At 67.5% G+C, this 113,168-nt stretch carries 111 protein-coding genes and 1 pseudogene (2 of these 112 running past the window's edge); 62 read left to right on the top strand and 50 right to left on the bottom strand.

Features of this window, described 5'->3' with window-relative positions:
• The 4 genes from QQZ11_RS11105 to QQZ11_RS11090 form a co-directional block, all read left to right on the top strand.
• Window positions 1-2,030: the 3' portion of an excinuclease ABC subunit UvrA gene (locus tag QQZ11_RS11105; protein ID WP_284550444.1), read on the top strand. Its footprint begins 328 nt before the window's first position; 2,030 of the gene's 2,358 nt are visible here — the last part of the coding sequence; its start codon lies beyond the left edge, outside the window; the stop codon is at window positions 2,028-2,030.
• A gap of 108 nt (window positions 2,031-2,138) precedes the next feature.
• On the top strand, window positions 2,139-2,789 hold the full coding sequence (locus QQZ11_RS11100) for a TetR/AcrR family transcriptional regulator (protein WP_284550443.1): 651 nt from the start codon (window positions 2,139-2,141) through the stop codon (window positions 2,787-2,789).
• Window positions 2,786-3,418, top strand: coding sequence for an ATP-binding cassette domain-containing protein (locus QQZ11_RS11095; RefSeq protein ID WP_284550442.1), 633 nt, complete (start codon window positions 2,786-2,788; stop codon window positions 3,416-3,418). Before QQZ11_RS11100 ends, QQZ11_RS11095 begins: the two co-directional genes overlap by 4 nt.
• Window positions 3,418-5,601, top strand: coding sequence for a YhgE/Pip family protein (locus tag QQZ11_RS11090; protein ID WP_284550441.1), 2,184 nt, complete (start codon window positions 3,418-3,420; stop codon window positions 5,599-5,601). The genes QQZ11_RS11095 and QQZ11_RS11090 overlap by 1 nt, the downstream gene beginning before the upstream one ends.
• Here QQZ11_RS11090 and QQZ11_RS11085 read toward each other — a convergent pair.
• The 3 genes from QQZ11_RS11085 to QQZ11_RS11075 form a co-directional block, all read right to left on the bottom strand.
• A complete protein-coding gene (locus QQZ11_RS11085) occupies window positions 5,591-7,345 on the bottom strand; it encodes a hypothetical protein (protein ID WP_284550440.1) in 1,755 nt (584 codons plus the stop codon). The genes QQZ11_RS11090 and QQZ11_RS11085 overlap by 11 nt on opposite strands.
• Window positions 7,345-7,656 carry a hypothetical protein gene (locus QQZ11_RS11080; RefSeq protein WP_284550439.1) on the bottom strand — a complete coding sequence of 104 codons (312 nt, stop codon included), beginning with the start codon at window positions 7,654-7,656 and terminating at the stop codon, window positions 7,345-7,347. Before QQZ11_RS11080 ends, QQZ11_RS11085 begins: the two co-directional genes overlap by 1 nt.
• Before the next feature lie 76 nt (window positions 7,657-7,732).
• Window positions 7,733-8,308 (bottom strand): hypothetical protein, encoded by a 576-nt coding sequence (locus QQZ11_RS11075; RefSeq protein ID WP_284550438.1) that lies wholly within the window; start codon window positions 8,306-8,308, stop codon window positions 7,733-7,735.
• A gap of 50 nt (window positions 8,309-8,358) precedes the next feature.
• Between QQZ11_RS11075 and QQZ11_RS11070 the strand changes: the two genes are divergently transcribed.
• Together QQZ11_RS11070 and QQZ11_RS11065 are read left to right on the top strand one after the other, a co-directional pair.
• Window positions 8,359-9,231: an aldo/keto reductase gene (locus tag QQZ11_RS11070; RefSeq protein WP_284550437.1), complete on the top strand. Its 873-nt coding sequence runs from the start codon at window positions 8,359-8,361 to the stop codon at window positions 9,229-9,231.
• A gap of 75 nt (window positions 9,232-9,306) precedes the next feature.
• Complete coding sequence (locus QQZ11_RS11065; RefSeq protein WP_022910173.1) at window positions 9,307-9,957, top strand: SRPBCC domain-containing protein; 651 nt, start codon at window positions 9,307-9,309, stop codon at window positions 9,955-9,957.
• 12 nt (window positions 9,958-9,969) lie between these two features.
• On the opposite strand, the gene QQZ11_RS11060 is transcribed toward QQZ11_RS11065, so the two are convergent.
• The 5 genes from QQZ11_RS11060 to QQZ11_RS11040 all read right to left on the bottom strand — a co-directional run bounded on the left by QQZ11_RS11060 (window position 9,970) and on the right by QQZ11_RS11040 (window position 14,787).
• Window positions 9,970-11,664: a SulP family inorganic anion transporter gene (locus QQZ11_RS11060; protein WP_022910172.1), complete on the bottom strand. Its 1,695-nt coding sequence runs from the start codon at window positions 11,662-11,664 to the stop codon at window positions 9,970-9,972.
• The gene (locus QQZ11_RS11055) at window positions 11,661-12,023 is read right to left on the bottom strand and encodes an ArsR/SmtB family transcription factor (RefSeq protein ID WP_284550436.1); all 363 of its coding nucleotides are present in this window, start codon (window positions 12,021-12,023) and stop codon (window positions 11,661-11,663) included. Before QQZ11_RS11055 ends, QQZ11_RS11060 begins: the two co-directional genes overlap by 4 nt.
• Before the next feature lie 66 nt (window positions 12,024-12,089).
• On the bottom strand, window positions 12,090-12,611 hold the full coding sequence (locus tag QQZ11_RS11050) for a mycothiol transferase (protein WP_284550435.1): 522 nt from the start codon (window positions 12,609-12,611) through the stop codon (window positions 12,090-12,092).
• A gap of 40 nt (window positions 12,612-12,651) precedes the next feature.
• Window positions 12,652-13,896: a glycoside hydrolase family 76 protein gene (locus QQZ11_RS11045; RefSeq protein ID WP_284550434.1), complete on the bottom strand. Its 1,245-nt coding sequence runs from the start codon at window positions 13,894-13,896 to the stop codon at window positions 12,652-12,654.
• A gap of 93 nt (window positions 13,897-13,989) precedes the next feature.
• Window positions 13,990-14,787 carry a hypothetical protein gene (locus QQZ11_RS11040; protein ID WP_022910168.1) on the bottom strand — a complete coding sequence of 266 codons (798 nt, stop codon included), beginning with the start codon at window positions 14,785-14,787 and terminating at the stop codon, window positions 13,990-13,992.
• Between the two features lie 159 nt (window positions 14,788-14,946).
• Here QQZ11_RS11040 and QQZ11_RS11035 point away from each other — a divergent pair, with 159 nt between their 5' ends.
• The 20 genes from QQZ11_RS11035 to QQZ11_RS10950 all read left to right on the top strand — a co-directional run bounded on the left by QQZ11_RS11035 (window position 14,947) and on the right by QQZ11_RS10950 (window position 30,744).
• Window positions 14,947-15,240, top strand: a complete 294-nt coding sequence (locus tag QQZ11_RS11035) for a hypothetical protein (RefSeq protein WP_022910167.1) — start codon at window positions 14,947-14,949, stop codon at window positions 15,238-15,240.
• Between the two features lie 533 nt (window positions 15,241-15,773).
• Window positions 15,774-16,256, top strand: coding sequence for a hypothetical protein (locus tag QQZ11_RS11030; RefSeq protein ID WP_284550433.1), 483 nt, complete (start codon window positions 15,774-15,776; stop codon window positions 16,254-16,256).
• Window positions 16,257-16,451: 195 nt separating this feature from the next.
• Window positions 16,452-16,793 carry a hypothetical protein gene (locus tag QQZ11_RS11025; protein WP_284550432.1) on the top strand — a complete coding sequence of 114 codons (342 nt, stop codon included), beginning with the start codon at window positions 16,452-16,454 and terminating at the stop codon, window positions 16,791-16,793.
• 235 nt (window positions 16,794-17,028) lie between these two features.
• Window positions 17,029-19,233 carry a glycogen debranching protein GlgX gene (gene glgX, locus QQZ11_RS11020; protein WP_284550431.1) on the top strand — a complete coding sequence of 735 codons (2,205 nt, stop codon included), beginning with the start codon at window positions 17,029-17,031 and terminating at the stop codon, window positions 19,231-19,233.
• 745 nt (window positions 19,234-19,978) lie between these two features.
• Entirely contained in the window at window positions 19,979-20,341 is a 363-nt protein-coding gene (locus QQZ11_RS11015; protein ID WP_284550430.1) for a hypothetical protein, read from the top strand.
• A gap of 112 nt (window positions 20,342-20,453) precedes the next feature.
• Window positions 20,454-20,804 carry a hypothetical protein gene (locus QQZ11_RS11010; protein WP_284550429.1) on the top strand — a complete coding sequence of 117 codons (351 nt, stop codon included), beginning with the start codon at window positions 20,454-20,456 and terminating at the stop codon, window positions 20,802-20,804.
• A 159-nt stretch (window positions 20,805-20,963) separates the two neighbouring features.
• Complete coding sequence (locus QQZ11_RS11005) at window positions 20,964-21,557, top strand: hypothetical protein (RefSeq protein WP_284550428.1); 594 nt, start codon at window positions 20,964-20,966, stop codon at window positions 21,555-21,557.
• Between the two features lie 1,281 nt (window positions 21,558-22,838).
• Window positions 22,839-23,030 (top strand): hypothetical protein, encoded by a 192-nt coding sequence (locus tag QQZ11_RS11000; RefSeq protein ID WP_284550427.1) that lies wholly within the window; start codon window positions 22,839-22,841, stop codon window positions 23,028-23,030.
• Window positions 23,027-23,371, top strand: coding sequence for a hypothetical protein (locus QQZ11_RS10995; protein WP_284550426.1), 345 nt, complete (start codon window positions 23,027-23,029; stop codon window positions 23,369-23,371). Before QQZ11_RS11000 ends, QQZ11_RS10995 begins: the two co-directional genes overlap by 4 nt.
• Window positions 23,372-24,305: 934 nt before the next feature.
• Entirely contained in the window at window positions 24,306-24,803 is a 498-nt protein-coding gene (locus tag QQZ11_RS10990; RefSeq protein WP_284550425.1) for a barstar family protein, read from the top strand.
• The gene (locus tag QQZ11_RS10985; protein WP_284550424.1) at window positions 24,803-25,132 is read left to right on the top strand and encodes a hypothetical protein; all 330 of its coding nucleotides are present in this window, start codon (window positions 24,803-24,805) and stop codon (window positions 25,130-25,132) included. The genes QQZ11_RS10990 and QQZ11_RS10985 overlap by 1 nt, the downstream gene beginning before the upstream one ends.
• Before the next feature lie 86 nt (window positions 25,133-25,218).
• Window positions 25,219-25,518, top strand: a complete 300-nt coding sequence (locus QQZ11_RS13680; protein WP_446698848.1) for a DUF6188 family protein — start codon at window positions 25,219-25,221, stop codon at window positions 25,516-25,518.
• Window positions 25,519-25,743: 225 nt separating this feature from the next.
• A complete protein-coding gene (locus tag QQZ11_RS10980) occupies window positions 25,744-26,220 on the top strand; it encodes a hypothetical protein (protein WP_284550423.1) in 477 nt (158 codons plus the stop codon).
• Between the two features lie 398 nt (window positions 26,221-26,618).
• Complete coding sequence (locus QQZ11_RS10975) at window positions 26,619-27,041, top strand: META domain-containing protein (RefSeq protein WP_284550422.1); 423 nt, start codon at window positions 26,619-26,621, stop codon at window positions 27,039-27,041.
• A gap of 209 nt (window positions 27,042-27,250) precedes the next feature.
• A complete protein-coding gene (locus QQZ11_RS10970) occupies window positions 27,251-27,727 on the top strand; it encodes a DUF4265 domain-containing protein (RefSeq protein ID WP_284550421.1) in 477 nt (158 codons plus the stop codon).
• A gap of 137 nt (window positions 27,728-27,864) precedes the next feature.
• Window positions 27,865-28,077 (top strand): recombinase family protein, encoded by a 213-nt coding sequence (locus tag QQZ11_RS13675; protein WP_446698847.1) that lies wholly within the window; start codon window positions 27,865-27,867, stop codon window positions 28,075-28,077.
• Window positions 28,074-28,595, top strand: coding sequence for a barstar family protein (locus QQZ11_RS10965; protein ID WP_284550420.1), 522 nt, complete (start codon window positions 28,074-28,076; stop codon window positions 28,593-28,595). Before QQZ11_RS13675 ends, QQZ11_RS10965 begins: the two co-directional genes overlap by 4 nt.
• A gap of 1,155 nt (window positions 28,596-29,750) precedes the next feature.
• Window positions 29,751-30,059 carry a hypothetical protein gene (locus QQZ11_RS10960; protein WP_284550419.1) on the top strand — a complete coding sequence of 103 codons (309 nt, stop codon included), beginning with the start codon at window positions 29,751-29,753 and terminating at the stop codon, window positions 30,057-30,059.
• Between the two features lie 5 nt (window positions 30,060-30,064).
• Window positions 30,065-30,187 (top strand): hypothetical protein, encoded by a 123-nt coding sequence (locus QQZ11_RS10955; RefSeq protein ID WP_284550418.1) that lies wholly within the window; start codon window positions 30,065-30,067, stop codon window positions 30,185-30,187.
• Between the two features lie 218 nt (window positions 30,188-30,405).
• Window positions 30,406-30,744 carry a hypothetical protein gene (locus QQZ11_RS10950; RefSeq protein ID WP_284550417.1) on the top strand — a complete coding sequence of 113 codons (339 nt, stop codon included), beginning with the start codon at window positions 30,406-30,408 and terminating at the stop codon, window positions 30,742-30,744.
• 289 nt (window positions 30,745-31,033) lie between these two features.
• Here QQZ11_RS10950 and QQZ11_RS10945 read toward each other — a convergent pair.
• Window positions 31,034-32,342 (bottom strand): annotated as a pseudogene (locus tag QQZ11_RS10945) (ISL3 family transposase).
• Window positions 32,343-33,674: 1,332 nt separating this feature from the next.
• On the opposite strand from QQZ11_RS10945, the gene QQZ11_RS10940 reads away from it, so the two are divergent.
• From QQZ11_RS10940 to QQZ11_RS10930, 3 genes are read left to right on the top strand one after another with little or no spacing between them, the layout of a single operon-like run.
• Window positions 33,675-34,628, top strand: coding sequence for an ABC transporter ATP-binding protein (locus QQZ11_RS10940; RefSeq protein ID WP_284550416.1), 954 nt, complete (start codon window positions 33,675-33,677; stop codon window positions 34,626-34,628).
• A complete protein-coding gene (locus QQZ11_RS10935; protein ID WP_284550415.1) occupies window positions 34,625-35,464 on the top strand; it encodes an ABC transporter permease in 840 nt (279 codons plus the stop codon). Before QQZ11_RS10940 ends, QQZ11_RS10935 begins: the two co-directional genes overlap by 4 nt.
• A gap of 3 nt (window positions 35,465-35,467) precedes the next feature.
• Window positions 35,468-36,253 carry an ABC transporter permease gene (locus tag QQZ11_RS10930; RefSeq protein WP_284550414.1) on the top strand — a complete coding sequence of 262 codons (786 nt, stop codon included), beginning with the start codon at window positions 35,468-35,470 and terminating at the stop codon, window positions 36,251-36,253.
• Window positions 36,254-36,970: 717 nt separating this feature from the next.
• On the opposite strand, the gene QQZ11_RS10925 is transcribed toward QQZ11_RS10930, so the two are convergent.
• Entirely contained in the window at window positions 36,971-37,726 is a 756-nt protein-coding gene (locus QQZ11_RS10925) for a TetR/AcrR family transcriptional regulator (RefSeq protein WP_284550413.1), read from the bottom strand.
• A gap of 148 nt (window positions 37,727-37,874) precedes the next feature.
• Here QQZ11_RS10925 and QQZ11_RS10920 point away from each other — a divergent pair, with 148 nt between their 5' ends.
• A complete protein-coding gene (locus tag QQZ11_RS10920; protein ID WP_284550412.1) occupies window positions 37,875-39,269 on the top strand; it encodes an MFS transporter in 1,395 nt (464 codons plus the stop codon).
• A 1,204-nt stretch (window positions 39,270-40,473) separates the two neighbouring features.
• On the opposite strand, the gene QQZ11_RS10915 is transcribed toward QQZ11_RS10920, so the two are convergent.
• Complete coding sequence (locus QQZ11_RS10915) at window positions 40,474-40,743, bottom strand: hypothetical protein (RefSeq protein WP_284550411.1); 270 nt, start codon at window positions 40,741-40,743, stop codon at window positions 40,474-40,476.
• 97 nt (window positions 40,744-40,840) lie between these two features.
• Here QQZ11_RS10915 and QQZ11_RS10910 point away from each other — a divergent pair, with 97 nt between their 5' ends.
• On the top strand, window positions 40,841-41,527 hold the full coding sequence (locus QQZ11_RS10910; RefSeq protein ID WP_284550410.1) for a hypothetical protein: 687 nt from the start codon (window positions 40,841-40,843) through the stop codon (window positions 41,525-41,527).
• A 115-nt stretch (window positions 41,528-41,642) separates the two neighbouring features.
• On the opposite strand, the gene QQZ11_RS10905 is transcribed toward QQZ11_RS10910, so the two are convergent.
• Window positions 41,643-42,209, bottom strand: coding sequence for a hypothetical protein (locus QQZ11_RS10905; RefSeq protein WP_284550409.1), 567 nt, complete (start codon window positions 42,207-42,209; stop codon window positions 41,643-41,645).
• Between the two features lie 323 nt (window positions 42,210-42,532).
• Between QQZ11_RS10905 and QQZ11_RS10900 the strand changes: the two genes are divergently transcribed.
• The 4 genes from QQZ11_RS10900 to QQZ11_RS10885 all read left to right on the top strand — a co-directional run bounded on the left by QQZ11_RS10900 (window position 42,533) and on the right by QQZ11_RS10885 (window position 46,639).
• Window positions 42,533-43,138 carry a hypothetical protein gene (locus QQZ11_RS10900; protein ID WP_284550408.1) on the top strand — a complete coding sequence of 202 codons (606 nt, stop codon included), beginning with the start codon at window positions 42,533-42,535 and terminating at the stop codon, window positions 43,136-43,138.
• 573 nt (window positions 43,139-43,711) lie between these two features.
• Window positions 43,712-44,953: an NAD(P)/FAD-dependent oxidoreductase gene (locus tag QQZ11_RS10895; protein ID WP_284550407.1), complete on the top strand. Its 1,242-nt coding sequence runs from the start codon at window positions 43,712-43,714 to the stop codon at window positions 44,951-44,953.
• 32 nt (window positions 44,954-44,985) lie between these two features.
• Entirely contained in the window at window positions 44,986-45,525 is a 540-nt protein-coding gene (locus tag QQZ11_RS10890) for an MOSC domain-containing protein (protein WP_284550406.1), read from the top strand.
• 10 nt (window positions 45,526-45,535) lie between these two features.
• Entirely contained in the window at window positions 45,536-46,639 is a 1,104-nt protein-coding gene (locus QQZ11_RS10885) for a phosphotransferase (protein WP_284550405.1), read from the top strand.
• Here the strand turns inward: QQZ11_RS10885 and QQZ11_RS10880 are convergent.
• The gene (locus QQZ11_RS10880) at window positions 46,628-46,981 is read right to left on the bottom strand and encodes a hypothetical protein (RefSeq protein WP_284550404.1); all 354 of its coding nucleotides are present in this window, start codon (window positions 46,979-46,981) and stop codon (window positions 46,628-46,630) included. The genes QQZ11_RS10885 and QQZ11_RS10880 overlap by 12 nt on opposite strands.
• A gap of 69 nt (window positions 46,982-47,050) precedes the next feature.
• On the bottom strand, window positions 47,051-47,473 hold the full coding sequence (locus QQZ11_RS10875; RefSeq protein ID WP_284550403.1) for a hypothetical protein: 423 nt from the start codon (window positions 47,471-47,473) through the stop codon (window positions 47,051-47,053).
• Window positions 47,474-47,648: 175 nt separating this feature from the next.
• Between QQZ11_RS10875 and QQZ11_RS10870 the strand changes: the two genes are divergently transcribed.
• From QQZ11_RS10870 to QQZ11_RS10845, 6 genes are all read left to right on the top strand, one after another.
• Window positions 47,649-49,961: a nitric-oxide reductase large subunit gene (locus tag QQZ11_RS10870; protein ID WP_284550402.1), complete on the top strand. Its 2,313-nt coding sequence runs from the start codon at window positions 47,649-47,651 to the stop codon at window positions 49,959-49,961.
• Complete coding sequence (locus QQZ11_RS10865; protein ID WP_284550401.1) at window positions 49,961-50,617, top strand: hypothetical protein; 657 nt, start codon at window positions 49,961-49,963, stop codon at window positions 50,615-50,617. Before QQZ11_RS10870 ends, QQZ11_RS10865 begins: the two co-directional genes overlap by 1 nt.
• Window positions 50,618-50,637: 20 nt before the next feature.
• The gene (locus QQZ11_RS10860; protein ID WP_284550762.1) at window positions 50,638-51,438 is read left to right on the top strand and encodes a slipin family protein; all 801 of its coding nucleotides are present in this window, start codon (window positions 50,638-50,640) and stop codon (window positions 51,436-51,438) included.
• A 33-nt stretch (window positions 51,439-51,471) separates the two neighbouring features.
• On the top strand, window positions 51,472-51,642 hold the full coding sequence (locus tag QQZ11_RS10855) for a hypothetical protein (protein WP_284550400.1): 171 nt from the start codon (window positions 51,472-51,474) through the stop codon (window positions 51,640-51,642).
• 96 nt (window positions 51,643-51,738) lie between these two features.
• Window positions 51,739-52,503 (top strand): NAD-dependent epimerase/dehydratase family protein, encoded by a 765-nt coding sequence (locus QQZ11_RS10850; RefSeq protein ID WP_284550399.1) that lies wholly within the window; start codon window positions 51,739-51,741, stop codon window positions 52,501-52,503.
• Window positions 52,500-53,384 (top strand): aminoglycoside phosphotransferase family protein, encoded by an 885-nt coding sequence (locus QQZ11_RS10845; protein WP_284550398.1) that lies wholly within the window; start codon window positions 52,500-52,502, stop codon window positions 53,382-53,384. Before QQZ11_RS10850 ends, QQZ11_RS10845 begins: the two co-directional genes overlap by 4 nt.
• Here QQZ11_RS10845 and QQZ11_RS10840 read toward each other — a convergent pair.
• Complete coding sequence (locus QQZ11_RS10840; RefSeq protein ID WP_284550397.1) at window positions 53,365-54,579, bottom strand: MFS transporter; 1,215 nt, start codon at window positions 54,577-54,579, stop codon at window positions 53,365-53,367. The genes QQZ11_RS10845 and QQZ11_RS10840 overlap by 20 nt on opposite strands.
• An 83-nt stretch (window positions 54,580-54,662) precedes the next feature.
• A complete protein-coding gene (locus tag QQZ11_RS10835) occupies window positions 54,663-55,100 on the bottom strand; it encodes a MarR family winged helix-turn-helix transcriptional regulator (RefSeq protein WP_022910127.1) in 438 nt (145 codons plus the stop codon).
• A gap of 76 nt (window positions 55,101-55,176) precedes the next feature.
• Between QQZ11_RS10835 and QQZ11_RS10830 the strand changes: the two genes are divergently transcribed.
• The 10 genes from QQZ11_RS10830 to QQZ11_RS10785 all read left to right on the top strand — a co-directional run bounded on the left by QQZ11_RS10830 (window position 55,177) and on the right by QQZ11_RS10785 (window position 69,169).
• A complete protein-coding gene (locus QQZ11_RS10830; RefSeq protein ID WP_284550396.1) occupies window positions 55,177-57,918 on the top strand; it encodes an MGH1-like glycoside hydrolase domain-containing protein in 2,742 nt (913 codons plus the stop codon).
• A 10-nt stretch (window positions 57,919-57,928) separates the two neighbouring features.
• Window positions 57,929-58,726 (top strand): glucose 1-dehydrogenase, encoded by a 798-nt coding sequence (locus QQZ11_RS10825; protein ID WP_284550395.1) that lies wholly within the window; start codon window positions 57,929-57,931, stop codon window positions 58,724-58,726.
• 7 nt (window positions 58,727-58,733) lie between these two features.
• Window positions 58,734-59,747 (top strand): DNA topoisomerase IB, encoded by a 1,014-nt coding sequence (locus QQZ11_RS10820; protein WP_284550394.1) that lies wholly within the window; start codon window positions 58,734-58,736, stop codon window positions 59,745-59,747.
• Between the two features lie 60 nt (window positions 59,748-59,807).
• On the top strand, window positions 59,808-62,243 hold the full coding sequence (locus QQZ11_RS10815; protein WP_284550393.1) for a phosphoketolase family protein: 2,436 nt from the start codon (window positions 59,808-59,810) through the stop codon (window positions 62,241-62,243).
• A 64-nt stretch (window positions 62,244-62,307) separates the two neighbouring features.
• Window positions 62,308-63,624, top strand: coding sequence for an MFS transporter (locus QQZ11_RS10810; RefSeq protein WP_284550392.1), 1,317 nt, complete (start codon window positions 62,308-62,310; stop codon window positions 63,622-63,624).
• 64 nt (window positions 63,625-63,688) lie between these two features.
• A complete protein-coding gene (locus QQZ11_RS10805; RefSeq protein ID WP_284550391.1) occupies window positions 63,689-64,990 on the top strand; it encodes a hypothetical protein in 1,302 nt (433 codons plus the stop codon).
• Between the two features lie 6 nt (window positions 64,991-64,996).
• The gene (locus tag QQZ11_RS10800) at window positions 64,997-65,674 is read left to right on the top strand and encodes a DUF4129 domain-containing protein (RefSeq protein ID WP_284550390.1); all 678 of its coding nucleotides are present in this window, start codon (window positions 64,997-64,999) and stop codon (window positions 65,672-65,674) included.
• Window positions 65,671-66,885: a DUF4350 domain-containing protein gene (locus QQZ11_RS10795; RefSeq protein WP_284550389.1), complete on the top strand. Its 1,215-nt coding sequence runs from the start codon at window positions 65,671-65,673 to the stop codon at window positions 66,883-66,885. The genes QQZ11_RS10800 and QQZ11_RS10795 overlap by 4 nt, the downstream gene beginning before the upstream one ends.
• On the top strand, window positions 66,882-67,874 hold the full coding sequence (locus QQZ11_RS10790) for an AAA family ATPase (RefSeq protein ID WP_284550388.1): 993 nt from the start codon (window positions 66,882-66,884) through the stop codon (window positions 67,872-67,874). Before QQZ11_RS10795 ends, QQZ11_RS10790 begins: the two co-directional genes overlap by 4 nt.
• Window positions 67,875-67,879: 5 nt before the next feature.
• The gene (locus QQZ11_RS10785) at window positions 67,880-69,169 is read left to right on the top strand and encodes a DUF58 domain-containing protein (RefSeq protein ID WP_284550387.1); all 1,290 of its coding nucleotides are present in this window, start codon (window positions 67,880-67,882) and stop codon (window positions 69,167-69,169) included.
• A 12-nt stretch (window positions 69,170-69,181) separates the two neighbouring features.
• Here QQZ11_RS10785 and QQZ11_RS10780 read toward each other — a convergent pair whose 3' ends face one another.
• Window positions 69,182-70,177 (bottom strand): stage II sporulation protein M, encoded by a 996-nt coding sequence (locus tag QQZ11_RS10780; RefSeq protein WP_284550386.1) that lies wholly within the window; start codon window positions 70,175-70,177, stop codon window positions 69,182-69,184.
• Between the two features lie 34 nt (window positions 70,178-70,211).
• Here QQZ11_RS10780 and QQZ11_RS10775 point away from each other — a divergent pair, with 34 nt between their 5' ends.
• Window positions 70,212-71,021, top strand: coding sequence for an RDD family protein (locus tag QQZ11_RS10775; protein WP_284550385.1), 810 nt, complete (start codon window positions 70,212-70,214; stop codon window positions 71,019-71,021).
• On the opposite strand, the gene QQZ11_RS10770 is transcribed toward QQZ11_RS10775, so the two are convergent.
• A complete protein-coding gene (locus tag QQZ11_RS10770) occupies window positions 71,011-71,886 on the bottom strand; it encodes a bifunctional 5,10-methylenetetrahydrofolate dehydrogenase/5,10-methenyltetrahydrofolate cyclohydrolase (RefSeq protein WP_284550384.1) in 876 nt (291 codons plus the stop codon). The genes QQZ11_RS10775 and QQZ11_RS10770 overlap by 11 nt on opposite strands.
• A gap of 200 nt (window positions 71,887-72,086) precedes the next feature.
• Between QQZ11_RS10770 and QQZ11_RS10765 the strand changes: the two genes are divergently transcribed.
• Entirely contained in the window at window positions 72,087-73,049 is a 963-nt protein-coding gene (locus QQZ11_RS10765) for a proteasome assembly chaperone family protein (protein ID WP_284550383.1), read from the top strand.
• A gap of 81 nt (window positions 73,050-73,130) precedes the next feature.
• On the opposite strand, the gene QQZ11_RS10760 is transcribed toward QQZ11_RS10765, so the two are convergent.
• From QQZ11_RS10760 to QQZ11_RS10740, 5 genes are all read right to left on the bottom strand, one after another.
• Window positions 73,131-74,054: a carbohydrate ABC transporter permease gene (locus tag QQZ11_RS10760; protein ID WP_022910112.1), complete on the bottom strand. Its 924-nt coding sequence runs from the start codon at window positions 74,052-74,054 to the stop codon at window positions 73,131-73,133.
• Window positions 74,051-74,962 (bottom strand): carbohydrate ABC transporter permease, encoded by a 912-nt coding sequence (locus QQZ11_RS10755; RefSeq protein WP_022910111.1) that lies wholly within the window; start codon window positions 74,960-74,962, stop codon window positions 74,051-74,053. The genes QQZ11_RS10760 and QQZ11_RS10755 overlap by 4 nt, the downstream gene beginning before the upstream one ends.
• A complete protein-coding gene (locus QQZ11_RS10750; RefSeq protein WP_284550382.1) occupies window positions 74,962-76,317 on the bottom strand; it encodes an ABC transporter substrate-binding protein in 1,356 nt (451 codons plus the stop codon). Before QQZ11_RS10750 ends, QQZ11_RS10755 begins: the two co-directional genes overlap by 1 nt.
• A 27-nt stretch (window positions 76,318-76,344) precedes the next feature.
• Window positions 76,345-77,853 carry an arabinosylfuranosidase ArfA gene (gene arfA / locus QQZ11_RS10745; protein WP_284550381.1) on the bottom strand — a complete coding sequence of 503 codons (1,509 nt, stop codon included), beginning with the start codon at window positions 77,851-77,853 and terminating at the stop codon, window positions 76,345-76,347.
• Window positions 77,854-77,949: 96 nt separating this feature from the next.
• Window positions 77,950-78,333, bottom strand: coding sequence for a VOC family protein (locus tag QQZ11_RS10740; protein WP_284550380.1), 384 nt, complete (start codon window positions 78,331-78,333; stop codon window positions 77,950-77,952).
• A 105-nt stretch (window positions 78,334-78,438) separates the two neighbouring features.
• On the opposite strand from QQZ11_RS10740, the gene QQZ11_RS10735 reads away from it, so the two are divergent.
• The 5 genes from QQZ11_RS10735 (at window position 78,439) to QQZ11_RS10715 (ending at window position 81,359) form a co-directional block, all read left to right on the top strand.
• Window positions 78,439-79,245 (top strand): dioxygenase family protein, encoded by an 807-nt coding sequence (locus tag QQZ11_RS10735; protein WP_284550379.1) that lies wholly within the window; start codon window positions 78,439-78,441, stop codon window positions 79,243-79,245.
• Window positions 79,246-79,292: 47 nt separating this feature from the next.
• Window positions 79,293-79,937, top strand: coding sequence for a LysR family transcriptional regulator (locus QQZ11_RS10730; protein ID WP_284550378.1), 645 nt, complete (start codon window positions 79,293-79,295; stop codon window positions 79,935-79,937).
• The gene (locus tag QQZ11_RS10725; RefSeq protein ID WP_284550377.1) at window positions 79,934-80,383 is read left to right on the top strand and encodes a hypothetical protein; all 450 of its coding nucleotides are present in this window, start codon (window positions 79,934-79,936) and stop codon (window positions 80,381-80,383) included. Before QQZ11_RS10730 ends, QQZ11_RS10725 begins: the two co-directional genes overlap by 4 nt.
• A gap of 175 nt (window positions 80,384-80,558) precedes the next feature.
• Complete coding sequence (locus QQZ11_RS13670) at window positions 80,559-80,675, top strand: YigZ family protein (protein WP_446698864.1); 117 nt, start codon at window positions 80,559-80,561, stop codon at window positions 80,673-80,675.
• 9 nt (window positions 80,676-80,684) lie between these two features.
• A complete protein-coding gene (locus tag QQZ11_RS10715) occupies window positions 80,685-81,359 on the top strand; it encodes a rhomboid family intramembrane serine protease (RefSeq protein WP_284550375.1) in 675 nt (224 codons plus the stop codon).
• On the opposite strand, the gene QQZ11_RS10710 is transcribed toward QQZ11_RS10715, so the two are convergent.
• The 4 genes from QQZ11_RS10710 to QQZ11_RS10695 form a co-directional block, all read right to left on the bottom strand.
• Complete coding sequence (locus tag QQZ11_RS10710; RefSeq protein WP_284550374.1) at window positions 81,341-84,706, bottom strand: phosphodiester glycosidase family protein; 3,366 nt, start codon at window positions 84,704-84,706, stop codon at window positions 81,341-81,343. The genes QQZ11_RS10715 and QQZ11_RS10710 overlap by 19 nt on opposite strands.
• Window positions 84,707-84,855: 149 nt before the next feature.
• Window positions 84,856-86,241, bottom strand: coding sequence for a sulfatase family protein (locus QQZ11_RS10705; protein ID WP_284550373.1), 1,386 nt, complete (start codon window positions 86,239-86,241; stop codon window positions 84,856-84,858).
• A gap of 74 nt (window positions 86,242-86,315) precedes the next feature.
• Window positions 86,316-86,615 carry a DUF2277 domain-containing protein gene (locus tag QQZ11_RS10700; protein ID WP_284550372.1) on the bottom strand — a complete coding sequence of 100 codons (300 nt, stop codon included), beginning with the start codon at window positions 86,613-86,615 and terminating at the stop codon, window positions 86,316-86,318.
• A 64-nt stretch (window positions 86,616-86,679) separates the two neighbouring features.
• The gene (locus tag QQZ11_RS10695) at window positions 86,680-87,174 is read right to left on the bottom strand and encodes a DUF456 domain-containing protein (protein ID WP_284550371.1); all 495 of its coding nucleotides are present in this window, start codon (window positions 87,172-87,174) and stop codon (window positions 86,680-86,682) included.
• Window positions 87,175-87,277: 103 nt separating this feature from the next.
• On the opposite strand from QQZ11_RS10695, the gene QQZ11_RS10690 reads away from it, so the two are divergent.
• A complete protein-coding gene (locus QQZ11_RS10690) occupies window positions 87,278-87,664 on the top strand; it encodes a DUF4870 domain-containing protein (protein WP_284550370.1) in 387 nt (128 codons plus the stop codon).
• Here the strand turns inward: QQZ11_RS10690 and QQZ11_RS10685 are convergent.
• Both QQZ11_RS10685 and QQZ11_RS10680 read right to left on the bottom strand, forming a co-directional pair.
• A complete protein-coding gene (locus QQZ11_RS10685) occupies window positions 87,657-88,283 on the bottom strand; it encodes an L-threonylcarbamoyladenylate synthase (protein ID WP_284550369.1) in 627 nt (208 codons plus the stop codon). The two genes, QQZ11_RS10690 and QQZ11_RS10685, sit on opposite strands and share 8 nt — an antisense overlap.
• A gap of 19 nt (window positions 88,284-88,302) precedes the next feature.
• Complete coding sequence (locus QQZ11_RS10680) at window positions 88,303-88,737, bottom strand: hypothetical protein (protein ID WP_284550368.1); 435 nt, start codon at window positions 88,735-88,737, stop codon at window positions 88,303-88,305.
• A 137-nt stretch (window positions 88,738-88,874) separates the two neighbouring features.
• On the opposite strand from QQZ11_RS10680, the gene QQZ11_RS10675 reads away from it, so the two are divergent.
• From QQZ11_RS10675 to QQZ11_RS10665, 3 genes are all read left to right on the top strand, one after another.
• On the top strand, window positions 88,875-89,501 hold the full coding sequence (locus QQZ11_RS10675) for a TetR/AcrR family transcriptional regulator (protein WP_022910096.1): 627 nt from the start codon (window positions 88,875-88,877) through the stop codon (window positions 89,499-89,501).
• A 78-nt stretch (window positions 89,502-89,579) separates the two neighbouring features.
• A complete protein-coding gene (locus QQZ11_RS10670; protein ID WP_284550367.1) occupies window positions 89,580-90,800 on the top strand; it encodes a pyrophosphate--fructose-6-phosphate 1-phosphotransferase in 1,221 nt (406 codons plus the stop codon).
• 511 nt (window positions 90,801-91,311) lie between these two features.
• Entirely contained in the window at window positions 91,312-94,485 is a 3,174-nt protein-coding gene (locus QQZ11_RS10665; RefSeq protein ID WP_284550366.1) for an efflux RND transporter permease subunit, read from the top strand.
• A gap of 5 nt (window positions 94,486-94,490) precedes the next feature.
• Here the strand turns inward: QQZ11_RS10665 and QQZ11_RS10660 are convergent, their stop codons facing one another.
• From QQZ11_RS10660 to QQZ11_RS10560, 21 genes are all read right to left on the bottom strand, one after another.
• On the bottom strand, window positions 94,491-95,648 hold the full coding sequence (locus QQZ11_RS10660) for a YhjD/YihY/BrkB family envelope integrity protein (protein WP_284550365.1): 1,158 nt from the start codon (window positions 95,646-95,648) through the stop codon (window positions 94,491-94,493).
• 73 nt (window positions 95,649-95,721) lie between these two features.
• Window positions 95,722-98,568, bottom strand: coding sequence for an aminomethyl-transferring glycine dehydrogenase (gene gcvP, locus QQZ11_RS10655; protein WP_284550364.1), 2,847 nt, complete (start codon window positions 98,566-98,568; stop codon window positions 95,722-95,724).
• Window positions 98,569-98,630: 62 nt separating this feature from the next.
• A complete protein-coding gene (locus QQZ11_RS10650) occupies window positions 98,631-99,218 on the bottom strand; it encodes a MerR family transcriptional regulator (RefSeq protein WP_026377927.1) in 588 nt (195 codons plus the stop codon).
• A gap of 238 nt (window positions 99,219-99,456) precedes the next feature.
• Window positions 99,457-99,939, bottom strand: a complete 483-nt coding sequence (locus QQZ11_RS10645; protein ID WP_284550363.1) for a bifunctional nuclease family protein — start codon at window positions 99,937-99,939, stop codon at window positions 99,457-99,459.
• Window positions 99,940-99,990: 51 nt separating this feature from the next.
• On the bottom strand, window positions 99,991-100,701 hold the full coding sequence (gene ftsR, locus QQZ11_RS10640) for a transcriptional regulator FtsR (protein ID WP_284550362.1): 711 nt from the start codon (window positions 100,699-100,701) through the stop codon (window positions 99,991-99,993).
• Window positions 100,701-101,204, bottom strand: a complete 504-nt coding sequence (locus QQZ11_RS10635) for an FHA domain-containing protein (RefSeq protein WP_026377926.1) — start codon at window positions 101,202-101,204, stop codon at window positions 100,701-100,703. Before QQZ11_RS10635 ends, ftsR begins: the two co-directional genes overlap by 1 nt.
• 90 nt (window positions 101,205-101,294) lie before the next feature.
• Window positions 101,295-101,681: a glycine cleavage system protein GcvH gene (gene gcvH, locus QQZ11_RS10630; protein ID WP_284550361.1), complete on the bottom strand. Its 387-nt coding sequence runs from the start codon at window positions 101,679-101,681 to the stop codon at window positions 101,295-101,297.
• Window positions 101,682-101,858: 177 nt separating this feature from the next.
• Window positions 101,859-102,671 (bottom strand): DUF881 domain-containing protein, encoded by an 813-nt coding sequence (locus QQZ11_RS10625; RefSeq protein ID WP_284550360.1) that lies wholly within the window; start codon window positions 102,669-102,671, stop codon window positions 101,859-101,861.
• Window positions 102,664-102,996, bottom strand: a complete 333-nt coding sequence (locus tag QQZ11_RS10620) for a small basic family protein (protein WP_022910086.1) — start codon at window positions 102,994-102,996, stop codon at window positions 102,664-102,666. Before QQZ11_RS10620 ends, QQZ11_RS10625 begins: the two co-directional genes overlap by 8 nt.
• 43 nt (window positions 102,997-103,039) lie before the next feature.
• Window positions 103,040-103,807, bottom strand: a complete 768-nt coding sequence (locus QQZ11_RS10615) for a DUF881 domain-containing protein (RefSeq protein WP_284550359.1) — start codon at window positions 103,805-103,807, stop codon at window positions 103,040-103,042.
• A gap of 29 nt (window positions 103,808-103,836) precedes the next feature.
• Window positions 103,837-104,409, bottom strand: coding sequence for a CDP-alcohol phosphatidyltransferase family protein (locus QQZ11_RS10610; protein WP_022910084.1), 573 nt, complete (start codon window positions 104,407-104,409; stop codon window positions 103,837-103,839).
• Between the two features lie 9 nt (window positions 104,410-104,418).
• Entirely contained in the window at window positions 104,419-105,546 is a 1,128-nt protein-coding gene (locus tag QQZ11_RS10605) for a glycosyltransferase family 4 protein (protein ID WP_284550358.1), read from the bottom strand.
• Window positions 105,546-106,487 carry an LpxL/LpxP family acyltransferase gene (locus tag QQZ11_RS10600; protein WP_284550357.1) on the bottom strand — a complete coding sequence of 314 codons (942 nt, stop codon included), beginning with the start codon at window positions 106,485-106,487 and terminating at the stop codon, window positions 105,546-105,548. The genes QQZ11_RS10605 and QQZ11_RS10600 overlap by 1 nt, the downstream gene beginning before the upstream one ends.
• Window positions 106,484-107,110, bottom strand: coding sequence for a phosphatidylinositol phosphate synthase (gene pgsA, locus QQZ11_RS10595; RefSeq protein ID WP_040438135.1), 627 nt, complete (start codon window positions 107,108-107,110; stop codon window positions 106,484-106,486). Before pgsA ends, QQZ11_RS10600 begins: the two co-directional genes overlap by 4 nt.
• Window positions 107,110-107,679 (bottom strand): HIT family protein, encoded by a 570-nt coding sequence (locus QQZ11_RS10590; protein ID WP_284550356.1) that lies wholly within the window; start codon window positions 107,677-107,679, stop codon window positions 107,110-107,112. Before QQZ11_RS10590 ends, pgsA begins: the two co-directional genes overlap by 1 nt.
• A 9-nt stretch (window positions 107,680-107,688) precedes the next feature.
• The gene (gene thrS, locus QQZ11_RS10585) at window positions 107,689-109,707 is read right to left on the bottom strand and encodes a threonine--tRNA ligase (protein ID WP_284550355.1); all 2,019 of its coding nucleotides are present in this window, start codon (window positions 109,705-109,707) and stop codon (window positions 107,689-107,691) included.
• 105 nt (window positions 109,708-109,812) lie between these two features.
• Window positions 109,813-109,995 (bottom strand): hypothetical protein, encoded by a 183-nt coding sequence (locus tag QQZ11_RS10580; RefSeq protein WP_157438920.1) that lies wholly within the window; start codon window positions 109,993-109,995, stop codon window positions 109,813-109,815.
• A complete protein-coding gene (locus tag QQZ11_RS10575; RefSeq protein WP_284550354.1) occupies window positions 109,934-111,058 on the bottom strand; it encodes an ABC transporter ATP-binding protein in 1,125 nt (374 codons plus the stop codon). The genes QQZ11_RS10580 and QQZ11_RS10575 overlap by 62 nt, the downstream gene beginning before the upstream one ends.
• Window positions 111,055-112,113, bottom strand: a complete 1,059-nt coding sequence (locus QQZ11_RS10570) for an ABC transporter ATP-binding protein (RefSeq protein WP_022910076.1) — start codon at window positions 112,111-112,113, stop codon at window positions 111,055-111,057. Before QQZ11_RS10570 ends, QQZ11_RS10575 begins: the two co-directional genes overlap by 4 nt.
• Window positions 112,110-112,961, bottom strand: coding sequence for an ABC transporter permease (locus QQZ11_RS10565; protein ID WP_022910075.1), 852 nt, complete (start codon window positions 112,959-112,961; stop codon window positions 112,110-112,112). The genes QQZ11_RS10570 and QQZ11_RS10565 overlap by 4 nt, the downstream gene beginning before the upstream one ends.
• A protein-coding gene (locus tag QQZ11_RS10560; RefSeq protein WP_022910074.1) for an ABC transporter permease crosses the window boundary here: on the bottom strand, window positions 112,958-113,168 show its 3' portion. 860 nt of this gene lie beyond the right edge of the window; the window shows 211 of its 1,071 coding nt (coding positions 861-1,071); its start codon lies beyond the right edge, outside the window; the stop codon is at window positions 112,958-112,960. The genes QQZ11_RS10565 and QQZ11_RS10560 overlap by 4 nt, the downstream gene beginning before the upstream one ends.

Below are 113,168 nucleotides of genomic sequence, written 5' to 3'. Positions count from 1 at the left end.
CCGACGCCAACGCACTTCTGCGGCTGCTCTACAGCCGCATCGCGGAGCCCCACCTCGGCTCGACCACCGCGTACTCGTTCAACACCCCCACCGTGACCGCCCAGGGCGGGGTGACAGTCGAACGCGGCAACCGGACGAAGCGCGAGGTTGCGACCTTCCACCAGCTGGGCGGCATGTGCCCGCGCTGTGAAGGCATCGGGAAGGTCTCGGACATCGACCTGGACGAGCTGTACGACTCGTCCAAGTCGCTCAACGAGAACCCCTTCAAGGTGCCCGGCTACTCGATGGAGGGCTGGTACGGGCGCATCTTCAAGGGGTCGGGCTACTTCGATCCCGACAAACCGATCTCCCGCTACACCAAGAAGGAGATGCACGACCTGCTCTACCGCGATGCCACCCGCATCAAGGTCGAGGGCATCAACGTCACCTACGAGGGACTGGTGCCCAAACTGCAGAAGTCGATGCTCTCGAAGGATCCCGAGCAGATGCAGGCGCACGTGCGCGCCTTCGTCGAGCGGGCCGTCACGTTCCAGACCTGCCCCGAGTGCGGCGGTACGCGGTTGGCCGAGCACGCCCGCACCTCACTGATCAAGGGCAAGTCGATCGCCGACCTGTGCGACATGCAGATCACCGACCTGGCTGCCTGGATCGGCACGGTGGACGACCCCTCCGTGGCGCCGTTGGTGAAGGGATTGCGGGCCCACCTCGACGCGTTCGTGCAGATCGGCCTGGGTTACCTCTCGCTCAACCGGCCGTCGAGCACCTTGTCGGGTGGCGAGGCCCAGCGCACCAAGATGATCCGCCACCTCGGATCGTCGTTGACCGACGTCACCTATGTCTTCGACGAGCCCACCATCGGACTGCACCCCCACGACATCGAGCACATGAACCAGTTGCTGCTCGACCTGCGCGACAAGGGCAACACCGTTCTGGTTGTCGAGCACAAGCCCGAGACCATCGCGATCGCCGACCATGTCGTCGACCTGGGGCCGCGTGCCGGCCAGGGTGGGGGAGAGGTCGTCTACGAGGGTGACCTCGACGGGCTGAGATCCGCCGACACCCTGACGGGTCGTCATCTGGCCGACCGGGTCGCGCTCAAGCCCCAGGTGCGTACCCCCAGCGGTCTGATCGAGGTGCGGGGTGCACACGAGAACAACCTGCGCGATGTCGACGTCGACATCCCGACCGGGGTACTCGTGGTCGTCACCGGCGTCGCCGGATCGGGCAAGAGTTCCTTGGTGCACGGGTCGCTGGGCGGTCTGCCGGGGGTGGTCTCGATCGACCAGGGCGCCATCCGCGGCTCCCGGCGTTCGAACCCCGCCACCTACACCGACCTGCTCGACCCCATCCGCAAGACCTTCGCCAAGGTCAACGGCGTCAAGCCCGCCCTGTTCAGCCCGAACTCCGAGGGTGCCTGCCAGGCCTGCAACGGGGTGGGACTGATCTTCACCGAGTTGGGTTTCATGGAGACGGTCTCCACCACCTGCGAGGTGTGTGGCGGCCGGCGCTTCCACGCCGACGTGCTCGAGCACACCGTGGCCGGCAAGAACATCGCCGACGTCTTCGAGATGAGCGTCGACGAGGCAGAGTCGTTCTTCATCCAGGGCGAGGCGAAGACGCCCGCCGCCCACACCATCCTGCTCAGGCTGAAGGACGTCGGGCTGGGGTACCTGACCCTCGGCCAGCCGCTGTCGACCCTGTCGGGAGGCGAACGCCAACGGGTGAAGCTGGCCGTGAACATGGGGTCCGGCGCCGCCACGTACATCCTCGACGAGCCCACCAGCGGATTGCACCTGGCCGACGTCGAGCAATTGCTGACCCTGCTCGACCGGTTGGTCGATGCCGGCCGCACGGTGATCGTCATCGAGCACCACCAGGCCGTGATGGCGCACGCCGACTGGATCATCGACCTGGGGCCCGGGGCGGGCCACGAAGGGGGGCGGGTGGTGTTCGAGGGCACCCCGGCTGACCTGGTCCGCGAGGCGGCCACGCTCACGGGGCGTCACTTGCGCGACTACGTCAGGGACTGACCCAGCGTCGGGCGGCGACCGCCTGTCGGGCGGGCCGGGGACAGCCTTTCGGGTGGTTGACAGCTCGATACCCATGGTATTGAATACCGAGGGTATCGAGGAGCTGAGATGACGACCACCACCACGTCCGCCCATACGTCGACCAGCATGTCACCGCCGGCGTCCACCACCGGGGGAACGACCCGCAGCCGACCTGAACGCGTCCAGGTCCGCGAGGCACTGCTCGACGCGGCGGGCGAGGAGTTCCTCGCCCACGGCTACCAGGGCACCACCGTCACCCGCATCGCCCAGCGTGCCGGCTTCACCAAGGGAGCCGCCTACTCCAACTTCGGCGGCAAGGCCGAATTGCTGGCGGCCGCCTGCCTGCGCCGTTGGTCGGCCACCACCGAAGGGGTCGTGGGAGACGTCGCCATGCTCGGGGACGACCGCAGCCCCGACGCGATCGGCAGGCGGCTGACACGCGCCGTGATCGAGTCGAGCCAATGGAGCCAGACCCTCGCCGAGGTCGCATCGGTGGCCCGGCACGACCCGGAGACCGCCAGTGCCTACCGCCAGATTCGCGAGGCACAGCTGGAGCAGATGGTCGCCGAGATCGGCCGCCTCGACCTCGGCCTCAGCGGCTCGGTCGAGTCGACCGCACGGCTGCTGCAGGCCACCATGTCGCACCTGGGCTTCGAGCGGGCTGTGGTGCCCGACCGCTGGCCTGACTCCGTCATCGCCAGCACCCTGACTGCGTTGATGCGCGGACTGCTGGCGTGAGCCGACAGGAACCCGTGCTGCGTGCCCGCGGGCTTCGCGTCCAGGCTCCCGGAGGCACCGTCGTCCAGCCCACCGACCTCGATGCCGCGTCGGGCGAGGTCACCCTCGTCGTGGCACCCAAGGGCAGCGGACGGACGAGCCTCCTGCTCGCACTGGCGGGTCGCATGTCGGGAACCGAGGGCGACCTACGGATCGGTGACGTCTCACTGACCCACGACCGTCGCCACTACCGCCAGCTCGCCTCGGTGGCCCGAGCCGGTGTCTTCGTCGACCTCGAACCGCAGCTGTTGGTGCGCGAGGCGGTCGTCGAGCGAACCCTGACCGACAACCTCAAGACCGTCGCCGGCGAGTGGCGGTTCGCCCAACTGGCGCTCGAGGTGCGCGACGACCCCCTCATCTCGATGCCTGGCGATGCCCTCGTCGACAGCCTCGACGAGGCCACGACGACCGTTCTCACCGCGATCCTGGCCATGCTGCGCCCCGCCCGGCTCGTCGTCCTCGACGACGTCGACGCCAGGCTCACCGTCGACCAGTGGAGATCGGTGCACGCCGCCCTCACCCGACTCGCCCGGTACGAGAACTGCGCCATCGTGTGCACCTCGTCGACCCCCGCTCCCCAGGAGACCTGATGCCCTTCCCGTTGTCGAGGCTGGCGCGCTTCGAGTTGCGCCGCTTCCGCGGACCGCTGCCCACCATCGCCCTGGTGTTCGTGCTGTGCGTCCCGCTGCTCTACGCCGCCATCTACCTCAGCGCCAACTGGGACCCCTACGGACGCCTCGGCAACCTGCCGGTCGCCGTGGTCAACGAGGACGTACCCACCCAGGTCGAGGTGAAGGCTGCCTCGGGCAGCCACACCACCACCCACACCGAGACCATCCACGCCGGTGCCGACTTCGTGAAGGAGTTGCAGGCCAAGCGCACCTTCCGATTCATCACCACCGACGCCGCCGAGGCAGAGGACGGGCTGCGCGAGGGGCGCTACTACCTGACCATCCAGGTGCCAGCCGACTTCTCCACCAACCTCGTCAGCGGCCAGACCGACAGCCCCGAACGGGCCCACATCACCATGCACCGCAACGACGCCAACGGGTTCGTCATCGGGTCGATCACCGACAAGGCCAAGGACTCCGTGACCGAGGCCGTCAACGCCTCGGCCATCGAGAGCTACTTCCGGGCGGTGTTCACCAACCTGCAGACCCTGCGCAGCGGCATGGTCGAGGCCCACCAGGGGGCCGCCCACCTCGCCAGCGGTCTTGACCAGGCCAGGACCGGATCGTCCGCACTGGCCAGTGGCGCCGCCGACGCCCAGTTGGGGGCAGGGCGACTGGCCAGCGGGGCCGACTCCTTGAGCACCGGGCTCGCGCGGGCCCACCAGGGGTCATCCAGCCTGGTCACCGGGCTCGACCAACTCCAGACCGGCGCCTCCCAGCTCAGCACGGGCGCCGACCAGGTGGCCGCCGGCACCCAGACCCTGCGCGACACGGTGGTGCCGCCCCTGACCACGGTGCGCGACACCTGGCCACAGGTGCAGGGCGATGCGACCACACTGGCCACGGACGCGGCCGCGCTCACCTCCTCGGTCTCCGGCACCACCTCGTCGGTGGCCTCCGACGTCAACCAAGCCGCATCCCTGCTCACCCAGATCGAAGCGGCCAACCCCGATCTCGCCCAGGACCCGCGCTGGCAGCAACTGCGGTCGACGACCTCGAGCGCCCAGACACGCACCGACCAGGCATCCACCCGAGCCGCGCAGATCAATGCCCGGGCCCAGCAGGTGCAGCGGGCGGTCGCCCACTCCGACACCCTGACGACGAAGGTCGACCAGGCCATCGCCGACGTGAACGCGCTCAACGACGGCGCCCATCAGGTCGCCTCCGGGGCCGACCAACTGCAGACGGGGATCGGCCGCGCCGATGCAGGCGCCCGCAGCCTCGACCAGGGGTTGTCGACCGCATCCCGGGGTGCCACGGAGCTCGCCACCGGGGCACACAGCCTCCAGACCGGGCTCGCCCAGCTGTCGACCGGAGCGAGCCAGCTCGACACCGGCATCGGTCAGCTCGCCACCGGCGCCCACCAACTCGCCGCCGGCCTCAAGGCGGGCGTCGACCGCATCCCCGTGCTCACCGCCGACCAGGAGAACAAGGCCGTCCAGGTGCTCTCGGCACCCGCGCAGGTCGACATGACCGTCGAGAACCCGGCCCTCTACTACGGACGAGGCCTGGCACCCATGTTCTTCTCGATCGCCATGTGGGTGTTCGGCATCTCGGTCTTCCTGGTGGTGAGGGCGATCACGGGCCGCGCCCTGGCCGGGCGTGCCTCGTCGCTGCGGGTGGCCCTCACCGCCTGGTTGCCGATCGGGGCCATCGCCGTCGCCGGTTCGCTGCTGATGCTCGGGGTGGTCTGGACGACCCTCGACCTGGCACCCGTGCACCCGGTGCTGACCCTGACGGTCACCGTGCTCGGAGCCCTGGCGTGGTCACTGGTGGCTCACCTGATGCGCACCGCGCTGGGCACGCCGGGGTCGAGCCTGCTGCTGGTGCTGCTGATCCTGCAACTGGTGGGGGCACAGGGCCTCTACCCGTCGCAGATCCTGCCGCCCTTCTTCGCGCACCTGAGCCCATTCCTGCCGATGACCTACCTGATCGACGCGTTCAGGGTGGTGATCTCGGGTGGGCTGATCTCGCACCTCGCGCGAGACCTCGCGATCCTGACGCTGTTCTCGGTGGTCAACCTCGGACTGCTCTGGCTGGTGGTCAGTCGCCGCCGCACCCTGCGCCTGAAAGACCTGCACCCGCCGCTGATCACTCCCTGAGCGATCCGTACCGCTGCTCCCACAGGTCGCCCGCATGGCTGAGGTCGTGTCCGGCGAAGTCGGGGACGCCCTGCCCCGCCGAGGGGTTGTTGCCGGGGGCGTCGCCCAAGGGGTACGGACGACCGATCGCGTCGGGGAGTGCCGCCGCCGCGCTGCCACCGTTGCCTTCCTGGAAGGCGGTCAGCGGGTCGTCGCTGGCGTAGTAGCGGCGGATCTGGTCGTCGTTCGCCCGGCTGATCAGGGCCGCCGGGTCGTCCCCGTTGCGCTCTGCGACGTAGTTGACGGTGGCCTGGCTGACACCGGCCGCGTCGTAGGTGACGGCCGGCTGGCCCGAGTTGATGGCGGCGATGGCGGCCTGCCGCCCACCCAGGGAGTGGCCGGTGTAGACCACCTGGTCGCCCTGACTGCTGCGTTCGATCGCGTCAGAGATGGCGAGCACCTGCTGGGTCTGGGGTGAGACCGTGGCGCCCCCGATCCCGTCCTCGACCGCATCCGGCTGGAACTGCCCACCAGCAGCGCCCGTGCCGGCGAAGGCCACCACGTAGCCGCCCTCCGGTGTCCTGAACACCTCGGCCTGGAAGCCGTTCGGATCGGTCAGTTGAGCGCGGGTCAGACCGAGCGCCGCCAGATCGGCATCCGTGGCGCGGGAGTATCCCGGCGGAAGGGGAGCATCGGGTGAACCCATCGCCTGGTTGAGGGCGATCAGGTCACCGTCCATGGCCTGCGGGTCGGCACCTCGTGCCCGGTCACCGTAGCTGCCGCGGGACGGCCCGTCGGAGGCGCTGCCCGGGTCGCTCTGGCCGCGCAGCAGGGCCGCTGCGCGCTGGGAGCGCATGCCGGTGTCGGCGATCTGGCCCAAGGTGGCGGTCATCACGTCGATGTTCTGGCGGACGAACACGGCGATCCTCTGCAGGGCCTGGCCGACCCTGCCCATGGCCCACTGCACGAACCGGTCGAAGGCCACCTTGAGCACCGCTTCGACGCTCCCCTTCGCACCGCTGACCGCACCGTGGAAACCACCGCTGATCATGCCGCCGAAGCCACCCTTGGTGAAACCGTTCACCGCACCCTTGAAACCACCCGAGATGCCTCCGCCGAGCGCGGCCGCACCAAGCACCCACACCCCGGCGGCCACCACCAGACCCAACGACCGGACGATGGTGAACGCGGTGTTGCACAGTTCCCTGACCAGTTCGGCCGTGAGTTCGATCAGGCCCCGCTTGGCGGAGGCCAACTGCCCGGCCAGCACCAGGTGACGTTCGGCCGCGCTGGTGAGCACGCCCGACACGGCACCGGTGGCTCGTCCGAGGGCGCGGATCCTGGTCGAGAACGAGTCGTAGGCCTGTCCCTGCCAGATCTGGCCGACGGCCGACCCACAGCCACTGGCCTGGGCCTGTTGGGAGGCCACCTGCTGGGAGGCCCTCATCAGGGCACCGACATGGGCCCCGATCTGCGAGGTGTCACCGGTGAGCTGCTCGAAGGTCTCGTGCACCTTGGCCACGGCATCGACGATCCACCCGAAGATGTCGTGGGGCAGTTGGTCGGCGACCCATTGCGCGGTGTCGATCGTCTGGTCGATCACCACGTCGACCACCACGGCCCCGGCACCCTTGAGGTCACCGAAGGGGCTGGCCCCGTGGTTGTCGCCCAGCAACGCGACGGCGGAGTTGAGCTGCGCGGTGGTGGCCCCGGTCCTCATGGCGGCAGTCCTCGACATGGTGGCGGTGGGCGCGGCGACCGACATCAGTTCAGTCCCCGCACGATGGCGTCTGCGATCAGCTCGACGTGGCCGCTCTCGACCTGTTGGTAGCAGCTGCCGGTGGCCGCCAGGCCATCGGACGTGGAACCGAAGACCTCCGAGAGGGCGAGCACCACGTCGTTGTGCTGGTCAGTGGTGCACGGTTCGGTGGTCGCGCCGGCGCTGCCGACCAGTTGGCCGTACATGGCCGGGTCGGGGGCAGGGATGCTCAACCCTGCCAGGACAGACTCGGCGTCCTGCAGGGGAGCGTTGGCGCGCACGACGGCGAAGGCGTCGATGCGGAAGTCGGTCGGCATGCGTGAACTCCTCGATCGGGTCGGGTCAGGCAATGGGTCGGGTCAGGGAAGGGGTCGGGTCAGGGAAGGGGGCGGGTCAGGGGACCGGGGGCGCAAGCCGGGCGCAGGCCTCGGTGTAGGCGGCCATCACGTGCTCACCCAGGTCGGTGAAGCTCTGGTGGTCACGCAGTGCCTCGGTTGAGACGATCGCGTCGATGATCACCTCGACGGCATTCACCGTGAGGGTCACCCCCCGCACGGTGGCCGTCGACGTGACCGGCCCCTCGTCCGGGTCTGCCAGGTGGGAGAGCGCCCGATCCTGGTCGGCTCGGATCTGTGCGGCGACCAGGTCCTGCTCCGGGGCGCGCGGGCCCTCGGGGGCCGGCCCGCCGGGGTTGCCCGGCACCAGGCGCGGGACCTGCACCTCGGGTCGCTCGAACAGGGCCTGGGTGTAGGCCTCACCGAACTGTCGATTCCACCGGTCGGGCGTGGTCGGGGTCGCCGGGAACTCGACAGCCACCAGCTGACCACGCGCGTTCACGGTGACACTGGCACCGTCGTTGGTGATGGTGACGACGGCCGAGGCCGCCTCGTCGAGCCGGGCAGCCTCGTCGAGGAACGCCTGCGCATTCCGCTCGAGCCTGTCGAGCACCTCGTCATCCAGCGGACTCATGGGACGAGCCTAGGTGTGACGTGGTTCACGACCGTGCGAGAGTGGGTCACATGAATGCACCTCAGCGAACCATCGGCCAGTTCCAGGTCTCGGCGATCGGGCTGGGGGCCATGCCCCTGTCGTTCAAGGACCCCCTGCCCAGTGACGAGCAGTCCGACGCCACCGTCCACGCCGCCCTCGATGCCGGCATCACCCTGATCGACACCGCCGACATCTACGCCCCTTCATGGGACACGATGGGCCACAACGAGCAACGGGTCGCCCACGCCCTGAAGTCGTGGTCCGGGGACCGGGACTCGATCGTGGTGGCCACCAAGGGCGGCATCACCAGGAGCCAGGGCAATGTGTGGGGACGCAACGGTTCACCGGAGTACCTGCGCCAGGCCGTCGAGAAGTCCCTGCGGAACCTGCAGGTCGACGTCATCGACCTCTACTACTGGCACCGCCCCGACCGTCACCGCCTCTACGCCGACTGCGTGCAGGTCTTCGCCGACCTCAAGGCCGAGGGGAAGATCAAGGAGATCGGCATCTCGAACGCCAACGTCGAAGAGATCGAGATCGCCCTCGAGGTGCTGGGCGAGGGCGGTCTGGCCGCTGTGCAGAACGAGTTCTCACTGCGCTTCAACCACACCTCCCTGAGCGAGTTGCAGTTCTGTTCCGATCACGACATCGCCTTCCTGCCCTGGTCGCCGTTGGGTGGCTCGGGGGGCGCCAAGGAGGTGGGCGGCAAGTACCCGGCCGTGCAGCGGATCGCGCAGGCTCGCGGTGTCAGCCCCCAGCAGGTCGTGCTCGCGTGGCAGTTGTCGCTGAGCGATCGGGTCATCCCGATCCCCGGCGCCTCTCGTCCCGAGTCGATCCTCGACTCCGCGCAGGCGATGACACTCGAACTGTCGGCCGACGAGATCGAGTCGCTGCACCTCTGACCTCGAACCCGCCCGTCGGACGACGTTCGCGCCGTCCGACGGACCCCACCCCTCACTCACGTCACGGGAGCGACCATGAACGTCACTGGACAACTCGGTGCTGTGACTCGCGGCTGGCGCCGCGAGGAGCGCGACGGTGAACTGGTGCTCGTCCAGACCCTCAGCCAGACCTTCCCCAGCCTTCTGGACGAAGTATGGGACGCCGTCACCTCCCCCGACCGGATCGCACGCTGGTTCATGCCGGTCTCCGGAGAGCTGCGGGTGGGTGGTCGCTACCAGTTCGAGGGCAACGCCGGGGGAGAGGTACTGGAGTGCGAGCCTCCCAGCGAGGGCTCGGCCCGGTACCGGGTCACGTGGGAGATGGGCGGGGTCTCGTGGGTCACGGTGCGCCTCGAGTCCGCGGGGGAACAGACCCGCTTCGACCTGGAGCACGTCGCCCGCGAGGACGACGTGCCCGCCGAGATGGCGGCGACCTTCGGGCCGGGTGCCACCGGTGTCGGATGGGAGGGCGGCCTGCTGGGGCTCGCGCTGCACCTGTCGGGCCGGGGCGGGTCGATGACGCCAGCCGAACTGATGGCGTGGGTCGCCACCGATGAGGGCCGCGCGTTCCACCGCGGCGCGGCCGACGCCTGGGGCCGAGCCGCCGTCGCGGCAGGCACCGAGCCCGACCTCGCCCAGCGACAGGCCGACGCGACGTACGCCTTCTACACCGGCACCGGGGGCTGAGCGCGAGCGGCGTCAGCCGATTCCCACCGCGGACGAGGCCCGGGCCACGTGGCTGCGGGCGTGCGCGACGGCCTCGTCCATCGTCGTGTACAGGTGTTCGTGGTGCCGCAGCGAGGCCAGCACGCCGACGCTCTGGAACAACTGCTCGTGGCCTTCCTGCACCCCCTTGATCAGCACCGTGATGCCCCGGCGCTCCAGGGCGCGCACGATCTCGGTCAGCACGCGGGCACCACTGGCATCGATCAGTTCGAGTTGCGACATCCGCAGGATCACGACGCTGACGTGCTCGATGCTCGTCACCGTCTCGAAGACCCGGTCGGACGAGGCGAAGATGAGTGGGCCGTCCAGGCGCAGGGTCGCGATCCGCTCGTCCCCCGGGCGAGGTTGACCGGGCAGGTCCTCGCGACTCACACCGGTGGCCCGGGCCATGTTCCTGATCGCCACGATGCCGATCACGACCACCCCGACCGCGACCGCCACGATCAGGTCGAACGACACGGTGACCACAGCCGTGACGATGAAGCTGATGGCGTCGCCCCTGGTCGATCCCAGGATGGAGCGCACCGTCGCGGCGTGCACCATGCGCACCGCCGTGACCATCAGGATGCCCCCGAGTGCGGCCAGCGGGATCCGGCCCACAGGACCGGCGGCGACGAGCACGATCAGCAGCAGCACGGAGGCGTGGATGATGGCGGCCAGGCGCGATCGTCCGCCCGACCGGACGTTGACGGCGGTGCGTGCGATGGCGCCCGTCGAGGGCATGCCGCCGAACAGTCCGGCGCCGATGGAGGCCACGCCCTGACCGACCAGTTCGCGGTCCGGGTCGTAGGGACCGGTGTCGTCGAGGGACGCAGCGACCCGCGCCGACAACAACGACTCGATCGCGGCCAGCGCGGCCACGGTGAGCGCCGGCGCGACGAGGTGACCCAGGGTCGACGGGTCGATCGTGGGCAGCCCGGGCACCGGCAGCGAGTGCGGCAGGGTGCCGATCACGGCCAGCGGGTTGGGCACGACGGCGGCCAGCCCCGCGACCACCACGATGCCGACCAACGATCCGGGCACGGCCCGGTAGACCCGCGGTGCCACCAGCATGCAGAGCGCGACCACCGCCGCAGCCCCGGCCGCCCACAGCAGGTACGACCAGTCCGCCTGCGCCAAGGACTGGCCGGCGGCGATCAGGGCATTGGAACTGTGTGCGCCGGCAGCGACCCGATGCCCCGAGGTCAGCAGGGGCACCTGCTGCAGGAAGATGATCAGCGCGATGCCGAGGGTGAAGCCCTCGATGACGGGCCACGGGATGAACGAGACGGCCCGGCCCAGCCGCAGCGCGCCCGCGATCAGGGTGAACAGGCCGGCAATGATGCTGACGGTGGCGACGGTACCGGCGCCGTACTGAGCCACGATCGGCAGCAGCACCACGACCATGGCCCCGGTGGGGCCCGACACCTGCACGTTCGAGCCGCCGAAGACGGCGGCCAGCAGCCCCGCCACGATGGCGGTGACCAGACCAGCCTCGGCGCTGACTCCGGAGCTGACCCCGAACCCCAGCGCCAGCGGCAGCGCGACCACGCCGACGGTGATGCCACCGAGAACGTCCCCCCGCCACGTGGTGCGCAGGTCGCGATAATCCGACACGGCGGGCAGGAGTCCGACCACCTGCCTGGCCCAGGCCAGAGGCGACCCGGGGGACGAGTCCGTCGTCGTCATCGGCTGGGGATCTCGGGCAGCGATGCGACCTCGTCCCACTGCAGGCTGGCATCGGCGGCCAGGTCCTTCAGCAGTCTGCGGGCGACGGTGAGCAGTTCGGCGACGGCGGGGGAGAACTGTCGGTAGAACACGTGGCTGCCACGCCGTTCGGAGACGACGAGGCGGTTCTTGCGCAGCACGGCCAGGTGCTGGCTCAGGTGGGAGGCCTCGAGCTGGGTGTGGAGACCGAGTTCGGAGACGGTGTGTTCCTGGCCGTCGGCGAGGAGTTCGAGGATGAGGATGCGGTACGGGTGGGTGAGGCCTTGGAACAGGCCTGCCTTCACCTCGTACAGGGGTCGGGCGGTCCAGGATTGCGGCATGATGAACTCATCATATCGTCAGATGGCGAGGGGCCAGAATCCGCCGACGGTGCGGACGGCTCGGGGTCAGTAGCCGATGCTCCAGTCGGCCACGATCCCGCGGACGTACTGGGCCTGCGCCACATGGGCCACCGCATCGTCGATCACGCTGACCAGGCGCACCCCTCGGGTGACGGGCGGGTCCCAGCGAGTGTCGACGACGTCGTCCAAGGCGGATTCGTCGATCTCCTCCAGATGGTGCAGCAGACTGTCAACCGCGGCCGACAGGTAGGCGGGCAGCACCGACGGGTCGCTGACCCGCAGCGATTCCACCTCACCGTCGTCGTCACCGAAGCCGGACTCCTGGTCGTCGCGATGGATGCCCGTGCGGCTGGCCCAGTCGCCGGTGTGCCACACCTGGTCGCGTCCGGTCAGCTCAGCCACCTGGGAGTCGAGTTGTCTGCCGGCATGCCAGATCAACCAGGCGATGCTGTTGCCCTTGCCGTCGGGACGGGCGTGCAGCGCGTCCAGGTCGAGCCCGCGCACGAGGGCGTTGGCGGAGTCGACGGGACGATGGGCGGCGTCGGCCAGAACTGCGAAAGCATCCATGCTCGCAGGCTACCGGGCATCTGGCCGACGCCCACCGATCTCAGTAGAGCTTGCCCCAGTCACGCTGCGGCCACGCGAGCACGGCCATGATCTGCACCATGGCGGCGTTCTCGATCAGCTCGGCCCTGGTCGGGTCGTCGTTGGGGAAGTAGAACAGGCCGGTCTCGGGGTCGCGGCGCTGCTGCCACGCCCACGTCGCGTACTCACCCATCCGAACCGCCGCATCGACGCGCCCGGTGACGGAGGCCAGCAGCAGCAGGTTCTTGAAGTAGATGGAGTTGAAGAACGGCGGTTGCTTCTCCAGCGCGCCACCGGCGTAGAAGGCTTCGGCGGCGTCGGCGATCCGCTGGGCCTCGTCCACGTACTTGCGCTCACCGGTGGCCAGGTACAGCAGCGTGTTGACGCCGATCGGGACGCCCTGGTTGTAACTCCAGATGGTGCGGTCGATGTCGCCCGACAGCTTGATGTTGTCGTGGTAGAGGCCGTCGGCACGCTGCAGGGTGGAGTTCGTCCACTCGTACATGCGCAGCGACCAGTCGAGGTACGACTGCTCGCCGGTCAGCAGGTGCAGGCGAAGACCCAGTTCTGCCCCGGGCATGTTCGAGACGGTGTTGCGGTCGGAGCTCCAGTTCGCCTGGGTCCAGAAGACACCTCCGGGGGAGGGGTGGGTCGGGTCGTCGTCCCACCCGCTGACCACCAGGTCGAAGATGGCCTTCGCCTCGTCGAGATCGGACGAGGCCCCACCCTGCATGAGGTGGCGCTGCACGTCGATCAGGCCGACCCATTCGTTGTCGTCGTAGAAGAAGTCACCGCCCCACCCCCACGGTGGCATCGGGTACGAGGCGTGGCCCGGCAGGCCCGTCGATCCGGACTGGCTCCAGTACCGGGACTGACCGGTGCGGCAGTCGGCCAATGCCTGGTCGAACCGGTGACCGGCACCGGTCATGCCGGTGAGGTCGAGGGCGGCCCCGTGCGCCTGCGAGAAGGGCCACTCGTAGGAGTAGGGGTTGTCGTGCGAGCCCTGGAAGGGGAACCGCTCCCGGAAGAGCTGGCTGCCGTCGTGGGTGGCGAAGTACTTCTGGACGAGGTCCCAGGTCTGCGCTGCCCGCAGTCCCCACACGGGGGAGGGGGTGGTGGCTGGAGGGGCGGGCTTGGCGTGGGCGGTCATGGGTGCGGACAGGCCCATCGCTGCGAGACCGGCGATGCCGGCGGCGCGGCCGAGCGTTCGGCGACTGGTGAGCATGGAAGGGCTGGCGGGATTGGAGGGATTGGGGGGCTTCTGCACGTGAATCTCCCTTGATCGTTCGTGACAGTGAGTTAATCCAAAGCTTGGAGTAACGCTCGCGTCAAGCGATTGGGAGGATTTGGTCGGACGAAGTCAGGCCTCGGCGTTGGCGGGGGCGCGAGCCAGGACGATGCAGCCGCCGATGCAGGCGGCAAGCCCAAGCAGCGCCGGGGCCCACCACCCGGCGCGCACCTGGTCGTGCAACCACAGCAACCCCACGGCCGCGGGCACGACGACCTCCGCGACCCACAACACGGCGGTCACGGTGCCCACCGCGCCGCGCTCAAGGGCGCGGGCGTACATCAGCGCCCCCGCGACACCGGCGACCACGACGAGCCAGGTCAGCCCGTGGCGCAGCGCATCGAGCACACCGTGCTCTCCCAGGTGCTCCGCTCGGGCACCCAGTGCCGAGACAGAGAACAGCAGTCCGGCCACCAGCCCCAACAGCGCTGGGTGGCCCCGGCCATAGGAGACCGCTGCAGCGGCCAGGAGCAGCACGGTCGCCCCGAGCAGGGCCCACGTGAACGCTGGGGGAGGGGAGGCGGGCGCCTCGTCACCGGCCGACGCGGACACCACGACCAGGCCCAGGGTGACCACCGCTATGGCGGCGAGCTGGCCCCGGCTCGGCCGGATGCGCAGGACGGGCACGGCGAGCAGCACCGTGACGGCGAGCGAGGCAGCGAGGACGGCCTGGACGACGAAGAGGGGGAGCCAGGCGAGCGCCACCAGTGACGCCAGCCAGGCCAGCCCGTCACAGGCAAGGCCGACGAGGTACAGGGGTTGCGCCATCACGGACGGCCCGGAGGCTCGTCGGGCCCCGGCGGCTTGGAGCACGCTCGCCACGCCGTAGAGAACCATCCCTGCGATCGCCATCAGGTGTCCGAGAGTCATGCACGCATCCTTGCAGCCGACACCAGCGGCAGGCGCACTCGCGCACCGTTGGGGTGATGCACCCCAGCGATGAAAGCATGGGCGTGGCCTCATGACGACGAGCGAAGTGCCCCCGGCCGGAACTGATGGCCAACCGAAGGCGCTTGGAAGGGAATTGACGTGCACCTCGTCGCCCAGTTCGTGCAGATTCTGCTCGAGCTGCCGATGGACGGTCTGCCTGGCCCGAGACCGACCGCACCACCAGGCTCCGACCGGATCGCCGCCGTGCTCGGCTGGTTGATGTGGTCGGTGGGCGCTCTCTGTGTTCTGATGGCTGTCGCCGGGAGCGCCCGGCTGGCCGCCGCCCATCGCCGCGGTGAGCGCGTGGGATACGGCGCCGTAGGGATCCCGATCATCGGCCTGATCCTCGCGACCCTTGCGGCCTGCATCCTCACCCTCTTCCCCGGCGCCTGAGCGGGTCCGGACGGCTGTTCGAGATGAAGGAGCGAGAGGATCATGCGACGAGGAGTGGACGAGAGATGATCACAAGGGCTGGCTTCGTCGCTGGCGCGTGGCGACTCCTGCGGTGGGCTGCAGTGGCGTGCGCCGCGGGCTGGGCCGGGGCCTTCCTCCTCTGGCTGCCTTGGATGCTCACTGACAGCAAAGCGGCTGCAGACATGGTCCAGCCTGTCCGCAACCGCAACCCGAATGAGTCCATGACCCCCATGGAATACTGGGGTTGGATCCGAGGCTTGTACGCACCCAGTGCGACTGCCTTGGCGATCGCGGGCTTCGTGGTCATCGTCATGATTGGTTGGATACTTCCAAGCACGTGGCGAGCTTGGCGCTGGCCGAAGCCACGAGACTAGCCCGCGTGCGCTGCGAGCGATACGGGCATACTCGCTCCGACTCAATTGGGGACTCAGGGCACTGCGGAGGGCGTTGGCGGGTAACGTCAGAGTGAAGAGGAAACTGCGGCTGAGCCCTTGGACGGAAGGAGGTCGAACATGCCACGTCCATCCAAGGTGGCCCACTGGTTTGAACAGGCCTCGCTAGATGCTGTCCATTTGGGAGTGGGGACTGGGCATCTGGATGAGATATTTGGATCCCGATCAGCAGTGCTGAGGTCGCCAGACGCTGCAGTCGCTGGGTTTCTCAGGATCGCTCAACTTGTGGACACCGTCCCGAATCTGCGCTGTTCGATGGCCTTCTCCGAGACATTGTCTGACGAGCTTCAATGCGAACCCACTCCGCTGGACACCCTGCGTGTGTCGGTCGCGGAGGCACCAGTCGTGTACCTCTACCCCGCGTCGTCGTTTGGTGATCATCCCGGCGTGATGGAGGTGTACAGATTCCCATATCAGACACACCCTTGGCCCGGGCGGAACTTGGCTGTGGAGTTTGAGAGCAGCAAGGATCCCGCAACCCCTTGGGAGTACAGGAACGTGGTGAACGTCTACTACACCCACGGTCGCGGCGTCCGCATCTGAACCCGTGCAGCCCTGAAGGAGGACTTCAACGAGATGTTGACGGGACCAGTCAGCCGACGAGCGGCCACCGAGGCAGTCATTGCTCTCGTAATGATCACGGTCCTCGTGGTCGCAGCCAGGCTCGTGATGGAGTGGAGACAGGAGATCCCGAACAGTTTCTACCCGGTGTTCTGCGGCACAGTAGCGTGCAGCACGTTGACGGCTCTGCTGTCACGCCACGCATCCACGTGGAAGCGCCTGACCGCCTCCATCACTGTCGTGGGAGCCTTGGCGGCCCTGCTGATCTACCCGGTTTCTTCCTCCAACTATGGGATCGCCTTCATGGATGATGGTGTCTACGCGCTCGAAGTGAGTGGGTTCATGGACTCCCATCTCGTCCTGGCACAGCGCAACTCCCTCTGGATGTCACCGTGCAGTGAACCAGAGAGTGTGGGTACGAGCATCACCACCATCAGACTGCGTCGGATGGGCGGGTCGGCTTACTCCGTCGACTTGTCAACCCCCTTGGGCCCTCGGCACCTCACCATGCACTGCTGATGCCCGCCGCCCAGACCCGCCCTCAAGGCTCCCGGCGAACAGGACCCTGCGCACAAGCCTCGCCTCGACGCCGCACGGATGGTTCTCGCACGCACTCGGTTGGACGGACCAGCTGTCGGAGCAGGCATCGCGCTTGGTGACGTGCGCTCCCGGGTCCTCGGGCTGGGGTCGGCCGCGCACGACTCCCGGAGGGAGCACGGTCGATAGTCTGGCGTTCCAACAGGAGGAGGACCGGATGCAGATCTGGCCAGGATCGCCCTACCCGCTCGGTGCGACCTACGACGGGCGGGGGACGAACTTCGCCCTGTTCAGTGAGGTCGCCGAACGGGTCGAGTTGTGCCTGTTCGATGCGGATCGCAACGAGACCAGGGTGGAGTTGACCGAGGTCGACGCCTACGTCTGGCACGGTTACCTTCCGCAGGTGGGCCCGGGGCAGAGGTACGGCTATCGGGTGCATGGGCCCTTCAACCCCGCCGCTGGGCTGCGCTGCAACCCGAACAAGCTGCTGCTCGACCCGTACGCGAAGGCCACCGAAGGGCAGATCGCCTGGGACCAGTCCCTGTTCGGCTACACCTTCGGCGACGAGAACTCCCGCAACGACGAGGACTCCGCCGCCCGGATGATGCTGGGCGTGGTGGTGAACCCGTTCTTCGACTGGACCGGTGACCGCGTCCTCAACATTCCCTACAACGAGTCGTTGATCTATGAGGCGCATGTCAAGGGCATCACCTGGCTGCATCCCGAGGTTCCGGAGGAACTGCGCGGCACGTACGCGGGGATCGGGCACCCGGCGGTGGTCAAGCACCTGCAGGACCTCGGGGTGACGGCGATCGAGTTGATGCCGGTTCACCAGTTCGTCCACGACGCGCACCTGGTGGAGCGTGGTCTGAAGAACTACTGGGGCTACAACACCTTGGCCTTCTTCGCCCCCCACGCCGAGTACTCCTCGATCAAGGACCCGGGCTCGCAGGTGCAGGAGTTCAAGGGCATGGTCAAGACCCTGCACGCCGCCGGTATCGAGGTGATCCTCGACGTGGTCTACAACCACACGGCGGAGGGCAACCACATGGGCCCAACTCTGAGCTTCAGGGGCATCGACAATCCGGCGTACTACCGCTTGGTCGATGACCAGAAGCAGTACTACATGGACTACACGGGAACCGGGAACTCCCTCAACGTCGGGCACCCCCACTCCTTGCAGCTGATCATGGACTCCCTGCGGTACTGGGTGGTGGACATGCACGTGGACGGGTTCCGCTTCGACCTCGCCTCGGCGCTGGCCCGGGAGTTCTATGACGTGGACCGGCTGGCGGTGTTCTTCGAACTCGTGCAGCAGGACCCGGTGATCAGCCAGGTGAAGCTGATCGCCGAGCCGTGGGACGTGGGCCCTGGTGGCTACCAGGTCGGCAACTTCCCGCCGCAGTGGTCGGAGTGGAACGGCAAGTTCCGCGACGCGATCCGCGACTTCTGGCGCGGCGAGCCGAACCTGGGTGAGTTCGCCGCACGGATCGCGGGCTCGGCCGACCTGTACGAGCACTCCGGACGGCGCCCGGTGGCCAGCGTCAACTTCGTCACCGCCCACGACGGCTTCACCCTTCGCGACCTCGTCTCGTACAACGAGAAGCACAACTACGCCAACGGCGAGGACAACCGTGACGGGGAGAGCCACAACAGGTCCTGGAACCACGGCGTGGAGGGGCCGACCACCGACCCCGACATCCTCGCCGCGCGGGCCCGGCAGCAGCGGAACCTGATCGCGACGCTGCTGCTCAGTCAGGGGGTGCCGATGATCCTCTCCGGCGATGAGGTGGGACGCACCAAGGGTGGGAACAACAACACCTACGCGCAGGACTCCGAGATCTCGTGGGTGCACTGGGACGAGGCCGACGCGCCGCTGACGACCTTCACCGCCACCGTCGCGCGACTTCGCGCGGAGCACCCCACCTTCCGGCGCAAGCGCTTCTTCACCGGCGCCGCAGTCGCCAGGGTCGGCGATGAGCAGCGGCTCAACGACATCGTCTGGCTGCACCCGCAGGGCCGTCCGATGGAGGACAGCGACTGGGGAGCGCCCGGCGCCCGGGTGATCGGCATGTACCTCAACGGTCATGGCATCGCCGGCAAGGACGCCATCGGCAACCCGATCATCGACGACCACGCGTTGCTCTACTTCAACGGCCGGCCCGACCCGGTGGAGGTGACACTGCCGCCGGCGGAGTACGCCGAGGCCTGGGACGTGGCGGCCGACACCGCAGCGGACGACTCACCGGCAGCGCCGCTCAAGGCAGGTTCAAGCCGGGTGCTCGACGGTCACAGCGTGTTGGTCCTGATCCAGCACACGGGTGTGGAGCCGGAACTGCAGGTGTCAGCCGCGGCGTCGGTGGCGATGATGGCAGAGCAGGCGGCAGTTCCGGTCGTGCCTGAGGAAGCGCGGGGGGAGTAAGTGGGAGTCCGGAAATCCATGGTCATACGAGCAGCCTCCTTCTGGCGTGCGCCTCCGGCTCATTACTCCACGGTCGAGGTGCTGGCCACCGACATGGATACGTGCTCAGGGGTGCCAGCGCGTGTTCATCGACCCGAGGTGAGCAGTGCTCTTCCTGCATCAGCGACATCGTCGGTTTCCGCTCGGGCACCACAGCGGTAGGGGAGTGGCGTGCTCTTCCGGTTGGGGTCACTTCGTTGGCTGGTGAGCGAGTCGGCGATCATCGTGTGTGCGGTCTTCGCGCCAGGAGGGCTGATTGTTGCAGCTCAGTGGTTCCAATACATACCGATGCTGGTCAGAGAAAGATCTGTGGACAACATCTTCCTCGTGGCTTCGAATGGTGCTCTGACGCTTCTCATCCTTGGCATCGCCTCGTATCAGGTCGCCAACAGGACCCTCTTCATCCGAGACCAGCACTGGAAGCTACCCCTGGGAAGATGGCGACCGACTCGTGGTGAGCAAGGGCAGTTGACCGTTGATCTTCGACCCGGGATTGAGAGCAGGACGATCCGCCTGGTTCTCCCGGGGGAGTCCGATCGTCGAGTCGGTCGCGTCGAGACGGAATCCTTGGCCATGGCTCGCCGGTGGCAGGACTGCATCGATGGACCCAGTGGGGGCCCGACGTGCGCCCTGCCCGGTCACGCCGAGTCACCAAGACGACGGTCGCCCCAGATGGAACAATCGTCCATGTGAAGGACAAGCGCGCATGACCGCCTACAGCGATCGCCCAAGCGCTCTCGACGCGCTCCTGACTCTGGGACCTGACATGGACGCAGCACTTGATGCCGTTCGACGATCTGCGCTCCATGCGGACGGGCAGTCGGCGTTCCTTGATCGCATGACCGTGCGACGGGCCCTGGATGAGTTCACCCGGGGAAATCTGTCCGAGGCACTGCTCGAGAGCTGGGCTGAAGTGCTCCACGGTGCAGAGGACGTCGAGCTGGATCCGATTGATCGTGACTTTTTGGCGGAAGCCCTCTTCGAACTGTCTACGCCGGAACTGTTCGGTCCGATGGACGAGATCGTTAGCAATCTTGAAGCGCGGGAGAGGCGCATGGATGTGGGGTAGCAATCTCGGCCCACTGGCTCGCGACGAACGTTCGTCGGGATACCTACTCCGCGACGTACCTGCGGCCTACAGGGGCTTGATCGACCGACTGGTGGGCGAAGGATTTTCCGCCGTGATCGGCGATGAAGACACCAACGCTTTCGGCAACCAAGTGGTGCTGCTCGTTCACGACAACATTCGGGTGCGGCTCGTTCGCGACCGTGGCCAATGGTTCCTTGAGATCGACGCCGCATTGACAGACGAGTGGTTTTCGCCCGTCATCTGGATGGCCCTACTCGACAAGGAACTGCCCGATGCGCGGAGACCGTCGGCCGAGAAGGAGGCTTCCTTCGTGGTCAGGCGATGGCCCGACTTTGATGTGCTCGCCACCCCCTGTGCGGTGGAGAAGCTGAGGGCTTGGCAGGAGCGACGAGCGGCGCAGCTGGGAGCCTTGGAGCGGGAACAAAGCAGTGACGCGACCTGACCGCCTGCTGCCCTCGGCCCTGTCGAGCTGCTCGGAGCGCTCGTTGAGCCGCGCTCCAACCCCGCGCCGCCCCTGTCCAACCGACTTAGGGGACTGCAAGCAGACTCTCTCAGAGTGACGGAGTCGGTGTCAGGGGCCCGTTGAATGTTACCTTTGGCCGTGATTTCTGCCACGCTTCAGGGTTTGTCCCGCGTCCAGGGTGGCCTGAAGAGGCTGGGCCGTGGCGCGACCTTGGAGGCGTTGCAGCCTGGGTTGAGCCCGACCCAGACCAGACAATTCCTCCAAGCGGCGGGGCTGCCCGCTGATGCGCAGACCGAGGCGCTTTACTCCTGGCGTGATGGCACCCGAACATCTGGATTCAAACTGGATGACCTTCAGATCTTTCCGGGCTTCTACTTCCTCTCGATCGAGGACGCGGTTCACAATTACCGCGCATTTGTCAGCGACCCCCGGTGGAGTCCGAACTGGCTCCCCCTCTTCGCCAACGGCGCAGGGGATTTCTACTTGGTTGACTTTGGAGATCCGTCCCGGCCGATGCGTCACTTCCGCCTTGAAGAGACCGAACACCCAATTGAGTTCGGCTCACTGTCGGACATGATGATGACTCTGGCAGGAGGCTTCGAGCGAAGCGTCTTCTTCGTTGATGGTCAGGGATACCTCGAAATGGACGACCTGAAATTCGCAACCCTCGCTGCGGAACTGAATCCCCGAGTTACCTGGTGGACTGACCCGACCCTCGGTGGCTTGGACTAGGCGGCAGATTTGGTCCCGCCAGAGTGCGCACTCGCTGTAGCCGCGAACGTGGGCTCGTTCCTCGTGCTCACGTCGGCCGGGGGACTTCGAAGCCGACGCACAGACGGAGATCCCGCGGCCCACTGGGAGCTGGTGCCCACGAATCGCATACCTGCCCTCTCATCGTAACCACGCCTCGGGCGTCACAATCCTGAGGCGGCTCTGCTCTCGTCAGCCCTCCGGCGACAAGGAACTGTGCTCACCAGCGCTCTAGGGAAGGGGACACGCTCGGGCAGCCCCTCTGCGCCGCCCTCTCCCTACCCACAGTCGCGAACGTCTACTAGGCTGGGTTACGCCCGCGAACGTGCCGGCCCACTTGGGCGGTCCGTTGTTTGCGCCGCCTGCCGGGCCGGTGGTGTTCGTGAGGATGGAGCCATATGAAGGTGATCATGCCTGGAGCAACTGTGTTGGCCATGTTCATCGTCACTAGTTTCCGGCCGCTGGGGGGAGGCATGCGGACTGTGGCATGCAAGTACCCGGTCCATCTTCGAGGGCCATGGTGGTACTGCTCGTGGTGACACCTCACGCGCCCACGGAGGCCTCCATGGTCCCCAGCAAGACCACGACCGGTGTACCAGCCGTCGCGTGCAGGCTCGCTATCACTGCCGTTCTTGGACTCGCACTCGCCACATCGACCATTCACGCGTTGGCATGGCTCATGAGTCTCCGCGGCGAGTCCCCGCTGTGGTGGGTCGACCCGTTCGTCGAGATCTACTGGCGGGACTCCTGGGATTGGCGCACCACCCTCGCCTTGACGGTCACCGTCTCAGCAGTCATTCTTCGCGCGGCACTCACCCGCAAGCTCGCTTGGAACTCGCTTTCACGTCCCGTCCTTGTCGCCGCCCTCGCCTGGTCGATACTCGTGTTCCCTGTCGTGGTGGGGCTAGAACCGCGTTCCGCCCCCGTGTTCTACAGACACGAGTCTGATTATCTTCGCGCGGCACAGTGGGTTGAGGAACATACTGATTCGAGTTCCAGCGAAGGGGATGTGATCCCACTTCCGCCGCGACTCGGTGGTCTCACAGTGGACGATGAGGTACGGGTGGATCGGGCGGGGGTCGTTTTCGCGACCGACAAGAGCTTGCTGGGACGGACCGCGGGGATCTGGTACACAGATTCAGACATTGAGGCTCCGGCTACTGGCGAGGGGTGTCGCTTCATTCGATTGTCCCAGCATTTTTGGTATTGCGGATGACGCACCAAGTGGCGATGAGCTCCGGTCCTCCGACCCCTGGCGTTGAGATGACCGAATACGTCGAGCTCACCTTGAAGCGCGGCCGCGGCTGGCCGTGGTCCGAGGACCGGCGAAGGGGCTTCACGGCCGTCGAGAGCGGCTGCGTGCCGGACTGGCAGTTCGACGCGATCTGCCTGGAGTCCTCTCCCAACCGGCGGGTCATCGGCCCCAACGGCGACTTGGGAGAGATCATTCGATGACGATGCCGGAACCCTTTCAGGCGCTTGCCCACTCGCTCGGCAGACTCGCTACGTCGGCCCCCGATCAGATCAAGTACCTCGAGGCGCTGGGTGTTACTGACCTTGTCGATGAGCTTGCCCTCGAGTTCGACGACCTCTATCGACCGCGCGCGAGTCTGGTCGAAGAGGCGTCGCCCGAAGCCGCCGCTGCCTGTCGAGAACTTGACCGCATGCTCTCCAACGACCAGCTCGGCTGGACGTTTGCCGACCTCGAATCCCCCCAATGGCAGGGGATCCGTGCAACTGCTGCGGCCGCACACTCCGCCCTGGCGGATGTCCCAGCGGGAGGATCGCTGTGCTGATCACTCGGCCAATTGCAGTGGCTGCAGGCATCGCAATCCTGGCTTGTGCGTATGGCTGCGCCCCCTCTGACCCTTCCCCCAGCGTCTACGTGCTGCACACCGGCCAAGGCTATGTGGCCAAGAGTGCCTGCGATTTCCCCATCAGTCGAGCAGCGTTCAAGGAGGTACCCAACGACGCAGAAGTGGTCGAGGACGGGCCGCCTTTCGTTCTCGACAGGCGAGCTACAGGGCAACCAGTGGAGGCACTGTTCTTAGCCGAGAGGATGCCCGATGCGCGTCCCGGAACCTACCTCGGGGTATACATCTGGCTGGGTCCAGAACAGGACGACGTTGCCCAGTGGATCGACGTGCCATCCGACTTGCGGGTCGGAGAGGCCGCTTGGGCACAGGGGGTCGACACCGAGGCCGCGGTGCGCTCCATGAAGGGCAAATTCGGCTGTGGGTAACGGCGGCGGATTGGGGGACGCAGCGTTCCGCCGCTTCATGACGGGCTGGTCCGCATGCCCTCTCACAGCCAACGCGTCCCACACCACCTCGGCGCGTGCGACGGCTGCGAACATCTACCAGAACCGAAAACGGGGCACGCAGGTAGCGGAGTTTGAGCGCACCAGGAGCCGTTGGCCCTGACTCCACCCGCCGGGGCCACCAGCACCGAAGATCCGCTCGGCCGCCAACCGACCACCCCCAAGGTCGACCCGACACCGCGCATGCAGCGGAGGAGAAGCCCTACACCACCGACTACCAGCGTGATTCAGTGTCGGGTGTCGCCCGCGCGGGCCCGACTCGGTCGGTGGAACCAGAGCAACTGGCGAGATCTTGGCCATCAACTCGCGCACCAGGGCAACCAAGCAGCAGGGGGCGACAAGCAGTGACACATCGACGTACTACTATCGCACCAGCCACGTACAAGAGTTCCTTGAAGTACAGGTGAATCATGAACGCTGCAGATCAGCTGCGGACTGTCTCGAATCCGTTCCTTACAACCATCGTCAATCAAAGGACAATCGCGGCTGCGGCGCGTGAGTGGCAAGACGCAGGGCTGTTGGTCCGGACTATCCGTGGGATCAAGGCGCGCTCGGTTGCTGGCCTGTTCGACGAGTTCTCCGCCGCGTTTCAGTTTCCCCACTATTTTGGCGAGAACTGGTCCGCTTTCCAGGACTGCATAAGCGATTTGGAGTGGCTGCCATTCCAGAACGGCGTGGTCGTGCTGATCTGCAGCGCTGATGAAGCGCTCGTCGACGCGCATCCCACCGAGCTGACGACCCTCGTGAAATCCTTGGCGACGGCATCGGCCGATTTCGCGGTCGCGGTCACGGACGGTGAGTGGTGGGATCGTGCCCCGGTGCCCTTTCACGTCGTCCTGCAGTGCACGAGGGAAGACGAGTTTGGCTGTTGGATCGAGGCTGGCGCCGCGCTAGGGTCGTTGATGTGATGCGTGCCTCCAAGGAATCGATCGTGGATTCTGACAAGACTGGGCGTGACCGCCAACCCGCTGGGAAGTTGATTGGGTTGCTGGTCGCTCTGCCCGGCGCACTTCTGTTCGGAGGCTTCATGGCGGTACAGGTGTGGGACGCGATCTTGGTCGGCGCGACATCAGAAGCAATACTTCGATGCTGGCTCTCGATCGTCATTTGTCTGGCGCCAGTGCTGCTGATTCCCCTGTTCGCCCCGCGAGCTGTTGGAATCTATCATGTGATTGCCCCAATTCTCGCGCTTTGCGCTCAGTGGTCATCTATAATGCTGACAGCCACCGGATTTTGAGTATTGAGTGCCACGGCGTGACTCGAGCCGAGAACGCCGCGTCCAGTGCCAGATGAAGACCGACACGACTCAGGTGGATCACGCTGGTGTTCACCACTGCCGTTGGCCTGGGCGATCCGGAAAAGCTGGCTCCGGCGTTGGAACTCGTACGAACTGCCATGACCGCTGCCAAGGCCGTTGACAAAGGTCTCCTGGAACCCGGATTCGGTAATGGTGCCACGATCCGAGTGCCATCAGATGAGAATTTCGAGCGCCGGGAGGTCTGCGGCCCCGAGGGGGCTGATGCTTGTCGCAGTTCTGGGTGGAGGACTGTCTGTGTGGGGATAAGCAGGCAGGTCTTCACGAACCTGTGGAGACAAGCGATCTCATACAGTGCAAAGACGTAGATCGCCAGCCGGGCGCAGATCGTCGATACCGCCCGACGGTTCTACTCTGACTACACGCAGATCCTCCGAGCTTGGAGTTGAGATGACCGAATACGTCGAGCTCTGCTTGAAGCGCAACCGCGGCTGGCCTTGGCCCGAGGACTCCTGGGGTCTTGCGCCGAGTTCGGCGAGGATGGCTGGTGCCATGCCTGCGGCGTTCCGAAGGGCCCGCAGACCGGCTCAATCGTGCTCCAGCCCAAGGGCTTCAAGGTCGCCGAAGGCGGCTGGGTGCCCAACTGGCAGTTCAACGCAATCTGCCTGGAGTCCTCGTTGGCCGAGGACGCTGCATCGAGGTTCCAACTCGATCTGCTCAAGGTCGAGTGGCATGGAGTCCCCTCAGGGCAAGCACAACAGATCGTGGTGCCCAGTGTGGGGGAGTCCTGGTTCGATCACGACGAGTTGAGCGTGAAGGCGGTCCAGCAACACGGCTCAGCGGGAGCCAGGTGTTCTGACTGCGGCACGTGGCGGTGGATGCCGCTGGCCTTCGGAACGTTGCCGCCGTTGAAGATCCAGCCTCCTCTGAGCGACGTGGACATTGCCGCGAGCCCGGAGTGGTTCGGGGACGGCTGGAGCGCCTACCGACAGATCCTTGTCAGACGCGAGCTAGCCGAGTTCATAGCGGCAGCCAGTCCCAAGGACTTCAAGGTGCGACCTGTCTCCTGAAGGGCCTGCCAGCCCCCACGCGCTTGGTGGCGCAGGGGAGGGCCTCGTCAGGTCGGCGATGTTGGCGATCGGACGGTGGTGGCAGCGCAGCACCAGCCGCGGACGGTCGTTTGGGGGAGTCAACGGAGCATTTCGGTGGATCACAGGGCAGGTTCTTCGGGTGGGGACGGGTTGTCTTGGTCGACTTCCATCGTTGCCGCCGGGTACCTGCCCGTCCCTCACGACCTACCGCCGGGTGACGCCAGCCTCATGAGCTGCAAAGGCCAGGACGGGGTACGTCAGGTCCGGTGCTCGGCGGGGATGCCTTCTATAGCAGCGGCCACTCTCCGGCGCTCAGGACCCGATTTCCACTCTGACCACCGTTGACTCTTCCCCCATCGCCGGGTCACCATTGCCGCATGGTCGACCTTGAGCAGGTGCGTGCCACTCGGCGGACAATACTGACCCTGACCGCCGTGGCGGCTGGGACGGGATCGGGACTCGCCGCCTGCAGTGCGAATCCTCTGGACGGCAACTGGCGGGTCACCGGTGCCCGCGGCCCAGACGCCAGCCTACCCGCCAAGGCGAACATGAAGATCTCCGGCGACAAGGTCACCGGCTACGACAGCGTCAACGCCTTCCAGTCCCACTTGGTGGTGTCAGGAGACCAATTGTCGTTCGAAGACCTCGCCGTCGGCGCAGTGGGAACAGTGGGTGACGCCGGAGCTGGCGCGACCTTCTTCCACACCGTGATCGGAGCAAAACCCCGCTACCGGATCGATGGGCAGTCCCTGATCCTGTCCGACCGTGGCGGGCGAACCCTTGAACTAGCTCGCCAGTGAGGGAATCCGGCACCTTCTATGTCCCCACTGAAGGTGCCCTCGGCAGATCAAGCACGAAGCCTTGACATATCACTGCCTCAACGTGGTAGGACGAGACATGTTCAAACTGACCTCTGCGTCCTTCGCTGCGCTGCTAGTACTGGCAATGGTTCGCGTGATGACCCCGTGACTCCTCCCGTTGGATGCGAAGGTGCTTCACCGCCGGATCGGTGGCCACGTTGACCGGCCAACCTTCGTACTCGACCCATGAAAACCCGGTGTGGCGAGAGCGTGCGAACTTCATCATCAATGCGCCTCTTCGCGAAGTCGATCGCTTCGAACAGCTCTGGTGTCGCCAATTGGATGAGGATCAGTTCGAGGTCTGTTGCATTCCATTCTTCGTCTACAACCTCGCCTTGGGGGACATCGTTCGCACAGCCCCATCTGGCGGTATGACCTACATGATCTCCCAAGTGCTGAACCCATCGGGGCGGTTCGTCTTCCGAGTCTGGTTTGGAGAATCTTTCCATCCTAAGGAACAGATTGTGAAGGGACTTGATTCGCTTGGGACGCTTCTCGAGTGGTCGTCACCCAACCTGCTGGCGGTGGATGCCCATGACAGCGCGCGTGCCCAAGTGGTCGCCAAGTACTTGGCGAAACAGGAAGACGCCGGACGCCTCATGTACGAGACAGGAAAGGCGGTCTGATCGTTTTCGCGACATGTGAAGACGTGACTCATTGCGGCGCATGCGCCTACGACTTTCGCTCAGTACCTACTCTGTACGGAAGGCATCAACGGAGGGTCCTTTCGGATTCCGGTGTGAGGGAGAGGGAGGATCACGCGATGACGACGTGGGTAGATGCGCGGGTGTCGACGCTGCACCAGGATCCGGCGCCTCAGGTGGAGGCACTACGCCAGGCTGGGGTTTCCGGAGAGCATCTGGTAGTGGAACGGATGTCGGGGGCCACCAAGGACCGGCCCGGCCTGGCGGGTCTCCTCGAACAGGCACGCCCCGGCTGGTACCACGCTAATCCGCCGATTCGGATCGGGCCATGAGCACGGCCGACATCGCACGGGCGTTCGTGATCCACCTCGGCTTGGGCGGCCCTGAACTTGTAAGGCTTGCGGACGAAGCATGCGAGCGAGGAATGAGAGTCATCGAGCTCGATCTTCAAGGGCTCGTGGACCGATCGGCCCTGGTCGACTATTTGGCGAGGGCGTTCATGTTTCCCCACGAGATCGTGGGACTTGATGCCGCGGTGGACTTGATCTCAGACTTGGAGTGGTTTGGGAACTTTCGGGGGTACCTCGTGCTTGCGCGGGGGGTGGTCGGCACGACGGCCGTGGGTGAAACCTTTGTGTCGATCCTTCCGAACATTGTCGACCGCTGGCGCAGCCAGAGTGTGCCGTTCGTGGTCGCGATCGACGGTGAGGACGAACGACTCCAGTCGGTACTCGCTTCTGCCAACCGCGAGATGGAGCGAGCGGGCAAGCTCGCGTGGGCCCAGCCTGGAACTGGACCGACGGAGGTGGTCCTGCACCGCGGCAACGGGCCAAGGGGGGCGGCCGGATGACAACATTCGTCCGCATCCAAGTTGTGATGTTCGCCCCTTGACGGAGACATCCCAACCCTTCAACCATGGAGCCCAACCTCCTACGCACGATTTGGGTCCGATGACCGGCCCGGCTTGTACCGGCTCATGGATGAACGGGCACCAGCGAGTACCAACGAACAGCGGTTTGGTGTCGGTTGCACCCGCCCGCGGCCAGACTCGATCGGCGGGACCAAGCAATCCCCACGCAGCTTCACCATCATCGATCTGACCACCGTCGCTGAGCTCGACCCTGACGCCCGGTCCAGATTCACGAGACCCCCGGCGGTACGACCGGTAAGTTGGGCTATGCACCTTCGCTTGTCAGCTACTTCGAAGGATCCATTCCATGTACAACACTTCTAGCTACACGAGTGTCAGGGGTTGAGTCTGCCATGCATATCTCCCGTCGGCGTGCGACCATCGTCAATAAGATTCTGATCGCCGCCTTCATAATTGCCGTCATGATAATCTCTTTACAGTTTCGGCACTATTGGGCCGGCAGGATAGTCACTGCGATTGGCATTGGGGCTGTCCTTGGCTACGTATGGCGTGGAATTGTTGAGCGCAACCAGGACACTCCATCGCCGACACGGCAGAACGACTCCAAGTAATGACCGGGAATGAGCGTTGGGAGTACGCATGAGCGCTTGGCAAATATGGTTAATAGGTGCTCGGCTACAGGGCCCTGATAAGTAGCGGGGGATCGTGTTTGTCATCGCTTTCGGACTCTGTCTGGGTGCCGGCGTGATTGCTCGGGCCACCACTTACTACGCCGTGCGCACTCAGGATCGCTTTACGGTCCTCGTCCGCTGGTCTGGCGTCATATACGCACTCGCTATGGTTGCGGTGGTGTTCATCCCTGCTGCGGGAGGGGATGGAGAACATCCCCAAGAGTGGGCAACGTGGACGATGTTTACGGTCGGCCTGATCTCGTGCCTCTGGCAGGTGTCCGAGTGGATCCACTGGATCTGTACGTCTCGTATGAGGCGGGGTCAGGCAGTGGCTGATCTCCACCTCTCCAATGGCCCAAGGCTGAGATGAAATGAATACGTGGTTCCAAGGAAGTCACCCACGGACTCCAGACGAGGGCTACTGGACCAACGACGGCCGCCTCGTCACGTACTGGGATTGATCATGGACCGACAAGCAGTTCAGGATGCAGCAGCAGCTTTGCGAGAACTTCCCTTCCCGCCCTCGCCAGACGACCCGGACTTGGGGGACTGGATCATGGATCTGCTTGAGGCGGACACCTACTACGCGGGCCTTGCTCAGTCCGCACTCTCCGGTGCGCGATTCGAACGTCCACCGGAGCGCAGCTTGGTCGAGCTCGCCGTCTGGCTGGATGAGTTGCGCGTTGCCACTCCGGGAGACGAGGCAATTCTCGAAGGCTGTCGAGCATACTTCGCCGCGCTCTCGGCGCTTCACGAGGCTTTGAGATTGTGAAGCGCTTGACGTGCCTGATCCTCGCGGCGGTGATCGCATGGTTGATCCCTGCCGTGCCCGTGGAAACGGCCAACGGCGAAGCGCCGATTTCGATCCATGCGTACAACGACACCAATCATTCGAACTGACATCCGGCCCTTCTGCGAAGGTCTCGATCGAGCCGATGCACCCCGGAGCAGTGGGGCGGTCTCGGCGTCAGGTACTCGAACCCCGAGCGCCCCGGGGAGGAGATCCGAGTCATGCCGGGCAAGGCCACCGACCCGAATCCCCTTAAGCGAGGGCCATACCTTCGTATCAGTCGACACGGCACCGTCACCGACCGGATTCCGCTGGAGGGAAATCCAACATGAGCGTGAGCGACATCCAGCGTGAGATTCTCGGACTTGTCGACGAGGACTACTACGGAGTGTGGGAGATCGGCTGGCGTCTCTTCACTGTGCTGGGTGTCGATCCGTCCGTGGACCCCGCAGAGGCCGCCGAAGCGGTGGCTTTGCTCAGGCACCGTGGTGTCGTGGCGATCTACGTCCGCGAATGGATCGATGATCCACCTCGACCCCTGGGCTCGTCGGGACGAGCCGTCGACCTCAACGACCCAGCTGCGTGGCGGGAGCCCGAGCCCGGGCTCCCGCAGTTTCTTATCGGCGCGGCGGACGACAGGGACGACGCCACTGCGCGAACTTGCTGACTTGGGGTACGAGGTTCAGTCCTTTGGCTGACCTTGGCACTTCAGGCTTGAGGCAACGTGATGCCATCCCGGTGCTGCTTTCTGCTTTCCTGAATACCGATGACCGAAAGCTGAAAGCAGAAATCGCGAGAGCGTTGAGCTTTCCGGGGGCGCTGCCGAAGGGCTCCCGAACTAGCGCCACTAGACCGCTAGCGAACTCCTAGATCCTTCATGAGCGGCCCCAACGTCACTGCGTTGATATGGCTCAGGACCCAGTGGGGGAGGACCGGGTTGGAGCGAATGCGGCTCTTCACAATCCACGGTGTAGTCGGGGTCTGAAGCCCCCGGTCTCGAGGAGGCTGCGCGCGATGTAGTGGGTGAGGTTCCGGAAGCCGAGGGCGCTGCCCCGGGGGTGTTCGAGTCGGCCATTCAGGGCTTCGGTGGGCCCGTTCGACGTGCCGGGTCGGTCGAAGTAGGCGAGGATGTCGGCGGCCCGCTTCCTCAGGGTGCGGCCGAGGGTGATGACCTCGGTCAGAGCGCCTGGGGACCCCACTGCCGATCGCGTCGATGACGGCTTGCATGAGGGTCTTGCCCTTGGCCTTGTCGGGTTCTCGGTAGGCGGCGATCATCTGCTGGTAGATGCCCCAGGTGGTCTCGACCTCGACGTGGTCATCGCCGGCGAACAAGGCCTCCAACCGTGTCTTCTGCCTGGGGGTGAGCAGGTCCAGGCCGGTGTGCAGCATCCGTCGTGCCCGGTACAGCGGATCAGCTGCGCGGCCGCGATGACCGTGCAGGTCTTGTTGGATGCGGCGTCGGCACTGTTCGAGCGCATCGCCGGCCAGCCGGACGACGTGGAACGGATCCAGCACGGGGGTGGCGTCGGGGAGTTCTTCGGTGGTGGCGGTCTTGAAGCCGGTGAACCCGTCCATCGCGACCACCTCCACGTTGGCGCGCCACTCCTGCGGGCGGGCGGCGAGCCAGGTCTTGAACGCTTGTTTGGAGCGGCCCTCGACCATGTCCAACAAGCGGGCCGGGCCGGTGTCATCTCTGACCGGAGTGAGGTCGATGACCACGGTCACGTACTTGTCGCCCTTGCGGGTGTGCCGCCACACATGCTCGTCGACGCCGATCACCTGGACGCCGTCGAATCGCTTGGGGTCATCGATCAGGGCGCGTTGGCCCTCGGCCAGGACGGCATCGTTGGCGGTGTTCCACGACACCGCGAGGCCTTCGGCGATCCGGGCGACGGTCAGGTGGGCGACCACGATGCTTTCCAGCGCCCACCGCAACGCTCGCCGGGACAACTTCGCCCGCGGTTCGGCGGCCTTGCTCATGTCCTGGCGCCACACATGACCGCACTCACCACACCGGTAGCGGCGCACCGTAACCACCAGGAGGGTGGGGCGCCACCCGAACGGCTCATGGGCCAGGCGCCGGACCACGGTGCCACGCGGGATGCCCTCACCGCCACACCGACGGCACCACCGGTCATCATCGACGACCCGGCACGCCAACACCGCCCGAGCAGGGTCGAGGCGCTGGCCGACAACCTCCAGGCCGAGCTCATCGACACGGGCGAACGTGGTCAGGTCAGGACGAACGAAGGTAGCGTGGGGCACGTCGAGGTCTTCCAGATGGGCAGTGTGAGAACTTCCATCTTCGGGAGACCTCGACCCTCAACCGCGGACCGACGCGCCGCCCCAGATCACCCCGCCTCTACACCCTCCACTGTGATGAGCCACTTAAGCTAGGACATGCATGCACTGGGTAATACCTCAAAGGGCTCGCAAGGCGCAAAGAATCCTTCAGATACTTGCATTGTTGCTGTTGTTGTGGGTATGGGGGGCACCCTTGAACATCTGGCTCAATCGTTTCGTAGGCGCTTGCTATATCGCATTCGCGGCCGGGTATTTCTGGCGAAAGTTCATGGATCACGCAGAGAACCAAGCACCCCGGGCGAAGAATTAATCCTAAGGCTCGCCGCTTTCGCAGCATTCGCGGAGGTCAATCAGTCCCAGGGTTGCCCAGGTGAGCTGGGGCCGTGCGTACGTGAGGTCGGGTGCTCGGCTGGGGATTCGTTCTGAGCAGCGGTGCACTTGCGGCCTGTCAGCAGCGCTGCTTTCCGCCTCTTGCAGGAGCCCTTTGGGCGCGGAAGGCGACCACCACACACGTGTTCCTCTTGCCTAACCCCGAGCTATGCGTAGCTTCAGAGGCGTACCTGGGAGTGGCCGATAAGCGACATTATGACATCTCCTCTTGTTCAGATCGATTATTGGTGATTCTCCAAACTATCCGAACTCCCCCCCACCGACTCAACGGCTGACGAGCTCGGTGGTCGTGGACGGACAGCAACGGCTCACTACCGTGCAGCTGATCACCGACGCCACCGCAGCGATTCTCGAGGGTGCTGGGGAGAGCCGCTTGGCCACGTTCTGCTGGAACCAGGTGATCGACCCCTCCCAGCCGACCCGCTCAGCCAACACCGTCGCCGGCATCTCCGGGAACTCCAGCAACAACGCCCGACTACCGCCTCGACCCCGGACCAGGCCCCCGCGACCGGGGGCCGCGGCTTGTAAGCCGGAGCACCGTCACAGGCCAACGTCCTCGCGACCGTCTTGCGAGCCACCCCCAACCGCCGCGCGATCTCCCTACCCGACAAGCCCTCACTGGCATGCAGATACCGAACCTCGGTCCACACATCCACGCTGATCATCCCCCTATCCTGATCGCGTGGCCCTCTTTTCGACCGTCGCTACTGGCTCCCTTTTCGACCGTCGTCGACACGGTCAGCGGCATGACAGTGCGTATTGCTGTTTGCTTGATCATGCGAGGGGCGCGAGCATGGGAAGCTCTCCCCAAATGGGGAGGCTTCTGTGAATCCGATCGTGACGGCTCGTGGCCTCAGCAAGTCGTTTCGACGTCCGGTGCGCTCGCCGGGGCTGAAGGGCTCGTTGAAGCATCTTCTCAGGCCACGGTGGACCACCGTCGAGGCGCTCAAGGGCGTGGATCTCACCATCGAGCCCGGTGAGTCCGTGGCTTACGTCGGCCCGAACGGGGCCGGCAAGTCGACCACCATCAAGCTGCTGACCGGGATCCTGGTGCCAACCGCGGGTGAGGTCGACGTGGCTGGCGTCACACCCCACCGCAACCGGGTGGCGAACGCGCGCAACATCTCGGTGCTGTTCGGGCAGCGGACGCAACTGTGGTGGGACATTCCGGTGATCGAGTCGCTGCGGCTGCTCGGGGACATCTTCGCGGTGCCGTCCGAGCAGTACCGCACCACGATGGACGAGCTGGTCGAGGTACTCGACCTCGAACCCCTGCTCAACGTGCCTGCGCGCCAGTTGTCGCTGGGGCAGCGGATGCGCTGCGACCTGGCGGCTTCCCTGGTGCACTCCCCCCGGGTGCTCTTCCTCGACGAGCCGACCATCGGCCTGGACGTGTCGGTCAAGGCCAAACTGCGCGAGTTCGTCGGACGCCTGGTGCGCGAGCGGGGGCTGACGCTGCTGCTCACCTCCCACGACCTGGGCGACATCGAACAGCTGTGTCCCCGCATGGTGATGATCGACGAGGGCCGGATCGTGTTCGACGGTGCGCTGGCCGAGGTCACCCGGCGGTTCGGCTGGGAGCAGTCGGTCACGGTCACCCTCGGTGAGGCACTGCGGGACGCCGGCGACCGGGCGTCCGCTGCACTGGGCAGGGATGCCCTCGAGTTGAGCTCGTCCGATGAGCACACCGTGACGGCCCGCTTCGACTCCCGTCAGCTGACCTCGGGGGAAGTGGTCTCGCGCTTGGTGCGGGCCTTGCCCGTGGTTGACCTGTCGGTGGAGGGCACCACGACCGAGGCCATCGTGCGCCGGCTTTACGAGGGCGACCTGCGGTTCGAGTCCGAGGACGCGTCGTGAGCGAGGCCGCCGCGACACCGGTGAAGCTCGGACGCCTGCGTCCGCGCTCGCCGTATCAGACCATCGCCGGGGCTACCTTTCAGCAGGCGGTGGCCTACCGCTGGACCACGTTCATGAACGTGGGCCTCACGTTCGTGTGGGTGGTGATTCTGTACTACCTGTGGCGAGCCGCCTACGCCTCGCGCCCGGCGATCCAGGGCTACTCGTGGGACCAGATGCGCACCTACATCGTGATCGCCTACGGCCTGAACGCCCTGGTCGGCTGGCGCATCGGCTCGGGGATGATGCAGACCATCCGCTCGGGTGACGTGGTGCTCGACTACGTGCGCCCACTCAACTACGCCACCACCCAGCTCGCTCGCGCCGCCGGGGGGTCGCTGGTCGAGGGCGTGGTCAGCCTGGTGCTGGTGATGGGGCTCGGCGTGGCATGGTTGCGGATCCTGCCGCCGGCGAGCCCGGGGGCGACGGCGCTCTTCGTGATCGCGGTGGTGCTGGGCTTCCTCACCAAGGCGTTGGTGGTGTTCCTGGTGTCCCTGCTGGTGTTCTGGACCCAGTCCGGGGTCGGGTTGATGTGGACCCAACAGGCGGTGATCCAGGTGCTGTCGGGCACCATCGTGCCGCTCGCGCTGATGCCCGGCTGGCTGCGGATCATCGCCGAATGGGCACCGCTGCGCGGCATCGCGTCCACGCCGCTGACCTTCTATCTGGGCAAGGCGGACCCCACGCAGACCGCCATCCTGCTCGGGGCGCAGGTGGCCTGGCTGGTGGTGCTGTGGGCGCTGGCGAACCTGGCCTGGCGGCGCGCGTTCAACGTGGTCAACATCCAGGGCGGCTGAGCGATGCGCCACCTCAAGGTCTACGCCAAGCTGCAACTGGCCCAGCCGCGCTCGGCCATGGAGTACCGCGGCGACTTCTGGATCGGCATCCTCGGGGCGCTGCTGCTGCAGAGTTCGCAGATCGTGGTGCTGATCACCTTCTTTCACCAGGTCGACACCCTCGGGGGCTGGACGATGGCCGAGGTCATGATCCTGCAGGGACTGGTCACCATCTGCCTCGGGCTCGGCGAGATGTTCACCGACGGCACGTGGGCGCTGCGCGGCTCGGTCAACGACGGCACCTTCGACCGCATCCTGGTGCGTCCGATGCCGCCGGTGCTGCAGCAGATGGCCCAACTGGCCTCGATCCATGGGGTGGGCAACGTCGGGCTGGGCGGCGCCCTGCTGGGACTCGGGTTGGCCCACGCCCCGGTGCAGTGGCGCTGGTGGACCCCGCTGGTGCTGCTGCTCACCCTGCTGTGCGGCTTCGTGCTGAACGCCGCGCTCAACCTGCTGGTCAACACGATCGCCTTCTGGGAGCCCTCGGCCCAGTCCGCCTTCCCCACCCTGATCTCGACGCTGCGCTACTTCGCGTCCTTCCCGCTCGACATCTACGGACGCTCGATCCGGCTGGTGATGACTTGGCTGGTGCCGTTCGCGGTCATCACCTACCTGCCGACCTCGGTGATCCTGGGGCTGAAGTCGTGGCCGTGGGCGCTGACCCCGATCGCCGCGGCGACGCTGACCGCGCTGGTGGCGTCCGCGGTGTGGCGAGTCGGAGTAAACCGCTACCAAGGGGTCGGACACTGATCTCCCCGCACGAACTGCCCGACTTGGGCCCCGCGATTTGCACGATCAGGTCCAATCCGCGCCAGTTCTTCTGTTACGACACCTGTTCAGGTGACACCGGCCGAGGCACGAAAAGCTATCCACTGGTGGCACCGCCCTTTGCGCCCCCTGACCGGAGAAGGGCGCATCCTCTCCACGGCGCGGTCCGGGAGGCAGGAACCGCCGTCGGCAACCGATCAAGCTCCACGTCCAACCTCCTTGAGCACGTCACCAGCTACCTCACTGTACGAGTCATGCCCGTCGTGCAAGAGCTCGGACGACTTGCCTGCGACCCACGCACGGTGGTGTCTGACGAGCACTGGCACCTCGGCCTTCCCGCTTTGCTCAGCGCTTATCACCAACACCATCCGGAGGTGCCCGCGGAAGACCTTCTCGCAGTCCCGGCAGTGGCCTGCGCCGCCATGTTGGGCTCCACCTATCCCCTGCTCGAACCGCTGAAGCGCCCACACGAGGTCACGGAGCCACTGCGTCGCTACGGACACAACCCGCATGCGGCAGCCGTCCGGTTGCTCCAGCAACTACCCGAGATCGAATGGCGGCTACACCGCTGGCACGCTTGCGTCCAAGATCTGTAGATGGACCGGAGCCACGACACTCCAGAAACCGGGAGACTCCGGGAACCCTAGAGCCCCTGAAAGGGCGTGGGGCCCGTCGGAGTCACCCTCAGCAGACGAGCCCCTAGGAGCCTGCCTGCTGACGCAGGCCGCCGAGCAACAGATCCAGACCGGCACGGAACTGCTCGCCATCGTCGTGGGCCGCGAACTCGTCCGCGATGTGGTGCAGGAAGGGGAAGGCGTTCGGGTCCATCGAGCGGATCTCGTTCCGGAAGGAGGCAACGTACGCGTCCCTGTCCACCCGGCCGTCCCGCACCTCGGGCGGCGGGTCCTGACCGCGGTCGGCTGCGACACCGACGACATAGGCCAAGATCGCTGACACGGCGTCGAACTGCTGACGTGGGGTCAGGTGCAGCCGCATGACTTCCCTGCCCATCCTGTCGTACAACGCCAGGCCGTTGACCTGCGTGCCGGTGTCCCTCAAGAAGTAGGCGCCGAGCCAGGGGCGATTCGCCGTCGCCTCGTAGAAGGCGACAGCCAGCTCGCGCAGCTCAGCGATCGGGTCCTCCCCCTCGCCGAGGTGCGCAGTCCGTTCCAGGACGTCACCGAGCACGCTGTCCGCCGCCCGCCCCAGCAAATCGTCCTTGCTCGAGACGTACCAGTAGATGCTGCCGACCCCCGTGCCCAGCCGGCTCGCCAGCGCGCGGAAGGTCAGACCCGCCTCTCCGGCCTCGTCCAGCAGCGCGACCGCCTCTGACACGACCGCCTCGAGCGAGTGAGAACCACGCGTGCGGCCAGCTGACGCACGGCCGCCGCCGCGTCGAGGGGGCTTCTGCGGTGAGGCTTCGAGTGACGCTCTGCTCGCGTCGTCGTCCAGCATGTTTGCACTCTATCGAACCGCGTTCTAGATTGATAGAACAACGTTCGATCAACGAACTGCGTTCCATCTGGAAGGCCTGCCCATGACGACCCTGACCGCTCCTGCCCCCCGGCGCACCTACCCAACACTCCGTGTCGCGTGGATTCCGATGACCGCGCTGTGCCTGGCGTTCTTCGTGGAGATGGTCGACAACACCCTGCTGACGATCGCGCTTCCGACGATCGGACGCGACCTCGGCGCCGGAACCACCACCCTCCAGTGGGTCACCGGCGCCTACTCCCTGACATTCGGAGGTCTCCTGCTGACGGCTGGCTCAGTCGCCGACCGCTTCGGCCGCCGCCGTGTGCTCAATGTCGGCCTCGCCGGCTTCGGCCTGATCAGCCTGCTCGTCGTGTTCGTCGACACGGCCAGCCACCTGGTCGTACTGCGGGCGGCCCTGGGCATCGCCGCGGCGTGCATGGCCCCCATCACCAACTCCCTCGTCTTCCGCCTGTTCGACGACGAGAAGGTCCGGATGCGCGCGATCACCGTGATGATCGTGGTGGGCATGTCCGGATTCACGCTCGGACCGTTGCTGGGCGGCACCGCCTTGATGCATGTGCGCTGGGAGTGGCTCCTCGTCGTCAACGCTCCCTTGGCACTGATCGCCGCCATCGGGATCCACCTCGGTGTCCCCGCCGACGACCCCTCCGGCCTCACCCGGACCCCGCTCGACCTTCCCGGCGCATTCCTGTCCGTCGTCGCCATGGGTCTGGCCATGTACACCCTCACCTCGGGGGTCGACAACGGCTGGACCGACACGATCACCCTCTCCTGTGCCGTGGGGGCTGTCAGTGCTGTCGCAGGGTTCCTCTGGCGTGAACGCACCGCCCCGGCGCCCATGCTCGACCTGTCGCTGTTCGACTCCGGGACCGTGCGCGGTTCGTCCGTGACGCAGGTCGCCAGTTCGGCCGCCATGGCTGGCGTCATGTTCGGCCTGATCATGCACTTCCAGTACGCATTGGGCTGGAGCCCCTTGGAGGCCGGCCTCGCGAACCTGCCCATGGTCATCGCGATGATCGGGGGCACCCCGGTGTCAGAGAACTTGATCAAGCACTTCGGGCACCGTGTCGCCTGTCTGATCGGGGTCGGGCTCCTCGTGATCGGCCTCGGTGGCCTGGCCTGGGGCGTCGGCAGCCGCTTCGGATACCCACCGATCGCGGCGGCGATGCTCATCTTCTCGCTGGGTCTCCGCACCCTCATGACGACGTGCGCCGTGGCCCTCATGGCGGCCGTGCCCGAGGACCAGACCTCACTCGGTGCTGCGCTGAACGACACCACGCAGGAGGTCGGCACCTCGCTCGGCACCGCCCTGACCGGAACCCTGATCGCGGCCCTCGTGACCACGGCACTGCCCGGCGGTGTCTGGCCCAGCGCCCTGGTGGACGCCTTCTTCCGCGGCGAAAGACTCACCTACACCGTCCTGGCTGTCGTCGTCGCCGTCATCGGCTTCCTCGGGGCGCGCTCCCTCACAGACTCACGCCTCGCGGACGAGCAGCACTGAGACTTGGGGCGCCCAACCAGCTCAGATCTCCCCGGCGCCAACGGCCTACGGGCGGCGGCAACGGCGTGCGAGGTTGCGTCCAAGGCTGGCGTAAGAGTCCGGCGTCGTCATCTCGTGGATCACCCGCGTAGTCGTCTCGCTGTGACGGCAGTGGTGGGGCGGCCCCATCGTCTCCGGAACCGGCCCTCCCCCCTGGATCCACCAGACCAGTCTCGGCTCTCGTCAAGGACTCTCGCTGCCGCGGAATGGTCGACATCAAGAAACCTGGTGTCGAGTTCACGTCCATGCTCAGTTCTGCGAAAGCCCAAGACGTCGAGCACAGGGGCCTCAAGGTCTGTCACGACTCGCCGCGCACCGCGCCACGATGCTTGGTGAGCTGCCCCCAAGCAGAGTTCCAGCAGGACCGTGTCCGGGACCCCGGACAAGGTCTGGCAGGAGACGAGTCCGGCGGTCTCAGCATCAATCGCGGCCACCCCTGCGTGGCCCACCCATCTAGAGCCGTGCAGGTCGTCGACGGAGGCCCGTTCCCAACTGATCAGGCTGCCGTCGGCCCGCAGCGACCGCAGCATCGCCGTGTCGAAGCCTTGCTCGTCGAACGTATTCAGGGACGTCCAGCCATTGCCGTCATTCCCCGTGAGCGAGTCGACGCTACTGACGTAGAACCGCGAATCGAAAGGCCAGTCGGGCTCCACCAGCTCGAGCGCATCACCACGGGCTTGCCGGGCGGCTCGGAAGACGAGGCCCGTCCCCAGTTGTTCGTCCAGCCACGTGGCTGCGTCTTCTGCCCACTCGGCTGGGTGCGACCACAGCGTCGTCGTCGCGGTATTCACTGTGAGGGCCGAGGGCGTGAGCCAAACGGTGTGGATAGGCCATCCAGCTGAACGTCACCAACCCTGCTGTTTCGCGCGCACTGATGTCCAGGACAGTCGCGAAAGCATCTCCCAGTCCACCACCGCCAATACGGCTGCCAACCGGAACGAGAGCACGAAACGCCGCGGCGTGCGCCTCCCCAACAGACCCGGACACGATCACTCCTCCCTCCGAGACAAGGCGTTGGGCGACCTCCCGTCACCCGATTCCATCGGAGGATAACGGGCGGACGCGCGGATTCGTTGGCCGGTGTCGGGACTCCCCCGGCAGCGCCTCATCCGTGGGTTGGTTCGGCCACTGGTCATATCGCGACGACCACGTGGGACGCAAGGTCCTACGCTTCAGGAGCACGTCGGCGGGCACGGCGGGAAAGGTTCCTTCCACCCGTCGAGAGACACACCGCCGCGACGAGGAAGAACCCCAGCATCACGGCAACGTTGGGCTTCTCGATGATTCGAACGCAGCCCACCCCGTTGCAGCCGACACCGTAAAGGTTCTGGCTCACGATGAGCCCCATCACGAGGGCCGCGACTCCGGCCACCAAGAACAGCGACGACGTAACGACGACGAACCATGGACGATCAACAAGCTGCGGTCGGGCCATGGGGCTGGCTCCCCTCATCTGGCTTGGACTGTGAGGACTCCGATTGTGGGTTCCACCCAGGTATCTGCACCAGTACTGCCCACGTGATGATGGCTTCGTGGATCTCCTGCGTGCGCGTCACTGCGGTCCTGTGATGTTACGTCAGGGCAGTCGCCGTGTCACCAGTCGCTCGGAGCTTCAGCAATCTCGATCGTCGCGCCGCCCGACGGTGGACAAGGGGCCGTTGTTGCGGCCCTCGCCAAACGAGATGAACCAGCGGCGGACGGTACCGTTGATCGAGGCCGCAGCGTTGCCCATAGAACATCGCTCGAGGTTTGGCTGGGGACTCAACGTGAACGATCAGCGGTGGCGTTCCAAGAGATTGACTCGGACCATCGCAATCTGGGGTCCGAGCCTCGCGGGCGGGGGCCTCAACCTTGGCCTGATCCTGTGGTTCGCTCTCAGCCAGTTCACTGCCAAGCTGCTCCACGAACCTGTTGGATTTGGCCTGACGGTCGCCGCTGCCCTGCTGACTGGATCGACCAGCACGCGCGGTCCCATTTTCCAATCTGTCGCGCACTCCCGCGTGAATGCTGCTGCGATCATTCTGCAGATCATGGTGGTTTCATTCGTCCTGCCGTATTCAGTCATCTACGGCAGCAACGGAGAACCGAACACCACTATCGTCTTACTCACCTGCGGAATTGCCGGAGTGCTCGGATCCAGTTGGGGGTTCCGGCTCCACCCTTTCCTTCGCGACGCCAGATTCAGACGCGATCCCGCGCGGCCCCGAGACACGGTGTGAAAGTGTCCGCCGCGGGTGGATCCGCACCTCCTGGCGACACGCGTCGAACATCCTGCTCGCTGCAGGGCATGCCGTTGAACCCTACGAATTGGACGGTTCGCCGTGATGAACCCTGTCACCCGGTCGAACTGGACGCGAGGGGGATGGTGCGATCGATCCTGATGACTGGCACGCCGAGCAGTTCGGCGGCTTGGGCCTCGGTCCAGGTGGCGGAGCGCTCAGCGGAGATCACGATCGCGTTGTCCTTCGAGGAGATCGCGATGCCGACGAACCCTGGACCGAGGACCTTCTCAATCCGGGGCGACCACCGTGACCTTCCCTCCATCACGGTCTCGAGCTGCAGGGTGCTGTGCTTCACTGGCACGATCTGGATGGTGAAACCGGCCGACTTGGCGTCGCTCACCACGCCCGGTCCAATCTTGGCGACAGCCTCCGTGCCGCCTGCCAGGTAGACGACGGCCTTCTTCCCCATCGGGTCGGGGCACTCGCTGCCCGCCTTGAACTCGGCTGGGATGCCTTCCTCGACCTTGACCAGCATCTCGTAGCAGGACCCCAACGCGTTGCTCCAGATCAATTCCGGGTCATCTGGCGACGGTGGGGCTGGCTGGTAGCCGCCCTCGGCCTCGACCTGGGCCAGCTTCCTCGCCTGAGCGGCCGCCAAGTCATCTGCAGGATCAGCCACCGCCGTAGCCCCAGACGCCAGCGCCAAAGCAAGAACGAAGGCCCCACACAGGACCGGAATGCTCCGCCTCATCACTGCCCCCATCGACGCCGACCATGAATGGATCGGAAAGAACCTCACGGCCCACAAAGACAGGATAGTCCGGGCGTCAATGGGCGCCGGACCCTCGGCAACTGGACGCCTTCGGGCCACGTCCCCTCTTTCCGAATTCGGACGTCGTGCTCGACCCTCTTGTGGATGTGGACTGAAGTCGTCGTGCTGAGCGGAACAGTTCCTCGGATCTGTGCTTGACCGGGTCGTGGGGTGCGGCGGACAGTGTCCTCATGAAGCCACGGACCCGAGCCGCCATGGTTGGGGCATCGCTCATCTTCGTCGCCCTGACGGTCTTGGGGGCCCTGTCGCTGTCGGCCAAGGCCGATCCGACGCCAAGTACCACAACTGCCGAGGAGAGGAAGCGGGCAGAGGCGAACGGGGGGCAGCCGGAACACAACGAGCCGCCCCCTCCCCAGAACATCAAGGGGGGCGCCATCAACAAGGTCCTTGAGCTGGTGCCTGCCGACGAGCGGGCGGGGGTTCAGGTCCCTCGGGAGGGGGCGGTGCGCATCTTCGTTGCCCGGCGGGGCGCAGACCAGGACCCGACTCTGGCGCGTGCCATTGACGCCAGTGGGTACGCAATGATCATCGTGGTGGTCCGCCGCAGCGAGCATGAGGTCCTCACGATGAGCGATCCCTCGCAGTGGATCGCCAAGGCTCCCGAAAGCTGGTCCGACAAGGTGTCAGCTGTTGGTTTCGCTCCAGAGATCAATGGGGTCACCCTGGAGGTCATCGAGGGATGGACGGGAACCCCGGAGCAGGCGTCGGCGCTGATCGGCGTCCCGGTCCAGATCCGGGTCGTCAAGGCTCATGCGCAAGCAGTTCTGCGCGGGTGACCACGGCAGGACGATGGCCCAGCTGCCCAGAACTGGAAGTGGACTTCCCCATACGCCACCCGGACTCAGCCTGAGCACTTGCCATGCCCCACGGTGGGAGGCCGACCTAAGCGGAGGCAGTGATCGCCACTGCAACCGAGACCGCCAGGCTCATCACCAGGAACGCCCAACTCAGCCCGCGCGATCCTCGCCGGCTGATTGCCATGGTGATCCAGCCAGCGACCAACAGACTCGAACCGACAACCAAGAGCGCGAGATGTGACCCCTTGACGGCCGGGAAACACCACTGAGGAGAACCCTCACCACGGTCGGTGGCGCAGACCCAGCTCAGCGCGACAATCCATGCCGCGATCGCGGCGACCAGTGACACGACCAGAAGTCCGAGGTCGAGGCCTCGGGGCACTGTTCTGACAGGCGACGGCATGTGATCCTCCAGACTGGCGTGCACCCCGAGATGACCGGCTGTGGACCTCACAGTGTTCCAGCACTCGGGCGGGATGGCTGGGTCGCTGCGCGTGACTTCATCCAACGTGACCACCCCCCTCCCCCACCATCAGCACGCACAATGAACCCATGAGCGACCACGAAGTCATCGTCATCGGTGCCGGTCTGGCGGGCCTTGCCTGCGCGCGACAACTCCGCGACGAGGGCCTGCAGCCCGTCGTTCTGGAGGCGTCCGACCGGGTGGGTGGCCGGGTGGCCACCGACCGGGTCGACGGATTCCTCGTCGATCGAGGCTTCCAGGTGCTGAACCCGGCGTACCCGCACCTGCGCCGCACCGGCGTGATGGGCTCCCTGCGAATGCAGTCCTTCCCACGAGCCGTGAAGGTGCGCCGCGGCGACAGGCTGGACGAACTGGCCGACCCCACCCGTCGTCCCTCGGCAGCCCTTCGCGACCTGCGGACCGGACTGGTGAGCCCCGGAGACCTGATGGCCGCCGGCGTCATCCCGCAGTTGGCAGGCTTCGACCGTTCACGTGTCGACGCCTTCGACCGTGCGGGGTTCACCGGTCCCCTCCGTCGACACGTCGTCGATCCGTTCCTGGCCGGTGTCGTGTGTGAGTCCGACGGGTCCACCTCCGCCCGGTTCACGGCTTGGCTGGCCTCGATGTTCGCGCTCGGCACCCCCGGGCTGCCAGCCGGTGGCATGCAGGCACTGCCCGCGGCGATGGCCGAGGGTCTCGACGTGCGACTCCACCACCGGGTCGGGCACCTCGATCTCGACGGTGGCCTCGTGTCCACCGACCAGGGTGAGTTCACCGCCTCGTCCGTGGTGGTGGCCGCCGGCCTGACCACCACCTCCGAGCTCACCGGACAGCCCGATGTCGACGCCCACCCGACCACGACGTGGTGGTTCGCCACCGACCGGTCCCCCAGCGACACCCCGGCCATCCACGTCGACGGGTTCGGACGAGGCCCCATCGTCACCACCAGCGTCGTCAGCCTGGCGGCACCCGACTACGCCCCACCCGGCCAGCACCTCGTCGCCTGTCTCACCCTGTCCGGTGGCGAGTCACCCGATGGCGACGAGGCAGGAACCGACGGGGCAGGAAGCGATGGAGAGCAGTCGGTCCGCGACCACGCAGCCCACATCTACGGCGTCGACACCTCCACCTGGCGCACCCTGGCCACCCACCACATCGCCCAGACGCTGCCGGCCATGCCGCCCGGCACGTTCCCGGGGTCGCGCATCCGCACCGTGGGACCTGCAGTGCTGTGTGGTGACCAGTTCGGCAACGCCTCGATCGATGGTGCCATCTCGTCCGGGCGGGCAGCCGCCGACCACGTGCTGCGCCACCGCATCGGACGCTCCTGACTCCCCCACACCACGTCGGGCAGAATGGCCCCATGACAGCGAGAGTCATGGCGGTGCACAGCAGTCCTTCCCATTCGTTCAGCAAGCAGACGCACGACCACGTGACCCTGGTCGAGGGGCTGGGTGTCGAGGGCGATGCCCATTCCGGCGCCACGGTGAAGCACCGGTCACGCGTGGCCAAGGCCCCTTCGACCCCGAACCTTCGACAGGTGCACCTGATGCACCAGGAACTGTTCGACACCCTGGCCTACTCCGGCCACGAGGTGCACCCCGGTGACCTCGGGGAGAACATCACCACCGTCGGTGTCGACCTGCTCGGGCTCCCGGTCGGCACACGCCTGGCGATGGGTGGTGCCGTGGTCACCCTGACGGGCCTGCGCAACCCGTGCAGTCAGATCAACGACTTCCAGTCGGGGCTGTTGAAGCAGGTGCTCCGCAACGACGGCGACGGAACCGTCGTCCGCCTCGCAGGAGTGATGGGAGTGGTCTCCCGCGGTGGCCAGGTAGCACCGGGTGACGAGATCACGATCGAATACCCGCCCGAACCGCACCTACCGCTCGCACCCGTGTGACGCTCGGTTGATGACGCCCCTCCCCCATCCGCGCTACACCCGAGCCAAGGCCGACCGCGACCTCGGACGACGCCACACCGTCAACGCGGCCCCCACCTTTGACCGTGCAGCCGTCGGCGCCGCGCTGGAGCGCGAGTACGGCGTCCGGGTGCAGTCGATCGCACCGATCGACGAACACGCCGACACCAGGCCGCGCGGTTCGTGGCCCGGCCACCACCCGTCGACCCTGGTGGTTCGCCTGGCAGACGGCCGAGCCTGGATCGCGCGGGTGCGCTCCTCGACGGCCGACGGTCTCGCCCAGACGCAGGGTGACGCCGAGATCCTGAGGTTCCTCGCCACTCACCACTATCCCGCGGAGCGGCTCGCCACCCCCCAGCCGGTCGTCGAGGTCGACGGTGCCGCCGTGCTGCTCACCACGATGATCCCGGGCGGCCGACCCACCGACGAGAACGGACGAGCCCTCTCCCCCAGCGTGCAGTGCGAGCTGGGCGCGCTGCTCGGCAGGCTTCACACGCTCCCCGCCGGCGGCATCACACCGCCCGACGGACCCACCCGACTGGGCGGCGCCGAAGACGCCAATGATGGGCAGCACCGCGGACGACCGGCTCAGGACTTGCTCGCAGCGATGTCGTTCCTGGTCGACGCCGAGGACTTCGTCGCCGCCGCCGATCGAGCCGGATTCGACCTGTTGCGCGACCTGGTCGAACAGGCCGACGACGGCGAGGGCCTCCCCGAGGCGCTCACGCATCCCAACTTCCACACCTGGGCCGTCGTCGGTGAACCCGGTGACCTCCGAGTGGTCGGATGGGCCGGCGCCGGGCTCGGTCCCCGCCTACCGGCCCTGGCATGGCTGCTCACCACCTCGTCCGAGATGGGCGATGAACACGACGAGGCGGCCGTCGAGGGTTACGCCGAACACGTCACCCTCACCGAGCAGGAGCGGCAGCGGCTGGCCGGGGTGATGGCCATCAAGCCGCTGTGGCTCGCCTGTCTCGACTTCCGGCAAGGCGTGCTCGCAGGTGGTCACCCCGACCTCGCGCATGGCTGGCTGGGTTGGCGACCCGAGCGGGCCGATCGCTTGGCCGAACGCGCACTCCGGCTGCTACCCGCCTGAGGTCTCGTCGAGCAACTGCAGCAACTCGTGGGCGGCAAGTTCCACCGACTTGTGGTGCCACTCCGAGGCCCTGAACACGCACGCGATCAACGCACTGCGATGCACCCGGCGGAAGTCGCCGACCCCGAAGGCGAAGCGTCCCTTCGTCTCGTCGGTCGCACCCTCGGTCAGCCCGAGGAACCAGCGGCCGTACTCGTCCCAGGAATGGTGCTCGAGATAGGTGTTCTGACGCTCGGCGTCGGGCTGCACCTCGTCCCAACGACTGTCGAGCACGTACTGCTTCTTGCCGATCAGGTCGCGCACGAACTCGACCGCGTCATGGTTCACGGAATAGGTGGCCATGACCACAGCCAAGCACCAATGCCGCCGATGCACGTGGAACCGACGAACCACATGACCCTGCCGCTGGCGTCAGCGGGGGTCGTCCACCTCGTGCAGGGCTGCCTTCTCGGGACCACCGAAGGGGTCGTCGCGCAGGCGCTCGTCGTCCTCGTCCCACGCCGGGGCACCCAGCACATCGGTCTCGGCCGGGATGGCATCGGGGTCGTCCCCACCGACCATGTCGACTGGTTCATCGCCAGCCTCGTTGTCAGGCGCGCCGTAGGCCGTGCCCTCCTCCGGCTCCTCCTGCAGGATGCGCTGGTCGATGGTCTCTTCCTGACCGGGGTCGTTGCCCGCCAGTTCGGCGCCTCGCGGTTGCCGCTCGGGCGGGCTCCAGGGCTCGTTGTCGGTGTCGGTCGGGTCGTCCAGTGCGGTCTCCGCGAGCTCGCGTTCGCTGCGGTCACGCTCGACCTCGCCGAAGTCGCTTCCCCACTCTGATGATTCATGGCTCATGCCACCCACCCTAGGCAGGTGCCACCAACTGCACCCGCCGTAGGGAAAACACCACGGATGTGTGGGAATTCACGCCAACGCCGGATGAACGGCTGCGCATCGGCGTAGTTTTGCGCGCGTCGCCATGACCCACCTGCTGCATGATCCCCCACACCCACAGGACCAAGGAAGACTCATGAGCCAGCGCACCTCCACCCCGGTCGACACCTTGGGTGAAGCCGGTCGCCAGATGATCGGGAAGGGATGGTTGCAGGGACTCGTCCTCGTCTTCCTGAGCAGCTTCCTGATCATGGCGTTCCTGGGCTACAAGACTTACACCGATTCCACCCCCGTGCCGGCCAAGGTCGTCTCCCAGTCGGGGGAGATTCTCTTCACCCAGCACGACATCGAACAGGGCCAGGAGTTGTTCTCCGCCCGAGGAATCATGGAGTACGGGTCCATCGTCGGCCACGGTGCCTACCTCGGCCCCGACTTCACAGCCGATTACCTGCGGATGGCGACCAACGACGTCGCCGACCAACTCAAGGCCAAGGGCATGCAGGACACCCACGCTGCCGTCGTGGAGATGTTCCGGACGAACCGTTACGACGCAGCGTCGAAGACCATCACCTACACCCCCGAGCAGGTGACGGCCTTCCAGCACATCACCCAGCACTACGCCACCTACTTCGGTGCCGACTCGTACAAGAACGGTTTCACCCCCAACTTCATCACCGACCCGACCGAGATCCGACAGCTGACGGCCTTCTTCTCGTGGACGGCCTGGGGTGCGGCCGCGGAGCGTCCCGGCAAGACCTACAGCTACACCAACAACTGGCCCGCAGAGCCGCGGGTCGAGAACGTGCCGACCGCCTCGATGCTGGTCTGGTCAGGCCTCAGCCTGTGCGTGTTGTTGGGTGGGACGGGCATCCTGTTCGGCATCTACGGTCGGTGGAGCCGCAAGATCGGGTGGCACTCCGAAGAGATCCCGAAGGTCTCGTACCGCCAGCCCGGGCAGGTCGCCCTGACGCCGGCGCAACGCGTGACGGTGTGGTTCACGTTCATCATCGCCGCCTTGTTCGTGGCCCAGACACTGCTCGGAGCGCTCACCGAGCACTACCGGGCCGACCTGTCCAGTTTCTTCGGCATACCGATGGCCAAACTGCTGCCTTACAACCTCGCCCGCACCTGGCACCTGCAACTGAGCCTGTTCTGGACCGCGGCGGGGTTCCTGGCGGCCGGCATCTTCCTGGTGCCCCTGATCACCAAACGCGAACCGAGGAAGCAGAACGTGCTCACCTGGGTGCTGCTGGGGGCGCTGGTCTTCGTCGTGGTCGGTTCCCTGCTCAGTGAGGCGTTCTCCATCCACGGCTTCAGTTGGGCGAAGGGCCCCCTGTTCGCCCAACAGTGGGAGTGGCTGGACCTGCCCTTCGTCTACCAGATCCTGTTGACGCTGGGCATGGTGATCTGGATCGGCATCATCTACCGCGGCCTGCGGGGGCACTTGAAGAAGTTGCACCGGTCGAACATGCCGTGGTTGTTCTTCTTCTCGGCGTTGACCATTCCGGCGTTCTACGCCGTCGGGCTGCTGGCTCGTCCGACCACAAATCTCGCCGTCGCCGATTTCTGGCGATTCTGGGTGGTGCACCTGTGGGTGGAGGACTTCCTGGAACTGTTCACCACGGTGATGGTTGCCTACGTGTTCGTGCACCTCGGTGTGGTGAGGGAACGGATTGCGGTCGGCATCATCGTGATGGACGCGATCCTCTACTCCATGGGTGGCGTGGTGGGCACCATGCACCACCTCTACTTCTCGGGCACGCCGGTCGAGAACATGGCACTGGGTGCCTTCTTCTCGGCCGCCGAGGTGATCCCGCTGACCTTCCTGACCGTCGAGGCGTGGGCGTTCATGCAACTCGGTGCCCGTGACGAGGCCGGACGCGGGAATCCCTTCCCCCACCGGTGGGCCGTCATGTTCCTGGTCGCAGTGGGGTTCTGGAACTTCGTGGGTGCCGGCATCTTCGGCTTCCTGATCAACCTGCCGATCGTCAGCTACTACGAGATCGGCACCGCGCTGACAGCCAACCACGCTCACGCCGCGATGATGGGCGTCTACGGGATGCTCGCCATCGGATTGTCGATGTTCGCGCTGCGCTATTTCATCCCGGACGAGAAGTGGCCCGCGCGCACGGCGAAATGGTCGTTCTGGCTGCTGAACATCGGGTTGGCGTGGATGGTCTTCGGGTCGTTGCTGCCCCTGGGCATCATGCAGCTGTACCACGCGGTCGGATCGGGCTACTACGAGGCGCGCACCCTGGGTTACCTGACCACGCCCGGCAACACCGTCGTGGAATGGATGCGCATGCCCGGCGACATCGTGTTCATCGTCGGGGCCGTGCTGTTCCTGTGGATCGCCTTCGTGGCGGTACGCCACTGGCGCACCGGCGAAACCACCCATGAACTGCCCGAGGACGTGCTCTACACCCAGTTGGAGGAGGCGGAGCGCTGATGGGTCACGTCTCAGCCGCCGCCTGGCTGTTGGCCGGGTACGGGGTCCTGATGATCCTGGTCGCCTGGGCCTTCGACCGGATCGCCCGCCGCGGGGCGATCCGGTCGGCTGCCTGGCGGACGGGCAACTTCGTCTACCACGACGACCACGACGCCTGGAAGTGCCACGAGGACCAGTGGTTGTGGCCGGTGTCGTTCGATGCCGAGAAGAGGGTCATCCGCTACCAGGGCCAGCACGAGATCTGCGGACGATGCCCGGTCAAGGACACCTGCTCACCCACCCCGGGCCCACGCGAACTGACCCGACCGATCGACCCCTGGCCCCACTCCGAGACGGGCCGCTTCCACCGCGGGATCGCGCTGGTGGTCTGTCTGCTGGGCGGGCTGATGCCGCTGGTGCAGATCTTCGACAGCCACACCCCGGCCGAGGCGCTGCTGCTCGGATCGGTCACCGTGGCGGCGGTCGCCCTGGCGGCCCCGCTCGCCCGGCACCTGTGGAACCAACCCGTCAACTACCCAGAACACCTGCCGACCGAGGCGGGGCCACTCGTGGAGACCACGAGACCAGCCTTGCCCGACGTCGAGACCCTGATCGACCGCTACGCAACGACGTGGCGCACCGAACGCACCACCCCCTCTGAGAAGGACACCGCATGACCCTGCTGTTCACCACCCCCATGACCGCCATCGCGATCGTGCTGGCCGTGCTCATCCTCGGGGGTGCGTTGCTCTTCAGCTCGCTGCGGGTCATCTCGGAGTACGAGCGCGGGGTGGTGTTCCGGCTGGGGCACATTCGTCCGCTGTACGGGCCCGGACTGCACGTGGTCTGGCCGGGCATCGACCGGCTACAGCGGGTCGACGAGCGAGTGGTGACGCTCACCATCCCTCCGCAGGAGGTGATCACGAAGGACAACGTGCCGGCCCGGGTCAACGCCGTGGTGCTGTTCAACGTGACCGACCCCGTCAAGGCGGTGATGGTGGTGGAGAACTACGCCGTCGCCACCAGCCAGATTGCGCAGACCACCCTGCGGTCGATCCTCGGACGAGCCGACCTCGACACCCTGCTGGCCCACCGTGAGGAGCTCAACCAGGACCTGCGGACGATCATCGAACTGCAGACGCAGCCTTGGGGCATCGACGTCAGAACCGTGGAGATCAAGGACGTCGAGATCCCCGAACAGATGCAGCGCGCCATGGCCCGGGAGGCGGAGGCGGAGCGAGAACGCCGCGCCAAGGTCATCAACGCCCGCGGCGAACTGCAGGCTTCCGGCGAGCTGAAGCAGGCGGCCGACATGCTGAGCCAGAGCCCGGCCTCACTGCAGTTGCGCTACCTACAGACCCTGCTGGAACTGGGGGCCGACCAGAACTCCACGGTCGTCTTCCCCCTGCCCATGGACATCATCGGACCGCTGCTCGGTCGGCTGGGGGTCGGGGCGGATCCCGCTCCAGCTCCTGCCGAGCCGCCGAAGGTGTCCTAGTCTCGAGAGCAATCCGTCGACACAGGAGGAGCCATGCCCAAGGAATGGTCCGACAAGGACGAACGGCAGTACGAGCACATCAAGGAGTCCGAACAGAAGGAGCAGGGACGCTCCGAGGACCGCGCCGAGGAGATCGCCGCCGCGACGGTGAACAAGCGTCGCTCCAAGGAGGGCCGGACCAAGGAACAGAAGGACGACGACTGAGCGCCAGGATCACCACCGTTGTTCGACCAACCCCCGATCTTCGAGGGTTGGTGCAGCCACGGTGGTGATCCTGGCGGGCTCTGGAAGGATTGCACCATGACCAGACGACGCATCCTGATCACCGGCGCCACCGGGGGCATCGGCAAGCTGCTCGCCCAGCGCCTGCGCGGCGACTACGACCTCGTCCTGCAGGGTCGCCACCCCGATGACGACGATCCTGACGACTTGGTGCTGGCCGACCTCACCAACTACGACGACACCCTGAAGCTCATGGACGGCGTCGACACCGTGGTGCACATGGCCGGCTCAGCCTCCCCCGACTCGACCTGGGACGACGTGCTGCAGGCCAACATCATCGGCTTCCGCAACGCCCTCGAGGCTGCTCGGGAGGCGGGGGTGCGCCGGTTCGTGTTCGCCTCGTCGAACCACGCCATGGGCATGTACGACCGGCACGGTGAGTGGCCGGTTCATCCCCACACCCTCCCCCGGGGGGACTCCTTGTACGGGGTCTCGAAGATCTTCGGGGAGGCCTTGGGACGCTTCTACCACGACGAGTACGGCATCGATTTCATCGCGCTGCGCATCGGTTGGAGCAGCCCCGACACCCATGAGACCGACCTCGACCTGCTGCGTGCCATGTGGCTCAGCCCCGACGACACCGAGCAGGTGGTGCGCCGCGCGATCGAGGCCGAAACGCGATTCGGGCTGTACTACGCCATCTCCGACAACCCGAACCGGCGCTGGGACATGACCAACACGATGCTCGAGTTGGGTTACCGACCGAAGGACTCCTGGACCGACCACTCCGACGCCGAGGAGAACACGGCGCAGCCGACCCCCCCGTCGTGGCCCAAGGGGTGACCCCAGCCGACGTGGCGCACCGGCACGGCGTCGTCCTGGACGACCACCCGCTGCTGCCGGGCTCCATGTCGGGCTCCACCGTCGTCACGGGTGTGCGCGACGGCCAGGCCGTGGTGGTGAAGATCACCGTCCACGACTCCGACGAGGCCACCGGTCGCGCGCGACGCGAGTTCGCTGCCCTGACCGGCCTCGCCCTGCCCATCCCGATGCCCCGCGTGCTCGCCGGCGAGGTGACGGCAGAGCACACCGTGGTGGTGATGCGCGCCCACCGGCCGGCCCTGACAGAGGAACACCCCGTCCCGAGCCTGCCCTTGTGGACGTCGCTGGTCGACCTGCTGGCCCGCCTGCACGCGACGCCGATGCCCTTGGACTCGCCCGCGGACTCGCTGTGGCGGTACCAGGGTTGGTCCGAGCTCGACCCGGTCAACGATCGTCCGGCTCTCGACCTACTGTGGTCGACCCCGCAGACGCGCTCCCAACTGCAGCGCGTGCTCGACCACCGCGACGGGTTGGAGGTGCTGGCTTCCGCCGCCGAGGAGGAGTTCGTGCACGGTGACTGCCACTGGGGCAATGTCGTCACCGACAACGGCGATCCGCTCCTGGTCGACTGGCAGAGCGCCGGCATCGGACGAGGAACCGATGACCTCGCGTTCCTGCTGACCAGGGCGGCCGCCGACCTCGACGTCGTCCCACGAACGACCGTGATCGCGGACTACGCCGCGCGACGCGGGCTCGACCCGGCCGAGGTGGAGGCACGGGTCACGGCGCGCCAGTTGCTGGTGCTCGCCCTGCAGTACCCGGCGTTCGTGTCGTACCTGCACCCGCGGGCCGTGGAGAGACTGCACACGCTGTTCGTCCAGCTCAGGCATCGCCCACGCTGACGGCGCGGGCCTCGAACTCCGAGTCGATCGGCTCGGCCCCGTGGTGGGGCGCGTGGTCGAGCGCGTGGATCAGGTCACGGGCCGTCCACAGCACCGCCATGGCGAGGAGCACGGCCCCTGCCCCGACGAAGAACGGCACGTGCACCGACCGCTCGCCGAGCCGACCGGCGAGCCACGGTGCGATCGCCCCGCCGATGAACCGGACGAAGCTGTAGGCCGACGACGCCACCCCACGCGGTGCCGGCGAGATCTTCATCACCGTCTCGGTGATCAGGGTGTTGTTGACCCCCAGGGCCGCTCCGGCGAGCACGACCCCGACCACCAGCACCACCTTGTGGTCGGTGAACAGACCCATGACCAGCAGGACCAGCATGAACAGTGCCAGCGCCGAGACCAGCCCCACAGCGGTGCCGACCCAGCGATGCACGAGCGGTGCGAGCAGCACAGACGAGAGCGCCAGCAACAGGCCCCAACCGAAGAAGACCAGCCCGACGCCATGGGCATCCATGTCGAGGGGGAAGGGGGTGAAGGCGAGCAGGGTGAAGAACCCGAAGTTGTAGAGGAAGGCCGTCAGCCCAACCGTGAGCAGACCACGATGGCCCAGGGCCCGCAGCGGAGCCGTCACGGATGTCCTCTCGCCGGTGGGCGGGGCCGAGGGCAGCACCAGGGCGGTGGCCACCAGGGCGATGGTCATCAACACGCTCACCCCGAAGAACGGGAAGCGCCACGACATCCCGCCGAGCACGCCGCCCAACAGGGGTCCGGCCGCGATGCCCAGCCCGAGGGCCGCCTCGTAGAGGATGATGGCCTGCCCGACCGATCCCTTCGCGGCGGTGACGATGGTGGTCAGGGCCGTCGCGATGAACATGGCATTGCCCAGACCCCACACGGCCCGGAAGGCGACGATGCCCGAGATGGCGTCCTGCATGCCAGCCGCGCCCGCCCCCACGATGATGATCGCCAGCCCCATCAGCAGGGTCGTCTTGGCCCCCAGTCGGCTGGACACCCACCCGGCGAAGAGCATCGCCACGGCCATGACCGCGTTGTACGAGGTGAACAGCAGCGAGACCTGCGAGGGGGTGGCGCTCAGGTCGTCCGCGATGGGTTTCAGGATCGGGTCGACCAGACCGATGCCCATGAACGCGATCACGCAGGCGAAGGCGACAGCCCACACGGTGCGGGGTTGGTGCACCACGCTGACACGGCTGGGTCGGGCAGTTCCGCTGGTTGGGGCAGTTCCTCTGGTTCGGGCAGTTCGGGCGGTTCGACGCACGAGGTTCAGTCCTTCCGGGACGTGGGGGCTGTCGGGGTGAGCAGGTCGGTCAGCACGGCCAACCCGCGACGCAGGTCGTCGAGTTGGTCGGGCGGCAACTCGTCCAGCAAGGGTGCGAGGGTCCGGGCCCGCTGGTGACGGGTGCGAGCCAGGCTCTGGGCACCCTTGCTGGTCAGACGCAGCAGCGAGGCGCGGGCATCGGTGTCGTCGGCGACGCGCTCGACCAGCCCGGCTTCCTGCAGGCGGTTGACCTGCGCCGTCACCCCTGGCTGGGACGAGTGGTCGGCAGCGGCCAGGGTGGTCACGCGTACCGGTTGCAGGTCGTCGATGTGGCCCAGCAGGCGCGCTTGCGCCGTGGGCAACTCGAAGGTCGAACGAGAACTGGCCCACCGGTTGATCCGGGCCACGGCCCGCAGCACCTCATCGGCGATCTGCTCACTCATGCATCACATTCTTATATAGTTTTCGTATGTGTGCAATTCCACACCGGCGCTTGGGCCTGTGGCTACGCTCCAAACCGTGAGCACGGAGCACACGGCTGAGGGCAGTCGCCTGTCGACCTCGGCAGACCAGGACTCGGCCTGGCGCCGCTGGGGGCCGTACCTGTCCGCCCGGCAGTGGGGCACCGTCCGCGAGGACTACTCCCCCGACGGCGACGCCTGGAACCACTTCCCCTTCGACCACGCCCACCTGCGCGCCTATCGCTGGGGAGAGGACGGCATCGCCGGGCTCACCGACCGCTACGGCTTCGCCAATCTGGCCGTCGCGTTGTGGAACGGCCAGGACGACCGGCTCAAGGAGCGTCCGTTCGGGCTCACCAACCCGCAGGGCAACCACGGTGAGGACGTCAAGGAGTACTACTGGCCGCTCGACGCCCTGCCGACCCACGCATGGGGGCAGTTCCTCTACCGCTACCCCCAGGCGGCCTATCCGTACTCCGACCTGGTCCGGGAGAACGCCCGCCGCGACACCGGTGACCGGGAGTTCGAACTGAGTGACACCGGCGTGCTGGCCGACAACCGCTTCTTCGACATCACCATCACCCATGCCAAGGCCGAGGCCACCGACATCTGCATGGTCGTCACGGCCACCAACCACGGCCCGGACGCAGCACCGCTGCACTTGGTGCCCCAGTACTGGTTCCGCAACACCTGGGCCTGGGGGCGGGACGACCGCAAGGCCTCGATCAGCGGCGCGGACGAGCACCCGGGCCACACCGAGGTGCGCAGCAGCCACGCGTGGCTGGGCGAGTATCGGCTCGCGGTGCAACACTCCCCCGTCGTCGGGGCGCCCACCGTGCTGTGGTGCGACAACGAGTCCAACGCCGAGGACCTGTGGGGCCAACCCAACCCTTCGCCGCACCCCAAGGATGCGATCAACCGGGCCATCGTCCACGCACAGGCCGATGCCTGTCGGCCCGAACCCCATGGCACGAAAGTGGGGTTCTGGTTCCACTTCCCCACCGTGCCACCGGGTGGGAGCGTCGAGGTGCGGCTGAGGCTCACCCACAGCCAGAACGACCTGGACGACCCCTTCGGCCCCGGCTTCGACCAGACCCTGACCGAGCGACGCGCCGAGGCTGACGAATTCCACGATGCGGTGATGCCCGAGAACTCGTCCGCGCACGAGCGGCACCTGTGCCGAGGGGCCTTCGCCGGACTGTTGTGGGGCAAGCAGATCTACCGCTACTCGGTGGAGGAGTGGCTCGAGGGCGACCCCGCCCAGCCCCCGCCACCGGAGTCAAGGAGGGCCGACGAGCCGGTCGGCCGCAACACCGACTGGACGAACCTCGACCTCGCCGACGTCATCTCGATGCCTGACGACTGGGAGTACCCGTGGTTCGCGGCCTGGGACCTCGCTTTCCACTGTGTCGCCCTGGCCCACATCGACCCTGCCTTCGCCAAGAACCAACTGCTGCTCATGTGCCGCGAGTGGGCCCAACACCCCAACGGCCAACTCCCCGCCTACGAGTGGCGGTTCAGCGACGTCAACCCACCCGTGCACGCCTGGGCGGCCTTCCAGGTCTACCTGGCCGACGGGGCATGGGATCGTGCCTTCCTGGTGCGGATCATGACCAAGCTGCTGCTCAACTCGGGCTGGTGGGTCAACCGCAAGGACGAGGCCGGCAACAACCTGTTCGAGGGCGGTTTCCTCGGCATGGACAACATCTCGCTGTTCGACAGGTCGACCCAGGTACCCGACGGCTGGCGGCTGGAGCAGTCCGACGCCACCAGCTGGATGGCCTTCCACACCCTGGTGATGATGCGCATCAGCCAGGAGTTGGCGCGCACCGACGCCGCCTGGGACGAGACGGCCACCACGCACTTCCACCGCTTCCTGTCGATCTGCCAGGCGATGGAGCGCTTCGGAACCGGCGGCGCCTCGCTGTGGGACGACGACGACGGCTTCTTCTACGACACCCTGGTCGGCCCCGACAACCGGGTGGAGCGGGTACCGGTGCGCTCCTTGGTCGGACTGGTGCCGCTGTTGGCCGTGGCCAACACGCAGTCGTGGGTGGCCGACGAACTGCCGGAGTTCACGCGGCGGCGGCGATGGCTGGTCGACAACCGGCCCGACCTCGCCCGCTGGATCCTCACCGAACGATCGGACGACGGCCACCTGCAGACCCTGTCGCTGGTCGACCCACCGCGTCTGCCGCGGGTGCTGGCACGGGTGTTCGACCCGGGCGAGTTCCTCTCCGACCATGGCATCCGCTCCCTCTCGGCCGCCTACCGCGACGGCCTCACGGTGCGATTGCTCGACCAGGACATGTCGCTGCGCTACCTGCCCGGGGAGTCGGACAGCCGCATGTTCGGCGGCAACTCCAACTGGCGAGGACCGATCTGGTTCCCGCTCAACTGCCTGCTGATCGAAGCCCTCCGTCACCGCGGAGACGGGGTCGGCGGCAAGAACCCGGTGGAGTTCCCGACCGGGTCGGGTCGCCACCTCACCCTGGCCGAGATCGCCGACGAGCTCTCCGACCGACTGGTGGCCCTCTGGGCCCCCGGGCCCGACGGACGGCCCGCCAGCACCCCCCGTGACCGCGGGGATGGACCTCTCTGGCTCGACCACCCCACCTTCTCGGAGTACTTCGACGCCGACACCGGTGAGGGGCTGGGCGCCAGCCACCAGACCGGCTGGACCGCGATGGTCGCCCACCTGGTGATCGAGCGAGCCACCCACCAGGTGCAGCAGACCGAGACCCGCCACACGGGCGCCGCCCGCACCCGGCCCCAGCCACCCACCGACCAACCCTCCTGAAGGAGCACCCATGGCAGCCAGGCTCGTCCCCAACGTCTATCCCAGTCTCGCCGGTCGCACGGTCGTCGTCACCGGGGGCAACACCGGCATCGGTGCGGCCATCTGTCGGGCCGCCGGGGGGCAGGGCTGCAACGTGGTCATCGACTTCGTGGGGGACGACTCCCCCAACGCGCGGGTGATCGCCGACGTCGAGAAGGCCGGCGGCCGGGCGATCGCGGTCCGGGCCGACGTCACCCGTGTCGACGACCTCCAACGTCTGGTGGATGCCGCCGTCGACCAATTCGGGAGACTCGACGTGTGGGTCAACAACGCCGGCGTCGAGACCCGCAGTTCACTGCTCGAGGCGACGGAGGCCCACTACGACCTCGAACTGGGCGTGAACCTGAAGGGCGCCTTCTTCGGTGCCCAGGTCGCCGCGAAGCGGTTCATCAAGCAACGCAGCCGCGGGGTGATCGTGAACGTCTCGTCCGTGCACGAGGACTGGCCCATGCCCGGCAACGCCATCTACTGCTGCAGCAAGGGAGGCATGCGCATGCTGGCCCGCAACGGCGCCGTCGAACTCGCGGGCCACGGCATCCGCATGGTCAACGTCGCCCCGGGCGCCGTGCGCACGCCCATGAACGCCGCCACCCTCGACGAACCCAAGCTCGCTGAGGCCTTGGAGGAGGCCATCCCCCTCGGCCGGGTGTCAAGTCCGGACGAGATCGCCAGTGTCGTGCTCTTCGCGGCCAGCGACGGCGCCAGCTACCTGACCGCCGAGACCATCACGGTCGACGGCGGCGTGAGCCACGAGTCACCGGGGCTGTGAGGCGATCATGCGACTGAGAAGGGTCTCGAGCCACCAGCCCGGTTGGGAGCGCCGCCGATCGGGGCGAGGGTTCCGCTACCTCGACGAATTGGGTCGTCCCCTCGGCGCCGACGACATCGCCCGGGTGAAGTCGCTGGTCATCCCGCCGGCCTGGCGCGAGGTGTGGATCTGCCCACTGCCGAACGGCCACCTGCAGGCCGTCGGCACCGACGACGCGGGGCGCCGACAGTACCTGTACCACCCCGACTGGAGGGCGGGACGGGACCGAGCCAAGTTCCAGCGCGTCGCGGCCGCGGCCCACCACCTGCCGGAGGCCCGTGCGCAGATCACCCGCGACCTGCGTTCCGAGGGCCTCACCAAGGAGCGAGCGTGCGCCACCGCCGTGCGGCTGCTCGATGTCGGCTACTTCCGCGTCGGCAACGACGCCTACACCGACGCCAACGGCTCCTTCGGGCTGACGACCCTCGAGCGACGCCACGTGCGTCGTCGGGGCGACGACCTCGTGTTCTCCTTCGTCGGCAAGTCGGGGATCGTCCACACCATCGAGGTCTCCGACCCCGATGCGGTCGCAGCCCTGGCCCAGATGCGCGCTCGCAAGGGTGGTAGCCGACTGCTGGCCCACCATGACGGCAACCACACCTTGGCCTCGGGCGAAGGCTGGCGCGACCTCACCAGCGCCGACGTCAACTCCTACCTGGCCGACCTGTTCGACGGCGAGTTCACCGCCAAGGACTTCCGCACCTGGCACGCCGGTGTGATCGCCGCCGAGGTGCTCGCCACCACCGACGAACCCGGCACCAGCGAGGCCTCACGCAAGCGCGCCGTCAAGCAGGCCGTGATGGAGGTCTCGTCCTATCTGGGCAACACGCCGGCGATCGCGCGGTCGTCCTACATCGACCCGCGCATCATCGACCTCTACGAGTCGGGCACCACGATCGGGGACGCGGCCCGGGCCAGACACCGCTCCCCGACGGCCCGCCAGACCGCACTGGAACGAGCCCTGCTCGACCTGCTGGACTGAGTCGCACGACATTCTGGTGAACCCGCCCCGCGGTCGGCTCGACTGCACCAGAGTGGGTGCATGAGCAGTGACCAGGACCTCGCCCAGGATTTGTCGCAACTGAGCGACGACGACCTCGCCACCGTCGATGCGTGGTGGCGCGCCAACAACTACCTCACGGTGGGCCAGATCTACCTGCAGGCCAATCCCCTGCTGCGGGACGACCTGGCACCCGAGCACATCAAACCGCGCCTGCTCGGCCACTGGGGAACCTCCCCGGGGCTGGCCTTCATCTACGCCCACGCCAGCCGGCTGATCCGCCACACCGGTCAGGACATGATCTACCTGGCCGGACCCGGTCACGGTGGTCCCGCACTGACCGGGGCCAGTTGGCTCGAGGGCAGCTACACCGAGTACTTCCCCCACATCCACCAGGACGGTGAGGGGCTGGAGGCCTTCTTCCGCCAGTTCTCGGCCCCCGGCGGCATCCCCTCGCACGCCTCGGTGACCACCCCCGGCTCGATCCACGAGGGTGGGGAACTGGGCTACGCCCTCATCCACGCGTTCGGTGCCGTGTTCGACAATCCCGACCTGATCGCTTGTGCCGTCGTCGGCGACGGCGAGGCCGAGACCGGCCCCCTCGAGGGCTCGTGGAAGGGGATCAGCTTCCTCAACCCGGTGCACGACGGAGCGGTACTGCCGGTGCTGCACCTCAACGGCGGCAAGATCGCCGCTCCCACCGTGCTCAGCCGCAAGCCGCCCGAGGAGGTGCGCAGCCTGTTCGAGGGCCACGGCTACGAGGTGATCGAGGTCAACGGCGGCGACCTTCCCGGTATGCACGCCCGTTTCGCCGAGGCACTCGCCCACGCCTGGGGCCGGATCCGCCAGATCCAGACCGAGGCACGCTCGGGTGGTGGCGGGCGGACAGGTCGTCCGCGCTGGCCCATGATCATCCTGCGTTCACCGAAGGGCTGGACGGGTCCCCACGAGGTCGACGGCACCCTGATCGAGGGCACCTGGCGCGCCCACCAGGTTCCGCTGGCCGGCGTCAAGGAAGATCCTGACCACCTGCGCATGCTGCAGCGATGGCTGGAGTCGTACCGGCCCGAGGAACTGTTCGACGAGTCGGGTGCACCCGTCGAGCTCGTCACCCGCAACAACCCCGTCGGGACGAAGGCGATGAGCCGTCAACCTCACGCCAACGGTGGGCTGCTGACCGAACCCCTCGACCTGCCCGACATCGACGACTACGAGGTGAAGGTGCCCGCACCGGCGACCACCCGTACCGAGTCGACCCGAGTGCTGGGTGCGCTGATGCGCGACCTGTACGAACGCAACCCCCATAGTTTCCGGTTGTTCTGCCCCGACGAGACCAACTCGAACCGGCTGGGTGCCGTCTTCGAGGTGTCCGACCGGGACTGGCAGGAGGCGGTCACCGAGGACGATGTGCACCTGTCGTCGCAGGGCCGGGTGATGGAGGTGCTCTCCGAACACAACTGCCACGGCTGGCTCGAGGCGTACAACCTGACCGGGCGGCATGGGCTGTTCGCCACCTACGAGGCCTTCGCGATGGTGAGTGCCAGCCAGACCATCCAGCACGCCAAGTGGCTCGAGGAGGCCAGTCACCTGTCCTGGCGCGCGAAGGTGCCCAGTCTCAACATCCTGTTGTCGTCCACCGCCTGGCGCAATGACCACAACGGGTTCTCCCACCAGGGGCCGGGTCTGATCAACAACGTCATGCAGCACCGGGGCGACGTGGCCCGCATCTACCTGCCGCCCGACGCGAACTGCCTGTTGTCGGTGGCCCGCCACGCCTTCTCGAGCCGCAGCCACGTCAACCTGATCGTGCAGGACAAGCAGCCTCAACTGCAGTACCTCACCCTGGCCGAGGCCAACGAGCACTGCCGCCGCGGCGCCAGTGTGTGGGACTGGGCCGGCAACGAAGACCTGTCGACCGAGGCTGCCCCCGACATCATCCTGGGGTGTGCCGGTGACGTGGTCACCATGGAGACCGTCGCGGCGGCACACCTGTTGCGCACCCGGCTCCCGCAGCTCACCGTGCGGGTGGTGAACGTGGTCAACCTGATGACCCTGGCCCGTCCCAAGGACCACCCCAACGGGATGACCGCCGAACTGTTCCGGGAACTGTTCACCGACAACGTCGACGTGGTCTTCAGCTTCCACGGGTACCCGGGCACCATCCACCAGTTGGTGCACGGACGTCCCGACGTCGACCGGTTCCACTGCCGCGGATTCATCGAGCAGGGCACGACCACCACCCCCTTCGACATGGTGGTGCGCAACCAGGCCAGCCGGTACCACCTGGTGATCGACGCCATCCACAACTCCAAGCGCAAGGTGCGCGGCATGGCCGAACTGAAGGCTTGGTGCGAGCGCCAGCTCGAGCGGCACGCGGAGTACATCGTCGACCACCTCGAGGACATGCCCGAGGTGCGTGACTGGGTGCTCGACCAGACCAGCTGGGACGAACTGGCCGAGGATCTCTCCGAGCAGTGACCGCTCGTCCCAGCAGGGGGACGAATCGGGGGCGACCGGCCGGCCGGGGCCTAGGGTGCGAGGCGTGAACCACGCCTTCGACACCCGCCGCAGCTGGTCGGTCTACCTGTTGGCCGTGGTCGTCTACATCTCGGCCATCTGGCAGCGGTCGTCCTTCGGGGTGGCCGGCGTGGTCGCCACGGAGCGGTTCCACGTCCTCGCCAGTGTGCTCAGCCTGTTCGTGGTCGTGCAGTTGCTGACCTACGCCGCCATGCAGGTTCCTGCGGGGTTGTTGGCCGACAGGTTCGGGTCGCGGGTCGTCATCGGCTCGGGAGCGGCCATCATGGCGCTGGGCCAACTGAGCCTGGCGAATTCCACTTCGCTGGTTCCGGCAGTGGCTGCCCGGGTGCTGATCGGCATGGGGGACGCCATGACGTTCACCAGCGTGATCCGGCTGCTGCCGTTCTGGTTCAGCGCCCGCCGGGTGCCGATGCTGGTGCAACTCACCAGCATGTTCGGGCAGGTCGGGCAGTTGATCTCGACGATCCCCTTCGCGGCCTTCCTCAGGCAGCGGGGGTGGACCCCCGCCTTCACGCTGTTGGCGGTCGTCTCCCTGGTGGCCGCGGCCACTTCCTGGTCGCTGCTGCGCAACCGGCCCGACGGACAGCGAGTGCACTCCCACGTCGACGGCGACTTCAGCTTCATCGACACCGCCCGGCAGGTGTGGCGCAACCCCGCCACCAAACTCGGCTTCTTCCTGCACGCAGTCGCCGGTTTCCCCGGGCTCGTGTTCGCCATGATGTGGGGCTACCCGTATCTCGATCGCGGGGTCGGCCTGGGTGCCGGTGAGACGTCGTTGTTGTTCGCGCTGCTGGTCGTCACCGGCATGGTGTGCGGACCGCTGATCGGCTGGTTGGCGCCGCGTCACCCGCTGAGGCTCTCGAACTTCTCGCTGACCGTGGCAGCGGCCAATGTCGTGGCGCTGGGGGTCGTGCTCTCCTTCGAGCGTCCACCCCTGTGGGCCCTGGTGCTCTGGATGGTGGCCCTGTCGGCCAACGCCGCCGGTTCGAACATCGGCATCGAGGTTGCGCGCACCCGCAACCTGGCCAGCCGGATCGGTACCGCCACCGGTGTGGTGATCATGGGGGCGTTCGTCTTCGGAGTGGCAGGAATGTTGCTGTTCGGGGTGGTGCTCGACCTGGCGGGTGGCTACACCCCCGCCGCCTTCCGGGTCGCGTGGTCCACCCAACTGGTGCTGTTCGCGATCGGTTTCGTCGGTGTCTATGCCCTGCGGCCGAAGGTGCGTCGACTCAACGCCGCCGAGGGACGAGTGGTGCCCCCGTGGCCCGATGCCCTGGCACGCGAGTGGCGCCGCTGGCGGGAGCGCCTCAGCCGCAGGTGACCGCTCCCATTGGTAGCGTCAAGCATCACGTCCGCCGCGGTCGTGATCGCTTCGAGGAGGATCGGTGTCGCAGTACGGTCAGGACCCCGGCTGGGGTCGGGCACCAGGTTCGGACGATCCGTGGAACCAGGCCTGGTCAGGCCGTTCCCAGCCCTCGGCCGGTCAGCCTCCCGCAGGTCAGCCCTCGGCCGGGCAGCCGACGTGGGGCCAGGCCCCTTCGGTCCAGCCGCAGTACGGGCAATCGGGCTACGGGAATTCGGGATACGGGCAGCCGACGTGGGGCCAGGCCCCCTCGGCCCAGCCGCAGTACGGGCAACCCGCGTACGGGCAACCCGCGTACGGGCAACCCGCGTACGGGCAACAGCCCTACGGCCAACCGACCTACGGGGGTAGGGGGCTGTGGAACGTGGTGAAGCCGGGCATCCTGGCCCTGAAGCCGCTGGAATTCAGTGACTTCTTCACCGGACCCGTCGCGGTCATCAGGCACAACCCGAAGGCGACCATCCTGGTCAGCCTGCTGATGCAGGTGGTCGCGCTGCTGGTAGCCGTTCCGGTGACCCTGGGCATCCAGCAGGCGGTCGCCACCTCGTCCGCACTGGGCCGCGACGTCGCCGAGTCCATCGGACTCGTCGTGGGATCCATGGTCAGCGCCGTGCCCATGGCCATCGGTACCGCCCTGGTGGGGCCGATGGTCATCCACGCCACCCGCGAGGCCGTCCTGGGCCGCAAGCCCGGCATCTCGCAGGTGTGGGCGGCCGTGAAGGGCCGAGTCCTGCCCTACTTCGGCACCAGTCTGCTGGTCTTCCTGCTGGCCAGCCTGCCGGCCCTGCTCGCCGGTGGTGCGGTGGCAGCGATCGTCGTCGGCTTCGTCCGATCGACCACCCCCGACAGTGGCACGGTGGCGATCATGGTGATGGCCGGCATCGTGGTCCTGCTGCTGGCGCTGGTGGGCACCATCTTCGTGAGTGTCAGGACGGTCGCCGCCGGAACCGAGACCGTCTGGTCGTCCCGTTCCCCGGGTGCCGCCGTCAAACAGTCCTGGGAGCTCACCCAGGGCTACTTCTGGCGCGTGTTCGGCGCCCTCTTCCTCGTGCAGATGGTGCTCTCGATGGTCACCGGCATGATCTCCTTCCCCCTGCAACTCGTCCTCGGTCTGGGGCTCGAAGGCGTCGGCTCGGCCTCCTCCGGCGACCCCAACCTCGGGGTCTACGGGGTGGCCCAGGTCGCCGCGAACGCGATCCCCTCGATCGTGAGCGCGCCCGTCATGGCCGCGCTGGTGGCGCTGATCACCCTCGACCTCAAGATCCGCCGGGAGGGCTACGACGTCACCCTGTTGAGCCAACTCGACGACGTCAGCGGTCGCTGAGCCCCGATGCTCCCCCTGCAGGCACCCGTACGTCCCTCGCCCGACGAGGCTCGGCGTTGGCTCGCCGAGGAACTGGCGCACCGCGGTTACGAGCGCCCCATCTCGTGGCTGGAGCGATGGCTGAACGATCTGTTGCGGCGCCTGCTCGACCAGTCCCTGCCGAGCCCCGACACGCACGGGGTCAGCGTGGTCGTGGCGTTGCTGGTCGTCGCGGTGCTGGCACTGGTGGCGGTGCTGGTCTGGCGTGCACGTCCCGAAGCCCGACGGCGGCGGGCCACGGCGGCATCGAGCGCCCTGGTCGACGCCACCCTCTCCGCCGACGACTACCGACGCCTGGCAGCAGAGTTCCTGGCACGAGGCGAGGTCGACCAAGCACTGATCCACGCCTTCCGCGCCATCGTCGCCGACATGGTCAGGCGCACGGTGCTGGGGCGTCGTCCGGGTGACACCGCCCAGGAGGTGGCGGCCGCAGTCGCCCGCGTGTTCCCCGCCCATGGGTCTGGCGTCCATCGCGCCGCAGACCTCTTCGACCAGGCGGCCTACCGCCACCGGGAAGGACTGGCCTCCACCATCACCCCTGCCGACGTCGGCTCGGTGCAGGCGCTGGACGAGAGCCTGGGTTCGGCCCGTCCCCAGCACCACACCGCCGCAGATCTCGCTGCCGCTACCGGTGTCGCCCCATGAGCGCCGCCTCCGGACGGGCGACAGCGCACGCCGGCTTCCTGCGTCGCCACGGCGGGTCACTTGCCTTCTGGCTGATCGCGCTGGCGGCGGCCGCCACCGTTGCCACCGTCCTGTTGTGGCCGGCACCGTCGTGGGGGGCCAACGACCCCGAGAGCCAGAGCCGCGAAGGCATGCAGGCCCTGAGCAAGGTGCTGCAGCACCACGGTGTCGAGGTGACGGTGGTTCGCACCGGCGCCCAATTGGCTGAGCTCGACCCGCAGCGGCCGACCACCCTGGTGGTGACCAACCGGTCGGGCTACATGACCTCGGAGAGCAGGCAACGCGCCACCGAGTTGGGTCATCGCTACCAGCGTGTCGTCCTGCTCGGACAGTCGACCGACGTGTTGCGCGGCTTCGGAGTGACCGGTGTGGGTTCCACGGGTCTGTCGACGTTGACCACGGCCGCCGCCGACTGCACCGACCCGGCGATCGGGCAGGCGCTGAGGGTCGGGGCGTCCAAGGACCGGTCGGGGTGGACGACTGCCTACAGTCTTCCCCCCGAGTCACCATTGGGGTTGAGGGGCTGCTTCCCGGTCGACGCGGGCGCCGGGCGCAGCCACCTGCTCGTCCATGCCCAGGGGAACCCCGAAGTACTGGCCTTCTCCGACGAGTCGATGTTCACCAACGAGCAGGTCCTCGTTGCCGACAACGCGGCCTTGGCCCTCACCCTGCTGGGCAACAACCAGCAGCTGGTCTGGTTCTCCACCGGGGTCGAGTCCGACGACCCCGGGAAACCTGCCAGCACCGGGCTGGCCGCGGTGCTCCCACCCTGGTGGGATGCCGTGCAGCGACTGGTCACCTGGACCCTGGTGCTCGCCCTGGTGTGGCAGGTGCGCCGGTTCGGACCCCTGGTCTCCGAACGGATGCCGGTCGTGGTCAGGGCGATCGAGACGACGCTGAACCGCGGTCACCTCTACCATCGGGCCGGCGCCCGCGACCGGGCCGTGTCGTCACTGCAACGGGGTACCCGCCAACGTCTGCGGCAAGCATTGGCGTTGCCCCGGGACTCCCCCGACGAGACCGTGGCCCGCGCCGTCGCACTGGCCACCGGACGAGACCCCCGCGAGGTGCAGCGCGTACTCAACGACGCTGGCGATGTGCACGATGACCAGACCATGGTGCTGCGAGCGCAGACCTTGGCCCAACTCGAAGAAGAGGTACGACACCCATGACCCAGCTCCACGCCTCGGCCCCGCCCGCAACCCGCGGCGACCACGAGGCCCGCGACGCCTTGTGGCGCGTCCGCTCAGAAGTGGCGAAGGTGGTGGTGGGGCAGGACGAAGCGGTCACCGGACTTCTGATGGCCCTGCTGACCCGCGGCCACGTGCTGCTCGAAGGGGCACCCGGAACCGCCAAGACACTGCTGGTGCGCGCGCTCTCACAAGCCCTGTCGGTCGAGCACAAACGGGTGCAGTTCACCCCCGACCTGATGCCCGGTGATGTCACCGGCTCGCTCGTCTTCAACGCCTCCACCTCTGATTTCAGCTTCCGTCCCGGCCCCGTGTTCACCAACCTGCTGCTGGCCGACGAGGTCAACCGCACCCCACCCAAGACCCAGGCCTCGCTGCTCGAGGCCATGGCTGAACGCACCGTGACCATCGACGGCCAACCCCGTGACCTGCCCGATCCGTTCCTGGTGGCGGCGACCCAGAACCCGATCGAGTACGAGGGCACCTACCCGCTCCCCGAGGCGCAACTCGACCGGTTCCTGCTCAAGGTGGAGCTGCCCGCGCCCCCGCGCGACGCCGAGATCGAGATCGTCTCCCGCCATGCCGCAGGGTTCGACCCGTCCGACCTGCCGTCCGCGGGACTGCGGGCCGTCGCTACCGCCGAAGACCTGCAGGCCGGCATGGCGGCCGTCCGACGGGTTCAGGTGCACCCGCAGGTGGTCGCCTACATCGTCGACATCGCCCGTGCCACCCGGCACTCCCCCAGCCTGGCGCTGGGCATGTCACCGCGAGCTGCCACGGCGCTGATGTCGACCGCTCGCGCGTGGGCCTGGCTGAACGGACGCGACTTCGTCACCCCCGACGACGTCAAGATCATGGCGCCCAGCACCATCGCGCACCGACTCACCCTTCGTCCCGAGGCCGACCTGGAGGGCGTGCGCGTGGGTGCGGTGCTCGCCAGTGCCGTCGACTCCGTCGTCGTGCCCCGCTGACCGTGGTGATCACCGGACGACCGGTGCTGGCCATGCTGGTCGGCGTCGCTGCCTGCGTCGTGTGGCCGTCGTGGACCACCGCAGTGTGGTGGACGGCCGCCGTGCTGCTGGTGGTACTGGTCGACCTGCTGCTGGCACCGAGCCCGCGAGCGATCACGATCGAGCGGGAACCGTCCGCACCGGTGCGGGTGGACGAACCCTCCGAGACCAGCCTGCTGGTCACCAACACCGGACGACGACGGCGACGCGGAATGCTGCGGGACGCCTGGCAGCCCTCCGCCGGGGCGTCGCCGAACCGGCATCGGTTCGCACTGCCCGGCGGGGAGCGTACCCGCCTGACCACCCCACTGCTGCCGACCCGCCGGGGCGACCTCGTCTGCCGCCGGGTGACGATCAGGGTGTGGGGTCCCCTGGGATTCGCCGGGCGCCAACTCGGCTTCGACTCCCCCGGCACCCTACGGGCGCTGCCCGCCTTCCCCAGCCGCAGGCACCTGCCCAGCCGGCTGGCCCGCCTGCAGCAACTCGACGGTCGGGCGCTGACGCGCACCCGCGGCCAGGGCACCGAGTTCGACTCGCTGCGCGACTGGGTCGACGGCGACGACGTCCGCTCCATCGACTGGCGTGCCACCGCTCGCCGGCAGGACGTGGTGGTGCGCACGTGGCGTCCCGAACGTGACCGCCGGATCATGATCGTGCTCGACACCTCCCGGGTGTCCGCAGGCAGGGTCGGATCCGTGCCCCGCCTCGACACCGCCATGGACGCGGTGCAACTGTTGTCGGCGCTCGCCGTCAGGGCGGGTGACCGGGTCGACCTGCTGGCCGGCGACCGAGAGGTACTCGCCGCCGTGAAGGGAGTGCAGCGCGGCGACGCGTTGCCCCGGATCACCCATGCGATGAGCCAGTTGGAGCCCTCCCTGGTCGAAGCCGACTGGACCAGACTGGCGGCGGCTGTCTCCGCCGCCGGACGCCGCTTCTCGCTGGTGGTGCTGCTGACCCCGCTGGAGCCGGCGGCGGTGGAGGAGTCACTGGCACCGACCCTCGAGGTGCTGGCCCGGCAGCACCGGGTGTTGGTCGCCTCGGTGTCGGACGACGAACTGGTGGCGTTGCGTGACCACCGCGACGACGCCCGCGAGGTGTACCGGGCGGCAGCAGCCGAGGACACCCTCGCCCGCAGGCAGCGGGTGGCGCTCGGGCTCCAACAACTCGGGGTGACCGTGCTGGACGAGCCTCCCGCGCGGCTGCCGGTGGTGCTCGCCGACCACTACCTCGCCCTCAAGTCGCGCGGACTGCTCTGAGACCAGCCGGGTTCAGTCGACGCTGATCAGTTCCTCGCCGCGGTCCTCGGCATCGAGGTCACCCGTGGCCCCGGTCGCGGCGGCAGCTCGTCCCACCACCAGGGCGTAGTACAGGAAGGCGAGCCACACCACCGCCCCGATCGCCACGCGGGCGAAGCTCGGCAGCGGGCTGGGGGTGATGAAGGCCTCGAGCACCGCGCTCACCGCGAACAGCACGACCAGGCCCAGCACCACCCCGATGCTCTGCCGCCCCACGTGGGCCATGGACGACATCCGGGTCCTGGCCCCGGGTGCCACCCATGACCAGAACAGTCGAAGTCCCACCCCACCGGCCACGAAGATGCCGGTCAGTTCCAGCAGCCCGTGGGGCAGGATCAGACCGAAGAAGAGCCCGGCACGCTGGTGGTTGACCATCACCGCACCGGTGAACGCGACGTTGTAACAGTTCGACAGCAGCACCGACAGGGTCGGGAAGCCCAGCACCCCGTAGGCGATGCACTGGGCAGCCACCCACGCATTGTTGAGCACCAACCGCAGGGCGAAGCTGCGGGCGGGATCAGAGGAGTAGTAGTCCTCGAAGTCGTGGTCGACCAGTCGTTGCAGTTCGGCGGGGGTGCCCAGCCGGTCCATCAGCGCGGGATGCGCCACCAGGTAGCCGCCCAGGACGAACGCCAACCCGATCCACACCAGCCCCGTCAGGATCCACCAGCGACGCATCAGGTACAGCGAGGCGGGGAACGACCGGGTGAAGAAGCGCAGCAGGTCGCCCCAGACGAACGCGCGCCCCGCTCCGGCGCGCCGACGGGCACGGGCCAACAGGTTCGACAGCCCCATCACGAGCTGGGGGTCGGGGCTGCCGGAGCGGATCACCGAGAGATGGGTGCCGACCCGCTCGTAGAGGTCGACCAGGCGGTCGACCTCGTCAGGCGACAGGCGTGACCTCTTCACCAATTGCTCGAGTTCACGCCACTGCTCGGAGTGCGCATCGATGTAGGCGTCGAGGTCCACGGGGGTGAGACTATCCAGCCAGTAGGGTCGTGCCATGGCAGCCGAGGTCTTCGTCCCCACGGGCCCGGTCACCGGGGACGCCGTCGAGCTCGAGATCCGCGCCGCGAACCTCGGCGCGCGGATCCTCGCCCAGTTGATCGACGTGCTCGTGCAGGTCGCGCTGTTGGCCGTGCTGATCTTCTGGCTGTTCTCGGTGGGGCGCCACCAGCTCACCGATTCCTCCCTGCGCATCGCGGCCGTGATCGTGATCCTCGTCGGGGTGATGGTGGTCGTGCCGGCCACGGTCGAGACCCTGACCCGTGGCAAGTCCTTGGGCAAGTACGCCGTCGGTCTTCGGGTGGTGCGTGACGACCACGGCACGATCCGCGCCCGACAGGCCATCGGTCGCGCCCTGATCGGCTACGTGGAATTGTGGATGACCGCCGGGGTGCCGGCCGTCCTGTCCGCTGTGCTGACGTCGCGCGGCAAGCGCCTCGGCGACCTGGCGTCGGGAACGGTCGTCGTCTCGGAACGGGTTCCCCTGAAGTGGCCCGCGCCGATGCCGATGCCGCCGGGGTTGGCCCGTTGGGCCCTCAGCGCCGACATCGGTCCGCTCGACCCGCGCGTGACCCTGGCCGCGAGGCAGTACCTGCTGCGGCGCACCCAGTTGTCACCCACCGCGCGGGAACGGCTCTCCCACCAGCTCGCCGACAACCTGCGCCGCCAGGTCTCACCGCAGCCGCCGCCCTCGACCGCCGACGACCTGATCATGGCGATCATCGCCGAGCGTGGCCGCCGCGACCGCCAGCGCCTCCGACACCATGACGACCTACGGGCCCGGCTGTTCGGTTCCGTCAGGCCCTGACGTCACGGACTGGGACGGCGCGCTCAGCCGCCTCGACGACATTGCGGAAGAGCATGGCGATGGTGGTCGGCCCCACCCCTCCGATCCGCGGGGTGATGGCAGACGCCACCTCGGCGCAGGACTCGTCCACGTCGGGCAGCAGCTTGCGACCCTCGTAGCGCACCCCGCCACCGATCACCACGACCCCTTCGCTCAGGTGCTCCGGTCGAAGGATCCCCGGCACACCTGCTGCCGCGATCACCACGTCGGCAACCTTGGTGTACCGCGACCAGTCGGGCACCCCGGTGTGGACCACGGTGACGGCCGCGTTGGCCGTGGGCCGCTTCTGCGTGAGCAGCATGGCCAGCGGACGACCGAGGGTGGTGCCCCGGCCCAGAACGACGACGTGCCTGCCAGAGATCTCCACGCCGTGGAACGCGAGCAGGGCCTCGATCCCTGCGGGGGTGCAGGGCACCGGACCCGGCACGCCCAGGGCCAGTCGGCCCATGTTGAGCGGGTGGAGTCCGTCCACGTCCTTGTCGGGATCCATCCGGGCCATGGCGGCATCGAAGTCGATCTGCGGCGGCGGCGGGTTCTGCACGAGGATCCCGTGCACGTCGTCGGCCCGGTTGAAGTCGGCGATGACCGCCTCCACATCGGCCTGGGTCGCGTCCTGCGGCAGGTGGACGTGAGGTGCGGTGAAGCCCAACGATTCGGCCTTCTCGATCTTCATGCGGATGTAGCCGGCGCTGGCCGAGTCGTCCCCCACCAGCAAGGTGGCGAGCCCGGGCACCACACCGACCTCGGCGAGGGCGGCGACCCGTGGGGTCAGATCGGCGAAGACGGCGTCGGCGACCGGGCCGCCGGGAAGGAGTCGAGCAGTCATGGGTTGCTTCCTGCCAGTGGGGTGACCAAGTGGTCGTGACCCGCCCATTCAACCAGCCCTCACCCTGCCGGGTCACAGTTCGCCGAGCGCATAGACTCGAGGTTCGAGGAACATCGCCCCGGGTCATCGCGTTGACCTGCTGCGATCGTGGTGAATGTGACGCCGCCCGTCGCGGGCGTGATTGATGAGGAAGGACGCCGATGTTGGACCCAGCAAGCCTGTACCAGATCGAGCCGCGGGTCGATCCGCGCACCATGCGCGCCCGCACCCTGGTGGTCACCCTCACGAGCTTCATGGACGCCGGACGAGCCCAGGGCCAGTTCGACCACCACGTGTTGACGACCCTCCCCCACCAGCGGGTGGCAGAGTTCGACCTCGACCAGTTGGTGGACTACCGCGGGCAGCGTCCCCCCATCACCTTCGACGCCGACCACTTCGTCGACTACGAGCCCGGACGGATGCTGATGCACCACCTGCTCGACGAGCAGGGAGCCCCATGGCTGCTGTTGTCGGGTCCCGAGCCAGACCTGCAGTGGGAGCGACTGGCGAGGTCGATCGCGCAGCTGGTGGAACAGTTCGACGTGCAGACCGTGGTGCTGCTGTCGGCCATCCCCATGGCTGCCCCCCACACCCGTCCCGTGTCGGTCACCCGCCACGCCTCCGACCCCTCGCTGATCCCGGGCAACGTGCCGATGTTCCCGCGGGTGCAGATGAGCGCCTCCTTCCCCAGCATGCTCGAGCTGCGGTTGGCCGAACTGGGTCACAAGGTCGTGGGTCTCACCGCCCACGTGCCGCACTACCTGGCGCAGGCGGAGTACCCCGATGCCACCATCGCCCTGATCAGGGCGCTGTCGGAGACGACCGGCCACATCATCCCCACCACCGCCCTGGCCGTGACCGCCGAGCAGACCCAGGCCCAGGTGGCCGACGAGGTGCAGGGGTCGGACGAGGCCCAGCAACTCGTGCAGGCGCTCGAGGAGCAGTACGACCAGGTGCACCAGCACCGGCCCAGGCGTGGGCTTGCCGCCCAGCCCGAGGACCTGCCCGACGGGGATGCCCTGGCCCGTGAGGCCGAGGCGTTCCTCCGCGCCCACAACGCCGGGGACGAGGGCGAACAACCCGATCGTGACCAGCCCGAAGGATGGGACGGGCCCGGGGTCTGACACCCCGGGGCCCATCCCCCCTCGGCTGATCCCGACGTCCAGGACAATCCTGGCGTCCAGGACGATCCCGGCGACGAGGACTCAGCCCTTCAGACCGCTCGAGGCGACCCCCTCGATGACGTATCGCTGCAGGATCACGTAGAGGATCAGCACCGGTACTGCGGCCACCGTCGCACCTGCCATCACCACGGGATAGTCCGTGACATAGGCGCCCTTGAGGGTCGCCAGTCCCGGGGCGAGGGTCAACTTCTCGGGACTGAACAGGACGAACAGCGGCCAGATGAAGTCGTTCCAGTGACCCAGGAAACTCAGTGTCGCCAAGGTCACCAGCGCCGGTTTGCTGAGCGGCAGGATGATGCGGGTGAAGATCGTCCACTGGTTGGCACCATCGATCAACGCGCTCTCCTCGAGTTCCCTCGGGATCGAGAGGAAGAACTGGCGCAGGAAGAACACCCCGAAGGCACCGGCGGCGCCCGGGACCACCAGCGCCCAGTAGCTGTCGAGCCACTGCAGTTTGTCCATCGTCAGGTAGTTGGGCATCAGGAAGATGAAGCCCGGGATGAACATCGTCGCGATCAGGGTGCCGAACAAGAGGTTCCTGCCACGGAACTGCATCCTCGCCAAGGGATACGCAGCCATGGCCGCCACCACCAGGTTCCAGATGGTGCCCAGTGTCGAGACCACCAACGAGTTCAGGAACCACCGTGGCACCGGATTGGCGCCGGCCGAATCACTGGCCGGGTCGAAGATCATCCGGTAACCCCGCAGCGAGAAGTGTCGCGGGATCAGCTGGATGGGAATGGCCCTGGTCTCCTCCGAGACACGGAACGAGGTCAGGAACATCCACAGCACCGGCACGATGAACAGCAGCGCGATCAGCACCAGCACCACGTAGAAGATCGGTCCGTTGCGGTCGCGGTTGTACGACCGCTTGTGGGTCATCCGTCGGCTGGACTCGGACCCCACCGACGTCTGCTGGGTGGGGTCATCGACGGTCGTGGTCATGAGCGCTCCCTCATCACGAAGAAATTGGCCACCGAGACCACTGCGAGGAACAGTGCGAGCACGTAGCTCATGGCCGAGGCCGACCCCATCCTGAACTGGCGCAGGCCCTCCTCGGTCATCACCATGATCGCCGTGCGGGTCGAGTCCCCGGGCCCCCCGGAGGTGATCAGGTAGGACTGCCCGAACATGTTGGCGCTCGCCAGGATCGTGGTTGTCAGCACGAAGATGAAGACGTTGCGCAGTCCGGGGATGGTGACATGTCGGAACTTGCCCCAGCCTCCTGCCCCGTCCAGTTCGGCCGCCTCGTACTGCTGGGCGCTGATCGCCTGCATCCCGGCCAGGAAGATGATGGCGTTGAAGCCGATCGTCCACCAGATGGTGACGATCACCAGACCGATCCACGCCGCCGGCTGGGTGGTCAGCCACCCGATCTCGGGCACCCCCACCCAGCTCAGCATCTCGTTGATCAGGCCGTAGCGGGCGTCGAACAGGTAGGTGAACAGCAGCCCGATCACCGAGATCCCCAGCACGAACGGGGCGAAGATCAGCGCCCTGAAAACGGTCCTCCCCGGGAACTTGCGGTTGAGCATCACCGCGAGCGCCAACGGGATCACCACCAGGAACGGCACGCTGATCACGGTGAAGATGAACGTGTTCTTCATGCCGTTCCAGAACGGGTCGTAGGTGGTCGAGGTCGAGTCGAGCAGGTTGGCGTAGTTCTGCAGTCCCACGAAGGGCTTCGAGGCGAGCAGGAAGTCCCAGTCGTGCAGGCTGATCCAGAAGCCGAACACCGCCGGCCACAACACGAACCCGAACAGCAGCACCACGTACGGAGCAATGAACAGGTACGGCGTCAGTGGGTGGTGGTGCCGGAGTCTGGACGAGAGCCTCGCTTCGGCGGCAGCCATCAGTACCCGTACTTCTTCTGGTTCGCGGCCAGGATCTTGTCACCCTTCACGGCTGCCTCCTTGAGGGCCACGTCGACCGGCTTCTTGCCGAGCATGGCGTTGCTGACCGCGGGGCCCCACTCGCTCTCGGCATCGGCGACACCGGGCTTGAGCGGCGGGAACTGCACCCAGTCGATCATCTTCTCGAACTGCGTCACCTCGGAGTACTTCTTGAACTCCTCGCTGTCGCGCACCGAGGTCCGCGCCGGCACCATGCCCGCCTCGGCCCAGCCCACGGAGTGGTTGCCCATCCAGTTGAGGAAGACACGCGCCGCCTTCTGCTTGTTGGCATCGTTCGACTTCTGCACGGGCAGGGTGAAGCAGTGGGAACCGCCCCAGGTCTTCTGGTCCTTGCCCAGGATCGGCACCGGTGCACACCCCCACTTCAACTTGGAGATCTCCTTGCAGGGGGTGACCATCCACGGGCCGTTGATCATGAAGGCAGCCTTGTCGTTCTGGAAGCTCACCCAGTCCGCATCGCCAGCGGCGTTCTTGGGCGAGTAACCCCCGTCGATCAGGGACTTGAAGAAGGTGATGGCGTCGATGGCGGGCTGATCACCGAAGCCGGTCTTGGTGCCGGTCTCGTCCTCCATGTAGCCGCCGTTCTGGAAGATCATCGACTGGGCGACCAGTCCGCCGACGCTGAGCGCCGAGACCCAGTAGCCCTGCACGCCCTTGCTCTTGCAGGCGTCGAGAGCGGCCATGAACTCGTCCTTGGTGGTGGGGGGCTTGGTCGGGTCGAGCCCGACCTTCTCCATCACGGTGGTGTTGTAGTAGAGACCGGCGGGGTGCAGGTCGAGCGGCATGGCGTACTGGTCGTTGTTGTAGAAGGCGGCCTTCCACACGTTCGAGGGGAAGTCGCTCTCGGAGAGGTTGAGGCCCTTGATCACGTCGTCGATGGGCTGGATCACCTTGCGGGCGCCCATGGTGGCGATGTCGGAGACGTGCATCAACGCGATCTCGGGGCCCTTGCCGTTCGAGACGGCCGCGGGCAACTTCTGGAAGAAGTCAGCCCAGGCGATGGCTGTGGTCACCACCTTGATCTTCGGGTTGGCCTTCATGAATTCGCCGACGAGCTTCTTCATGATGGGGCCGTCACCACCGGTCAGGCCGTTCCAGTACTGCAGGGTGACCTCGGGGCCGTCGTAGCCCTCGGCACCACCCGATCCGGATGCGGCGGTCGGACCGGCCTTGCCCGGAGACGAGCTGCCGCCGCAGGCCGAGAGGCCGAGGGCGGCGCTGCCGCCGACACCTGCACCGAGCAGGCCACGCCGGCTGAGCGAGGTGGTCACGGAGGTTGGGAGGTGATTCGTCATTGGATCTTTCCCTTCGGTTGGAGGTGGTCAGCTCGGGTTCGAGGTGAGCCGCAGGCAGTGCCACGACATGGGCGCCAACTGTGTGGTGAGCACCCCGTCCGCGAGGGACGAGGTGCCGGGGACGGGGACGACCCGATCGGGGTCATCGGCAGTGTTGTACCGATCGGGGTCATCGGCGGCCTCGACGGTGACGTGGTCGACCAGTGCTGTTCCGGCGAAGCTTGACAGGTCGAGGGTCCACTCGATCGATCGGTCGACCGAGCGGTTGCAGCAGAACACGGCCACGTCGCCGGTCTGCGGATCATGGGTGGCGGTGGCCCACACCTGTTCGACCTGCCCGAACCGGGGCGTGTCGATCAGGGGGCTGGTGCCCGCCAGGCGCAGCACGATGCCGCGGGCATGGCGCGAGGTCAGCGCGAACGGCTCGAAGATGGCCTGCTTCCACGCTCGTCCGCCCGCCTCGGTGAGGATGGGCGCGATGATGTTGACCAGTTGGGCCTGACAGGCGATGCCGACCCGGTCCGTGTGCCTCATCAGGGTGATCAGCAGCGACCCCACCACCACGGCGTCCATGGCGGAGTAGACGTCCTCGATGAGCGGTGGCTTCTCGGTGATCTCGACACTGTTCTCGCCCTGCCAGCGTTCCTGGAACCAGACGTTCCACTCGTCGAAGCTCACCGTCAACCGCTTGGACGACCCCCGCGCCGCCGCGACGGCGTCCGCAGTGGCGACCACGTCGTCGATGTGGCGACTCATGTCCTCCGAGCAGGCGAGGAAGCTGACCCGGTCACCGTCGATGGGTTCGTAGTAGGCGTGCGCGCTGATGTGGTCGACGTGGTCGAAGCATGCCTCGAGCACGACCCGTTCCCATTCGCCGAAGGTCGGCATGGCGTGGGACGACGACCCGCACGCGACCAGTTCGAGGGACTCGTCGTAGCGCTTGAACGCGTTCCCGACCTCCTGGGCCAGTCGTCCGTACTCCTGGGGAGTCTTGTGGCCGATCTGCCAGGGACCGTCCATCTCATTCCCCAGGCACCACAGCCGCACGCCCCAGGGCTGTTCCACCCCGTGCTCGACCCGCTTGTCGGCCAGGGTCGTCCCCGCTGGGGAGTTGACGTACTGCAGGTAGTCCATCGCCTCGGTGAGCCCACGGGTGCCGAGGTTGACCGCCAGCAGCGGTTCCATGCCGACCCTGCTGCACCAGGCCAGGAACTCGTTGGTGCCCACCTGGTTGGTCTCGATCGACCGCCAGGCGAAGTCGAGCCGACGAGGACGGTCCTCGACCGGGCCCACCCCGTCCTCCCACTGGTAGGCACTGACGAAGTTCCCGCCGGGGTAGCGAACCAGGGTCGCGCCCAGTTCACGCACCAGGGCTTCGACGTCACCGCGGAAGCCGTACTCGTCGGCCGTCGGGTGGTCGGGCTCGTGGATCCCGGTGTAGACGCACCGCCCCATGTGTTCGACGAAGGTGCCGAAGATGCGGCGATTGAGGGGGCCCACGGCGAACTCCGGGACGATCCGATGGTGTGATGACATGCGGCCTCCGATTTACAGCGTTGTAAACGTAGGAGCATTCTTGTCATGCCCCGGCGCTCGTGTCCAGCACCGTCCGGGACTTTTCCCGACCTGCGGTCAGTCGGGGATCGGCTCACGCGAGGCGAGGCCGACGAGATTGCCCTCACTGTCACGCACGAAGGCCATCCACTCGTCGACCCCGGCCTCCCCGAAGGTGCCATCGGTGTCGGTGAAGATCACGTGGGGTTCGGTCTCGATGACCACCCCCTCGGTGCGCAGCCGTTCGACTTCCCGACGCACTGACTCGACCCGCAGGTAGACCAGCCCTGAGGGCGCCCCGCGGTCGAGCAACAGTCTCGTCCCACCCAGCCACAGGAAGGAGAGTCCCGGTGGGTCGAACCGTGCGATGGGTGTCGCTCCCAGCGTGGACGACCAGAACTCGGTCGCGCGGACGAGGTCATCGGCACGGAGGGCGACCTGGTGCAGCAGGGGTGCGGGCATGGCGGCATTGTGCACGCTGACGATGCCCCGGCTCGCCCGATGGCGAAGATTGGCAACCCTGGGAACATTGACCCCCTGACGTGCGTTACTTCATGTGTGAAGCAAATGTCCTCCGTCGAACGCCAGCCCGTCCTCTATCTCTCCCATGGGGCTCCCCCGCTCGCCGATGACCAGACCTGGACCCGCCAGTTGGCCGACTGGTCCGGCGCGCTGCAGACAGCCGCCGGCAAGCCCAGCGCCATCCTGATGGTCTCGGCGCACTGGGAACAGGCGCCACTCACCGTCTCGAGCACGGTGCAGGGCACCCCTCTGGTGTACGACTTCTGGGGATTCCCCGAGCGCTATTACCAGGTGACCTACGACGCACCCGTCGCGCCGGGTCTGGCGACCGACATCTCGAAGCTGATCGGCGGGGAGACGCCCCTCTACACCGACCCGGAGCGCGGACTGGACCACGGCGCGTACGTGCCTCTGGTCGAGATGTTCCCCGAGGCCGACGTGCCGGTGCTGCAGTTGTCGATGCCCACCCTCGCCCCCGAGAAGCTGTACGACCTCGGACGACGGCTGGCACCGCTGCGTGAGCAGGGTGTGCTGATCGTTGGTTCGGGGTTCACGACGCACAACCTTCGTGGGTTCAATCCCAACGCCCCCGCCGATGCGCCGGCACCGACCTGGAGCACCGAGTTCGACGCCTGGGCCGCCGAACGCATGGACGCCCATGACGTCGACGCCCTGCTGAACTACGAGCAGCAGGCACCTGCCGCCACGATCGCGCACCCCCGCAGTGAGCACTGGGCCCCGCTCTACATCTCGCTGGGGGCCGCCATGGAGTCCAACCCCTCACCGAAGGTCACGTCGACGGTTGACGGCTTCTGGTTCGGGCTCAGCAAGCGGAGTTGGCAGCTCGACTGAGCCCCGTCCACCCTTCTGCCTGAAGCCTGAAGGCTTACACTGTGGCAATGAAGGCTGAGAGCTCAAGCGATTCCGCTGGTCGGCGGTGGTGGTTCGCCATCACCGCCGACCAGCGTCGTTCACAGCAGAACACCGACCGGGTGCCCGCCGCCCTGACGACGCTGTCGGGTCTGGACGGGTTGGCCCTCGGCTTCGAGCGCACGGCAGGCGACGAGCTGCAGGGACTGACGGACCAAGCGTCCGCGGTGGTCGCGGCCGTGTCAGCCCTGACCCGCCTCGGCGAGTTCCGCATCGGCGTCGGAGTGGGCACCGTGGAGGAGCCACTGCCCGGCTCCACCCGAGAGGCTCGGGGGGCCGCCTATGTCGCCGCCCGCCTGGCCGTCGACCAGCACAGCCAACCCGTGCGGATACGGGTCTCGGCTGAGGCATCGGAGGCCGAGACGTTGGCCCGCCATGCGGAGACTGCGCTGCTCGCCCTCGTGTCGTGCCTGGCCCGTCGCAGTCCCGAGGGGTGGCAGGTGGTCGACCTCGTCGAGCAGGGTCTCAGCGGTGCCGCCGCGGCGTCGCGTCTGGGTATCACGCCCTCTGCCGTCAGCCAGCGCCTGCGCGCGGCCGAGCACCAGCTCGTCAACCGCCTGGCAGACCTGTGCGAACATCTGTTGGGTCAGCTGCCGTCGGGAGGCACATCATGATCGACTGGGCCCACGTCGGCATCGTCGTGGGAATGGGCCTGCTCGTCACCCTGCTCGGCGGACGGGTCGTCACCGCCGTGTTCCGGATGGCCGACTCGATGTCTGATCGCCACACCTCACGGCCTCACCCGGACCCGGTCCGATCGGCACCCCCTCACCCCGAACCGGCCGACCAGCCGCCCCTGGGTGCCCAGGCTGCGGCCGTCACCCTGCGCGGCGGGGCCTGGATCGGCGTGCTCGAGCGCCTCGCCGTGTTCGCCTCCCTCCTGGCCCACTACCCCGAGGGCCTCGCCATCGCGTTGGCGGTCAAGGGGCTGGCTCGCTACCCCGAACTGAAGGCGCCGGAGACCGGTGTGGCGGAGCGGTTCATCATCGGCACCTTCGTCAGCGTGCTGTTGGCCTGCGGGGCCGCTGGGCTGACGCTGTGGCTGGTGACGTTGGTGTGAGCCAGGCCCATGCCGAACTGGCCGATCCGGCCCCGGAAGCGGTCGAACTCGTCGTCCGCAAGTCGGTCTTCCGTACCAGCCTGCTCAGGGTGCGCACCGAGGACGAGGCCCGCGCCGCCATCGCCGAGGTGCGCTCCCGCCACCCCAGGCCAGGCACCACTGCACGGCCTTCGTCATCGGCCCCCGACGAGAACTGCAGCGATCCAATGACGACGGGGAACCCTCCGGCACGGCCGGGGTGCCCATGCTGAACGCCTTGCTGGGAGCGGCCGGTCTTCGGGGGCTTGACTAGGCTCTGGGGGTGACCGAGACCCGTCCCCCCGCCCGCTGGCGTCGCGCCCCCGTGACCATGGGGCTGATCGTCGCCTGCGTCCTCGTCTGGCTGGTGCAGTTGGTCGTCCCCACCTCCACCGACGCGCTCCTGCTCTCCGCCGACACGGGCTGGAGCCAGCCCTGGCGTTTCGTGACCGCCATGTTCACCCATGACCCCGTGCTCCCCTTCGGGTTCATGCACATCGGGTTCAACCTGTTCGCCCTGTACACCCTCGGACGCAGCCTCGAACCCTTCCTGGGCAGTGGCAGGTTCCTGCTGCTCCACCTCTGGTCGGGGCTGGCCGGCGGCGTCGCGTTCGTCCTGCTGATGCCCAACCCCGGCGGCACCATGCCCTGGGGCGGGGCGTGGACGCTGGGCACCGTCGGGGCGTCCGGAGCCGTCTTCGGGCTGTTCGGAGCCATCTTCATCGCGCAGCGCGCCGTCGGCGGGTCGACCTCCCAGATCCTGGTGGTGCTGGGCATCAACCTGCTGATCACCTTCGGCATCTCGGGCATTGCCTGGCAGGCCCACCTCGGTGGTCTGGCAGCAGGGGTGGCACTCGCCTGGCACCTGCTGCACCGACCGCGGGCCCCCAGGCGGTGGCCCGCGGCGCTGACCCTGATGGCGCTCCTGGTCGTCGTCCGCTACACCGTGATGGTCTGAACCGCCCGCACACCGTTCACGGTGACCTCGAGTGTGGCGGTTCCCGGACGCAGGCCGCGCACGGTGCGGGTGGCCGGGTCGAACTCCACCACTGCCGCGGAGGTGTCCCGACCGCGCAGGGCCACCCCGTCACCCGACCAGGTGGCGCTGACGGGCCACGCGACCGGAACCTGCCGGCCACCGTCCTGGGTGAGCGTGGCCGACACGCTGGCACTCCCGCCCACGGACAGCCGCGCCGGAGCCTCCATCGCCAACTGGTCGACCCTGGCCCGCGTCTCGGCCTGCAGCCACCCGAGGCGGCCCGTTGACGAGGGATCGATGCCGAGCATCGTCCAGCCCGTGAACCCGCCCCGGTCGGGACTGCCCGAGGGAGACTTGCCGGAGTTGCCGTTCACGATCCTGGAGACGCCGTCGCGTGCATCGGCGTGGAAGCTGCCGATGTGGCCGTTGACCTGGGCGACCTGCTTGCCCGTCGAGCGGTGCCAGGCGGCGAGTTCCGCGGCCAACGCCGAGGCCTCGTACCGGTCGGTCAGCCTGGAGGCCTGATCCGGTTGGAAGTCGTCGACGGGATGGTGGTTGACCACCAGCACCCCGGTCACGGTCGGATCGGTCGAGGCGTGGGCCAGTTGCTGCTCGAGCATGCGCAACTGCTCCGTCGAGCCGCCGGGGTGCAGGGTCCCCGAGGACGAGTCCAGGGTCACGATCAGGGTGCCCTGCACCACGCGATGGGTGGAGGTCGGCCCGAACACGGACTCGAAGTTCGAGATCGGCGCCCCCATCACCTCATGGTTGCCGGGTACGTAGGTCCAGGGCACCTTGCCGGTGGCCTCCTCGTCGAGCACCGTCCTGGCCAGCTGCAGGTCGGCCATGCCGCCCTCGTCCACGAAGTCCCCCACCACCAACAGCAGGTCGGGCCGGGCCGCCACGATCTCGCGCAGGGTGCGTCGGGCCGCCTGCACGACGGGTCCGTCGGCACCATTGCGGGCCACGAACTGCGTGTCACTCATCACCGCGATCCTCAAGGGCCGCTGGTCCACGGTGCCCTGGGTGATGATCACCTGGTCGGCTGCGACCGGAATCGGCGCCAGGTCGACCGACACAGGAACCTCGGCGACCAGGTCGGCGATCTCGAGGTGGTCGGTGTAGGTGGCGGTCGAGCGGGTCTCCATGAACCGGATCGCGGTGACCGTCAGTGGGAAGGGGGTACCGGCAGGTACGGGGAAGGTGACCTTGCGCCACCCGGACCACGTGATCAGCGGAGCGTCGAGGTTGGTCGAGGTGCCGTCGCCTCGGGTCACCTGCAGGCGTGGCCATTCACCCTTGCCGGTGCCGTTGATCCACATCGTGACCGCCTGGGGTTGCCCCCCGACGGCGATGGGCGTGACCGGCACCGCGTACATGCCGCGGGTGGCCGTCGAGGTGGTGAAGTCGAGGTTCATCCCCAGTGCTGGTCCACCCTGTGGACCCGTCGCCGGCGACAGGCTGCCGGTGGCGCGGGCCAGACCCACCTTCCAGTCGGCAACGGACGAGAAGTCAGCCAGCGGTACTTCGTCCACACCGACCGTGACGGGAACGGTGACACTCCTGCCGAGCACGGTCAGCACCACCTTCGACGCCTTGGTCGACCCGGTGGCGCTGACGGCGAGCGTCTCGAGGTCCCGGGAGCGCACCATGATGCCCGGTCCCGCATCGACGGCAATGTCACGGGTCTCGACCGGCACCCGGTTGCCGTCGTAGTCCACGGCTGTCACCGTCAGGTCGACGCTGTCGGTGGTGTCGGAGAGGGCCACGACCCGCCGGGAGGGCTCGATCCGGGCAAGCGCGCCGTCGACGTGCAGGGTGAGGTCGTCGCGGGCGGGGGCACCCGTCCGGCTGAGCTTGGCGAAGTACTCCACCTGTGTCTCCCCGCTGGTCAGGGCACGGACGACGCCCGTGGCACCGGTCGGTTTGGTGTTCTCCACCGTCGCCACGGCGGTGTTCTTGGTGACCAGTTTGCCCTCGACCGGCGTCGCTGCGAGGTTGGCGTCGAGTCCGGTCACCGCCATCGTGCGGCTGAGCCCCGGCAGCAGCCGGGTTGCTTCAGGTCGCTCCAGGCCGGCAGCGGGCTGGAGAGCTGGTCTGACGGCGACACCCCCCACGGGTCCGCCGGCGGTCGAGGTGAAGACCAGGGCGTTGGCGTCGAGGCGTTGGTTGCCATCGGAGGGGCGGTTGACCAGCTGCAGGTCAGAGGTGCCGGCTGCTCGGGCGACCAGGGTCGTCGACCCCCCTCCGTCGAGGTTGAGGGCGTTCCAGACACCCAGATCGCGCATGAACGCCGACAGTTCGGCGATGGTCATGCCGTGGGAGTCCCCCGCCCGCCCGTCGATGGTCACGACCTTGAGCCGGGTACCGTCCTTGGACACGCCGATGGCGGTCCGACCCGCGGTCGCCTCGTCCACGGGGTTCACCACACCCTCGCGGATCATCCACTGGGAGCCACCCACGGCGACGTCCACGGGCGACGAGGTGCCCACGGACAGCTCGACGACCGAGCCGACCTGCACCACCGCGAGCCGGGAGGCTGCAGCACCGCGGGCCACCACCACCGACTCACCCGCCGCGATCGGGGACGACAACGCCAGGGAGGACCGCTCCGACGAGGACGCGGTGACCAGACCGCCGGCGACCCGGACCACGCGAAGGTTGGTCTCCCCGACCGGTACCAGACCCTCGAGGCTGTACCCACCCCACACCTGCGTGAACAACGTCGCCTGATCGGCCGCGACGCCCGGGGAGTTGACGGCGGTCAGCTTCTCGGTGAGGCCACCGCTGGCGATCGTCGCGGTCGACATCAGCGCCTGCACTGCCGCTCGACCGTTGGAGACCGTGAACGACGGACGGCCCGAACTCGAGATGGTGCGCACCCCGGCGCTCGACACGTTCGTGCCCACCGGGGCGTCCGTGGCGTTCATGTCGAAGTAGTCGCCGTTGACGGCCGCCACCGCTCGTGCCTGTCTGCCCAGGCTCTCGATGGTCGCGTTCGACCCCGACACGGTTCCCCCGTCGGCCACGTCCACACCGAGACTCGGGGTGGACAGGTCGGCATCCATCACGTGACCGGTCACCCAACCACCGGGCTGCAGCCGGCGGAAACTGGTCAGGTCGAGTCCGGGAGCGATGGCGGTGGTGCGGTCGACCACCAGGGTCGACCCACCGGAGTGCACCGCCTGCACGGTGGCCTGCGAACCGGGCAGGGACGGTGCTGCGTGGGCCGGGGTGGCGATCGGCAGGCTTGCGGACGCCAGCGCTGCAGCAAGGGCCAGCACGACGATGCGGGGGCTCTTCGGCTGTGGGGGGTGTGTCTTCACGGGGGAGTTCCTTCGGGAGGGGACGAGGTGAAGCCGACCATCACCCGAAGTCAGGCAGAAGGCATCCACATGACGTCAGGGTGACGATTCGCACCCAACTCCCGTGCGGATGGGCTCCCGTTCGGATGGGGCTCGGGTGCGGTGTCGTCTCAGGTGGAAGCGATCTCGGCCGCCCAGCACTCATGCCGAGCAAGCAGGTCGTCGAACACCTCGGGCCGTTCCCCTGACAGGTCGCGCTGTTCGCCGATGTCGGTCTCGAGGTCAGCCAGCAGGTAGCCCGATCCCAGCGGCGCGTGCTCGGTCGCCCGCAGTTGGTGGGCGGCGGGCGCATCGGGGTCGCACCACGACAGTTTCCATTGGCCACTGCGCACCGCCCACTGGAAACCTGCGTCCCAGTGCAGTTCGTCGTGACCGGTCCCGGCGCCGGTGAGCAGGGGGACGAGGTCTCGTCCGTCCGTCTCCTCGACCGAACCACCGGCGGCAGCGACCAGGGTGGGCACCAAGTCGAGGCTGGATGCCAGGCCGTCGCGGACCTCGCCGGCGGGCACACCGCCCGCGGGCCACCTGACGATGTAGGGCACACGGATGCCGCCCTCGAACAGGGTGTACTTGGTGCCCCTGAGCGGACCGTTGTCGCCGTAGTTGCAGGTGCTGCCGCCGTTGTCGGTGAGGTACACCACGATGGTGTCGTCGGCCAGTCCCCGCTGGTCGAGCCGGTCGAGCAGTCGCCCGATGGCGGCGTCCATCAACTCGAGTTGGGCAAGGTAGTACTCGCGGCCGTGTTCCAGGTTCGGGGCGATGGCGTCGTCGTACCACTCCTCGTAGGGCTGGTCCCCGGGATGCCAGTCCGCGGCGGCCGGCAAGCCACGCTTGCGCAGTTCGTCGGCCGGCAACTGCCAGCAGAAGTTGTGCACCGCATTGAAGGCGACCATGCAGAAGAAGGGGTCCTCGTCATCGGCGTGCTCATCGATGAAGCGGTCGGCCCGCTCGGCCCACAGGTCGGTGAGGAAGCCGGGGGGAGCCACCTGCTCGTCGCCCTCCCACAGGGTTCCCACGCCCATCGGCCCGGCCGCCTGCCCGTACGCGGCCACGTCGTCGGGGCCGCGATGGAGGTAGTTGAGCCGCCCGAGGTGGAACTTCGCCAAGGCGTAGAGGGACTCGTCGAAACCGTGGTGCGGCGGGCAGGGACGGGTGCCGGGGTCGTCGGTTGACCCGTAGTGCACCTTGCCGAAGTACCCGGTGCTGTAGCCGAGGTCGTGCAGCCGCTCGGCAAGGGTGGGACCCGAGGTGGGGAAGGACGAGGACTCGAACCAACGCGCCCCCCACCGTGCCTGGTGGCGCCCCGAGATCAACCCCGCGCGGGAGGGGCTGCAGATCGGTGCGGTGACATAGGCCTCGTCCAGCGTGGTGCCCTCGGCCGCCAGCCGGTCGAGGTGCGGAGTGGCGAAGGCTTTCCCACCGGCCGGCGATCGGCTGCCGCGGTCGGCCCAGCCGTGGTCGTCGGAGAGGATCAGCAAGATGTTGGGCCGGCTCATGGGTGGAGCCTGCCCCCGCGGCGACGCCCCTGTCAGCGGGCGTACGGAACCGCTCAGCGGTGAGGGTCGGGTGCTCAGGCGGTGGCGTAGCGTTCCGCTGAGCGGGCGCGGGCCTTCGCGGCCTCCACCTCACGGTCCTTGGCGGGCGCCGTGGTGGTGAGCTCGTCCATCAGGTGGTGGGTGATGTGGGCGATCTCGTCGACCGCCCGATCAAAGGCTTCCTGGTTGGCCTGGCTCGGCTTGCTGAAACCCGAGACCTTGCGGACGAACTGCAGCGCTGCAGCCCGGATCTCGTCATCGTCGGCGGGCGGCTCGAAGTTGTACAGCGGGCGGATGTTGCGGCACACGGTGGGCCCCTTTCGTCTGTCTGCCATGCTGCCCCGCCGAGGCCTCAGGCTCAACCCCGGGAACGCACCACCGGGCCGAAGGACCGCTGGCTCAGCGCAGGAAGCCCACCAGCAGGGAGGCGCCGAGCACACTGCAGGCCAGCGTGGCGCACCCCAACTCCACCAGGATCCCCAGTCCCACCGAACGGATCGCGGCCCAACTGCTCGTGAGGGCGAGTCGGAACTGCTTGACCCTGATCCACTCCAGGGCGAGCAGGGCCACGACGAAGCCCACCACCATGCCCACCACGGGCACGTAGAAGCTGGCCAGCACCCCCACCACCAGCGCGACCACGATCGTCCAGTTGGGTATGCCACGCCGCTTCAGTTCACCGCCGGTCAACACGGTGGACGCGACCGACCCCGCGACCAGCAGCAGTGCCCCGACCGCGAACCATGCCCAGGGCCAGGGTGCGTTGCCGAAGACCGCCCAGACCAGGAGGCCGATGCCGACGACCAGGGAACCGGGCAGCAGTTGGCTGATGATGCCGACGACCCCCAGCAGGCACAGCAGGACGGCGGCGAGGGCGGCGAGTTCTGCGGGCATGGGCCCAGCCTAGAGCCCCTCCCCCCGAACCCTCCCTGAGCCGCTCCCCCATCCGGCCACTGATGTTGCCTCCAGCGCCCGGGGACGCATCGACAATGGGTCCATGAGCAGCCACGATTCCTCCCCCCGCACCATCCGACCCGAGGTCCGCACCGCGGCCGCCCTCGCCCACCTGTCCGCGATCATCGCGATGGTGGTCTCGGCAGGCTGGCTCACCTTCCTGGGGCCATTGACGATGTGGGTGCTCTACCGGGACCGCAACTCCTACGTGCGCCGCGCTGCGGCAGGCTCCTTCAACTTCAACGTGTGGAACTGGGTGATCGGCATCGTCGGGTGGATCTGCGTGCTGTCGGTGGTGCTGATGCCGGTGGGCCTGGTGCTGTGGGCTGTTTCGGCGATGCTGACGCTGTGGTGCCACATCCATGCCGCGCTGAGGGCCTTCAGCGGGCGCAGCTACCGCTACCCCTTCGAGATGAAGCTGCTCAGCTGAGGTCGAAGGGCGCTGGGTTCCCCGCCCCGATGCGGAGTACCTCTGGCTCGGCCCCCGTGAGATCGACGACCGTGGTGGGCTCGTGGCCGCATTCGCCGCAGTCCAGGACCACGTCGAGCAGACTGCCCAACTCGTCCTGCACGGTCCATCCGTCGGTCATGGGCTCGGTCTCGCCGGGGAGGATGAGGGTGCTGGTGAGCAGGGGGGCGCCCAGCACCTCCAGCAGCGACAACGGCACCACATGTTCGGGCACCCGCACACCCACGGTCCTCTTCTTGGGGTGCTGCATCAGCTTCGGCACCTCACGGCTGGCCTTCACGATGAAGGTGTAGCGGCCCGGTGTGTTCCCCTTGAGGGTGCGGAACACCCACCTGTCCATGTCGACGTACTCCCCCAACTGGGCGAAGCTCGAGACCATCAGGGTGAAGTGGTGCTTGTCGTCGAGGTTGCGCAACCTCTTGATCCGCTCCAGTGGCTCCTTGGCGCCCATGGCTCCGCACAGGGCGTACCCCGAGTCGGTGGGGATCGCCACCAGCCCGCCATCACGGATCGCGTCGGCGGTCTGGTTCAGCAGCCTCGGCTGCGGGTTGACCGGGTGAACATCGAGATAACGCCCCATGGCGGCGATGCTAGTCGTATCAGCGTTGGCGCAACTGCGCCGCAGTCTCACCGTCGGATGACAACTCCGTGATGCCGACCAGGGTCAGGAAGGTCGTGGGGGTGCGGTGATGCACCTGCACGCGCAGCACCCCTGAGGCCAGCATGGTCACCGACCCTTCCCTTCCCTGCTCGCGCAGGCTGGCTCGGGCGGCGGCCACGGCCTGCGTGGCGCCCGGACGACCCTGGATGCCCGCCACGGCCCCCGCGTCCACGCCCACCCGGGCTGCACGGGCGGCGATGGCCTCCGACTCGCGTTGGTCGGCCGCCTTGGCACCCCCGTCGACCACCAGCCCCGCCATCAACAACACCGCGACCGCCACGACCGCCGAGAAGGCCGACAGGCTGACCCCCCGCTGGCGCAACCGTACGTGCGCCAGCGACGGGACTGGGTGCGGCAGCGGTGGGTGGGCCATGGCGCCACCTCACCACGGCACGGGTGCATCCTGCGGGTGGTCGTCCGGGTCTGTGGACAACCACTGTGCCAAGAGCCACAGTGAACACTCGCTCAGTTCGGTGCATCCGGAGGTCGGGCCTGCTATAGCCTCAGCCCATGTCCTCCATCGCTTCACCCGATGAGCCAACGGCGGCCCGTCGGGGTGGGCGCCCCAGTCGGCGCACCGAGATCGTCGTCGCGGCCATGGAGGCGTTCGCGGCGACCGGCTACCACAACACCTCGCTCAACGACATCGCCGACCAGCTCGACATGACGGCCGCCGGGATCCTGCACCACTTCAAGACCAAGGAGAACCTGCTGGTCGAGGTGCTCGGACAGCGGGACCTGGTCGCTCCCCCGCCCGCTGACCCCTCCGGGAAGGCCCTGCTGGAGACCCTGCTCGCCGTCACCGAACGCAACGAGCGCAAGCCCGGTCTGACCCAGCTCTACGCCGTGTTGTCGGCGGAGTCGCTCACCCACAACCATCCGGCCCAGGAATGGTTCCGTGACCGCTATCGCAGGGTGCGTGGCGACATCCGCGCGGCACTGATCGACGTGGTCGGTCCTGACGCCACCAAGGTGCCCGAGCTGGTCGAGGACGCCACCCGCGCCCTCATCGCTGTCATGGACGGGCTGCAACTGCAGTTCCTGCTCGAGCCCGACAGCCAACCGATGGTCAGCTCCCTGAGATTGACCATCGACAGCGTCGTCCGCGAGCTGACGCGGGCTGCAGCCGAGGCCTGAACCCCCACCCGGCGGGTGGGTGGCCGTGCCCTAGGCTGGCTCCGACATTCCACACGTCGGGTCCCGAAAGGTTCACACATGGTCAACAAGGTTGCTCTGCTCACCGCCGGGGGTTTCGCCCCCTGCCTGTCGTCAGCGATCGGCGGCCTGATCCAGCGCTACACCGAGGTCGCCCCCGAGGTCGAGATCATCGCCTACCGCCATGGCTACCAGGGGCTGTTGTCGGGTGACTACCTCACCGTGACCGATCAGGTGCGCCAGCATGCCGAGCTGCTCCACCTGTTCGGCGGCTCGCCGATCGGCAACTCGCGGGTCAAGCTGACCAACGCCCATGATCTCGTCAAGCGTGGTCTGGTGCAGCAGGGTGACGACCCCCTCAAGGTGGCCGCCGACCGGCTGGTGGCCGACGGTGTCGACGTGCTGCACACCATCGGCGGTGACGACACCAACACCACCGCCGCTGACCTGGCCGCCTACCTGGCCGAGCACGACTACGGACTGACCGTGGTGGGTCTGCCCAAGACCATCGACAACGACGTCATCCCCATCAAGCAGTCCCTCGGCGCCTGGACCGCCGCGGAACAAGGCGCGCTGTTCGCCCGCAACGTGGTGGCCGAGCACAACTCTGGCTCGCGCATGCTGATCGTCCACGAGGTCATGGGGCGCCACTGCGGCTGGCTCACGGCCGCCACGGCGACCAAGTACCGCGAGTGGCTCGACACCCAGACCTGGCTGCCCGAGATCGGCCTGTCCCGTGAGGCCTGGGACGTCCACGCCGTCTACGTGCCCGAGGCCGTCATCGACATCCACGCCGAGGCCGAGCGCCTCCACAAGGTGATGGACGAGGTCGGCAACGTCACCATCTTCCTGTCGGAGGGTGCGGGCCTCGACTCGATCGTCGCCGAGCTCGAGAAGTCGGGCAAGGAGGTGCCCCGCGACCCGTTCGGCCACGTCAAGCTCGACAAGGTGAACCCGGGCGCATGGTTCGGCGCCCAGTTCGCCAAGCTGCTCGGTGCCGAGAAGGTCATGATCCAGAAGTCGGGGTACTTCTCCCGCTCGGCCGCCGCCAACCAGGCCGACCTCGACCTGATCAAGCAGTGCACCGACCTGGCCGTCGACTCCGCACTGGCCGGCACCCCCGGTGTCATCGGTCAGGACGAGGAGAACGGCGACCAGCTGTCTGCGATAGCCTTCGACCGGATCAAGGGTGGCAAGCCCTTCGACATCACCCAGCCGTGGTTCACCGAGATGATCGAGGCCATCGGCCAGCCCGCCCCCGTGGCGGGCGCTGCGCACTGAGCCGGGTTCGTCCGGCCGTGGCCGTGGGTCGTCCAGCAACCGTCGGGTGTTGGACGACCCGGGGGGCCGTCGGCACTCTTTCCCCGGGTTCGCACCAGTTCCCGCCCGGTTCGGGCCAGTTGCCCCCGGTTCGGGCCAGTTGCCCCTTGTTCGCACCAGTTGCCCCTGGTTCGCACCAGTTGCCCCCGTCAAGAGCAGTTGCCCCCGCCCGGGGGCAGGGCAGGTGCGCGCATCAGGGGCAAGTAGGGCGAAGCGGGGGCAAGTAGGGCGAAGCGGGGGCAAGTAGGGCTAAGCGGGGGCAAGTAGGGCTAAGCGGGAGCAAGTAGGGCTAAGCGGGGGCAAGTAGGGCTAAGCGGGGGCAAGTAGGGCTAAGCGGGGGCAAGTAGGGCTAAGCGGGGGCAAGTAGGACGAGCCGACCCTCACGCAGGACCAGCCGAGCCCGCACGCAGGACGAGGTCAGGGCACGTCGGGCGAGGTGAGGCCACGTGAGGCGGGCGTCTACGCTTCACCCATGCACCGCCTCGCCATCGCCAGTCTCGGCAACCGGGCCCTCATCGCCCTGATCACCGTTTTCGTGATGGCCTACGGCATCATCGCGACCAGCGGGCTGAAGCAGGAACTGCTGCCCTCGATCCAGTTCCCGCAGGTCTACATCATCGCCAGCTACCCCGGCGCCAGCCCCACGGTGGTCGAGGACAAGGTGACCACCCCCATCGAGCAGGCCGTCCTGGGGCTGCAGGGGCTGGAGTCGTCCGAGTCGACCTCGAGCACCGGGCAGTCGGTGGTCATCGCCACCATGAAGTACGGCAGCTCCATGAACGCGGTGCAGCAGGACGTGCAGGCGGCCATCTCCAGGATCGCCGGGCTGCTCCCGGACGGTGTCGACACCCAGGTCATCACCGGGTCGTTCGACTCCATCCCGGTGCTGGTGCTGTCGGTCGCCGACTCCACCAACGCCCCAGACCTGGCCCAGCGACTCAATGACCTGGTCGTGCCCCGTCTCGAGCGCCTCGACGGGGTGCGTTCGGTCGAGGTGTCGGGAGCGCCGGCCCGACAGGTGCAGGTGACCCTCGACCCCGTGGCGCTGGGGCGCGCCGGGTTGTCGTCCGTCGACGTGGTCACCGCCCTGGGCACCAACGGGCAGCTCTCGTCCAGCGGTGAGATCACCGACGGCGACACCACCATGTCGGTCACCCTGGGGCAGCGCTACACCACTGTCGACCAGGTCAAGCAGGTGATGGTCACGCCGTCGTCGGCCCGGGCGGGGTCCTCGGCCCCGCCGACAGCCCAGCGTCTCGACAGTGTCGCCACCGTCGAACTCGCCCCTGCCGCCGCACGCTCGATCTCGCGCACCAATGGGGCGCCCTCGGTGACGGTCAACGTGTTCAAGGTGCCCGACGCCAACACCGTCGCGGTCGCCGACGCCATCAAGGCCCAACTGCCCGAACTCGGGGCCGAACTGGGCCACGACGCACGGTTCACCGCCGTCTTCGACCAGGCCCCCTTCATCAGTCAGTCCATCCACGACCTGCTGGTCGAGGGCGGACTGGGACTGACCATGGCGATCGTGGTGATCCTGGTCTTCCTGCTGTCGCTGCGCTCCACCCTGGTCACGGCCGTGTCGATCCCGGTGTCGGTACTGGCCACCCTGATCGGGCTGCAGATCGCGGGATACTCCCTCAACATCCTCACCCTCGGCGCGCTGACCATCGCGATCGGACGGGTGGTGGACGACTCGATCGTGGTGATCGAGAACATCAAGCGTCACCTCTCCTACGGAGAACCGAAGCTGACCGCGATCATCACCGCCGTTCGCGAGGTGGCGGTCGCCGTCACCTCGGCAACGATCACCACCGTCGCCGTGTTCCTGCCCATCGGGCTGGTGCAGGGCCAGACCGGTGAACTCTTCCGGCCCTTCGCCATGACGGTCGCGCTCGCCCTGGTGGCCTCCCTGGTGGTCTCGCTGACCATCGTGCCCGTGCTGGCCCACTGGTTCCTCGCCACCCCCGGCGCCGGGGACGCCGAGACCGCCCGCCTCGCGCGGGAACGGGCAGAGGCCCGCGAGCACTCCGGCCTGCTGCAGCGGATCTACCTGCCCGTCCTGCGCTGGTCGCTGCGCCACCCCGTGGTGGTGTTGGTGGTCGCCGCCCTGCTGCTCGGAGCCACCGGGGCCGCAGCCACCCGCATGAAGACCAACTTCCTCGACGACGCCGGCCAGAACACGATGTCGGTCAACCAGCAGTTCCCGCCCGCACTCAGCCTGGCCGAGAAGGATCGGCGGGCCGCCCAGCTCGAGTCCCGGCTGCGCGACATCCCCGGACTTCAGGCGGTGCAGTTGACGGTCGGGTCGGAGGGGTTCAACTTCGGTCTGGGTGGCAGCCAGGACTCGGCCACCTTCAACCTCACGCTCGACCCCGACACCGACAAACCGACCGTCGAGGCACGCATCCGGCAGGTGGCCAAGGACCTCGCCGACACCGGCGACATCACCGTCGCGGCAACCGCCATGGCGGGCTCCTCACAGGTCACGGTGATCGTCCGCGGGCCCGATTCCGAGCGGCTCAACCGGGCAACGGCCGACATCCAGGACGCCATGAAGAAGGTGTCGGGGGTCAGCGACGTCTCCTCCTCCCTCACCGACGGACGACCCCAGATCCAGGTCGTCCCCACACCGCAGGCAGCCCGGCTGGGCGTCTCGACCGCCCTGCTGCAGCAAGTGGTGTCGCAATCACTGAGCACGCGCACCGTGGGACGGGTGGAGCAGTCCGGGGGCGCCAGCCTCGACGTCGTGGTGATGCCGACCGGCACACCCGCCAACGTGGCCGAGCTGAACAACCTGCCGGTGCCGACCGCGACCGGGATGGTGCCCCTGTCACAGGTGGCGAGCATCACCCGCACGACGGTGCCCACCAGCATCGCGCACCACGACGGTCAGCGCAGCGCCACCGTTTCGCTGACCCCGACCGGCAACGACCTGGGGGCACTGACCAGCCGGGTCAACACCGCCCTGGCCGCGGTGCAGTTGCCGCCCGGGGTGACGGCCGACGTGGGTGGCGCCTCCGCCGACCAGGCCGATGCCTTCAGACAACTGGGGCTGGCCCTGCTGGTGGCGATCGCCATCGTCTACGTGGTGATGGTGGCCACCTTCAAGTCGTTGGTGCAGCCACTCATCCTGGCTGTCTCGATTCCCTTCGCCGCCACCGGAGCCCTGGCCGGACTGTTGATCACCGACACCCCGCTCGGGGTGCCCGCGCTGATCGGGGTGTTGATGCTGGTCGGCATCGTCGTCACCAACGCCATCGTGCTGATCGACCTGGTCAACCACTACCGCGGCGCCGGTGACAGCGTCGACCAGGCCCTGCTCGACGGTGCCCGGCGCCGGTTGCGTCCGATTCTGATGACGGCGGTCGCCACGGTGTTCGCGCTGGTTCCGATGGCACTGGGACTGAGCGGGGGTGGGGTGTTCATCTCCAAGCCGCTGGCGATCGTGGTGATCGGGGGGCTGACCTCGTCGACCCTGCTGACCCTGGTGCTCGTCCCCGTGCTCTACCACCTCGTCGAGGGAGGGCGGGAGCGCCGACGGGCCAGGCGCCGACCCGCGCCGGACACCGCCCCGGGGGATGCCCCCGATGCAGCCGTGGACGAGAGCGGGACCCCCGTCCCGCCCCGCCGGGCAGCCGACTGAGGCGCTCAGCCGCGGTCGCGGTTGAGCCAGCCCACGAGCATGCCCAGCCCGGCCCCGGCCCCCACTCCCAGGGCGAACCCACGCCGTAGCGGGCGCTCCGGATCGAGCGGCGGGGGTGCCGTCGGGGGGCGCTGGAGGGCGCTGAGCGTGGGATTCGCCTCCCGCGAGGCGTCGGCGATGAGCTGGGCCGGGAACGGTTCCCCACCACGCCGGTCACGGTCAGCCAGCTCCCAGTGGCCGGGGGCCACGTCGGCCCGTGGGTCCTCCCGCAGTGGCTCGTCGGCCGCGCTGTGGTGGAACGCGACGGCCGGCTGGGTGGAGGTCGCGATCCAGGCGCCCACCAGGAGCACCAGCCTGCCGAACAGGTTGAAGAACAACATCAGGATGATCACGGGCCCGAAGAGGGCAGCTGCCTTGTTCCTCGAGAAGACCCCGATCAGCAGGCCAGCCGTCAACTGCAGGGCCGTGAACGCCACCGCGGCCATCAAGGCGCCGCGGGCCCGGGCCGACCAAGGGGCCGGTTCACGGGGGAGCAGCCAGTAGACGAGGGTGAACAGCAGCCACGCGCTGGCCACGGTCAGCACCAGCGCCAGCACCCGCATCAGCATCCGACCCACCCAGGACTGGTCGAGACCGATCCACCCCGCGACGGTGGACGACAACGTGGTGCCGGCCTGGCTGAGGCCGAAGGTGAGCCCGACCCCGAGCAGCAGCGCCAGCAGCATGCCGGTGTTGCGCAGGGTCTTCACCAGGATGTTGGCCTTGTCGTCGTCGTTCTCGAACTCGGGACGCCACTGCGCCCGGATGGCCGTGCGCAGGTTGCCCACCCAGCCCGAGCCGGCATACATCAGCGACAACAGACCGACCACGCCGACCGAGCGCCAGCTGCGCAGGTACTCGTCGATGAGCGAGATCACCTTCGGGTCGGAAACCTGCTGCCCCACCGCACGCTTGACGGCGCCGAGCCAGTCAGGTCTCAACACGGTCAGGGTCATGCCCAGCATCGAGAAGGCGAACATCATCACCGGCACCGCGGCCAACACCGAGAAATAGGTGATGGCGCCGGCGAACTGGTCACCGAGCCGGTTCGCGTAGCGTTCGCGGGCCCTCATCAGGTGCGCCACCACCCGGTTGGCCATCAGGCGCTCCAGACGCTTCTTCATGCACCCTCCTGGGTCAGTCGTCCTTCCATACTGTCAGGCCCCGTTGGCGCCATCAGGCAAAGAGCACCTCTGGTCAGTCCTCGTAGGCCTCCGGCGGGGGGCAGGAACAGACCAGGTTGCGGTCACCGTAGACGTTGTCGATGCGCGCCACCGGCGGCCAGTACTTGTCGTGGCCGTGCCCGGCGATCGGCCCCCGGTGCTGACCCGAGGGATAAGCCGCCTGACGCCGTGAGTAGGGGTGGGACCATTCGTCGGCGGTCACCACGGCCAGCGTGTGCGGGGCGTTGCGCAGCGGATTGTCGTCGGCCGGCCACTCGCCGGCGCGCACCTGGTCGATCTCGGCGCGGATGGCGATCATCGCATCACAGAACCGGTCGAGTTCGGCGAGGTCCTCGGACTCGGTCGGCTCGACCATCAGGGTGCCCGCCACCGGGAAACTCATGGTGGGCGCGTGGAACCCGTGGTCGACGAGTCGCTTGGCGACGTCGTCGACCGTGACGCCGGAGGCCTTGGTGAGTGGCCGCAGGTCGAGGATGCACTCGTGGGCCACCAGACCGCCGGACCCGGCGTAGAGCACCGGATAGTGCTCCCTGAGCCGAGCGGCAACGTAGTTCGCGTTGAGCAGCGCGATCTGGGTGGCCTCACGCAGGCCGTGCGGACCCATCATCGCGATGTAGCCGTGGCTGATGGGCAGCACACCGGCCGAGCCCCATGGTGCGCCGGAGATGGCGCCCGAACTGGTGGCGGGGCCAGCAGCCTCGACGACCGGGTGGTTGGGCAGGAACGGTGCGAGGTGCTCCCGCACCGCCACCGGACCCACACCCGGGCCACCCCCGCCGTGGGGGATGGCGAAGGTCTTGTGCAGGTTCAGGTGGCTCACGTCGGCACCGAAGGCACCGGGACGGGCCAGACCCACCAGCGCGTTCATGTTGGCGCCGTCGACGTAGACCTGGCCGCCGGCGCTGTGCACCGCCTCACACAACTCCGTGATGGTGTCCTCGAACACCCCGTGCGTCGAGGGGTAGGTCACCATGATGGCGGCCAACTCGTGGGCGTGCTTGTCGATCTTCGCGCGCAGGTCGTCGAGGTCGACCGAACCGTCGTCGGTGGCCTTGACCACCACCACTCGCATGCCAGCCATGGCGGCCGATGCGGCATTGGTGCCGTGGGCCGAACTGGGGATGAGGCAGACCGTGCGCTGGTTGTCCCCACGACTGCGGTGGTAACCCCGGATGGCGACCAGTCCGGCGAACTCGCCCTGTGAGCCGGCATTGGGCTGCAAGGAGACCCGGTCATACCCGGTGATCTGGACCAACCACTGTTCGAGTTCGGCGATCAGGATGGCGTAACCGGTCGCGTCCTCCGCCGGGACGTACGGGTGCAGGTCGCCGAACCCGGGGTAGCTGATCGGCTCGAGTTCTGCTGCCGCGTTGAGTTTCATGGTGCACGAACCCAGTGGGATCATGCCGCGGTCGAGGGCGAAGTCCCGGTCGGCGAGGGTGCGCAGGTAACGCATCATGCGGGTCTCGGAGTGGTGGGAGGTGAAGACCTCGTGGGTGCAGAAGGGGCTGGTGCGGCGGTGGCCGGCCAGGCCCCCGGTGACCTGGTCGCCCAGGCGGGCACCGAAGGCCTCGGCGACGGCCACCAGGTCGGCCTCGGTCGCGTCCTCACCGACACTGATGCCCACATGGGTGTCATCGGCGTGACGCAGGTGCACCTGCGCGGCCCGGGCGGCGGCCACCACGCTGGCGGCGTCCGGCACCTCGACCGTCAGGGTGTCGAAGAACTGGTCGCTGGCCAACCGGTGCCCGGCGGCCACGAGCGCGCCGGCCAGCCTGCGGGTGTTCTGGTGGATGGTGCGGGCGATCCTCGTGAGTCCGTCGGGGCCGTGATGGACGGCGTACATCGAGGCACACACCGCCAGCAGCACCTGGGCGGTGCAGATGTTCGACGTCGCCTTCTCCCGGCGGATGTGTTGTTCCCTGGTCTGCAGCGCCAGACGGTAGGCCTGCACCCCGGCCGCGTCGACCGAGACACCCACCAGCCTGCCCGGAAGACTCCGCTCCAGCCCGGCCGCGACCGAGATGTAGCCGGCGTGAGGCCCCCCGTAGAACAGAGGCACACCGAACCGCTGGGACGAGCCCACCGCGATGTCGGCACCCCACTCCCCCGGCGGCACGACCAGGGTCAGCGCCAGCAGGTCGGCCGCAGCCACCACCAGGGCGCCGTTGTCATGGGCCAGGTCGGCGATGGCGCGCAACTGCTCCGGCGGGCGCAGGGAGCCGTCGAGTCCCGGCACCTGCACGAGCACGCCGAAGACCTCGTGGGTGCGCAACGACTCGAGCAGGTCGTCGCCGGCCACCACCACCTCGATGTCGAGGGGCGTGGCGCGCGTCCGCAGCACCGCAAGGGTCTGCGGCAGCACCTGGGAGTCGACCAGGAAGACCGCACCCTTCTTCACCTGTCGCCGGCACAGGGCCATCGCCTCGGCGGCGGCGGTGGCCTCGTCCAACAGGCTCGAACCGGCCGTCGGCAATGCCGTCAGGTCGGCGACCATCGTCTGGAAGTTCAGCAGGGCCTCGAGTCGTCCCTGACTGATCTCGGGCTGGTAGGGGGTGTAGGCCGTGTACCACGCGGGGTTCTCGAGCACGTTGCGTCGGACCACCGCCGGGGTCACGGTGCCGTACCACCCCATGCCGATCATCGAGCGGCCGGGGTTGTTCAGCGCCGCCAGTTCTCGCATCCGGGCAAGGTGGGCCGCTTCGTCGAGCGCCTCGGGCAGGTCGAGGGGACCATTCATCGCGATCGCCGCGGGCATCGCCTGGTCGACCAGATCGTCGAGGGATGCGACCCCGACCACGTCGAGCATGTGCTCCAGATCAGTCTCGCGGGGGCCGATGTGACGAACGGCGAAGCTCAAGGCAGGCTCACTTTCAGCGGGGATGCCGCCACATTATCCCGAGCCCGCGGGAGCCGTCTCCTTCAGCCGACGCGGCGCTGGCGGCGGCGTCGAGCCAGTTCGTCGTCGGCACTGTGGGCCGCGTCGGACGAGCGTTCGCCCGGCAACTGCAGCAGTGCTCCCTCGAGGTCACGCCACACTCCGCCCAGCGCGATCGCGAACATGCCCTGGCCGCCGGCCAGCAGGTCGATGATCTCGTTGTCGGAGGTGCACTCGTAGACCGAGACACCATCGCTCATCAACGTGACCTGCGACAGGTCGTTGACCCCACGCACGCGCAGGTGGTCGACGGCGATCCGGATCTGCTGCAACGAGATGCCCGCGTCGATGAGGCGCTTGATGACCTTGAGCAGCAGGATGTCGCGGAACGAGTAGAGGCGCTGGGTACCGGAGCCCTCGGCCCCGCGGATCTCGGGCACGACCAACCCGGTGCGGGCCCAGTAGTCCAGTTGCCGGTAGGTGATGCCGGCAGCGGCGGAAGCCAGCGGGCCCCGGAAACCCAGGTCTTCGGGGAGCGGTGAGAACTCGCCCTCGAACAGCGCGTCCTGTCCCAGGTCGAGGTCGGACCGGGACAGCTCAGCGTGGGTGAGACCCTCTGCCTGCTCGTTCACGTCCGCTCCGTTCACTCGGTGGCCCCATTGTCACACGGATGACCGTGGCCCCACTGTTCTGCCAGCCGATTGGCTCGCTGGTGGGCACCAACCTACGGCCGCCGAATCACACCGACGTGACTGACACGCCGGGCGCGGCCCCCGGCCCGACGGGAATCTGGACAACTACGCCCCCACTAGGGGTGACGCACCTGGCCGCCGACGCTGAACCTTCAAGTGGAGGTTCAGCCCCCCGGGCTCACACGGGGTTCGGGGGCTCCTCGCCCGACTCGAAGTCGTCGGGGGTGACGTTGTCGAGGAACTCCCTGAACTTCTCGACCTCGTCGTCGCCCTCGGTCTCGAGCACCACCCCGACCTCTTCGAGCAGGTCTTCGGGGCAGGTCACCACGATCCCGGCCCGGATGGCCAGGGCAACCACGTCGGAAGGCCGGGCAGAGATGATGTGACCGTCGATCTCGAGTTCGGCCATGAAGGTGCCGTCCGTCACGGCCGTGATGCGGCCGGCCAGTTCGGTGTGACCCAGGTCGGTCAGCACCTCGGCGAACAGGTCGTGGGTGAGTGGGCGCGGTGGCACCAGCCCCTCCATGGCGCTGGCGATGGCGGACGCCTCGGCCGCACCGATCCAGATCGGCAGGCATCGCGCCCCACCCGATTCCCGCAGCAACAACATGGGTCGCGACGGCAGGTCGAGACGGACTCCGAGGATGTCGAGCTCACGCATGGCACCAGAGTAGTCCGGCCGCGAGTGCCCGATCAGTCACCGCCCGATCCCTCAGCGCTCAAGCATGGAGTGCATCATCGCCGCGTGGGCGTAGATCACCAGTTGGGTGACCTCCGCTGCCGCCTCCGAGGCCCCGTCCTTCCTGCGGACGAACGGTGCGATCGCCTGCTCGACGAGACCCGCCTCACGTTCGGCGGACTGCTTGATGGCGCGCAGGTGGCGCGAGTCCATGCCATAGGGACGAAGCTTGCGGGCCACCACGCAGATCGTCAACGCCTCCCGCCCGTAGTAGCCACCCCCGCGACGGGGGAACACGAGTTGCAGCCGCTCCAGTTCCACCAGGACGGCCTCGCTCAACCCGCTGGCCGCGAGCAGTTCACGACGGCTCAGGCGGATCGGCTTGCGAGAGACCTGACGCTGCCCGGTCGCCACCGGACGCGGCTCAGGCATCACCTCGTCGGCCGGCAGCACCACTTGGGCGGGAGGGGGCGCGTCGAGATTGGGGGGCTCTCCCCCGCGATCCATCTCGTCGAGGTGGTCCTTGATGACCTTGAGCGGCAGGTAGTGGTCTCGCTGCACCCGCAGGATGTAGGTCAGGCGCTCGATGTCGACCTGGGCGTAGCGGCGGTACCCCGACGGGGCGCGCTCGGGCGACAGCAGGCCCTCCGACTCGAGGAACCTGATCTTCGAGATGGACACGTCCGGGAACTCCGCCTTGAGCAGGGCCAGGACCTGTCCGATGCTGCGCACGGGTGAGGGCATCAGTTCCGACCGGTCTCGCTCTCGGGCGCGCAGTAGACCATGCGGTACTTGCCGATCTGCACGTCGTCCCCGGTACGCAGCGGGGTCGGGGCCTCGACCAGCTTGCGATTGACGTAGGTGCCGTTCAGACTGCCCAGGTCCTGCACGCTGTAGCCGCGCCCCGCTCGCACGAACGTGGCGTGGTGGCGCGAGACGGTGACATCGTCCAGGAAGATGCCGGAGTCGACGTGACGGCCGGCCGTGATCTCGTCGGTGTCGAGCAGGAACCGGGCACCCTCGTCCGGGCCCTGGTCGACGACCAGCAGAGCGCTGCCCGAGGGCAGGTCGCGGATGGCGTTGCGCACCTCGGTGGGGAACTCGTGTGCCGGTCGGGTGTCATCGGTCACCGCCGCGATGGTGTGCGTGGCCTCCCCGGACGAACCGGGCACCAGCTTGGCGCCGCAGTTGGGGCAGAAGTTGTTGGCCGAATCGCACTCACGTCCGCACTGGGGGCATTCGATCATTGCTCACACTCTCCTCTGGGGCACTCACCTCTGGGGGATGCCCATCGTATGCGGCCGCGGGGGCCCGACGGGTGGGACGTGTCCGGCGCGTCACTCGCCGACGTGGCTGGCGTACTCGTCGGCGTCGAGCAGGTCGTCGTCCGCCTCAGCGGGGGCGAGTTCCACCTCGAACAGCCAGCCGTCCCCGAAGGGCTCGGCGTTGACGGTCGCCGGGTTCTCGGTGAGCGCGTCGTTGACTGCGGTCACCACGCCCGAGACCGGGGAGAAGACGTCGGAGACACTCTTGGTCGACTCGAGTTCCCCGCACGAGTCGCCGGCAGCGACCTCCTCGCCGACCGTGGGCAGGGAGACGTAGACGATGTCGCCGAGGGCCTCGGCGGCGTAGTCGGTGATCCCGATGCGTACGGTTCGACCGTTGCCCTCGCGCACCCACTCGTGCTCACGGCTGTACTTCAGGTCTTCCGGAAAGCGGGACACGGATCGCTCCTCAGTGACGGTGCCTACGATCGGGAGAGTCGTCGGCAGGACGGGGTGGACAGGCTTGTCGTGAGTGGGTGGCAATCCCACGCGCTCACCCTAGTGAACAATCGGGAGTCACGCACGAGGGCCCCCGACCAAACTGTTCCGACACGGGTGGCACAACGGTCGTGCAAGTCAGCGGGTCGGCTGGGCGAACCGCGGCTGCTTCGGCTGGGTGGTCGAGGTGATCTCGACCGAGTCGCGGGTGGAGATGTCGACCCGGGCGCCGACCTGCGGGGCCTGCACCTGTGAGACCAGCCCTCCGCGGAACCTGGCGCCCTCCTCGAGGGCGTGCGGTTCGCCGATCACCGTGATGACGTAGGGCGACTGCAGGGGTGACCCGTTCACCGTGACGGCACCGGCGGACCCCCCGAACCACGTCTGCGCGACCACCCTCACCCCGTTCACGTCGACCGCCTCGGCGCCGGCGTCACGCATCTCCTCGACGGCGTCCAGCACCATGTCACCGGTGACCTGGTGTTCGGGGTCGACGACGGTGATGACGATGCCCGGGCCGGTGGCGGCCACGGTGCCGGCCAGCACCTGCAACTCCTTCAGCCGTGCGTTGGCCTTCTCCTGGGCCACCTTCCTGGAGTCGGCGCCGGACTGCAGGTCACGCTGTGCGGCCTCCTCGTTGGCGATGTCCTGCCGCAGTTTCGTGGCGTTGGCGTTGAGTTGGTCGAGGATCTGCACCAGGTCGGCGCGACGCATGCCGGCGTAGGTGTCGTCGGCGGAGCGCACCCTCACCTGCCAGATGATGGCGGTGGTCAGCAGGCACAGCACGATGGCCATGAAGGCCTGCGCCCGTGACGGGCGCACCAGGTCGGAGAGCATGCGCCGCCAGGTGAGGCGGGGCGCCGTCGGTGGCGTCGTCGTCGCGGCGCCCGCCGTCCCGCCGGTGTTGGTCTCTTCGGGGCTGGTCTCTTCGGGGCTGGTCTCGTCAGGCATGCAGCAACGCCCGCCTGATGGCCGCGCTGTTGGTGAAGATGCGGATGCCCAGCACCACGATCACCCCGGTGGCCAGTTGGGACCCGACCCCGATCTGGTCACCGACCCACACGATGAGCGCCGAGATGACGACGTTCGAGACGAACGAGACGACGAACACCCGGTCGGAGAAGACGCGCTCCAAGTAGGCCCGCAGGGCCCCGAAGAGCGCATCGAGGGCTGCGACGATCATGATCGGCAGATAGGGGGCCAGCACGGTCGGCAAGGTGGGTTCGAGCACCAGGCCCAGCACCAGGCCGAGCAGCAGGCCCAGGATGGCGATCATCGCCGTCTCCTCTCGTCGACGTCGTCCACCCTAACCCGCGCCGTCATCGGCCAGCCTTCGCCGTGCGCAGCCCCAGACCGGCGTCGGCCGGAAGGGTGAGTGACTCGGAGGTGGACAGGTCGTACCTCATGCCGTAGTTCTGCTTGAGCAGGTTCCACAGGCCTCCGCCCGCGGTGGAGTTGAACCGCGCGGGCATCGTCTTCGGGTCACCGATCGCCTCGACCCGGTAGGGACGGTTGAGCGAGACGTAGTCAACGGTGATGGCCGTCCCCGCCCCACGGATCGCAGTTCGCGAGGTGATCCGGTGACCGTTGATGGCGATCGCCTCGGCGCCCACCTGCCACAAGGAGTTGACCAGCCGGCGCAGGTCGGTGTCGACCACGATCGACTGGGAGTCGTTGGTGCCCGACAGTCCGCCGGCGTCGTCGACCACGACCACGACCCCCGGACCGGTGACCGGCACCGCCCCGGTCAGGACCCCCAGCCGGTCGACCCCGGTCTGCACGCTGGAGTCCGACCCCAATTGCGCAGCCTGCAACCGGTCGACCTCGCTCTGCCGCTGCTGCAGGGTGTGGGTGAGATCGAGGTTGGCGGACTGGGCCTGGTTGATCTGGTCGATGAGGGTGGCCCGCTCCTTGGCCATCTCGGGGGCCTGCTGGGTGGTCTGGAAGGCGGCCGTGCCGAACAGCGTTCCCGCCAGCACCAGCGCCACCACCACCATCCACCGCCGCCCGGCGCGGCCCGGTCGGGCCGCCGCCTGCCGGTATCCGGGCTCGAGGGCCGTGCCCACCAGGTCGGTGAGCAGGCTCATGCTCGCGTCCGGTCGGCGCGGTGTCACACTCACACCGGTGCCCTGCGCAGCAGTTGGCGGGTCTGCCAGACATAGACGATGCCGGCCCACCAGTACAGGCCGACCCCCCAGGCCGCGAAGGCCCAGCCGATGATGCGCACCAGTCCGGCTGCTGGGAAGTCGACCTGGGCCAACAGCACCAGCGGGAAGGCGTAGAGCAGACAGAACGTGCCGGCCTTGCCCATCAGGTGCACCGGCAGTGAGGTCCATCCGCGTCTGCGCAGCAGGGGCACGAGAGCCACCAGCATCAGGTCACGCAGCAGCAGCGCGACCACCAACCACCACGGCACGAGGCCCCGGACCGCCATGGTCACCACCACGGTGAGGATGTACAGCCTGTCGGCGGCGGGATCGAGCATCTGGCCGACCCTGCTGGTCTGGTGCCAGCGACGGGCGAGGTGACCGTCGAGCCAATCACTGGCTCCGGCGAGCGCGAGCAGCGACACGGCGACGAGGTCGTGCCCACTGAGGACGAGCCACCCGAAGACGGGTACACCCACCAGTCGCAGCAGTGACAAGACGTTGGGCAGCGTCAGCACCCGGTCGGTGTCATAGCTGGCCACACCGCCATGCTAGGCGATCTGGAGACCCGGGTCAGCGACAGCACCGGGCAGTACCGAGGTGTAGACCTCTTCGATGCGTGGTGCGATGTTGCTCCAGTCGAACTGTTCGGCGCGGGCCCTCCCCCGCCGCGGGTCGTGCTCCTCCTCGGCGAGAGTGGCGCAGATCGCGCCGGCCAGGGCCAGGTGGTCGCCGACGTCGACGATCCGGCCGATGGGGCCGTCACCGTCGTCGAGTACCTCACGGAACGCGGGCAACGCGCTGGCGACGACAGGCGTGCCCGAGGCCATTGCCTCGAGCAGCACGATGCCGAACGACTCCCGACCCAGGTGGGGTGCGACGTAGACGTCAGAGGTCGAGAGCAGCAGGTCACGGTCGGCGTCGTTCACCCGTCCCAGGAAGCGCACCCCGGGCACACTGCGACGTGTGCCCCCGCCGGCGACGACGACGTCGACCAGCGGGTGGCGTCGGCGGACGAGTTCCACGGCCCGGCAGAAGACGTCGAACCCCTTGCGTGGCTCGTCGTAGCGACCGATGAACGCGATCCGCGCCTGCTCCCCTCCCCGCCAGCCCTGCCACGGCAGCCGAACCGGATGGTCGGCGAGGGTGATGCCGTTGCCGATCACCACCGGCTCGATGCCGATGTGGCTGTGGACGACCTCGCGGGCGATGGTCGAGACGGCGATGCCCGCGGAGATGCGGCTGATGGTGCGGGTGAGGGTGCGCCCGGCGAGGCGCATCGTCCTGGATCCTGGGGTGGCGGTGTGGAAGGTGGCCACCACCGGCACCCTGGCCTGCCACAGGGCCAACAGCGAGGCGGACGGGGTGATCGGCTCGTGCACGTGCAGCACATCGGGCGAGACCTCGGCCAGCCAGTCGTGCACCCGGTGGTGCGTGAGTGGACCGAAGGTGACCCGGGCCACGGAGCCGTTGTAGCGGACGGGCACCGCTCGTCCCAGACCCGTGAACTGCTCCGACGACAGCCCGTGACGCACCAGCAGGGCCGGGTCGGGTCGTCCGGGACCGAGGATGGAGACCTCGTGTCCGACAGCCCCCAGCCAGGCCGACAACCCGAGCACGTGGTTCTGCACCCCCCCGGGCTCGTCGAAGGAGTACGGGCACACCATCGCGACCCTCATCACGACTCCCCTTCAGCGAACATCGGTTGCAGCATGTGCCAGTCCTCAGGGCGTTCAGTGATCCGCTCGTGGAAGAACACGCAGACCTGCTGCATCATCGACTGGTAACGGCTGACCCTACTTCGTGCCCCCGGTTCGGCTTCGATCGGGTCCGACAATTGCAGCCTCAGCCTGCCGCCCTCGAAGGTCGACGAGAGGGCCAGCAACATCGACCCCGACTCCAGGGCCACGTGTGCCGGTCCGATCGGCATCAAGGAGCGCACCGGACGAGGTGCCGGCCACTCCACCGGCACCCCGCCCCGGGACAGGTTGCGGTCGACCAGCAGGCAGACGAGCTTCTTGGCCCGGGCGTCGGCGATGAGTTTCTGCCCGACCAGCGGGTCGCGGTGCCCGTGCACGGTGAATCCCAGCCGGCGCCGCTCCCGCAGGAACAGTTCGAACTCGCTTCGCCCCAGTTGCTCGGCGACGGTCGACACGGGCATGCCGACGGCGCAGGCCCAGGCGCCGGCGAGATCCCAGGAACCCATGTGCGGAAGTGCCACCACGGCCCCGCGGGTGGCGGAGACCGTGCGCAACCGCTCCTCCTGCTCGGGGTCCATCACGATCCGACTGATCACCTGCTCGCGGGTGAAGTGCCCCAGACGCATCGAGAGCGCATTGTTGTGGGCCCAACTGACCAGCGCCCGACGACAAAGGGACCGGCCCACCGGTCGACCGGTCAGCGCCGTGACGTTGGCCTGCCACTGCCTGAGGCCGCGGTTGGGGTGCAGGGCCAGGGCAGTGCCGGTCAGTTCGGCGACCGGCCGCCACACGGGCCACGGGACCCCACCCGCCGCACGCAGGCCGGCCGCGACCGCCCGCGAGCGCAGCTCGGTGCCGCCGATGGTCGCGGTACGACCTGGGGCCTCGGGGACGGGAGAGCCCGGCGGAGGGGGCTTCATGGGGTCGTCGAGCGTGCGCTGTCGAACTCGCGCGCCTGACGGTGCACCTGGGCCATGCGCTGCCCCACGGTGATCGCCCCGGCCACGAACAACCAGGTGCAGGCGAGGGGAAGGGCCCAGTGCAGGCCGAGACCGGCGAGCAGGGCACCCAGCAGCAGCGCCAGGATGCGGTCGGCTCGGGCAGCCAGCCCGCCCGCGACCCGGAACGACAGCGACTCGCCTCGCGCCTTCACGTAACTGGTCACCTGGCCCATCACCAGCGCCCCGAGGGCCACTCCGGCCCACAGCAGCGAGTCGCCCGGGCCCGCGTAGTAGAGCATGATGCCGCCGAAGACGGCGCCGTCGCCGATCCGATCGAGGGACGAGTCGAGGAACGCTCCCCACGTCGAGGTGCGCCCCGTCATCCGCGCCATCTGTCCGTCCACCCCGTCGGAGAGCATGAACACGCCGAGCGCCAGCGCTCCCTGCCAGAGCCACCCCTGACTGAAGCACGTGATGGCCAGCGCCACCGTCGCGAGGGTGCCGACCCAGGTGATCACGTCGGGGCTGACGCCCCACCGGATGAACAGGCGAGCCGGTGGGGTCATGGCCATCGACCAGTAGCGGCGGAACCTCTCCAGCATCAGGCGACCCACCCGTCGGCCAGCAGCTGGCGAGCCTCGCCCAGCAGTTGGGGCAGGGCCCGGGTTCGTCCGATGATGGGCAGGAAGTTCGAGTCGCCCTGCCAGCGGGGGACGACGTGCTGGTGCAGGTGGGCCGCGATCCCGGCGCCGGCGACCACTCCCTGGTTGAGACCGAGGTTGAACCCTGCGGGGTGGCTCACCGCACGCAGTGTGGTCATCGCCTGCTGGCTGAGCAGGGTCAGTTCCGCTGCCTCGCTGGTGGTCAGCTCCGTCAGGTCGCTGAGGTGCCGGTAGGGGCAGACGAGCAGGTGTCCGGAGTTGTAGGGATAGAGGTTGAGCACCACGAAGCACAGTTCCCCGCGCCGCACGACCAGCCCGTCCTCGTCGGTTCCGTCGGGGATGCGACAGAAGGGGCACTCACCCACCGACGAGTCGGCCGGCTTGTTCTCGCCCTGGATGTAGGCCATCCGATAGGGCGTCCACAACCGTTGGAAGGAGTCGGGTACCCCGGCGAACTCGTCGGTTGTACCCGGGTCGTGGGCATCGGGTTGATCGAGGTGGTCGGTCACCGTCACCCCTCAGGCGTCGAAGCTGGCCGCGGTCGGCGAGTCGTTGCGCCTGCTCGCGACCCAGTCCGCGATCTCGGCCACTGCCTGGTCCACCGGGATGCCGTTGCGTTGGGAGCCGTCGCGGTAACGGAAGCTCACGGCACCCGCGTCCCGGTCCTCGCCACCGGCGATGACCATGAAGGGGGACTTCTGCTTCTGTGCGTTGCGGATCTTCTTGGGGAAGCGGTCGTCGGAGTCGTCGACCTCGACACGCACCCCCGCCCGCTTGAGCCGGTCGGCGACCTCGTACAGGTAGTCATCGAACTCGCCGGCCACCGGGATGCCTGCCACCTGCACGGGCGACAGCCACGCCGGGAAGGCACCCGCGTAGTGCTCGACCAACACACCGATGAACCGCTCGATGGAACCGAACTTGGCGGAGTGGATCATCACCGGCTGCTGGTGGGAGCCGTCGGGTGCGGTGTAGGTCAGGCCGAAGCCCTGCGGCTGCGAGAAGTCGTACTGCACGGTCGACATCTGCCAGGTGCGGCCGATGGCGTCCTTGGCCTGGACGGAGATCTTGGGACCGTAGAACGCAGCGCCCCCCGGGTCGGGGACCACGGCGATGCCGTGATGGGCGCCGAACTCGTCGGCGATCTGCTGCAACAGGGCGGTGGCATCGGCCCACTGCTGGTCGGTGCCGATGAACTTGTCCTTCTTCTTGCCGTCCTCGTCGCGGGTCGACAGCTCCAGGTAGAACTCGTTCAGCCCGAAGTCCTGCAGCAGTTCCAGCACGAAGCCCAGCAGGTGGCGCACCTCGTCGGGTGCCTGCTCGGGCGTGCAGTAGCTGTGCGAGTCGTCCTGGGTGAGGGCCCGCACGCGGGTGAGTCCGTGCACGACGCCCGACTTCTCGTTGCGATAGACGGTGCCGAACTCGAAGAACCTGAGCGGCAGTTCACGGTAGGAACGCTGTCGCGACTGGTAGATGAGGTTGTGCATGGGACAGTTCATCGCCTTGAGGCGGTAGGGCTGGCCGTCGTCGTCCAGGGCGGGGAACATGCCGTCGCCGTAGTAGGGCAGGTGCCCGGAGGTGTGGAACAGACCCTCCTTCGACAGGTGCGGGGTACCGACGTAGAGGAATCCGTGGTCCAGGTGGGCCTGGCGCACGTAGTCCTCCATCTCGCGCTTGATGACACCGCCGTTGGGGTGGAAGACCGGCAGCCCCGGGCCGAGTTCCTCGGGGAAGCTGAACAGGTCGAGTTCGGCCCCCAGCTTGCGGTGGTCGCGCTTGGCGGCCTCCTCGAGTCGGTGCTGGTGAGCCTGCAGGTCCTCCTTGGTGGCCCACGCGGTGCCGTACACCCGCTGCAGGGAGGCGTTCGCCTGGTCGCCCCGCCAGTAGGCGGCCGACGACCTGGTCAGGGCCACCGCCTGCAGATAGCCGGTGTGGGGCACGTGGGGGCCGCGACACAGGTCCTTCCACGCCACCTCGCCGTTGCGGCGCACGTTGTCGTAGATGGTGAGCTCGCCGGCGCCCACCTCAACGGACGACCCGTCGTCGTCGGAGGAGTTGCCCTTGAGCCCGATCAGCTCCAGCTTGAAGGGCTCGTCGGCGAGCTCGGCGCGTGCCTGCTCGTCGGTGACCACCCGGCGGACGAAACGCTGCCGCTCCTTGATGATGCGGACCATGGCCTTCTGCACCTCTTTGAGGTCGTCGGGCGTGACCGGCTCGGTCTGGAAGTCGTAGTAGAACCCGTCCGTGATGGGCGGGCCGATGCCCAGCTTCGCGTCGGCACGCAGCGACTGCAGGGCTTGCGCGGCCACGTGGGCCGAGGAGTGACGCAGGATGGCCAGACCCTCGGCCGAGTCGATCGCGACGGGCTCGACGACGTCACCGTCGTGGATCTCCCGCTGCAGGTCGAGCACCTCGGAGTTGACCCTCATGGCGACCACACCACGGTCGTCGCCGAACAGGTCGAACCCGGTCGTGGTGGTCTCGCGCGTCTCCTGGCTGGACTGGCCGTGACGGTGGACGCTGAACGAGATGGACACCACGGTGCCTTTCGCTGGGTGGGGTTCACGCCCTGGTGGGCGGACCGGGACTCATTCTGCCCGATCCGCCCAGCTGGCCGGAAACCAGATTCGGTGTTGGTTCGATCAGGACAGCGGATCGTCCTTGATGTCCCAGTCGTCGTCATCGGCATGCTTGGTGGCCTCGATCCGGGCCACCACCACTCCGGCCACCACCATCAGCAGCGAGATGATGATGGAACCGGTGTCAGCCCACCTGCTCGCTTGGCTCCTGATCGCCGGACGAACCACCAAGGCCAGGATCAACATCCCGATTCCCAGGCCGATCATCCCTCTGGCCGCCACCGACAGTTGCGACATGGTGCTCCTTGAGGACTCGTTCCTTCTGCACGTGGGTGAGCGGTTCCACGCGCTCGGGGAACAGGCAGGCACTGCGCCGGGGCCGATCCCCGGACGCACCAGGGGTCGGTGCCAGCGGTGGCATCGCCGTCCGGCACTCGGGCTGCACCATCGGGCAACGGTTGGCGAACACACAACCCTTCTGCGCGGGGGTACCGATCAAGCGCTCGGCCTGGTCGAGGTGCCGTTCCCGGGCCAGCACCGGGTCGGGGATCGGGATCGATTCCAGCAGCATCCGCGTGTAGGGGTGGGCCGGCGAGATGATCACCTCGTCGACGGGCCCTTCCTCGACGATCCTGCCGAAGAACATCACGGCGATCCGACCACCGCGGGCGAAGTAGCGCACCACCCCGAAGTCGTGGCTGATGAACGCGTAGCCGAGACCTCGTTCCTGCCGGAACTTGATCAGCAGGTCGAGGATGGCCACGCGCATCGACACGTCGAGCATGCTGGTCACCTCGTCGGCGACGATCAGGTCAGGTTCCAGCCCGATGGCACGGGCGATCGAGACGCGCTGGCGCTGACCCCCGGAGAGTTGGTGCGGGTAACGGTTCAGGAATGCAGGCGTGGCATCGAGGCCCACCTGCTGCAGCAGGTCGATCATCGTCTTCTCGACGGTGCGGTGGGTGGCGACCTTGTGGACCAGCAGCCCCGGAGCGAGCGTGCCGGCGAGGGTGAGGCCCGGGTTGAGGGAGCCGTAGGGATCCTGGTGCACCATCTGCACCCTTCGGCGCCACTGCTTGCGTTCACCGCCTCTCAGCGAGTTGATGTCCTTGCCGTTGAACTCGATCGTCCCCTCGCTGGGCTGGTGCAGGCCTGAGATGAGCCGACCCAGGGTGGTCTTGCCACACCCGGACTCCCCCACGATGGCCACCATCTCGCCTTCGGGGATCTCGAGGTTCACGTCGGTCAGCACCGGCCGCGGGCTGGTCGGGTAGGAGTGGGTGACGTCGCGAACGCTGAGGGTACTCATGCATCCTCCTTGCTGCTGGGGAAGGTCGTGGTGTCGGGGCCGGTCTCGCGGGCGATGACGTGGCAGGCCACGCCGTGGTCACCCCGCACGGTGAGGGCCGGTTCCACCTCGGTGCAGTGGGGCTCGGCCAAACCGCAGCGGGGGGCGAACCGGCACCCGGGCGGGAGTTGCGCCAGGTTCGGCACCTGCCCACCAATGGGCTTCACGGTCAGACCGGCCTCGAGCACACTGGGGATGGCGCTGATCAGTGCCTTGACGTAGGGGTGTCGGAACTCCCCGGCGAAGATGGCATCGACGTCGCCGACCTCAACCAGGCGGCCCGCGTACATGACCGCAACCTTGGTCGCCAGTTCGGCCACCACGGCCAGGTCATGGGTGACGAAGATGATGGTCAGGTCGAGCTCGCGGTGCAGGTCCTTGAGGATCTCGATCACCATGCGCTGGTTGAGCACGTCGAGCGCGGTGGTCGGTTCGTCCAGGATCAGCAGCGCCGGCTTGAGCAACAGCGCCACCGCGATGGCCACGCGCTGCTTCATGCCGCCCGAGAGTTGGCTCTCGAACGACTTCACGATGCGTTCGGGAGACAACTGCACCAGCGACAACAGCTCGGCGAAGTACTGTCGGCCAGCCTGTTTGGTGGGGTGCACGTCCGGATGCGCCTCGAGGATGTGGTCGACCTGGGTGCCGATCGTCAACACAGGGTTGAACGCGTTCATCGCCCCCTGGAAGACCATCGACATCTCGGCACCACGCAGCTTGTTCAACTGGTTCTTCGACATCGAGGTGATCGGGTTGCCCTGGAACTCGATGGTGCCGCCCACCACCTTGCCGGGTGGGGGGACGATGCCCATCAGCGCATAGGCGAGGGTCGACTTGCCGCAGCCCGACTCACCGACCAGGGCACACAGTTCACCGCGTTCGAGGGTGAGGCTCACCTCCTCGACCGCCTTGACCTGGCCTGGGCCTCGTCCGAACTGCACCGTCAGGTCATCGACCTTGAGCAGCGATGCCGACCGCGATGCGGTGGGCGCGACACGGGGGGTGGTGATCGTCATTGGACACGCAACCTCGGGTTGAAGACGGTGTCGAGCGCACGGCTGAAGAACACGAACGCGACCTGCAGGATGACGATGGCAGCCATCGGTGAGAGCAGGTAGAAGACACTGTCGGTGGTGTACAGGGCGCCCTGGGCCATGGCCAGGTTGATCATGATGCCCCAGTTGGTGCCGCTGATGGGGGCGATGCCCAGCATGAACAGACCGACCTGGGCATAGATGGCGCCCGTGATGGCCATCAGGAAGTGGATCGCGACATAGGGCCCGACGTTGGGCAGCAGTTGTCGTCCGATCATGTTGTTCAGCGACACCCCCTGCAGGGTCGCGGCCTCGACGAAGTCGGACGACCTGAGGCTCAGCGCCTGCGACCGGATGGCACGAGCAAGTCCGGCCCACGCGGTGATCGAAAGCACGCACGCCAGCACGAACGGGTTCGTGGTGCGGATGACCGCCGACAACACGATGATCAGCGGGAGGCCGGGAATCGTCAGGAACACGTCGGTGACGCGCATGATGGCTTGGTCGGTGATGCCACCCACGTAGCCCGACCAGAGGCCGACGATGACCCCGATCGCGACGGTGACGACGGCCGCCAGCACCCCGACGATCATGATGGGTCGGGTGCCGATGATGATCTGCTCGAACACTCCCTGACCGAGGGCGTCGGTGCCGAGCCAGTGCTGGGGCGAGGGTGGCAGGTAGGCCTTGGTGGGGTCCTGCTCCTGGTCGAGGTGCACGAACGTGGGCCCGAAGATGGCCACCAGCACGTAGATGAGCACGATCACACCGCCGATCAGGGCGGCGATGTCGTGGCGCAGGATGCGCCACAGGTCCTTGAACCAACTCATGCGATGGTCCCTCCTGCCGGGATGACGTCGGTCGACGGGTCGGTGTCGACGGTGTCGTCACGACGCTTGCGAGCACCAGGACGAGCGATACGGGGGTCGATCAGGGGGTACAGCAGGTCGACCAGGAAGTTGGTCACCACCACCGTGACGGTGATCAGCAGGAACGCTCCCATCATCAGGGAGTAGTCGCGCTGGTTGACCGATTGG

Origin of the sequence: Aestuariimicrobium sp. T2.26MG-19.2B (assembly GCF_950101875.1) — a bacterium.
GTDB lineage: Bacteria > Actinomycetota > Actinomycetes > Propionibacteriales > Propionibacteriaceae > Aestuariimicrobium > Aestuariimicrobium kwangyangense.
Note: the sequence above shows the minus strand (reverse complement) of the source record. Positions and strands in the feature narration are given on the sequence as shown.

Excerpts from the sequence above, each read along its gene's own strand:
- QQZ11_RS11100 (WP_284550443.1), top strand. The coding sequence starts at position 2,139 with ATGACGACCACCACCACGTCCGCCCATACGTCGACCAGCATGTCACCG.
- QQZ11_RS11090 (WP_284550441.1), top strand. The coding sequence starts at position 3,418 with ATGCCCTTCCCGTTGTCGAGGCTGGCGCGCTTCGAGTTGCGCCGCTTC.
- QQZ11_RS11085 (WP_284550440.1), bottom strand. The coding sequence starts at position 7,345 with ATGTCGGTCGCCGCGCCCACCGCCACCATGTCGAGGACTGCCGCCATG.
- QQZ11_RS11080 (WP_284550439.1), bottom strand. The coding sequence starts at position 7,656 with ATGCCGACCGACTTCCGCATCGACGCCTTCGCCGTCGTGCGCGCCAAC.
- QQZ11_RS11075 (WP_284550438.1), bottom strand. The coding sequence starts at position 8,308 with ATGAGTCCGCTGGATGACGAGGTGCTCGACAGGCTCGAGCGGAATGCG.
- QQZ11_RS11070 (WP_284550437.1), top strand. The coding sequence starts at position 8,359 with ATGAATGCACCTCAGCGAACCATCGGCCAGTTCCAGGTCTCGGCGATC.
- QQZ11_RS11065 (WP_022910173.1), top strand. The coding sequence starts at position 9,307 with ATGAACGTCACTGGACAACTCGGTGCTGTGACTCGCGGCTGGCGCCGC.
- QQZ11_RS11060 (WP_022910172.1), bottom strand. The coding sequence starts at position 11,664 with ATGACGACGACGGACTCGTCCCCCGGGTCGCCTCTGGCCTGGGCCAGG.
- QQZ11_RS11055 (WP_284550436.1), bottom strand. The coding sequence starts at position 12,023 with ATGCCGCAATCCTGGACCGCCCGACCCCTGTACGAGGTGAAGGCAGGC.
- QQZ11_RS11050 (WP_284550435.1), bottom strand. The coding sequence starts at position 12,611 with ATGGATGCTTTCGCAGTTCTGGCCGACGCCGCCCATCGTCCCGTCGAC.
- QQZ11_RS11040 (WP_022910168.1), bottom strand. The coding sequence starts at position 14,787 with ATGACTCTCGGACACCTGATGGCGATCGCAGGGATGGTTCTCTACGGC.
- QQZ11_RS11030 (WP_284550433.1), top strand. The coding sequence starts at position 15,774 with ATGCCACGTCCATCCAAGGTGGCCCACTGGTTTGAACAGGCCTCGCTA.
- glgX (WP_284550431.1), top strand. The coding sequence starts at position 17,029 with ATGCAGATCTGGCCAGGATCGCCCTACCCGCTCGGTGCGACCTACGAC.
- QQZ11_RS11015 (WP_284550430.1), top strand. The coding sequence starts at position 19,979 with ATGACCGCCTACAGCGATCGCCCAAGCGCTCTCGACGCGCTCCTGACT.
- QQZ11_RS11000 (WP_284550427.1), top strand. The coding sequence starts at position 22,839 with ATGACCGAATACGTCGAGCTCACCTTGAAGCGCGGCCGCGGCTGGCCG.
- QQZ11_RS10995 (WP_284550426.1), top strand. The coding sequence starts at position 23,027 with ATGACGATGCCGGAACCCTTTCAGGCGCTTGCCCACTCGCTCGGCAGA.
- QQZ11_RS10990 (WP_284550425.1), top strand. The coding sequence starts at position 24,306 with ATGAACGCTGCAGATCAGCTGCGGACTGTCTCGAATCCGTTCCTTACA.
- QQZ11_RS10985 (WP_284550424.1), top strand. The coding sequence starts at position 24,803 with ATGCGTGCCTCCAAGGAATCGATCGTGGATTCTGACAAGACTGGGCGT.
- QQZ11_RS10975 (WP_284550422.1), top strand. The coding sequence starts at position 26,619 with ATGGTCGACCTTGAGCAGGTGCGTGCCACTCGGCGGACAATACTGACC.
- QQZ11_RS13675 (WP_446698847.1), top strand. The coding sequence starts at position 27,865 with ATGACGACGTGGGTAGATGCGCGGGTGTCGACGCTGCACCAGGATCCG.
- QQZ11_RS10965 (WP_284550420.1), top strand. The coding sequence starts at position 28,074 with ATGAGCACGGCCGACATCGCACGGGCGTTCGTGATCCACCTCGGCTTG.
- QQZ11_RS10960 (WP_284550419.1), top strand. The coding sequence starts at position 29,751 with ATGGACCGACAAGCAGTTCAGGATGCAGCAGCAGCTTTGCGAGAACTT.
- QQZ11_RS10950 (WP_284550417.1), top strand. The coding sequence starts at position 30,406 with ATGAGCGTGAGCGACATCCAGCGTGAGATTCTCGGACTTGTCGACGAG.
- QQZ11_RS10930 (WP_284550414.1), top strand. The coding sequence starts at position 35,468 with ATGCGCCACCTCAAGGTCTACGCCAAGCTGCAACTGGCCCAGCCGCGC.
- QQZ11_RS10925 (WP_284550413.1), bottom strand. The coding sequence starts at position 37,726 with ATGCTGGACGACGACGCGAGCAGAGCGTCACTCGAAGCCTCACCGCAG.
- QQZ11_RS10920 (WP_284550412.1), top strand. The coding sequence starts at position 37,875 with ATGACCGCGCTGTGCCTGGCGTTCTTCGTGGAGATGGTCGACAACACC.
- QQZ11_RS10915 (WP_284550411.1), bottom strand. The coding sequence starts at position 40,743 with ATGGCCCGACCGCAGCTTGTTGATCGTCCATGGTTCGTCGTCGTTACG.
- QQZ11_RS10900 (WP_284550408.1), top strand. The coding sequence starts at position 42,533 with ATGAAGCCACGGACCCGAGCCGCCATGGTTGGGGCATCGCTCATCTTC.
- QQZ11_RS10895 (WP_284550407.1), top strand. The coding sequence starts at position 43,712 with ATGAGCGACCACGAAGTCATCGTCATCGGTGCCGGTCTGGCGGGCCTT.
- QQZ11_RS10890 (WP_284550406.1), top strand. The coding sequence starts at position 44,986 with ATGACAGCGAGAGTCATGGCGGTGCACAGCAGTCCTTCCCATTCGTTC.
- QQZ11_RS10885 (WP_284550405.1), top strand. The coding sequence starts at position 45,536 with ATGACGCCCCTCCCCCATCCGCGCTACACCCGAGCCAAGGCCGACCGC.
- QQZ11_RS10880 (WP_284550404.1), bottom strand. The coding sequence starts at position 46,981 with ATGGCCACCTATTCCGTGAACCATGACGCGGTCGAGTTCGTGCGCGAC.
- QQZ11_RS10875 (WP_284550403.1), bottom strand. The coding sequence starts at position 47,473 with ATGAGCCATGAATCATCAGAGTGGGGAAGCGACTTCGGCGAGGTCGAG.
- QQZ11_RS10870 (WP_284550402.1), top strand. The coding sequence starts at position 47,649 with ATGAGCCAGCGCACCTCCACCCCGGTCGACACCTTGGGTGAAGCCGGT.
- QQZ11_RS10865 (WP_284550401.1), top strand. The coding sequence starts at position 49,961 with ATGGGTCACGTCTCAGCCGCCGCCTGGCTGTTGGCCGGGTACGGGGTC.
- QQZ11_RS10860 (WP_284550762.1), top strand. The coding sequence starts at position 50,638 with ATGACCGCCATCGCGATCGTGCTGGCCGTGCTCATCCTCGGGGGTGCG.
- QQZ11_RS10855 (WP_284550400.1), top strand. The coding sequence starts at position 51,472 with ATGCCCAAGGAATGGTCCGACAAGGACGAACGGCAGTACGAGCACATC.
- QQZ11_RS10850 (WP_284550399.1), top strand. The coding sequence starts at position 51,739 with ATGACCAGACGACGCATCCTGATCACCGGCGCCACCGGGGGCATCGGC.
- QQZ11_RS10835 (WP_022910127.1), bottom strand. The coding sequence starts at position 55,100 with ATGAGTGAGCAGATCGCCGATGAGGTGCTGCGGGCCGTGGCCCGGATC.
- QQZ11_RS10825 (WP_284550395.1), top strand. The coding sequence starts at position 57,929 with ATGGCAGCCAGGCTCGTCCCCAACGTCTATCCCAGTCTCGCCGGTCGC.
- QQZ11_RS10820 (WP_284550394.1), top strand. The coding sequence starts at position 58,734 with ATGCGACTGAGAAGGGTCTCGAGCCACCAGCCCGGTTGGGAGCGCCGC.
- QQZ11_RS10815 (WP_284550393.1), top strand. The coding sequence starts at position 59,808 with ATGAGCAGTGACCAGGACCTCGCCCAGGATTTGTCGCAACTGAGCGAC.
- QQZ11_RS10800 (WP_284550390.1), top strand. The coding sequence starts at position 64,997 with ATGCTCCCCCTGCAGGCACCCGTACGTCCCTCGCCCGACGAGGCTCGG.
- QQZ11_RS10795 (WP_284550389.1), top strand. The coding sequence starts at position 65,671 with ATGAGCGCCGCCTCCGGACGGGCGACAGCGCACGCCGGCTTCCTGCGT.
- QQZ11_RS10790 (WP_284550388.1), top strand. The coding sequence starts at position 66,882 with ATGACCCAGCTCCACGCCTCGGCCCCGCCCGCAACCCGCGGCGACCAC.
- QQZ11_RS10775 (WP_284550385.1), top strand. The coding sequence starts at position 70,212 with ATGGCAGCCGAGGTCTTCGTCCCCACGGGCCCGGTCACCGGGGACGCC.
- QQZ11_RS10770 (WP_284550384.1), bottom strand. The coding sequence starts at position 71,886 with ATGACTGCTCGACTCCTTCCCGGCGGCCCGGTCGCCGACGCCGTCTTC.
- QQZ11_RS10765 (WP_284550383.1), top strand. The coding sequence starts at position 72,087 with ATGTTGGACCCAGCAAGCCTGTACCAGATCGAGCCGCGGGTCGATCCG.
- QQZ11_RS10760 (WP_022910112.1), bottom strand. The coding sequence starts at position 74,054 with ATGACCACGACCGTCGATGACCCCACCCAGCAGACGTCGGTGGGGTCC.
- QQZ11_RS10755 (WP_022910111.1), bottom strand. The coding sequence starts at position 74,962 with ATGGCTGCCGCCGAAGCGAGGCTCTCGTCCAGACTCCGGCACCACCAC.
- QQZ11_RS10750 (WP_284550382.1), bottom strand. The coding sequence starts at position 76,317 with ATGACGAATCACCTCCCAACCTCCGTGACCACCTCGCTCAGCCGGCGT.
- arfA (WP_284550381.1), bottom strand. The coding sequence starts at position 77,853 with ATGTCATCACACCATCGGATCGTCCCGGAGTTCGCCGTGGGCCCCCTC.
- QQZ11_RS10740 (WP_284550380.1), bottom strand. The coding sequence starts at position 78,333 with ATGCCCGCACCCCTGCTGCACCAGGTCGCCCTCCGTGCCGATGACCTC.
- QQZ11_RS10735 (WP_284550379.1), top strand. The coding sequence starts at position 78,439 with ATGTCCTCCGTCGAACGCCAGCCCGTCCTCTATCTCTCCCATGGGGCT.
- QQZ11_RS10730 (WP_284550378.1), top strand. The coding sequence starts at position 79,293 with ATGAAGGCTGAGAGCTCAAGCGATTCCGCTGGTCGGCGGTGGTGGTTC.
- QQZ11_RS10725 (WP_284550377.1), top strand. The coding sequence starts at position 79,934 with ATGATCGACTGGGCCCACGTCGGCATCGTCGTGGGAATGGGCCTGCTC.
- QQZ11_RS10705 (WP_284550373.1), bottom strand. The coding sequence starts at position 86,241 with ATGAGCCGGCCCAACATCTTGCTGATCCTCTCCGACGACCACGGCTGG.
- QQZ11_RS10700 (WP_284550372.1), bottom strand. The coding sequence starts at position 86,615 with ATGGCAGACAGACGAAAGGGGCCCACCGTGTGCCGCAACATCCGCCCG.
- QQZ11_RS10695 (WP_284550371.1), bottom strand. The coding sequence starts at position 87,174 with ATGCCCGCAGAACTCGCCGCCCTCGCCGCCGTCCTGCTGTGCCTGCTG.
- QQZ11_RS10690 (WP_284550370.1), top strand. The coding sequence starts at position 87,278 with ATGAGCAGCCACGATTCCTCCCCCCGCACCATCCGACCCGAGGTCCGC.
- QQZ11_RS10685 (WP_284550369.1), bottom strand. The coding sequence starts at position 88,283 with ATGGGGCGTTATCTCGATGTTCACCCGGTCAACCCGCAGCCGAGGCTG.
- QQZ11_RS10680 (WP_284550368.1), bottom strand. The coding sequence starts at position 88,737 with ATGGCCCACCCACCGCTGCCGCACCCAGTCCCGTCGCTGGCGCACGTA.
- QQZ11_RS10675 (WP_022910096.1), top strand. The coding sequence starts at position 88,875 with ATGTCCTCCATCGCTTCACCCGATGAGCCAACGGCGGCCCGTCGGGGT.
- QQZ11_RS10670 (WP_284550367.1), top strand. The coding sequence starts at position 89,580 with ATGGTCAACAAGGTTGCTCTGCTCACCGCCGGGGGTTTCGCCCCCTGC.
- QQZ11_RS10665 (WP_284550366.1), top strand. The coding sequence starts at position 91,312 with ATGCACCGCCTCGCCATCGCCAGTCTCGGCAACCGGGCCCTCATCGCC.
- QQZ11_RS10660 (WP_284550365.1), bottom strand. The coding sequence starts at position 95,648 with ATGAAGAAGCGTCTGGAGCGCCTGATGGCCAACCGGGTGGTGGCGCAC.
- QQZ11_RS10645 (WP_284550363.1), bottom strand. The coding sequence starts at position 99,939 with ATGCGTGAGCTCGACATCCTCGGAGTCCGTCTCGACCTGCCGTCGCGA.
- ftsR (WP_284550362.1), bottom strand. The coding sequence starts at position 100,701 with ATGCCCTCACCCGTGCGCAGCATCGGACAGGTCCTGGCCCTGCTCAAG.
- QQZ11_RS10635 (WP_026377926.1), bottom strand. The coding sequence starts at position 101,204 with ATGATCGAATGCCCCCAGTGCGGACGTGAGTGCGATTCGGCCAACAAC.
- QQZ11_RS10625 (WP_284550360.1), bottom strand. The coding sequence starts at position 102,671 with ATGCCTGACGAGACCAGCCCCGAAGAGACCAGCCCCGAAGAGACCAAC.
- QQZ11_RS10620 (WP_022910086.1), bottom strand. The coding sequence starts at position 102,996 with ATGATCGCCATCCTGGGCCTGCTGCTCGGCCTGGTGCTGGGCCTGGTG.
- QQZ11_RS10615 (WP_284550359.1), bottom strand. The coding sequence starts at position 103,807 with ATGAGCCTGCTCACCGACCTGGTGGGCACGGCCCTCGAGCCCGGATAC.
- QQZ11_RS10605 (WP_284550358.1), bottom strand. The coding sequence starts at position 105,546 with ATGAGGGTCGCGATGGTGTGCCCGTACTCCTTCGACGAGCCCGGGGGG.
- QQZ11_RS10600 (WP_284550357.1), bottom strand. The coding sequence starts at position 106,487 with ATGAAGCCCCCTCCGCCGGGCTCTCCCGTCCCCGAGGCCCCAGGTCGT.
- pgsA (WP_040438135.1), bottom strand. The coding sequence starts at position 107,110 with ATGCTGGAGAGGTTCCGCCGCTACTGGTCGATGGCCATGACCCCACCG.
- QQZ11_RS10580 (WP_157438920.1), bottom strand. The coding sequence starts at position 109,995 with ATGTTGATCCTGGCCTTGGTGGTTCGTCCGGCGATCAGGAGCCAAGCG.
- QQZ11_RS10575 (WP_284550354.1), bottom strand. The coding sequence starts at position 111,058 with ATGAGTACCCTCAGCGTTCGCGACGTCACCCACTCCTACCCGACCAGC.
- QQZ11_RS10570 (WP_022910076.1), bottom strand. The coding sequence starts at position 112,113 with ATGACGATCACCACCCCCCGTGTCGCGCCCACCGCATCGCGGTCGGCA.
- QQZ11_RS10565 (WP_022910075.1), bottom strand. The coding sequence starts at position 112,961 with ATGAGTTGGTTCAAGGACCTGTGGCGCATCCTGCGCCACGACATCGCC.